This is a genomic window from Neorhizobium tunisiense (assembly GCF_039631515.1).
Taxonomy (GTDB): domain Bacteria; phylum Pseudomonadota; class Alphaproteobacteria; order Rhizobiales; family Rhizobiaceae; genus Neorhizobium.
On sequence record NZ_JBDIUU010000005.1, the window covers coordinates 1 to 110,318 of the forward strand.

General features: G+C 61.8%; 115 protein-coding genes and 1 tRNA gene (1 of these 116 running past the window's edge). 52 read left to right on the forward strand and 64 right to left on the reverse strand.

Going from position 1 to position 110,318, the window contains the following annotated elements:
- Positions 1-175: 175 nt before the first annotated feature.
- Positions 176-391: a hypothetical protein gene (locus ABCW43_RS18150; protein WP_345921558.1), complete on the forward strand. Its 216-nt coding sequence runs from the start codon at positions 176-178 to the stop codon at positions 389-391.
- Between the two features lie 375 nt (positions 392-766).
- Entirely contained in the window at positions 767-1,216 is a 450-nt protein-coding gene (locus tag ABCW43_RS18155; protein ID WP_345926964.1) for a hypothetical protein, read from the forward strand.
- 94 nt (positions 1,217-1,310) lie between these two features.
- On the opposite strand, the gene ABCW43_RS18160 is transcribed toward ABCW43_RS18155, so the two are convergent.
- Together ABCW43_RS18160 and ABCW43_RS18165 are read right to left on the reverse strand one after the other, a co-directional pair.
- Positions 1,311-1,550 (reverse strand): hypothetical protein, encoded by a 240-nt coding sequence (locus tag ABCW43_RS18160; protein WP_345926966.1) that lies wholly within the window; start codon positions 1,548-1,550, stop codon positions 1,311-1,313.
- 157 nt (positions 1,551-1,707) lie between these two features.
- Positions 1,708-2,187 carry a hypothetical protein gene (locus ABCW43_RS18165; RefSeq protein ID WP_345926968.1) on the reverse strand — a complete coding sequence of 160 codons (480 nt, stop codon included), beginning with the start codon at positions 2,185-2,187 and terminating at the stop codon, positions 1,708-1,710.
- Between the two features lie 335 nt (positions 2,188-2,522).
- Here ABCW43_RS18165 and ABCW43_RS18170 point away from each other — a divergent pair, with 335 nt between their 5' ends.
- Entirely contained in the window at positions 2,523-3,446 is a 924-nt protein-coding gene (locus ABCW43_RS18170; RefSeq protein WP_345926970.1) for a hypothetical protein, read from the forward strand.
- 35 nt (positions 3,447-3,481) lie between these two features.
- Positions 3,482-3,904 carry an OsmC family protein gene (locus ABCW43_RS18175; protein ID WP_345926972.1) on the forward strand — a complete coding sequence of 141 codons (423 nt, stop codon included), beginning with the start codon at positions 3,482-3,484 and terminating at the stop codon, positions 3,902-3,904.
- Between the two features lie 10 nt (positions 3,905-3,914).
- On the opposite strand, the gene ABCW43_RS18180 is transcribed toward ABCW43_RS18175, so the two are convergent.
- The 3 genes from ABCW43_RS18180 to ABCW43_RS18190 all read right to left on the reverse strand — a co-directional run bounded on the left by ABCW43_RS18180 (position 3,915) and on the right by ABCW43_RS18190 (position 5,296).
- Entirely contained in the window at positions 3,915-4,406 is a 492-nt protein-coding gene (locus ABCW43_RS18180) for a BON domain-containing protein (RefSeq protein ID WP_345926973.1), read from the reverse strand.
- A 73-nt stretch (positions 4,407-4,479) separates the two neighbouring features.
- Entirely contained in the window at positions 4,480-4,737 is a 258-nt protein-coding gene (locus ABCW43_RS18185) for a BON domain-containing protein (protein WP_345926975.1), read from the reverse strand.
- Between the two features lie 67 nt (positions 4,738-4,804).
- Positions 4,805-5,296: a peptide deformylase gene (locus ABCW43_RS18190; RefSeq protein WP_345926977.1), complete on the reverse strand. Its 492-nt coding sequence runs from the start codon at positions 5,294-5,296 to the stop codon at positions 4,805-4,807.
- Between the two features lie 194 nt (positions 5,297-5,490).
- Between ABCW43_RS18190 and mgtE the strand changes: the two genes are divergently transcribed.
- Positions 5,491-6,909, forward strand: a complete 1,419-nt coding sequence (gene mgtE, locus ABCW43_RS18195) for a magnesium transporter (RefSeq protein WP_345926979.1) — start codon at positions 5,491-5,493, stop codon at positions 6,907-6,909.
- Between the two features lie 57 nt (positions 6,910-6,966).
- Positions 6,967-7,359, forward strand: a complete 393-nt coding sequence (locus ABCW43_RS18200) for a MerR family transcriptional regulator (RefSeq protein WP_007770768.1) — start codon at positions 6,967-6,969, stop codon at positions 7,357-7,359.
- A gap of 16 nt (positions 7,360-7,375) precedes the next feature.
- Here ABCW43_RS18200 and ABCW43_RS18205 read toward each other — a convergent pair whose 3' ends face one another.
- Positions 7,376-8,362, reverse strand: a complete 987-nt coding sequence (locus tag ABCW43_RS18205; RefSeq protein WP_345926981.1) for an acetyltransferase domain-containing protein — start codon at positions 8,360-8,362, stop codon at positions 7,376-7,378.
- Between the two features lie 23 nt (positions 8,363-8,385).
- Entirely contained in the window at positions 8,386-9,084 is a 699-nt protein-coding gene (locus tag ABCW43_RS18210; RefSeq protein WP_345926983.1) for a DUF599 domain-containing protein, read from the reverse strand.
- Between the two features lie 516 nt (positions 9,085-9,600).
- Here ABCW43_RS18210 and ABCW43_RS18215 point away from each other — a divergent pair.
- Both ABCW43_RS18215 and ABCW43_RS18220 read left to right on the forward strand, forming a co-directional pair.
- Positions 9,601-11,001: an L-serine ammonia-lyase gene (locus tag ABCW43_RS18215; RefSeq protein WP_345926984.1), complete on the forward strand. Its 1,401-nt coding sequence runs from the start codon at positions 9,601-9,603 to the stop codon at positions 10,999-11,001.
- Positions 11,002-11,069: 68 nt separating this feature from the next.
- Positions 11,070-11,507, forward strand: coding sequence for a DUF1489 family protein (locus tag ABCW43_RS18220; RefSeq protein ID WP_345926986.1), 438 nt, complete (start codon positions 11,070-11,072; stop codon positions 11,505-11,507).
- Positions 11,508-11,522: 15 nt separating this feature from the next.
- On the opposite strand, the gene ABCW43_RS18225 is transcribed toward ABCW43_RS18220, so the two are convergent.
- The 6 genes from ABCW43_RS18225 to ABCW43_RS18250 all read right to left on the reverse strand — a co-directional run bounded on the left by ABCW43_RS18225 (position 11,523) and on the right by ABCW43_RS18250 (position 17,016).
- Positions 11,523-11,792, reverse strand: a complete 270-nt coding sequence (locus ABCW43_RS18225; protein WP_345926988.1) for a hypothetical protein — start codon at positions 11,790-11,792, stop codon at positions 11,523-11,525.
- An 86-nt stretch (positions 11,793-11,878) separates the two neighbouring features.
- Positions 11,879-13,315 carry an SPOR domain-containing protein gene (locus ABCW43_RS18230; RefSeq protein ID WP_345926990.1) on the reverse strand — a complete coding sequence of 479 codons (1,437 nt, stop codon included), beginning with the start codon at positions 13,313-13,315 and terminating at the stop codon, positions 11,879-11,881.
- A 278-nt stretch (positions 13,316-13,593) separates the two neighbouring features.
- Positions 13,594-14,328, reverse strand: a complete 735-nt coding sequence (locus ABCW43_RS18235) for a hypothetical protein (RefSeq protein WP_345926992.1) — start codon at positions 14,326-14,328, stop codon at positions 13,594-13,596.
- Positions 14,329-14,555: 227 nt separating this feature from the next.
- Complete coding sequence (locus ABCW43_RS18240) at positions 14,556-15,167, reverse strand: transglutaminase-like cysteine peptidase (RefSeq protein WP_345926994.1); 612 nt, start codon at positions 15,165-15,167, stop codon at positions 14,556-14,558.
- Between the two features lie 543 nt (positions 15,168-15,710).
- A complete protein-coding gene (locus ABCW43_RS18245) occupies positions 15,711-16,322 on the reverse strand; it encodes a PilZ domain-containing protein (protein ID WP_345926996.1) in 612 nt (203 codons plus the stop codon).
- A 112-nt stretch (positions 16,323-16,434) separates the two neighbouring features.
- Positions 16,435-17,016 carry a PAS domain-containing protein gene (locus ABCW43_RS18250; protein ID WP_345926998.1) on the reverse strand — a complete coding sequence of 194 codons (582 nt, stop codon included), beginning with the start codon at positions 17,014-17,016 and terminating at the stop codon, positions 16,435-16,437.
- A 220-nt stretch (positions 17,017-17,236) separates the two neighbouring features.
- Between ABCW43_RS18250 and ABCW43_RS18255 the strand changes: the two genes are divergently transcribed.
- Positions 17,237-17,995: a rhomboid family intramembrane serine protease gene (locus ABCW43_RS18255; RefSeq protein WP_345927000.1), complete on the forward strand. Its 759-nt coding sequence runs from the start codon at positions 17,237-17,239 to the stop codon at positions 17,993-17,995.
- 131 nt (positions 17,996-18,126) lie between these two features.
- On the forward strand, positions 18,127-18,561 hold the full coding sequence (locus tag ABCW43_RS18260; RefSeq protein WP_345927001.1) for a CBS domain-containing protein: 435 nt from the start codon (positions 18,127-18,129) through the stop codon (positions 18,559-18,561).
- Between the two features lie 60 nt (positions 18,562-18,621).
- Here the strand turns inward: ABCW43_RS18260 and ABCW43_RS18265 are convergent, their stop codons facing one another.
- The 3 genes from ABCW43_RS18265 to folE form a co-directional block, all read right to left on the reverse strand.
- Positions 18,622-19,581 carry a patatin-like phospholipase family protein gene (locus tag ABCW43_RS18265; protein ID WP_345927004.1) on the reverse strand — a complete coding sequence of 320 codons (960 nt, stop codon included), beginning with the start codon at positions 19,579-19,581 and terminating at the stop codon, positions 18,622-18,624.
- 108 nt (positions 19,582-19,689) lie between these two features.
- A complete protein-coding gene (hisI, locus tag ABCW43_RS18270) occupies positions 19,690-20,151 on the reverse strand; it encodes a phosphoribosyl-AMP cyclohydrolase (RefSeq protein WP_345927005.1) in 462 nt (153 codons plus the stop codon).
- A gap of 28 nt (positions 20,152-20,179) precedes the next feature.
- Positions 20,180-20,794 (reverse strand): GTP cyclohydrolase I FolE, encoded by a 615-nt coding sequence (gene folE, locus ABCW43_RS18275; protein WP_345927007.1) that lies wholly within the window; start codon positions 20,792-20,794, stop codon positions 20,180-20,182.
- A 286-nt stretch (positions 20,795-21,080) separates the two neighbouring features.
- Here folE and ABCW43_RS18280 point away from each other — a divergent pair, with 286 nt between their 5' ends.
- From ABCW43_RS18280 to thrS, 4 genes are all read left to right on the forward strand, one after another.
- Complete coding sequence (locus ABCW43_RS18280; RefSeq protein ID WP_345927009.1) at positions 21,081-21,530, forward strand: iron-sulfur cluster assembly scaffold protein; 450 nt, start codon at positions 21,081-21,083, stop codon at positions 21,528-21,530.
- 4 nt (positions 21,531-21,534) lie between these two features.
- On the forward strand, positions 21,535-21,915 hold the full coding sequence (gene yidD / locus ABCW43_RS18285) for a membrane protein insertion efficiency factor YidD (protein WP_345927012.1): 381 nt from the start codon (positions 21,535-21,537) through the stop codon (positions 21,913-21,915).
- Between the two features lie 7 nt (positions 21,916-21,922).
- A complete protein-coding gene (locus ABCW43_RS18290) occupies positions 21,923-22,444 on the forward strand; it encodes a DUF1697 domain-containing protein (RefSeq protein ID WP_345927013.1) in 522 nt (173 codons plus the stop codon).
- A gap of 125 nt (positions 22,445-22,569) precedes the next feature.
- On the forward strand, positions 22,570-24,582 hold the full coding sequence (gene thrS, locus ABCW43_RS18295) for a threonine--tRNA ligase (protein WP_345927015.1): 2,013 nt from the start codon (positions 22,570-22,572) through the stop codon (positions 24,580-24,582).
- Positions 24,583-24,685: 103 nt separating this feature from the next.
- Here thrS and ABCW43_RS18300 read toward each other — a convergent pair whose 3' ends face one another.
- A complete protein-coding gene (locus ABCW43_RS18300; protein ID WP_345927017.1) occupies positions 24,686-25,672 on the reverse strand; it encodes an RgsD C-terminal domain-containing protein in 987 nt (328 codons plus the stop codon).
- 106 nt (positions 25,673-25,778) lie between these two features.
- On the opposite strand from ABCW43_RS18300, the gene ABCW43_RS18305 reads away from it, so the two are divergent.
- Positions 25,779-26,354 carry a nitroreductase family protein gene (locus ABCW43_RS18305; protein WP_345927019.1) on the forward strand — a complete coding sequence of 192 codons (576 nt, stop codon included), beginning with the start codon at positions 25,779-25,781 and terminating at the stop codon, positions 26,352-26,354.
- Positions 26,355-26,361: 7 nt separating this feature from the next.
- Positions 26,362-26,982 (forward strand): flavin reductase family protein, encoded by a 621-nt coding sequence (locus ABCW43_RS18310; RefSeq protein WP_345927021.1) that lies wholly within the window; start codon positions 26,362-26,364, stop codon positions 26,980-26,982.
- On the opposite strand, the gene ABCW43_RS18315 is transcribed toward ABCW43_RS18310, so the two are convergent.
- The gene (locus ABCW43_RS18315; protein WP_345927023.1) at positions 26,972-27,550 is read right to left on the reverse strand and encodes an aldolase/citrate lyase/malate synthase family protein; all 579 of its coding nucleotides are present in this window, start codon (positions 27,548-27,550) and stop codon (positions 26,972-26,974) included. The two genes, ABCW43_RS18310 and ABCW43_RS18315, sit on opposite strands and share 11 nt — an antisense overlap.
- Before the next feature lie 188 nt (positions 27,551-27,738).
- Here ABCW43_RS18315 and ABCW43_RS18320 point away from each other — a divergent pair, with 188 nt between their 5' ends.
- Positions 27,739-28,866, forward strand: a complete 1,128-nt coding sequence (locus ABCW43_RS18320) for a DUF2336 domain-containing protein (protein WP_345927025.1) — start codon at positions 27,739-27,741, stop codon at positions 28,864-28,866.
- A gap of 7 nt (positions 28,867-28,873) precedes the next feature.
- Here ABCW43_RS18320 and ABCW43_RS18325 read toward each other — a convergent pair whose 3' ends face one another.
- Complete coding sequence (locus tag ABCW43_RS18325) at positions 28,874-29,311, reverse strand: hypothetical protein (RefSeq protein ID WP_345927027.1); 438 nt, start codon at positions 29,309-29,311, stop codon at positions 28,874-28,876.
- A gap of 121 nt (positions 29,312-29,432) precedes the next feature.
- Here ABCW43_RS18325 and ABCW43_RS18330 point away from each other — a divergent pair, with 121 nt between their 5' ends.
- Complete coding sequence (locus ABCW43_RS18330; RefSeq protein WP_345927029.1) at positions 29,433-29,891, forward strand: GNAT family N-acetyltransferase; 459 nt, start codon at positions 29,433-29,435, stop codon at positions 29,889-29,891.
- On the opposite strand, the gene ABCW43_RS18335 is transcribed toward ABCW43_RS18330, so the two are convergent.
- Positions 29,869-31,077, reverse strand: coding sequence for an AI-2E family transporter (locus ABCW43_RS18335; protein ID WP_345927031.1), 1,209 nt, complete (start codon positions 31,075-31,077; stop codon positions 29,869-29,871). The genes ABCW43_RS18330 and ABCW43_RS18335 overlap by 23 nt on opposite strands.
- 251 nt (positions 31,078-31,328) lie before the next feature.
- Here ABCW43_RS18335 and ABCW43_RS18340 point away from each other — a divergent pair, with 251 nt between their 5' ends.
- Positions 31,329-33,878 (forward strand): HWE histidine kinase domain-containing protein, encoded by a 2,550-nt coding sequence (locus ABCW43_RS18340; protein ID WP_345927033.1) that lies wholly within the window; start codon positions 31,329-31,331, stop codon positions 33,876-33,878.
- A gap of 5 nt (positions 33,879-33,883) precedes the next feature.
- Complete coding sequence (locus tag ABCW43_RS18345) at positions 33,884-34,255, forward strand: DoxX family protein (RefSeq protein WP_345927035.1); 372 nt, start codon at positions 33,884-33,886, stop codon at positions 34,253-34,255.
- 40 nt (positions 34,256-34,295) lie between these two features.
- Here the strand turns inward: ABCW43_RS18345 and parE are convergent, their stop codons facing one another.
- Positions 34,296-36,347, reverse strand: coding sequence for a DNA topoisomerase IV subunit B (gene parE / locus ABCW43_RS18350; RefSeq protein ID WP_345927037.1), 2,052 nt, complete (start codon positions 36,345-36,347; stop codon positions 34,296-34,298).
- Between the two features lie 195 nt (positions 36,348-36,542).
- On the opposite strand from parE, the gene ABCW43_RS18355 reads away from it, so the two are divergent.
- From ABCW43_RS18355 to ABCW43_RS18375, 5 genes are all read left to right on the forward strand, one after another.
- Positions 36,543-37,427, forward strand: coding sequence for an alpha/beta hydrolase (locus tag ABCW43_RS18355; RefSeq protein ID WP_345927039.1), 885 nt, complete (start codon positions 36,543-36,545; stop codon positions 37,425-37,427).
- A 144-nt stretch (positions 37,428-37,571) separates the two neighbouring features.
- A complete protein-coding gene (gene tpiA, locus ABCW43_RS18360; RefSeq protein ID WP_345927040.1) occupies positions 37,572-38,342 on the forward strand; it encodes a triose-phosphate isomerase in 771 nt (256 codons plus the stop codon).
- Positions 38,343-38,437: 95 nt separating this feature from the next.
- Complete coding sequence (gene secG, locus ABCW43_RS18365) at positions 38,438-38,899, forward strand: preprotein translocase subunit SecG (RefSeq protein ID WP_345927042.1); 462 nt, start codon at positions 38,438-38,440, stop codon at positions 38,897-38,899.
- A 135-nt stretch (positions 38,900-39,034) separates the two neighbouring features.
- Entirely contained in the window at positions 39,035-40,663 is a 1,629-nt protein-coding gene (pyrG, locus tag ABCW43_RS18370; protein ID WP_345927043.1) for a CTP synthase, read from the forward strand.
- Between the two features lie 136 nt (positions 40,664-40,799).
- A complete protein-coding gene (locus tag ABCW43_RS18375; protein WP_345927045.1) occupies positions 40,800-41,564 on the forward strand; it encodes an SDR family oxidoreductase in 765 nt (254 codons plus the stop codon).
- A gap of 7 nt (positions 41,565-41,571) precedes the next feature.
- Here the strand turns inward: ABCW43_RS18375 and ABCW43_RS18380 are convergent, their stop codons facing one another.
- A complete protein-coding gene (locus tag ABCW43_RS18380; RefSeq protein ID WP_345927047.1) occupies positions 41,572-42,663 on the reverse strand; it encodes a citrate synthase/methylcitrate synthase in 1,092 nt (363 codons plus the stop codon).
- A gap of 79 nt (positions 42,664-42,742) precedes the next feature.
- On the opposite strand from ABCW43_RS18380, the gene ABCW43_RS18385 reads away from it, so the two are divergent.
- Together ABCW43_RS18385 and ABCW43_RS18390 are read left to right on the forward strand one after the other, a co-directional pair.
- Positions 42,743-43,885 carry a citrate synthase gene (locus tag ABCW43_RS18385; protein ID WP_345927458.1) on the forward strand — a complete coding sequence of 381 codons (1,143 nt, stop codon included), beginning with the start codon at positions 42,743-42,745 and terminating at the stop codon, positions 43,883-43,885.
- 113 nt (positions 43,886-43,998) lie between these two features.
- Positions 43,999-44,409, forward strand: coding sequence for a VOC family protein (locus ABCW43_RS18390; protein WP_345927049.1), 411 nt, complete (start codon positions 43,999-44,001; stop codon positions 44,407-44,409).
- Between the two features lie 60 nt (positions 44,410-44,469).
- On the opposite strand, the gene ABCW43_RS18395 is transcribed toward ABCW43_RS18390, so the two are convergent.
- The 15 genes from ABCW43_RS18395 to ABCW43_RS18465 all read right to left on the reverse strand — a co-directional run bounded on the left by ABCW43_RS18395 (position 44,470) and on the right by ABCW43_RS18465 (position 59,408).
- Positions 44,470-45,684, reverse strand: coding sequence for a molybdopterin molybdotransferase MoeA (locus tag ABCW43_RS18395; RefSeq protein WP_345927051.1), 1,215 nt, complete (start codon positions 45,682-45,684; stop codon positions 44,470-44,472).
- Positions 45,685-45,687: 3 nt separating this feature from the next.
- Complete coding sequence (gene moaC / locus ABCW43_RS18400; RefSeq protein ID WP_345927053.1) at positions 45,688-46,167, reverse strand: cyclic pyranopterin monophosphate synthase MoaC; 480 nt, start codon at positions 46,165-46,167, stop codon at positions 45,688-45,690.
- Positions 46,167-46,982: an indole-3-glycerol phosphate synthase TrpC gene (gene trpC, locus ABCW43_RS18405; protein WP_345927055.1), complete on the reverse strand. Its 816-nt coding sequence runs from the start codon at positions 46,980-46,982 to the stop codon at positions 46,167-46,169. Before trpC ends, moaC begins: the two co-directional genes overlap by 1 nt.
- Before the next feature lie 4 nt (positions 46,983-46,986).
- On the reverse strand, positions 46,987-48,003 hold the full coding sequence (gene trpD / locus ABCW43_RS18410) for an anthranilate phosphoribosyltransferase (protein WP_345927057.1): 1,017 nt from the start codon (positions 48,001-48,003) through the stop codon (positions 46,987-46,989).
- Positions 48,004-48,022: 19 nt separating this feature from the next.
- Positions 48,023-49,906 (reverse strand): peptidylprolyl isomerase, encoded by a 1,884-nt coding sequence (locus tag ABCW43_RS18415; RefSeq protein ID WP_345927059.1) that lies wholly within the window; start codon positions 49,904-49,906, stop codon positions 48,023-48,025.
- A 119-nt stretch (positions 49,907-50,025) separates the two neighbouring features.
- Positions 50,026-50,943 carry a DUF72 domain-containing protein gene (locus ABCW43_RS18420; protein WP_345927060.1) on the reverse strand — a complete coding sequence of 306 codons (918 nt, stop codon included), beginning with the start codon at positions 50,941-50,943 and terminating at the stop codon, positions 50,026-50,028.
- 134 nt (positions 50,944-51,077) lie between these two features.
- A complete protein-coding gene (locus ABCW43_RS18425; RefSeq protein WP_345927062.1) occupies positions 51,078-51,236 on the reverse strand; it encodes a hypothetical protein in 159 nt (52 codons plus the stop codon).
- A gap of 267 nt (positions 51,237-51,503) precedes the next feature.
- Positions 51,504-52,325, reverse strand: a complete 822-nt coding sequence (locus ABCW43_RS18430; protein ID WP_345927064.1) for an MBL fold metallo-hydrolase — start codon at positions 52,323-52,325, stop codon at positions 51,504-51,506.
- 3 nt (positions 52,326-52,328) lie between these two features.
- Complete coding sequence (locus ABCW43_RS18435) at positions 52,329-53,111, reverse strand: TatD family hydrolase (RefSeq protein WP_345927066.1); 783 nt, start codon at positions 53,109-53,111, stop codon at positions 52,329-52,331.
- A 10-nt stretch (positions 53,112-53,121) separates the two neighbouring features.
- Positions 53,122-54,675 carry a methionine--tRNA ligase gene (gene metG, locus ABCW43_RS18440; protein ID WP_345927068.1) on the reverse strand — a complete coding sequence of 518 codons (1,554 nt, stop codon included), beginning with the start codon at positions 54,673-54,675 and terminating at the stop codon, positions 53,122-53,124.
- Positions 54,676-54,793: 118 nt separating this feature from the next.
- On the reverse strand, positions 54,794-55,822 hold the full coding sequence (locus ABCW43_RS18445) for a DNA polymerase III subunit delta' (protein WP_345927070.1): 1,029 nt from the start codon (positions 55,820-55,822) through the stop codon (positions 54,794-54,796).
- A complete protein-coding gene (gene tmk, locus ABCW43_RS18450; protein ID WP_445738974.1) occupies positions 55,819-56,517 on the reverse strand; it encodes a dTMP kinase in 699 nt (232 codons plus the stop codon). Before tmk ends, ABCW43_RS18445 begins: the two co-directional genes overlap by 4 nt.
- A 50-nt stretch (positions 56,518-56,567) precedes the next feature.
- The gene (locus tag ABCW43_RS18455) at positions 56,568-57,734 is read right to left on the reverse strand and encodes a D-alanyl-D-alanine carboxypeptidase family protein (RefSeq protein ID WP_345927074.1); all 1,167 of its coding nucleotides are present in this window, start codon (positions 57,732-57,734) and stop codon (positions 56,568-56,570) included.
- Positions 57,735-57,800: 66 nt separating this feature from the next.
- Positions 57,801-58,853, reverse strand: a complete 1,053-nt coding sequence (locus ABCW43_RS18460) for a septal ring lytic transglycosylase RlpA family protein (protein WP_345927076.1) — start codon at positions 58,851-58,853, stop codon at positions 57,801-57,803.
- A 255-nt stretch (positions 58,854-59,108) separates the two neighbouring features.
- A complete protein-coding gene (locus tag ABCW43_RS18465) occupies positions 59,109-59,408 on the reverse strand; it encodes a DUF6894 family protein (protein WP_445738975.1) in 300 nt (99 codons plus the stop codon).
- Between the two features lie 91 nt (positions 59,409-59,499).
- Between ABCW43_RS18465 and ABCW43_RS18470 the strand changes: the two genes are divergently transcribed.
- A complete protein-coding gene (locus tag ABCW43_RS18470; RefSeq protein ID WP_345927078.1) occupies positions 59,500-60,219 on the forward strand; it encodes a Crp/Fnr family transcriptional regulator in 720 nt (239 codons plus the stop codon).
- A 44-nt stretch (positions 60,220-60,263) separates the two neighbouring features.
- On the opposite strand, the gene ABCW43_RS18475 is transcribed toward ABCW43_RS18470, so the two are convergent.
- From ABCW43_RS18475 to ABCW43_RS18490, 4 genes are all read right to left on the reverse strand, one after another.
- Positions 60,264-60,353: transfer RNA gene (locus ABCW43_RS18475), tRNA-Ser, on the reverse strand.
- A 53-nt stretch (positions 60,354-60,406) separates the two neighbouring features.
- A complete protein-coding gene (locus tag ABCW43_RS18480) occupies positions 60,407-60,886 on the reverse strand; it encodes a GNAT family N-acetyltransferase (RefSeq protein ID WP_345927080.1) in 480 nt (159 codons plus the stop codon).
- Positions 60,887-60,962: 76 nt separating this feature from the next.
- Positions 60,963-61,547 (reverse strand): J domain-containing protein, encoded by a 585-nt coding sequence (locus ABCW43_RS18485; RefSeq protein ID WP_345927082.1) that lies wholly within the window; start codon positions 61,545-61,547, stop codon positions 60,963-60,965.
- Positions 61,548-61,676: 129 nt separating this feature from the next.
- The gene (locus tag ABCW43_RS18490) at positions 61,677-62,840 is read right to left on the reverse strand and encodes an MFS transporter (RefSeq protein WP_345927084.1); all 1,164 of its coding nucleotides are present in this window, start codon (positions 62,838-62,840) and stop codon (positions 61,677-61,679) included.
- Between the two features lie 283 nt (positions 62,841-63,123).
- Between ABCW43_RS18490 and ABCW43_RS18495 the strand changes: the two genes are divergently transcribed.
- Complete coding sequence (locus tag ABCW43_RS18495; protein ID WP_345927085.1) at positions 63,124-63,549, forward strand: DUF4864 domain-containing protein; 426 nt, start codon at positions 63,124-63,126, stop codon at positions 63,547-63,549.
- 9 nt (positions 63,550-63,558) lie between these two features.
- On the opposite strand, the gene tgt is transcribed toward ABCW43_RS18495, so the two are convergent.
- The 6 genes from tgt to ABCW43_RS18525 form a co-directional block, all read right to left on the reverse strand.
- Complete coding sequence (gene tgt / locus ABCW43_RS18500) at positions 63,559-64,689, reverse strand: tRNA guanosine(34) transglycosylase Tgt (RefSeq protein WP_345927087.1); 1,131 nt, start codon at positions 64,687-64,689, stop codon at positions 63,559-63,561.
- A complete protein-coding gene (queA, locus tag ABCW43_RS18505) occupies positions 64,686-65,771 on the reverse strand; it encodes a tRNA preQ1(34) S-adenosylmethionine ribosyltransferase-isomerase QueA (protein ID WP_345927089.1) in 1,086 nt (361 codons plus the stop codon). The genes tgt and queA overlap by 4 nt, the downstream gene beginning before the upstream one ends.
- A 65-nt stretch (positions 65,772-65,836) precedes the next feature.
- A complete protein-coding gene (locus ABCW43_RS18510) occupies positions 65,837-66,346 on the reverse strand; it encodes a peptidylprolyl isomerase (protein ID WP_210009440.1) in 510 nt (169 codons plus the stop codon).
- A 55-nt stretch (positions 66,347-66,401) separates the two neighbouring features.
- Positions 66,402-66,974 (reverse strand): peptidylprolyl isomerase, encoded by a 573-nt coding sequence (locus tag ABCW43_RS18515; RefSeq protein WP_345927093.1) that lies wholly within the window; start codon positions 66,972-66,974, stop codon positions 66,402-66,404.
- Positions 66,975-67,001: 27 nt separating this feature from the next.
- Positions 67,002-67,496 carry a pantetheine-phosphate adenylyltransferase gene (gene coaD, locus ABCW43_RS18520; protein ID WP_046606987.1) on the reverse strand — a complete coding sequence of 165 codons (495 nt, stop codon included), beginning with the start codon at positions 67,494-67,496 and terminating at the stop codon, positions 67,002-67,004.
- A gap of 103 nt (positions 67,497-67,599) precedes the next feature.
- The gene (locus ABCW43_RS18525; protein ID WP_345927096.1) at positions 67,600-67,812 is read right to left on the reverse strand and encodes a hypothetical protein; all 213 of its coding nucleotides are present in this window, start codon (positions 67,810-67,812) and stop codon (positions 67,600-67,602) included.
- A gap of 119 nt (positions 67,813-67,931) precedes the next feature.
- Between ABCW43_RS18525 and ABCW43_RS18530 the strand changes: the two genes are divergently transcribed.
- On the forward strand, positions 67,932-68,087 hold the full coding sequence (locus ABCW43_RS18530) for a hypothetical protein (protein ID WP_155414821.1): 156 nt from the start codon (positions 67,932-67,934) through the stop codon (positions 68,085-68,087).
- Positions 68,088-68,122: 35 nt separating this feature from the next.
- Complete coding sequence (locus tag ABCW43_RS18535) at positions 68,123-68,260, forward strand: hypothetical protein (protein WP_210010112.1); 138 nt, start codon at positions 68,123-68,125, stop codon at positions 68,258-68,260.
- A gap of 136 nt (positions 68,261-68,396) precedes the next feature.
- On the opposite strand, the gene gyrA is transcribed toward ABCW43_RS18535, so the two are convergent.
- Complete coding sequence (gyrA, locus tag ABCW43_RS18540; protein ID WP_345927099.1) at positions 68,397-71,237, reverse strand: DNA gyrase subunit A; 2,841 nt, start codon at positions 71,235-71,237, stop codon at positions 68,397-68,399.
- A gap of 228 nt (positions 71,238-71,465) precedes the next feature.
- On the opposite strand from gyrA, the gene ABCW43_RS18545 reads away from it, so the two are divergent.
- Together ABCW43_RS18545 and ABCW43_RS18550 are read left to right on the forward strand one after the other, a co-directional pair.
- Positions 71,466-72,095 (forward strand): MarC family protein, encoded by a 630-nt coding sequence (locus ABCW43_RS18545; protein WP_345927101.1) that lies wholly within the window; start codon positions 71,466-71,468, stop codon positions 72,093-72,095.
- Between the two features lie 106 nt (positions 72,096-72,201).
- On the forward strand, positions 72,202-73,350 hold the full coding sequence (locus tag ABCW43_RS18550) for an HPP family protein (protein WP_345927462.1): 1,149 nt from the start codon (positions 72,202-72,204) through the stop codon (positions 73,348-73,350).
- A gap of 48 nt (positions 73,351-73,398) precedes the next feature.
- Here ABCW43_RS18550 and ABCW43_RS18555 read toward each other — a convergent pair whose 3' ends face one another.
- A complete protein-coding gene (locus ABCW43_RS18555; protein WP_345927103.1) occupies positions 73,399-73,956 on the reverse strand; it encodes a single-stranded DNA-binding protein in 558 nt (185 codons plus the stop codon).
- Between the two features lie 247 nt (positions 73,957-74,203).
- On the opposite strand from ABCW43_RS18555, the gene uvrA reads away from it, so the two are divergent.
- Both uvrA and ABCW43_RS18565 read left to right on the forward strand, forming a co-directional pair.
- The gene (gene uvrA / locus ABCW43_RS18560) at positions 74,204-77,125 is read left to right on the forward strand and encodes an excinuclease ABC subunit UvrA (RefSeq protein ID WP_345927464.1); all 2,922 of its coding nucleotides are present in this window, start codon (positions 74,204-74,206) and stop codon (positions 77,123-77,125) included.
- Between the two features lie 24 nt (positions 77,126-77,149).
- On the forward strand, positions 77,150-77,962 hold the full coding sequence (locus ABCW43_RS18565; RefSeq protein WP_345927105.1) for a DUF72 domain-containing protein: 813 nt from the start codon (positions 77,150-77,152) through the stop codon (positions 77,960-77,962).
- On the opposite strand, the gene ABCW43_RS18570 is transcribed toward ABCW43_RS18565, so the two are convergent.
- Positions 77,959-79,440 (reverse strand): NAD(P)H-hydrate dehydratase, encoded by a 1,482-nt coding sequence (locus ABCW43_RS18570; protein WP_345927107.1) that lies wholly within the window; start codon positions 79,438-79,440, stop codon positions 77,959-77,961. The two genes, ABCW43_RS18565 and ABCW43_RS18570, sit on opposite strands and share 4 nt — an antisense overlap.
- A 344-nt stretch (positions 79,441-79,784) precedes the next feature.
- Here ABCW43_RS18570 and ABCW43_RS18575 point away from each other — a divergent pair, with 344 nt between their 5' ends.
- The 4 genes from ABCW43_RS18575 (at position 79,785) to hspQ (ending at position 83,060) form a co-directional block, all read left to right on the forward strand.
- The gene (locus tag ABCW43_RS18575) at positions 79,785-80,123 is read left to right on the forward strand and encodes a P-II family nitrogen regulator (protein WP_038542987.1); all 339 of its coding nucleotides are present in this window, start codon (positions 79,785-79,787) and stop codon (positions 80,121-80,123) included.
- Positions 80,124-80,203: 80 nt separating this feature from the next.
- Positions 80,204-81,613, forward strand: a complete 1,410-nt coding sequence (gene glnA / locus ABCW43_RS18580) for a type I glutamate--ammonia ligase (protein ID WP_037087011.1) — start codon at positions 80,204-80,206, stop codon at positions 81,611-81,613.
- 99 nt (positions 81,614-81,712) lie between these two features.
- Positions 81,713-82,636, forward strand: a complete 924-nt coding sequence (locus tag ABCW43_RS18585) for a DMT family transporter (RefSeq protein WP_345927112.1) — start codon at positions 81,713-81,715, stop codon at positions 82,634-82,636.
- Positions 82,637-82,730: 94 nt separating this feature from the next.
- Positions 82,731-83,060 (forward strand): heat shock protein HspQ, encoded by a 330-nt coding sequence (gene hspQ, locus ABCW43_RS18590; RefSeq protein ID WP_038586840.1) that lies wholly within the window; start codon positions 82,731-82,733, stop codon positions 83,058-83,060.
- 114 nt (positions 83,061-83,174) lie between these two features.
- On the opposite strand, the gene ABCW43_RS18595 is transcribed toward hspQ, so the two are convergent.
- Entirely contained in the window at positions 83,175-83,822 is a 648-nt protein-coding gene (locus ABCW43_RS18595; RefSeq protein WP_345927115.1) for an invasion associated locus B family protein, read from the reverse strand.
- A 285-nt stretch (positions 83,823-84,107) separates the two neighbouring features.
- On the opposite strand from ABCW43_RS18595, the gene ABCW43_RS18600 reads away from it, so the two are divergent.
- Genes ABCW43_RS18600 through ABCW43_RS18610 form a run of 3 tightly spaced genes read left to right on the forward strand, consistent with a single transcriptional unit; the run spans position 84,108 to position 87,576 of the window.
- Positions 84,108-85,913, forward strand: coding sequence for an extracellular solute-binding protein (locus ABCW43_RS18600; protein WP_445738979.1), 1,806 nt, complete (start codon positions 84,108-84,110; stop codon positions 85,911-85,913).
- 37 nt (positions 85,914-85,950) lie between these two features.
- Positions 85,951-86,622 (forward strand): DsbA family oxidoreductase, encoded by a 672-nt coding sequence (locus ABCW43_RS18605; protein ID WP_345927119.1) that lies wholly within the window; start codon positions 85,951-85,953, stop codon positions 86,620-86,622.
- 15 nt (positions 86,623-86,637) lie between these two features.
- Entirely contained in the window at positions 86,638-87,576 is a 939-nt protein-coding gene (locus ABCW43_RS18610; RefSeq protein WP_345927121.1) for a DMT family transporter, read from the forward strand.
- On the opposite strand, the gene mfd is transcribed toward ABCW43_RS18610, so the two are convergent.
- Positions 87,577-91,083 (reverse strand): transcription-repair coupling factor, encoded by a 3,507-nt coding sequence (gene mfd / locus ABCW43_RS18615; RefSeq protein WP_345927466.1) that lies wholly within the window; start codon positions 91,081-91,083, stop codon positions 87,577-87,579.
- 11 nt (positions 91,084-91,094) lie between these two features.
- Positions 91,095-91,424, reverse strand: coding sequence for an FAD assembly factor SdhE (locus ABCW43_RS18620; RefSeq protein WP_345927123.1), 330 nt, complete (start codon positions 91,422-91,424; stop codon positions 91,095-91,097).
- A gap of 90 nt (positions 91,425-91,514) precedes the next feature.
- Between ABCW43_RS18620 and recG the strand changes: the two genes are divergently transcribed.
- A complete protein-coding gene (gene recG / locus ABCW43_RS18625) occupies positions 91,515-93,620 on the forward strand; it encodes an ATP-dependent DNA helicase RecG (RefSeq protein WP_345927125.1) in 2,106 nt (701 codons plus the stop codon).
- Here recG and ABCW43_RS18630 read toward each other — a convergent pair.
- From ABCW43_RS18630 to ABCW43_RS18645, 4 genes are all read right to left on the reverse strand, one after another.
- Positions 93,617-94,312 (reverse strand): DUF502 domain-containing protein, encoded by a 696-nt coding sequence (locus ABCW43_RS18630; protein ID WP_046667647.1) that lies wholly within the window; start codon positions 94,310-94,312, stop codon positions 93,617-93,619. The two genes, recG and ABCW43_RS18630, sit on opposite strands and share 4 nt — an antisense overlap.
- Before the next feature lie 91 nt (positions 94,313-94,403).
- Positions 94,404-96,230 (reverse strand): glutamine--fructose-6-phosphate transaminase (isomerizing), encoded by a 1,827-nt coding sequence (glmS, locus tag ABCW43_RS18635; protein WP_345927127.1) that lies wholly within the window; start codon positions 96,228-96,230, stop codon positions 94,404-94,406.
- A gap of 120 nt (positions 96,231-96,350) precedes the next feature.
- Positions 96,351-97,712: a bifunctional UDP-N-acetylglucosamine diphosphorylase/glucosamine-1-phosphate N-acetyltransferase GlmU gene (gene glmU / locus ABCW43_RS18640; protein ID WP_345927129.1), complete on the reverse strand. Its 1,362-nt coding sequence runs from the start codon at positions 97,710-97,712 to the stop codon at positions 96,351-96,353.
- Between the two features lie 251 nt (positions 97,713-97,963).
- Positions 97,964-98,374, reverse strand: coding sequence for a winged helix-turn-helix transcriptional regulator (locus ABCW43_RS18645; RefSeq protein ID WP_345927131.1), 411 nt, complete (start codon positions 98,372-98,374; stop codon positions 97,964-97,966).
- Positions 98,375-98,521: 147 nt separating this feature from the next.
- Here ABCW43_RS18645 and ABCW43_RS18650 point away from each other — a divergent pair, with 147 nt between their 5' ends.
- The 3 genes from ABCW43_RS18650 (at position 98,522) to ABCW43_RS18660 (ending at position 101,210) form a co-directional block, all read left to right on the forward strand.
- On the forward strand, positions 98,522-99,406 hold the full coding sequence (locus ABCW43_RS18650) for an SDR family oxidoreductase (protein ID WP_345927133.1): 885 nt from the start codon (positions 98,522-98,524) through the stop codon (positions 99,404-99,406).
- A 77-nt stretch (positions 99,407-99,483) separates the two neighbouring features.
- Positions 99,484-100,200 (forward strand): aspartate/glutamate racemase family protein, encoded by a 717-nt coding sequence (locus ABCW43_RS18655; RefSeq protein WP_345927134.1) that lies wholly within the window; start codon positions 99,484-99,486, stop codon positions 100,198-100,200.
- A gap of 59 nt (positions 100,201-100,259) precedes the next feature.
- Complete coding sequence (locus ABCW43_RS18660; protein ID WP_345927136.1) at positions 100,260-101,210, forward strand: bifunctional helix-turn-helix transcriptional regulator/GNAT family N-acetyltransferase; 951 nt, start codon at positions 100,260-100,262, stop codon at positions 101,208-101,210.
- Here ABCW43_RS18660 and ABCW43_RS18665 read toward each other — a convergent pair.
- Positions 101,207-101,959 (reverse strand): pyridoxine 5'-phosphate synthase, encoded by a 753-nt coding sequence (locus ABCW43_RS18665; protein ID WP_345927138.1) that lies wholly within the window; start codon positions 101,957-101,959, stop codon positions 101,207-101,209. The genes ABCW43_RS18660 and ABCW43_RS18665 overlap by 4 nt on opposite strands.
- Positions 101,960-102,299: 340 nt before the next feature.
- On the opposite strand from ABCW43_RS18665, the gene ABCW43_RS18670 reads away from it, so the two are divergent.
- Positions 102,300-102,989 (forward strand): MerR family transcriptional regulator, encoded by a 690-nt coding sequence (locus tag ABCW43_RS18670; RefSeq protein ID WP_345927140.1) that lies wholly within the window; start codon positions 102,300-102,302, stop codon positions 102,987-102,989.
- A gap of 33 nt (positions 102,990-103,022) precedes the next feature.
- Here the strand turns inward: ABCW43_RS18670 and ABCW43_RS18675 are convergent, their stop codons facing one another.
- Entirely contained in the window at positions 103,023-104,147 is a 1,125-nt protein-coding gene (locus ABCW43_RS18675; protein ID WP_345927142.1) for an ATP-dependent DNA helicase, read from the reverse strand.
- A 180-nt stretch (positions 104,148-104,327) separates the two neighbouring features.
- Here ABCW43_RS18675 and ABCW43_RS18680 point away from each other — a divergent pair, with 180 nt between their 5' ends.
- A complete protein-coding gene (locus ABCW43_RS18680) occupies positions 104,328-105,608 on the forward strand; it encodes an SDR family oxidoreductase (RefSeq protein ID WP_345927143.1) in 1,281 nt (426 codons plus the stop codon).
- Entirely contained in the window at positions 105,608-106,087 is a 480-nt protein-coding gene (locus ABCW43_RS18685; protein ID WP_345927145.1) for a DUF2269 family protein, read from the forward strand. The genes ABCW43_RS18680 and ABCW43_RS18685 overlap by 1 nt, the downstream gene beginning before the upstream one ends.
- Before the next feature lie 4 nt (positions 106,088-106,091).
- Here the strand turns inward: ABCW43_RS18685 and ABCW43_RS18690 are convergent, their stop codons facing one another.
- Positions 106,092-106,568, reverse strand: a complete 477-nt coding sequence (locus ABCW43_RS18690; protein WP_345927151.1) for an SRPBCC family protein — start codon at positions 106,566-106,568, stop codon at positions 106,092-106,094.
- Complete coding sequence (locus ABCW43_RS18695; RefSeq protein WP_345927153.1) at positions 106,565-106,930, reverse strand: ArsR/SmtB family transcription factor; 366 nt, start codon at positions 106,928-106,930, stop codon at positions 106,565-106,567. The genes ABCW43_RS18690 and ABCW43_RS18695 overlap by 4 nt, the downstream gene beginning before the upstream one ends.
- 150 nt (positions 106,931-107,080) lie before the next feature.
- On the opposite strand from ABCW43_RS18695, the gene ABCW43_RS18700 reads away from it, so the two are divergent.
- From ABCW43_RS18700 to ABCW43_RS18710, 3 genes are read left to right on the forward strand one after another with little or no spacing between them, the layout of a single operon-like run.
- Positions 107,081-107,458: a COG4315 family predicted lipoprotein gene (locus ABCW43_RS18700; protein ID WP_345927155.1), complete on the forward strand. Its 378-nt coding sequence runs from the start codon at positions 107,081-107,083 to the stop codon at positions 107,456-107,458.
- The gene (locus ABCW43_RS18705; protein WP_345927157.1) at positions 107,442-108,002 is read left to right on the forward strand and encodes an RNA polymerase sigma factor; all 561 of its coding nucleotides are present in this window, start codon (positions 107,442-107,444) and stop codon (positions 108,000-108,002) included. The genes ABCW43_RS18700 and ABCW43_RS18705 overlap by 17 nt, the downstream gene beginning before the upstream one ends.
- On the forward strand, positions 107,999-108,784 hold the full coding sequence (locus tag ABCW43_RS18710) for an anti-sigma factor family protein (RefSeq protein WP_345927159.1): 786 nt from the start codon (positions 107,999-108,001) through the stop codon (positions 108,782-108,784). The genes ABCW43_RS18705 and ABCW43_RS18710 overlap by 4 nt, the downstream gene beginning before the upstream one ends.
- Before the next feature lie 3 nt (positions 108,785-108,787).
- Here the strand turns inward: ABCW43_RS18710 and ABCW43_RS18715 are convergent, their stop codons facing one another.
- The 3 genes in view from ABCW43_RS18715 to nthA are tightly spaced (each overlapping or abutting the next) and all read right to left on the reverse strand, a layout consistent with a single transcriptional unit that may run on beyond the window.
- The gene (locus tag ABCW43_RS18715; RefSeq protein WP_345927161.1) at positions 108,788-109,159 is read right to left on the reverse strand and encodes a nitrile hydratase accessory protein; all 372 of its coding nucleotides are present in this window, start codon (positions 109,157-109,159) and stop codon (positions 108,788-108,790) included.
- Positions 109,146-109,805, reverse strand: a complete 660-nt coding sequence (gene nthB / locus ABCW43_RS18720) for a nitrile hydratase subunit beta (RefSeq protein WP_345927163.1) — start codon at positions 109,803-109,805, stop codon at positions 109,146-109,148. The genes ABCW43_RS18715 and nthB overlap by 14 nt, the downstream gene beginning before the upstream one ends.
- Positions 109,802-110,318: the 3' portion of a nitrile hydratase subunit alpha gene (gene nthA, locus ABCW43_RS18725; protein WP_345927165.1), read on the reverse strand. The gene runs 140 nt beyond the window's last position; 517 of the gene's 657 nt are visible here — the last part of the coding sequence; the start codon falls outside the window, past its right edge; it ends in the stop codon at positions 109,802-109,804. Before nthA ends, nthB begins: the two co-directional genes overlap by 4 nt.

Sequence of the window (110,318 nt, forward strand, 5' to 3'; positions counted from 1 at the left end):
TGATGGCGACCGGCTGCACCACGCTGCCGACTGGCGCGCTCGAATGCTCCGCCTCCTGGATCAGCCCGACCTATACCACCATTGCCGTGACGGCCCTGGCGGTCCTGAAGACGGTCATCAACGTCTTCCGCGATGGCGTCTCGGGCCTGGCCAAGCCGCAGCCGCCGGTCGAAAAATGACCATCTCCACGTCGCTGACGATCCTCAAGCTCCTGCTCTCCCTCGCTGCGTTCTTTGCGCAGCGGGCGAAGCAGAAGGAAATCGAAACGGCGGTGCTCGCCCAATTGGAGAACCTCCATGGAAAGCGCGTGGATAAGGCGGTCGCTGCTCGTGACGCTGTTCTTGCTGGCAAGCTGCAGCCCGACCCTGACGACCCGAACCGGCGGGACTGACGCGACCGGGACGGAACAGTCGATCGCCGCGGATGTTTGCCGCGCGTGGAAGGCAGTGAGCTATTCCAGCCGGGACACTCCGGAAACGCAGCTTCAGGTGCGCGCGAACAATGCGGCGCACGACAGTTATTGCGGAAAGGCTAAATAATGCGCTTCCTCCACACCGAACCTCTGAAGGCCTTCCTCATCGCGGCCTTTGTCCTGATCACCATAGCCTCGTGGTTCTGGTGACCGACTAATGCGACCCGACGCCCTGTTGTGACCCAGAGCGTCGGATCTAACCACCACGATCGTCGAGGATCGCAATGGCTGACGACACGTTACATCAGCTATGCTTACTCAATCTTTAATTGCATAGCATGGGAAACAGGGTGAATGGCGGGAAATGATGATATGCAACTTCCGAAGAGATCACCCACCTGGCACACGTGGAACCTCAACACGATCCTGAACTTGCTGACGCTCGTCGGCATGTTGGCTGGTGGGGTCTATATCTGGGCCAACACGACACGAGATATAGAAGACCTCATGAAGTGGCGCCTGTCTCATGAGGAATATCACAAGGAGCGGCTTGCAGAGACCAGGGCGCGGGAAGCCAGCGTCAATGAACGCCTGAGAGCGGAAGAGGTGCGGGGCAATGATGTTGACCGCAAGATAGACAATCTCACCTATCGGGTCACGGTGGCCGAGCAGTCGGCAGTCAGTATCACGTCTTCGATCAAGGATCTGCAGACCGGCTTTAACAAGCAGGCGTCAGACATTCAGGTCGTGAAAGAGATCTTGCAGCGCATGGAGGCCGCGCAACAGGGGCGCCCGACGCGTTGACCACCCTGTCCCTTCATGAACATATTGATCCGCGCGATCCACAGCGGACCTAAGGCCTCCTCTGCCTTCACGGGCGGGGGAGGCTTTTTTGCGTTTATTCGGCATAATAGCCAGTCATCAGCTTGCCGTTCTTCCTGCCGCACGCCTCGCATCGAAGGCGCTTCCCCATTTCGCTGATGCCTTCCAGCCCGCGCACGGCCTTGTTCAGCGCCGCCCGATCCATCTCCCGCTGCACGCCGCATGCCAGGCATTCAGCTACAAGCTTCACGTGGCTGGGAACCGTGCTCAGGTAGCCGTAACCACCCGTGGGCATTCGCTCGATAAATCTTGGCATGCGGAATCGCTCTCGTGTTCGAGACCGGCCGCATCGGTCGTGTTGATGATATAGCGCCGCCCCGCGCCGTGTTCTGATTACGTTCTCGACCGTGGAGGAGTCAACCGGCCTGAGAGGGATATTACCAATGGGCACCGTCAGACTGTTTGCTCATCGTCTACTCCTTTAGAGCCGCGTCGATAGCGGCATTCCAGACTCTTTCGAAGACGCTATCCGTTAGATACTCTTCATGATCACAATCGTCACCGCCTACCCAGAAATCAACATTCGTCGCGGCTATAGACATCTCTGGCGTCGGAATTCGCATGGCCGCGATAGCCGCTCTGGCAAGCGCGTAATAGCTTTCGGAGACAACCCATTTATCGGGGTCAACCGCCGCTCGCGTCTCCGGGTCCAAATCCTCCAGCGCAATGGCCCGCGCGACTTCCTCGACCTTGCTCATCTCAGTCATTCCCCGGCCCTCGCTGCGTCGTGGCTCCAGAACAGATAGCCGGTTTTTCAATTCGGCATTTTCGCTCTCATATTCCTCATTCGACATTCGCAACTGGTGGATAATGCCGCGAAGGACAGACAGGTCATCTATTTCCCTGAAATTTTCGGCGCCCGCGAGCGCTTCGCCCATTTTCTCCTCACTCATTCTCTTCTCCTAGTGGTGGCCCTCCGAAGATATCCACAGGGGGCGATTTCGGTGGATAAATTTGCCGGATATCGTGGGACACACACCCTCTAACCGCTTGATTCCTAGTGCCGTTAGATGCCTTGTCGTGGGACACAAAATCCTATCATTTCCAGTGCATTCAGGCCAGATCGCGAGTCTTCTCGACCGCACCAAAATAAGAAACCCGCTTCGGCGGGTTTTTTGTTGCCCGGATCACGACGGACAGAACCGGCCGGTAAAAATTTAGCGGCCAAGCTCGCGTTCCTTTTAGATTTTTCCCTTAATCCCGTCGATCGGGACATCTGGGGAAAGACATGAACAATCTCATTTTTCCAAAGGCATTCGCCTGCCTTCTGGCAACTACGGTCGCCGTTTCCGCCGAGACGATTTCCATAGAGACTCATTCGCCGGAGCTTTCCGTGAAGGCGGCGGAGGGGATCGGTACGGCCAACGCCCATATCCTCGCCGAGATGACGCACAAGGACGCCAGCGACTATTGCTCGAACTGGTTTCTAGGGCGCGGCAAGGCGGTGATAAACGACTGCATCAAGACCAGCCTGGACGGTGACAATACCAAGGCGGAGATAGGCGCCGATTGCGATGCCGGCTCACTTACCGACCCTCGCGGGCGAAAATTTACCTTTGCCGGGGTCTGGGAGAAACATGACGATATTCGAGCGCCCGGACGGTTCCGTTTCAAGGACGAAACCGGCTCGATCGTCGAGCCCAACAATGCGGCGGGTGGGCTTACCCTGGCGCATCTCTGGACGACGCTTTGCCCGCAGGGCTTTCCGACGCTGGACACGGAATTCAATCCGTATGTCAAGAAGCGGGATTTCGCGCTCGCCTCTACCCAGGACACGAACCACCCGCTCAACAACAGCCTGAATATCGAGCCGTTCATCCACAACGACTCGTTCATGCATGTGAGCTACAAGTATGGGCTCATCACCTATCATGATCCGAAACCTTCTGTCACCGGTACGATCCCGCCCAACACGCTGCTGTTCCAAGGCAGGATCGAGCATATGGGCGAAGTGATCGGCGTCGCCTACACGTTCAAGAAGGGCTGCGAACCGGCACCCTATTTCGTGATCGGCTATTACCACGGCCCAACATCCACCTATTTTCTGCATGGCAAGGCGCCGTTGCGCAGCAAGACGAATTGCGACGTCATCGGCTATAGCGACAAAAGTCCAAATGCGACTTTGAAATTGCAGGCCTATCTGATGGACTGATCCAGGTGTATATGCTGCCAGCTAAGGACAAGGCCATGGTCGAACTGAAAGTAAAGACACGACCGATCGGCGCGACCGCCGTCCTCGGACGCCTCGGTCACCCGCAGGTGACAAGCGAGACGGGTGGTCAGGTTGAAGTGGTGACGGGCGCTTCCGAGCCGGGGTTCAATCCGCTCGACCTGATGTTTTCATCGCTTGCCGCCTGCCTCGTGCTCAGCGGCCGGATCGCCGCGAGCAAGCTCGGCATCCTCGACAGGCTGAGGGAGGTGAGGGTGCATGTGACCGGCGAAAAAGCCCATGAAGGACCGTCCCGGATCACCAAGTTCATCGTGGATTTCCGTGTCGAAGGGGACTTCGACGACAAACAGAAAAGTCAGATCGCCCATATGGCCGAGGACATCTGCACCGTCAGCAACACGCTGAAAAATTCACCGGATATCGTGCTGACGAGCGCCTAGCCGTCCGGCCTCAATCGTCGTCGGGGATGTGGCTATCGACGCCCTCGAGCCGAAGGTTGTTGACCAGTTCGCGGACGCCAGCGACCCGTTGGATCCGGCGGACGATCTTGCGCGAGGTCGCCGCATCATCGACGGCTCCTTCGAGCGTGACGGTTCCGTCCTCGACATGCACGTCGATCGACGCCATGTCGATCACGTCCAGATCCTCGATCGCGTCGGTGATCCGTTCTTCGAGGTCGTCGGCCTCCTCGATGCCTTTCGTGCCGGGGCGGATGGTGTCGACCAGCCGCTCTTCCGAGCCGTCGCTTTCGACGTTATCCACCTGATAGCCGCGATTGCGGTTGGTGTCGAAATTGGCCTTGGGATCGCCATAGGCGGCGTTGTCGACAGGGCGAGCCCCGCCGGCGTCGTCATAAGGCCAGCCTTCGTCGATATTTCGGTCGTCATAATCGCGGAAATCTTCCTCGCGGGAAATATCGTCAGCTTTTTTCTTGCCCGGCACCGCAGTCTCCTATCATTCCCACATGGACCCGGCGCACCCCCTCCTGAAAGGCCGATGCGCCGGGTATTTCGGTTCAGTGGTTCGTGGATGCGCCATTCCTTCGACCCGTCAGGGTCAGGTGGCTTTCGACATCATGTACGCCATCCACTGTTTCCGCGCTCAGCACCGCCTTGCGGGCCGAGAACACGGTATCGACAGAACCTTCGAGGACAACCTTGGTTCCCTCGGCATGCGGTTCGATCGTCGATGAATCGACGTCCGGCAAGGCGGCCAGACGTTCTGATACTTTTTTCTCGAGTTCGGCTGCGGTCTTGTCTGCTGTCGCATTCATGGTCGTAGCTCCCCGCTGAGTTGCGACCTGATAACGGGCGAATGCTGATTTTGTTCGGTTGTGTTTCTTATTTTCCCTTGTCCCATTTGCGCAGCAGCCGGTCGCGCTTCAGGCGAGACAACCGTTTCAGCCAGAATATCCCGTCGAGCTGGTCGATCTCATGCTGCATGCAGATGGAATAGAAGCCCTCGGCGTCCTCCTCGTGGACTGCCCCGTCGAGATCCTGATAGCGGAACCGGATCCTTCTCGGGCGCTCGACCTCGTCGTTTGCACCGGGCATCGAGACGCTGCCTTCCATATGCCGCATGAGCTCGTCCGAGGCGCTGAGGACTTCCGGATTGACGTAGAAGCGCGGACCGGTCTCCTTCGACAGTTCCAGCACCACGAGCCGGGTGAAGACGCCGACATGCGCGGCGGTGATGCCGACGCCGGGTGCCGCCCGCATCGTATCGAGAAGGTCATGGGCGAGGGAGGTCAGCGTCGCATCGAAGACCGTGACCGGTTCGCAACGTTTGGACAGGCCCGGATCGGGATATTTCAGGATGGTTCGGATGGCCATTTTTCGAACTCCTCTTACTGACTTGCGGGTTTTTCCGCATCGTTTCGCCCTGCGCTCTGGACCCGGAACGGCAATTGTTCTAGCAGGAAAACCGGTGGCATGAGCAATAGCGCCGGACGCAGCTATCCAGTTGTTGACAATATGTTTTTTGCCGCCATTCTCCTTTTGTCAAAGACCAGCAGCGAGGGCGGCAGATGAGCGATATCGGCGAGGACCACCGCCTGCGCACAAAAACCGACGATGCCGGTGACGACATCTATTCCGAGGACGGTGCGATCCGTGCCGACTTCCTGGCGATGGTGGGCGCGGCGATCGCCGATCGCGACACGCTTTTCCTGCGCAGCCATGTGGCGCGATTGCACGAATCGGAACTCGGTGACCTGCTCGAAGCAATCCTGCCCGACCAGCGCCATGCGCTTGTGCGGCTGCTCGGCGACGATTTCGATCTGACCGCACTCACCGAAGTCGACGAAAATATCCGCATGGAGATCGTCGACCAGATGCCGAACGCGCAGATCGCGGCGGCGATCGGCGAACTCGATTCGGACGACGCGGTCTACATTCTCGAAGACCTCGACCACGAGGACCGGGAAGAGATCCTGGCGCAGCTGCCGTTTACCGAACGGGTGAGGCTGCGGCGCGCGCTCGACTATCCGGAACAATCGGCCGGCCGCCGCATGCAGACGGAATTCGTCGCCGTGCCGCCGTTCTGGACCGTCGGCCAGACGATCGACTACATGCGCGACGAGGAGGACCTGCCGGAGAGTTTTACCCAGATCTTCGTCATCGACCCGACCTTCAAGCTGCTCGGCGTGCTCGACCTCGATCGCATCCTGCGCGCCAAGCGGCAGGTGAAGATCGAGACGATCATGCGGGAAACAAACTATCCGATCCCGGCCGACATGGACCAGGAAGAGGCAGCCCAGCTCTTCGAGCAATACGACCTTATCTCGGCAGCCGTCGTTGACGAGAACGGCCGGCTGGTCGGCGTGCTCACCATCGACGACGTGGTCGACGTCATCCAGGAAGAGGCGGAAGAGGACATCATGCGCCTCTCGGGCGTCGGCGACGAAGAACTGTCCGACTCGGTCCGGGAGACCTCGAGGTCGCGGGTGCCGTGGCTGCTGGTCAATCTGTTCACCGCCTTCATTTCGGCGTCTGTAATCTCGCTCTTCGAGGCGACGATCGAGCAGGTGGTGGCGCTTGCGATCCTGATGCCGATCGTTGCCGGCATGGGCGGCAATGCCGGCTCGCAGACGATGACGGTGACGGTACGGGCGCTTGCGACCCGTAATCTCGACATTCACAACGCCTGGCGCGTCGCACGACGTGAGGCGGGCGTCGGCCTGATCAACGGCGTGGTGATCGGCTGTCTCGTCGGCATGGTGGCGGGCCTCTGGTTCCACGACGTCCATATCGGCGGGCTGATCGCCACAGCCATGCTGATCAACATGTTTGCGGCCGCCATGGCCGGCATCATGATCCCGCTGCTTCTCGACCGGGCCGGGGCGGATCCAGCGGTGTCGTCCGCCGTGTTCGTGACCGCGATTACCGACACGACCGGTTTCTTCTCGTTCCTCGGGCTCGCGACCTGGTGGTTCATGCTCCGCTGAGCGCCAAAATTGACTGTTACGTAAAAGTCAATTAGTTTGGGTGACGAGTAGCAGGACATGATCGTGAACAAGTATTACAGCATTACGGAGCTGACGCGTGAATTCGGGGTGTCGACCCGCACGCTGCGCTTCTACGAAGACGAGGGCCTTATCCACCCCGAGCGCCGGGGCCGCACGCGGCTTTTCCGGGCAACGGATCGCCGGCTGATCCAGGAAATCCTGCGCGGCCGCCGGATTGGCTTCACGATCGCCGAAATCCGCGAGATCATCCAGGTCTACAAGGAGCCTCCGGGCGAGCTCGGGCAGCTCAAGCTCTTGATGACGCGCCTCGACGAAAAGCGCAACGACCTGCGCCAGAAGCGCAAGGATATCGACGACACGCTGACGGAACTCGACAATGTCGAGGAGGCCTGCCTGACCCGGCTCGCCGAAATCGGCGTCGGCACCTGATCTTCGAAAACCCCGGCTATTGCGCCTCGATCGAGCACTGTTCGGCGAGCGACTGCACCCGGCCGTCCTGAGGAGCGATGGTGCCGGATTGCAGCGGCGTCATCAGAGACTGCGCGATGAGCTTGTCGGCGGTGCAGCCGCAGAATTTCTGGCAGAGGCCGGCGTCGTTGCCTTGGCCCGTGCAGCCGGCCTCGCAGCTTCTGACATAGCCGATCCGCGGGTCCGGCAGCGGAGCTGGATGCAGCAGCGAAAAGAGGTAGACGAGTGCGATCAGCACCGGCTGGTGGACGAGGTAGATGATAAGACTGTGTCTTCCGGCCTGCGAGAGAAGGTTCTGCCGCGTCTGCACCGCTGCGAGCCTGGGAAGCCAGTTTTTCGACAGCGCGAGCCGCCCGACTGCCACCCCTGCCAGAAGCGCCGCGATCCAGGGAAACAGCGGCACGTAATCGTTCGAACGCGGCGGGATTTCTGCAAAACCGAGCCAGCTCAGGTAACGGGCGTTGAATAAAGCCCAGTCCAACGCGCCGGGCAAAAGACTGTAGTCGACGATCATCGCGGCAGCGATGAGGACGACGAGGGCACCGGTCAGCAACGGGGCCAAGCGCAGGAAGGCGAGGCCGATCAGGCTCGACAGCGCGATATTGTGCAGGATGCCGAAATAGATCCATTCGCCCGGAAAGGCGATCAGCGTCGCGATGCTGATCGCGACCGCGGCGCCTGCGACCATCGCAAAACGCTTCCAGAAGGGTTCCCAGCGGATCTTTGGAAAATGCGCGAGGACGAGGCTGACACCGGCCAGGAAGAGGAACGAGCTGGCGATCGCTCGGGCATAGACCTTGAAGATGCCCTGGGTCGCCGTACCGGGATCGACATAGCCGAAAAACTCGAGATCCCAGGTGAAGTGGTAGGTCGCCATGGCAATGAGGGCCACACCGCGCAGCGTATCGATCAGCGTGATGCGGGGTCTGCGCTGGGCGGGATTTTCGGTTTCGGCAACGGTCACAGCTTGTCTTTCCGGATCAAATCTCAGGACGTCCCACGATCCATGATCGCCAGCCGCGCCTCGGAAAAATACTGGCGGCGGGTAAGCACGACAATCACGACGACGGTCATCGCGATGAACATATAGGGCCCGATGAACCAACCGAGATAGCCGATCGACAAAAACAGCGCCCGCAGGCCCGAATTGAAATGGCCGGCCGCGATCGTGTTCATCCGCACCACCTGATCGGCCGCCCGCTCGGCCGCCGCCCGGTCGGTGTTGGTGTCGTGCATCATGGGCAGGGCACCGAAGAGGATGGTGCAGTAGTTGAACAGCCGGTAGGACCAGCCGAACTTGAAGAACGAATACCCGAACAGGAAAGTGAGGCCGGCGACCTTGAGTTCAAAAGCGGTGCGGCCGCCGTAAGCGACGAAGGGCAGGTCGCGGAAGACCGCTTCCACCTGCTCGGTGGCGCCAAGCAGCGCGAAACAGCCGCCGATCGCGAAAATCGACGTCGAGGCGAAGAACGCGGTACCGTTCTGCAGGCCCGCCAAAATCTGAGTGTCGATCATCTTCAGGTCGCGGCGGAGCGAATTGTAGATCCAGTCCTTTCGCCGTTCGGCCATCGCCCGGTTGAGGCTGGCACGCGGAAAGAGCCGCGAGCCGGCGCCGGCGGTCACCCAGGAATAGAGGGACCAAAGGGCGGCAAAGAGGGCAAGCGCAATATAATCGGCGTTCGTCATAGGCTTCACCGGTCAGGAATCGATCTCGATCCATCTCGTCATGCTTTGTTTCGGTTTCGGCGGCAAGCGCTCCCGCGCCGGGAAGGGAACTATTCGGGCCGGGCAGGCGTTGCAAACGCGACCAGCCGGGACATCCGCCATGTTTCCGCCATTTTTGCATTGCGGAGGCCGCAGGATTTTAATAAACCATTAGGCATGACGACCCGGAGCGGACGTTAATCGATGCGGCAAGAACCTGGAGACGACATGGAAGATACCGTTCAGAAGTCCTGCTGGGGCGTGACCTTCAAGGCGCTCCTAGGATTTGCAGGGGTTTTGGCTCTCGCGTATCTGTTCGGCGCTATCTGACTATTTCAGTAAAATTCCGGAATTTCGGTCCCCGGCGTGGTATTCGTATCGCGCCGTTTCTATTTTAGGACCATGTCGCGGCCGGTTCACCGGATGTCGGGCAACCGCCAAGGCGGGCCGCTGGTCTGGCATAGGCTGGGCCACCCTCGTATTACCGCACGGATTCTCATGTTCCTGTCCGTTTTCGACGTTTTCAAGATTGGTATCGGCCCTTCGAGCTCCCACACGATGGGACCGATGTCGGCCGCCAACCGCTTCCTGGAGCTCATTCTCTCCAACGACTGGCCAAGGCCGACCGGCGCGCATGTCGCAGCGCTGAAGGTGAGCCTGCACGGATCCCTCGCATTTACCGGGATTGGACACGGAACGGGCAGGGCAGTGATACTCGGCCTGGTCGGCGAGGAGCCGCACAGGGTCGATCCGGACAGGATGGACGGGATCATCGGCGAAGTGGAGCGCAGCGGCCGCGTCATGCCGCCCGGCCATCCGGCTTACGAATTCCAGCCGAAGACCGACCTGATCTTCGACAAGAAGCAGCCGTTGCCGGGCCATGCCAACGGCATGAGTTTCTCCGCCTTCGACCGCGACGGCCGGCTGCTCCTGAAGCGTATCTACTATTCGATCGGCGGCGGTTTCGTGGTGACCGATACCGAGCTGGAGGCCATGCGTACCTCCAAGAAATCGGCAGGTGATGCGCGCATTCCCTATCCGTTCGCCTCCGCCAGGCAGATGCTCGACATGGCACGCGGTTCGGGCCTGACGATCGCCCAGATGAAGCGCGCCAATGAAGAAACCAGGATGAGCGCCGCCGAACTCGATGCCGGTCTCGACCGGATCTGGGAGGCGATGTCGAGCTGTATCGACCGTGGCCTCAAGGTCGACGGCATCATGCCGGGCGGGCTGAAGGTCAAGCGCCGGGCGAAGGCGATCCACGACAAGCTGAACGAGGAATGGCGCAGCAACCGGTTGAACCCGTTGCTCGCCAACGACTGGCTCTCCGTCTATGCGATGGCCGTCAACGAGGAGAATGCCGCCGGCGGGCGGGTGGTCACGGCGCCGACCAATGGTGCTGCGGGCGTCATTCCGGCGACGGTGCGCTACTACCTGCATTTCCACGACGACGCGACCCAGGCCGATATCCATAACTTCCTGCTGACCGCAGCCGCAATCGGCGGCATCATCAAGCACAATGCCTCGATCTCGGGCGCCGAAGTCGGCTGTCAGGGCGAGGTGGGCTCGGCCGCCGCCATGGCAGCGGCGGGGCTTGCGGCCGTCATGGGCGGCTCCCCGGAGCAGATCGAGAACGCCGCCGAGATCGCGCTGGAACACCATCTCGGCATGACCTGCGACCCGATCGCCGGCCTCGTGCAGGTGCCTTGCATCGAGCGCAACGCGCTCGGGGCCGTCAAGGCGGTCACGGCGGCCTCGCTGGCCATCAAGGGCGACGGGACGCATTTCGTACCGCTCGACGCCTGTATCGAGACGATGCGCCAGACCGGCAACGACATGAGCGAGAAATACAAGGAGACGTCCACGGGCGGCCTTGCGGTCAACGTCGTCGAGTGCTGAACCGTCCCCCTGTGGAGTGAACCGAGCAAACGCTTGACGTCACGCCCGGATGGGTCTTCAACGAAACCATGGCTCTACATCTCATCAAACTCTGCGTCGGCGCCGATTCGATCCAGGATCTCCAGGACTGGGTCGCCGAGCGGTCGCTCAATGCGATGGCTGCCGGCCTCGAGCCGCACAGCATCCATACGACCCGCATGGTGCCGAAGCGCATGGACGAACTGCTCGATGAGGGATCGCTCTACTGGGTGATCAAGGGGCAGGTAATGGCGCGGCAGAAGCTGCTCGATATCCGCACGGTTACGGGCGGCGACGGTATCCAACGCTGCCAGCTGGTGCTCGGCCCCGAGGTCATCGAGACCGCGCCGCAGCCGAAGCGGCCTTTCCAGGGATGGCGGTATCTGAAAAACGAGGAAGCGCCGCGCGACCTCGGCAAACTGGGCGAGGACGTGGCGGCGCTTCCGGAAGATCTGCGGCGGGAACTCGCCGAGCTTGGGCTTCTGTAACTGCCAATCTTCCGATCAGCGAAGCTTGATACGGACGGGCGCACGGCCGGCGCGAATGCCGATATGAAGATGGACATTGGCTTCCGGCTGGGAATGACGCCAGGCGCGGGCAGCGTGGCTGAGCAGCATGGAGACCAGGTCACGGGTCTTTTCCTTGGAGCGGTTCAAGCCGAGACCGGCAAGCCGCATGGCCGCCTCGTGAAGCGGGTTGAGGGCGACGCCCTTCGCTCTGGAATTCTGCGCCGGCTTGAAGGCCAGTTCTGCGCTGTTTTCATTCATTGCCATCGGAAACCCCGTCTACTCGTTACTCTCGAGATCCCTCCGCGCCGAAAAGCCGGCGCGGGTATTTCCTTGATCGCCGGCGGCGACGCTCACTGGAGCGACGCCCAGCAGCTGATGCCCTTCTTCTTCAGCAGGTTGCAGGCATCGATCGCCGTCTTCTGGTCATCGAAGCCGCCGAAGCGGGCACGGTAGATCTGTTCGCCATTGTTGCTGAAGGCGACAGTGAAGGGTTTGGCGGAACGCAATACCTTGCCGCCTTTATCCTGCGCATTTTGCAGGAGATCCTGAGCTTGTTTCTGGTTCGGCGACGCGCCGATCTGAATGACCCAGCCGTTCGCCGACATCGACGCTTCGGCGGAAGGCTTTGCGGATGTCGTAGAGACAGAAGCCTTGGTAGAAGCGGTCGTCACGTCATCGACGGCCGAGCGGCTCGTCCGGTGCGCCACGGCCACCTCGGTCTTGGCTGGCATGTATTCCGGAGCCGGAGTCGGGACGGCGGAGACGCCGGCCATTGCCGAGTTCATCGCCTGGGTGATGACCTTCTTCTGTTCCGGTTCCGCGGCATAGGCCGATGCGGCAGCGGGAGCCATCGCTGCAGCCTGCTGCTCGGCATAACGGGCGCCCGGCAGCGGACCGCTCGGAGGCAGGTCGAGGGCCGCCATCTGGCGTGCGTCGGACTGGGACGCGGCAATCGGCGAAGCGGACCTCACCGGCGCAGAGGGAGCGGGTGCAGCCGGGGCCACCTGGGCGATCAGGTTGTTGTTGCCGCCGCGAGATGCCTCCGGAAGATATTCCGCGACCAGCTTGCGCATCGTTGCGTCACGGGAGGCACTCGAACGACCACCGAGCACGACGGCGACGATCGAACGGCCGTCGAGCTGGGCCGAAGTTGCGAGATTGCTGCCGGCGGCACGGGTGTAGCCGGTCTTGATGCCGTCGACGCCCTTGACGTTGCCAACTAGACGATTGTGATTGCCGATTGTCTGCTTGCCGAAATTGAAGCTGCGGATGGCGAAGTAGCCGTAATATTGCGGGAAGTGCTGGCGCAGCGCCATGCCGAGACGGGCCTGATCGCGTGCCGTCGTCATCTGCGCGGTATTCGGCAGGCCGTTGGCATTGCGATAGGTAGTGCGGGTCATGCCGAGCGCACGCGCCTTGCCGGTCATCAAGGATGCAAAGCGTTCTTCGGAGCCGCCGATGAATTCACCGAGAGCGGTGGCAATGTCGTTGGCGGAGCGGGTGACGAGTGCACGGATGGCCTGATCGACCGAGACCGAGCCGCCGGCGCGGACGCCGAGCTTGGAGGGCGGCTCGGACGCGGCGTGAGCGGAGACCGGGACCTGCGTATCGAGGCTGATGCGACCGGCTTCGAGCGCCTCGAAGGTCAGATAGAGCGTCATCATCTTGGTGAGCGACGCGGGATAACGCAGACCATCCGGATCCTCGGAATAGAGAACCTTACCGGTCTTTGCATCGACGACGATGCCGGCAAATTTCGGATCGGCAGCCGCGGGCGTCGAAAACATCGAAATCGCCACAGCCAATGTGAAGAGAAAACCGAGGAAACGTCCCGGAACCGTCGCATCACCCTTCGAAGGGAATGCAGAGAACATTTTTTTCGACACTGCCGCACTCATCGCTTGCATCACATTAGTCACATCCGGACGCGCCCCCGCCACGACCGTTGCCCGTCAATCTAGGGGATTAGCGTTACCAAGAGGTTTATGATGAACAGCAGCTTGCTTAGATATACTGCATTTTAGACATCAACTTGGGGCTTGGACCCCGACCCGTCCGTGGCCGCTTATCTCGCCAGCCGGTTTTCGACAAAGAGGCGAACTGCGGCATCAATATGTTGCCAATCCTTCAAAAGCGCGCTGGAGAAGCGATAAAGTATCGTCAGGTCCTGGCCGATGTGGATATCTCGCTGGCAGTCGCCGCTGGTGGGCCTGTCGCCGGCGGCGGGCAGGACGCAACGCACGACATAGTCCGGCGCACCGGAGCGCTGCCCCGTCAGTACGACTTCGCTGCCATAACCCGACTCGGCGCGCAGCCGGTGGAGCGTCAAACCGAACGCCGCCTGTTGCGGCTCGCCGTCGAACAGTTTCGAGTATATCGGCTCCAGCCGCCCGGACATGTCGCGCGACATCGTGCTCTGTGACAATTGCAGGAAAATCAACGAGGAAGACTGGCCGACATCATCGAAGCGCGATCGCAGGCCGGCACTGTAACCTTCGAGTTCCGGCCATGTGAGGTAGAGGTCGACGCGCTCAGTGATACCGGGCCGGCGCTGGTCGCGGAAGCGAATCGTGTTGGCCGGAAGCTTGAGCTTGTCCTGGCCGATCCGGATCAGGAATTCTTCGGTACTGTCGGTATGACCGGCAAGCGCGATACGCTGGCCGAACCAATGACCACTGATGCTGATCGCCGCCGTCAACAGGGCAAGGACGGCGATGATGACAGTCAGTCGATAGACGAAGCGATTGGACAGGAGCGGTGCTTCTTCTGCAGCCGAGAGGTTCCGGGCCGGCCCTGCCATGACGTGCGCTCCGTGTTCTCATTCGAGAGGGAATTCGCCAGCGCCGGAATGGAACAGGAATACGGGAAGAGGCCAGGCGATTTTGCCGCAGTCTGGAGCGTTATGGTTAATGCTTCGTAAAGCAAATCCAATCCGGGACAGTTCGGGCGATCGCCTGCAGATGTGCGGTCGTGCCCATTGACCGCGGCTCGGGTCGCCGCGGTCCCCCGCCGATAGGAGAGGTGGGATTACTGGCCGACGGAGCCCACGGCGGTGGCGCGCCCGTCCTGCAGCTTCACCCAGCGGGCAGGGTCGTCGTTCGCTTGGCGCTTCAGGAAGGTGTATTCGGTATCGGACCAGACCATGACCTTGTTGCGCATGTTGTCGAGCACGAAGTCGCCGCGATCCGTGCGGACCGTCAGGACCGCGTGACCCTCGCCATTCGGCTGCAGGACGACGGTAATCAGCAGGTCGGACGGCGAAAAGCCCTTCGCAATCAGCATCTTCCGCTTCAGAAGCACGAAGTCTTCGCAATCGCCGACGGTGCGGGGATAGGCCCAGCGTTCTTCGACACCGTAGATCTCCTGGTCGGTCATCGGCGTGATCGAGGAATTGACCGTGTAGTTGACGTCCAGAAGCGTGCGCCACTTGTCCTCGGTCAGCGCCAGCGGGCCGGCGTCCTTATAGGTCGCGGCGCATTCGCTGACATAGGTCTTGCAGAATTCATAATGGCCGAGCGGCGGATTGGCCTGGCCGAGAACACGCACACCGCCGGCCGGCATGCCGAATGAATTTCCGGCGGTAAAGATTGCGATGACGGTGGTGATGGCGGCGAGGCCCAGTCCCTTGCTGTACTTCATTTTTATGTCTCCCCGTTGTGGGAAGAACACTGCCAGACAGGGTTTGATCGATTGGAAAATATCGCAGTAAAATCAATATCTTATTTGAACTCAATTCGTCTAAAACATGGCTCAAATGCATCTCGAACTTTCATAAAATTCGAGGCAAATTTGCCGCTGTTTTTCATAAAACATGTTCTATCGGCGACCGCCTGCATTGCGGCTTTCCCGCTATCCAGCTGTAATTCCAGCACTTCTTGCGAACGGCTTGAGCAGCCGCCGGAGCGCCGGGAAAGCGGAGAGGGCGGCGGTTGGTTGTGTTCAAGCAGGAGAGGAAAGGGCAGAGTCAGGGTGCACCACGGTCGAATCGGGCTCGCCGAGGTCGATTCCCGACCTCAAAAAAAGTGCCGAAAGGAGACATTTTTTTGAAAGAAAGCCCGTTTCGGCACAACCCGCCGGCGTTTCCGGCCTGTCCAGCAACGAAACAGGGCAGCTGGCGGAGGCTGAAAAACAAAAAAGCGCCCCGAACGGGACGCTTGGCAGATCGCGGAGATAAGAAAGCTATTAGAGGAATTCGGTCAGCGTTTCGCGCGACTGGACCGAATTGAACTCGATCGCCACACCTTCCATGAAGTGGCGCACGACGCGGCCGCGCATGTTGCCGAGCCGGAGCGGGGTGCCGAGCGCCGGGCGGATATCGATATCGATCGCGGCGCCCGACAGCGAAAGGTCCACGATGCGACAGGCATAACGCCGGCCGTCGTCGAGCGTGATCTCCGTGCGGGTATTGCGCGGCGCCAAGCGATCATGGCGGCGATCTTCCGGCAGGCCCAGTTCATGCTTATTGGCGATCCAGGTCAGCTGGGCGGCCAATTTCTCGCGCTTGCGGTCCGTCGCGTTGATCGACATCACGAAGCCGGCGCTCGACAGGCTGACGACCATGCCTTCCAGCCGGCCGATATGATCGAGATAGGCGATCACCCGTTCGCCGACGAGGGGACGGCCGACGCAGGCGAAGCTGACGTCGCCCGGCGACATGTCCACGACGTTGCAGGGGAATTCCTCATGCGTCGCCAGCATCAGCCGTCCTGGAATATTGACGGACACGCGCTGAAAGGAACGCTGTGCGGAAACGTTGGGTGTCGATGGAGTATGAGCGGGCTGAAATGAATACATTTGAGAGAGCTTTTCTCTTCTAAGTCTATCGTTAAGAGTATTATCGCGCCGCGGTTAACAGAAGGTTTTGCAAGACAGCGCCGCTGCCACCCGCCGCGATGGGCATTCACTCTCATGACGAAGGGCGGCCAGGCAGATGCCGACCTGGCGTGTTGTGGAAAATGCCGCGATCACCTGTGATCGGCACACCGAAATGCGAACCGCTGCCGGTGAGGAACGTCCAGTTCTCGAGCGTCAGGAAGGCGGCCGGCGTTGCCGTTACGGGATAGGGAGAGAGCCGGGGCAGGAGGGCGCCGAAAATGCGATCGCTCGCCGTCGTCTCCACCGACCGGATTGGCAAAAGCAGCATCTCATAGGCATGGCGGATGTGGCCATTCGAGGCGAGAACGTCCAGAAGCGCCGGCTGTTGCGAATGAATGACGTTATGGGCGATTTCCACCGGCTGCCGGTGGTCAGTCTCCGGCCAGAGATTCGCAAAAGCCTGGCCTCGGAATTCACGGTCGAACAGTTCGCAGATGCGGGTACCGGCCAGGCGGAATGCCAGCGTGCCGGCAGGGTCCATGGCGGCCATGAAAAGATGGGGAAGAAGATGACGCAGGGCGGCCGGATCGATCTCGGTCTTGAGGGGAACTGCCCCGTCGTGCTTGAGATTGATCCAGTAGTCGAAGATCGCCCGGCTGGCCTGGTTGCGCATTCATCTTACCTGTTACATTTCGAGACAGATCGCGCTTCATGCGCGGCTGGTTCTTCTAGAGCAGCGAAAACCATGCCACGGGAACGGGAGCATGGTTAACGATCCATGACCTACCAATCCGCTGGCGTTACTGTGATCCTGGTGCGCTTTCCTTTGAACGGCCGCTCCTATATGGCTGTCGACCATTCGGCAGGGGAACGAGAAGACAGAAGGGGCTGGCATGAACGACGGGCCGGATATGGCAAACGAACAGCCCGAGGCGGATGAGGGCGCCGAGCGCTCGCAGCCGATTTTCAATCTTCCGCGCAGCCTTGTCGTGACGCTGGCCTTGCTTGCGGTCATCTATATCGTGCAGGACTACGTGCTGGACGAGGACATGCGGGCCTATATGATCGTGAATTTGGCGTTCACGCCGCTGCGCTATGTCTATCCGCTCGGCGACCAGGGTTTTGCATGGGCGTGGACGCCGGTCACCTACTCGCTTCTGCACGGCGGCATCGAACACATCCTCTTCAACGCGCTTTGGTTGATGGCCTTCGGGGCGCCGGTCGTGCGGCGGATAGGTACCCTGCGCTACGTGATCTTCTGGATCCTTTCGGCGGTGGCTGCCGCCTTCTTCCATGCCGCGCTTAACTGGGGCAACGAGACGCTGCTGATCGGTGCCTCGGGGGTCGTCTCGGCGCTGATGGGCGCCGCCTGCCGTTTCGCCTTCCCGGAACGTCGGGGTTATGACAGAACCCATGGTCATCTCTATCCGCGCCAGTCAATCCTCGGCTCCTTCCGCAACCGCACCGTGGTGATCTTCACCGCCATGTGGTTCGCCGGCAACCTGCTGATCGCTTTCGGAGTGACGCTGTTCGGCGCGGACATGGGGCCGATCGCCTGGGACGCGCATATCGGCGGCTTCCTCTTCGGCTTCCTGCTCTTTGGCCTTTTCGATCCTTTGCCGCGCCGCGTCGTGCCGCTCCCGCGTCCTTGATCTCTTTCTTGATCTCTTTCCCGCCTCGCTCTACACTTCAGCAGACGTGCAGGGACGGTTTCCTCCACCCGGGCGCTTTGCTTTTCGGGAATGGACGATGTCCAAGCCGAACTGGTTGCGAGGAGAGAACCATGGCAATAGTCGTCAAGAACATGCTGGATGCAAAGGGGCGTGACGTGGTGACCGTCGGTCCCGACAAGACACTGCTCGAAGTCGCCGGGATCCTCAACGACAAGAAGATCGGTGCCGTGGTGGTGACCGGCATGGAAGGCCGTATCGCCGGCATCTTTACCGAACGCGACCTGGTGCGCGCCGTCGCCGGCAAGGGTGCCGCCGTGCTCGATCAACCGGTCAAGTCGGCGATGACCACTTCGGTGCAGCGCTGCAGGGACGAAACGACCGTCGATGAACTGATGGGTATGATGAGCTCGGGCCGTTTCCGCCACGTGCCCGTCGAACAGGACGGCAAGCTCGCCGGCATCATCTCGATCGGTGACGTGGTGAAGTCTCGCATCCGCGAAATCGAGATCGAGGCCGAACAGATCAAGGCCTATATCGCCGGCTGACTTTGGCCAGCCTCGCCGGAAGGCGAGGCTTTTTAATAGCTGGCGAGGCCCGCCGCCCGCTCAGCGAGCGAAAACTTCCTGCATGCGCTTCAGCGCCGAGATCTGCGCCATCGTCTCCGCATAGCCGCGGTCGATCGCTTCGCCGGCGCGGTGGAATTCGGACAGTCCGATATCGGCAAGCCGCGGATGCAGCGCCAGGTCCGGCGGATCGCCCGCCAGACGCGCCCGGGAAATGCGTTCCTGGATGATGTTGAAAGCCTGCACCATGGTGCCGGTCAGACCGACGCGGACGTCCTCGGGTTTCTTGCGACCGTCGTCCATCGGCTGGACGCTGGCATTGTGCTTGACGACAGCCGACCGGCCGAAAATCTCGTAGTTCAGGTTGACGGCGACCACGAGCGGCTGCTCGTAGGCGCGGCACACGGAGGTTGGCACCGGATTGACGAGGGCGCCATCGACCAGTGTCCGGTTGTTGCATTTCACCGGTTCGAAAATGCCCGGCAGGGCGTAGGAAGCGCGAAGCCCGGTGATCAGCGAGCCGCTCGATATCCACACTTCGTGGCCGGTGTGAAGTTCGGTCGCAACCGATACGAAGGGCCGATCGAGATCCTCGATCGACAGGCCTTCGAGATGTTCCTGCATCCGCTTGGTCAGCCGCATACCGCCCAGAAGACCGCCGCCGCCGATCGTCAGATCGAGCAGGCCGGCGATGCGGCGCATGGTAAGCGAGCGGGCGAAGGTTTCGAGTTCGTCGAGCTTGCCTGCGAGATAACAGCCGCCGACCAAGGCGCCGATCGAGGTGCCGGCAATCATGCCGACTTCGATGCCGGCCTCGTCGAGCGCCCGCAATACACCGATATGCGCCCAGCCGCGCGCGGCGCCGCCGCCAAGGGCGAGAGAGAGCTTTGCTTTTTTGGGGGCTTCGATGATGGGAGGAGGTGTGGGTTCGAGAACTTGCGCTTCGCCGCCTTCGGCGGGTGCCGCGAGCGGATCGTGACGGTTCCAACTCCAGTTCAGCATCGATCAACACCCTCCACAGCTGAACAAACCCCGGTCTGTCGATTAGCGCACCAACAGATTTCGAAATCGTTTATTCAGTCGAGACATGCCGAAAAACGAGGCAAATCCCTAAATGGTTCCTTGATCCGAATAGACGACACCTGGGTCAAAATGACGCGTATCGTCGGTGATTTCAAGAACCGCCCTGCCATCACTTTGGGTAACAACCCGATAGAAACAGGAGCGGCGGCCGGTATGGCATGTAGCGTCATGCCCGGCGACCGAGACCTTGAGCCAGACGGCGTCCTGATCGCAGTCGGTGCGCAGTTCATGAACGGTCTGGAGATTGCCGGAGGATTCGCCCTTTTTCCAGATTTTGGCACGCGAACGGCTGTAGTAGTGGGCGATGCCGGTCTTAACCGTCAGCGCCAGCGCCTCGGCGTCCATATGCGCGACCATCAGCAGTTCGCCGTCGCGCACGTCGGTGACGACGGCGGTGACGAGACCGTTCTGATCGAATCGGGGCGTGAAGGCGCCAGCGCCTTCGAGTTCCGTCTTGTCGGCGGAAGGTCGGTCGAAAGAAAGCGGCATCAGGAAACTCCGCCCGGGCAACCGCGTATCAGCGGTTGCGGGCCAGCGTGAAGAAACGGGCCTGCTCGGCGGCGTTCGCCTTGAACTCGCCGGTAAACGTCGTCGTCATCGTATGCGAGCCCTGCTTCAGCACGCCGCGCATCTCCATGCACAGGTGCTCGGCCTCGATCATGACGGCGACGCCGCGCGGCTTCAGCGTTTCCTCGATCGCATTGGCGATCTGCGCCGTCAGGTTTTCCTGGGTCTGCAGGCGACGGCCGAAGATTTCGACGACGCGGGCAATCTTCGAAAGGCCGAGGACGCGGCCGTTCGGCAGATAGGCGACATGCGCCTTGCCGATGATCGGCAGCATGTGGTGTTCGCAATGGGAGAAGAACGGGATGTCGCGCACCAGCACGATATCGTCATAACCCGAGACTTCCTCGAAAGTGCGGCCGAGCACGTCCTCCGGCGACTGTTCGTAACCGGCAAACAGTTCGCGGTAGGAGGCGGCGACGCGCTTCGGGGTGTCGAGCAGGCCTTCGCGGGCCGGATCGTCACCGGCCCAGCGCAGCAGCACGCGCACCGCTTCTTCGGCTTCGTGCTGCGACGGGCGGACCTGCTTCTCTTTCGAAGCCGGGAAATTCTTCACTATGGCATCCATCTATCGTCTCCTGATGCGGTTCAAGGCCGCATCCGACTGGCGTTACTCACGGACTGACCAGCCGCTGGGCACCTGCGGCTGATTTTTGGGCAATCCGGGTTTATCTGACCTTCGGCGAACATTTTTACAAGATATCCTATTCCGTTTTCGGTAGGATTTCGTGAAAACAACCTTTCTTGATGATCTCGCCCTGACATCACATATAATGGCAGGAAGCCTTTTATGGTAGCCCGCCGTACGTGACACAGTGTTCAACGAGCGACGGCGGTTTCAAAAGCGAGCCTTGATGGACGACATCTACAACAGCAAGATCCTCGAATTCGCCGCCAACATCACCCATGCGGGCGTGTTGCCCGATGCGGATGCCAGTTCCGAAAAACATTCGAAACTGTGCGGCTCGAAGGTACGCGTGCATCTGAAGATGGACGGCGACCGGGTTACGGATTTCGCCCATGAGGTGCGCGCCTGCGCCCTCGGCCAGGCCTCGTCCTCGATCATGGCGCGGCATGTGATCGGCGCAACGACCGCCGAGATCCGCAGGGCACGTCAGGACATGCTCGCCATGCTGAAGGAGGGCGGCGAGGGGCCGGACGGCCGGTTCGAGGAGATGCGCTACCTGAAGCCGGTCAAGGACTACAAGGCCCGGCATGCCTCCACCATGCTGACCTTCGAGGCGGTCGTCGATGCGATCGACCAGATCGAGGCGAAGGAACGGTCCGAAGCGGCCACCGTCTGATCCGATGTGCGGCGCCCCCGACTGCCAGCATCCCAAATCCGAACCGAAGGCGGGCCGCTCCCGTAACTGGTCCGGACCGTTCGCCAGGACGCCCGGCCGGCTCTTCGGCATGGGGCTGATCCGCCTCTACCAGCTGACGCTTTCCGGCTTCATCGGCAATTCCTGCCGGCATATCCCGACCTGTTCGGAATATGGATATGAGGCGGTGGCCCGCCATGGGTTGTGGCCAGGCGGGTGGATGACACTGTTCCGGGTGGCGCGCTGCGGGCCGGGCGGCACGGGCGGGCTAGATCCGGTGCCGGAAGCGCTCGAAGTGCGGCAGCGCTGGTGGACACCGTGGAGATACTGGCGCCGTCACGCCCCACCCGTATCGCATCCGAGATGATGCTAAGATGATCTATGTCGCGCTGCTGCACAGCATCGTCCTCGCACCCGGCAGGCGGGTCATCATGGCGGATCTGCGTGCCATGGCGGAGGAGCTCGGTTACCGGAATTGCCGAACCCTGGTTTCGACCGGCAATCTCGTATTCGAAACCGACCGGTTACCGATCGGTGACATCGAGCGGATTTTGGAGACCGCGTTCGAGAAGCGGTTCGGCAAACATATCGATATCATCGCAAGGACCGGTACCGATTGGCTGAAGCTCGCGGCCGGCAATCCCTTTCCATCGGGGGAGGGTTCCGAGGTCGGCGTGCGGGTGATGCGCAAGCCGCTCGACGAAAGCGTCCTTGACCTGCTCGCACGCCACCGTGGCGACGAGAAGATCGCTATCGTCGGCGGCGATCTCTGGGTCGATTTCGGCGGCAAGGCGAGCGAGACGCGGCTGCTGTCGGCGATGACCACGAAGAAGCTCGGCATCGGTACGATCCGCAACGCCAACACGGTCGCCGGGCTTGCCGAAATGATCGGCTGAGCGGCCGCTCGCCTTTACTAGAACGCCAAAAACATTTAACAGCCACGCCGGCTGCGCCCCAAGGGCGAACCGCCATTTATTCCAACACCACCCGCATTCGTTGGCGGGACTGGACAGGAGAAGACATGTCCCAATCCGTTTCCCTTACATTTCCCGATGGCTCCGTCCGCGTTTTCGACGCCGGCACGACCGGCCGTGACGTTGCCGAGAGCATTTCCAAGTCGCTCGCCAAGAAGGCGGTTGCCGTTACCATCGATGGCACCGTGCAGGACCTTGCCGAGCCGGTGACCGACGGAAAGATCGAGATCGTCACCCGCACCGATGCCCGCGCGCTGGAACTCATCCGCCACGACGCCGCCCATGTGATGGCGGAGGCCGTGCAGGAGCTTTGGCCCGGCACGCAAGTCACCATCGGCCCGGTGATCGAGAACGGATTCTATTACGATTTCGCCCGCAACGCGCCTTTCACGCCTGACGATCTGCCGAAGATCGAGGCGAAGATGAAGGAAATCATCGGCCGCAACAAACCGTTCACGAAGCAGGTCTGGTCTCGCGAGAAGGCCCGCGAAGTTTTCGCTGCCAAGGGTGAAGGTTACAAGGTCGAGCTGATCGATGCGATCCCGGAGGATCAGGATCTCAAGATCTATTATCAAGGCGACTGGTTCGACCTCTGCCGCGGCCCGCATATGGCCTCGACCGGCCAGATCGGTACGGCCTTCAAGCTGATGAAGGTTGCCGGCGCCTATTGGCGCGGCGACTCGAACAACGCCATGCTGACCCGCATCTACGGCACCGCCTGGGCGACGCAGGAAGAACTCGACCAGTACCTGCATGTGCTGGCCGAAGCCGAAAAGCGCGACCACCGCAAGCTCGGCCGGGAAATGGACCTCTTCCATTTCCAGGAAGAAGGTCCGGGCGTCGTGTTCTGGCACGGCAAGGGCTGGCGCATGTTCCAGACCCTGACTGCCTATATGCGCCGCCGGCTCGCCGGCACCTATGAAGAGGTCAACGCGCCGCAGGTCCTCGATGCCTCGCTGTGGGAGACTTCGGGCCACTGGGGCTGGTACCAGGAGAACATGTTCGCGGTGAAGTCTGCCTATGCCTTCACGCATCCGGAAGACAAGGAAGCAGACAACCGCGTCTTTGCGCTGAAGCCCATGAACTGCCCGGGTCACGTGCAGATCTTCAAGCATGGCTTGAAGTCTTATCGCGAACTGCCTATCCGCCTTGCGGAATTCGGTCTCGTGCATCGCTATGAAGCATCCGGCGCGCTGCACGGGCTGATGCGCGTCCGCGGTTTCACCCAGGACGACGCGCATGTCTTCTGCACCGACGAGCAGATGGCCGCCGAATGCCTGCGGATCAACGACCTGATCCTGTCGGTCTACGAGGATTTCGGCTTCAAGGAAGTCGTGGTCAAGCTGTCGACCCGGCCGGACAAGCGCGTCGGCACCGACGCGCTCTGGGATCGTGCCGAATCCGTCATGCTCGATGTTCTGAAGACGATCGAGGCGCAGTCGGAAGGCCGCATCAAAACCGGCATCCTGCCGGGCGAGGGCGCGTTCTACGGTCCGAAGTTCGAATATACGCTGAAAGACGCGATCGGCCGCGAATGGCAGTGCGGCACGACGCAGGTGGACTTCAACCTGCCGGAACGGTTCGGCGCGTTCTACATCGACCAGAACTCCGAAAAGACCCAACCGGTGATGATCCATCGCGCCATCTGCGGTTCGATGGAGCGTTTCCTCGGCATCCTGATCGAGAACTTCGCCGGCCACATGCCGCTCTGGTTCGCGCCGATGCAGGTGGTGGTGGCGACGATCACCTCGGATGCCGACGATTACGGCCGTGAGGTGGCGGAAGCGCTTCGCGATGCGGGCATGGTCGTCGAGACCGATTTCCGCAACGAAAAGATCAACTACAAGGTCCGCGAGCACTCGGTCACCAAGGTGCCGGTCATCATCGTCTGCGGCAAGAAGGAAGCCGAGGAGCGTTCGGTCAACATCCGCCGTCTCGGCTCGCAGGCCCAGACCTCGATGACGCTGGACGAGGCGATCGCCTCGCTCAGCCTCGAGGCAACCCCGCCGGACGTGCTGCGTCGCCTCGAAGCCAGGAAGGCGGCAAAGGCAGCGGCCTGACCCAAGTCATGACGGCGCCTGTGAACCCGGGCGCCGTCAATGCAATAAGATGAGATGGTTTTGCCAGGCTGGCTGAGGTTCGGCGACTTCTGCCGAAATCCGGCTAGTTCCTGTCGTTGGCAACCGCGCCAGCCACCTGAGGTGTGTCGCGCATCAGCACTTCAACCTCGGTATTGCGGCCGGCTTTGACGGTGAACGAGCGCTGGTAGATCTTGGTCTTGTTGCGGGCGACGGCGAGATATTCGCCCTCCGACAGGACCATTGTCGAGAAAGCACTGACGCTTTCGTTGACGACGTCGCCGGCAGCCGTCAGCACCGACCAGGCCGTATCGGCAATCGCTTCGCCGCCCGCCTGTGAGACGAGCTTCAGGGTGATCTGGGCGGCGCGATGCTGCAGCACTGCCTGGGTGAGCTTGCCGGCCTCCACCTGGATATCGGCCCGCACCACCGCATTGACGTCGCCGTATTCGGAAACGACATGATAAGTGCCGGCATTCAGCCGCACGACCGTATTCGGCTTGACGTCCGACATCACCAGCGCCCGATCGCCGTTATCGCGCACTTCGGCCGAATAGACCGAAAAGCTCAGTTCCTTGGGCGGAATACGCTGGTCGGTACCGGCAACCGCATTCAGGACGAAACCGCCGGCATCGAGCACCAGCGTCTGTTTCGGCATGTTGCCGCTTTCGGGGACTTTGAGTTTCTTGGTGACGCCGGCACGGCCGAAGGCGCAATTGACGAAATAGTCGCCGGGGGGGAGCTGGAACGAGGCGGAACCGCCTTCGGAACTGGCCACCAGAGGCAATTTACCGTCTTCGCCAGCGATCGGGCTGAAGACGCGCCAGGTAAGGCCTTCCTGCATGGGCTGGCCGTCGGACGTCAGCTTGGCGTCGAACTGCACGTCCCTCGAGAGGGCGCCGGGCGGGCCACCTGGCAAAGCCGAGAAGGCGTTGAGCTTGGGCATCTTCGCCGTGCTGTCCAGCGCGCGAAAATTCTTGAAGGCGTCCTCCTGAGCGGATGCGCTGAAAGCTGAGCCGAGAGCCATCGCTCCGGCAAGGAACCAGCGTGCCGCAAGGGAAGTGCCTGCCATCTGTTGTACCGGTTGACTCTTGTTTTCCGAGACGTCACTTGAAGACCAATGACAAGGCAATTTCAAGACCTTCCCACTGCGCCAGCTCCAAATGAAAGCTTTGACCATGCAAAATGACGTTAAACTCATAGATTTCCTGCGCGACAGGCATTCCACGCCGGTCGCCCAGATGAAGGAGCCGGCCCCGTCGCAGGAAGAATTGGAGGCGGTTCTCACCTTCGCGACCCGCACCCCGGATCATGGAAAGCTCACACCCTGGCGCGTCATCGTCTATCGCGGCGACGTGTGCAGAACGCTCGGCGAACAGTTTCTGGCCCTGTCGCTCCAGAAGATGCCCGACATGGCCGAGGCCGCCAGGCAGGCGGAGCTGACGCGCTTCACCCGTGCGCCGCTGGTCGTCGCCGTCGTCAGCACCGCGGCACCGCATCCGAAAATCCCCGAATGGGAACAGGTGCTCTCGGCCGGCGCTGTCTGCTTCAACATGCTGATGGCCGCAAACGCGCATGGCTACGTCGCCAACTGGCGTACCGAGTGGGTCGCCTATGACGACGAGGCGCTGGCGCTCCTCGGCATCAGGCCGGGCGAAAAGGTCGCGGGGTTCATCCATATCGGTTCGAGCGATTTCCCGACGCCCGACCGGCCACGGCCGGAATTGTCGCAGATCGTCACCTACGCCGAATAGGATTTCGATGTTTTACACCACCGATACCAACCAGCATGGATTGAAGCACGATCCCTTCAAGGCGATCGTCGCGCCGCGCCCGATCGGCTGGATCGGCACGAAGGGCAGGGATGGATCGATGAACCTGTCGCCCTATTCCTTCTTCAACGCCATTTCCGACAACCCCAAACTGGTGATGTTCTCGTCCAGCGGCCGCAAGCACAGCTTGAAGAACGCCGAGGAAACCGGCGTCTTCACCGCAAGCCTCGCAAGCCGTCACCTGGCCGCGCAGATGAACGCCTCGTCGGAGGCGGTGCCCTACGGCGTCAGCGAGTTCGACGTGGCGGGGCTGACCGCCAAGATGGCGGAACTCATCGATGCGCCTTACGTCGCCGAGGCCTATACCGTGCTCGAATGCCGCGTCACGCAGGTGATCCAGCCGGTCGGATTGGACGGCAAGCCGGCGGAGGCCTACATGGTTTTCGGCCAGGTGGTTGGAATCCATATCAGCGAGGAGATCCTCCGCAACGGACGGATCGACATGGGGCTCGCACGGCCGATCGCCCGCATGGGCTATCGCGACTACTCCGACGGCGGGGCTGACGTGTTCGAAATGACCCGACCGGCGGGCGCCGATCCTAAAAGCTGAAAATCCGATTGATGATCGGAATTTGATCGGGACGGCGGCAGAGCTTGCCGGAGAAGCCGTTCGCTCTCGCTCTTTCGCAGTCAGACTGGAGGGGAGCCGCGTTCCCCTTGGGCGAGACGGCGTCGATGGCCGCTATACCGGCGGCGGCGGCGGCGAGCGCGATTGTCCCAGCCGCAAAACGCGCGGTATCGGAGGAGGGATCGTAGCCGCCTTCCCAGCCGAGGGCCGCCAGGCGATTGCTGCAGCGCTCGAAGCCGGAGGCGGCGAGGATGCCGGCCGCATCGGCAAGCGCGACGATCGCCGTCTTGCCCGGTGCCAGTCCTGCCCGGATTTCCGCCACGCGCGAAGCCATGTCCAGCCTCTGCACTTCACCCCCGCTGCGGGCGCCCGAGAGCACGACTGAGCTGGCGCCATATCGGATGGCCAGATCGACGGCGGTCTCCGTTCTTGCCGAAGAAAAAGCCGGCAGGAGGAACGCCAGGTCCCCGGCCGGCGCCAGGTCGGCCCATGCCCGGCAGAAATCCCCAACCCCGATCCACGACTCAGGGACGTCCGTCAGGTCGAGCACAGTCACATCCGCGCCCGCTGAATGGACCTTTGCGGCCTTCGCGGAGGGGGCGACGATAAACCAGGACCGTATTTTCAATGACTTCGCCATGGTTAAGGAACGTGGTGAACCAATCTTAAACTTTTTGGCACTAGCGTGACCTATCAAGCCAGCCAGATCCGAACTGGCATGTGTAGTCGAGGCCGAGTGTGATCGTACAGGCATTTCTTCGTTGGGCTGAAACAGCAAGAGCAGGCGAGAGGGCGAAGGCGGCCAATGCTCTCGGCCGGGCCTATCTCCGCTCGCCCATGGGTGGCGAGCAGCATCGGGCAGCGGCGCTTGCCATGACCTATCTCCTCGACGATCCCTCGCCGCAAGTGCGCCTGGCGCTCGCGGAGGCTCTGGCGGACTCTCCCAATGCACCGCGGGCCGTCATCGTGTGCCTAGCCGAAGACCAGCCGGAGATCGCCTGCACGGTCATCGCCTGTTCGCCGGTACTTACCGAAAACGATCTCGTCGATCTTGCCGGGCGCAGCGACAGCCTGACCCGAGGAATGATCGCCGCAAGGCCGAACCTTTCGCGCGGGGTTGCAGCCGCGATCGCCGAGATCGGCGACGAATGCGAAGTCACGATTCTTCTGGAAAACGGGACCGCCTCGATCACCCGGGTTTCGCTCAGGCGGATCGCCGAGCGGTTCGGGCATTGCTGCGAAATCCGCAACCTGCTGCTGGAGCGCGAAGTGCTGCCGGCGGATGCCCGCCACATGCTCGTCAACCACATTGCCGCAGCACTTGCCGGCTCCGGACTGGTGCGGACCAGCATGGCGCCGGCCCGGATCGAGCACATGACCCGCGAGGCAGGAGAGGCCGCAGCCGTCGCCATCGCAGGCGCCGTCCTGCAGGAGGAAATCCCCGGCCTGGTCGAACATTTGCGCACTGCCGGACGGCTGACGCCCGCCTTTCTCATCCATGCGCTCTGCAGCGGCAAGGTCGATTTTTTCGCAGGCGCGATGGTTTCGCTGTCCGGGCTCGACGACCGCCGCGTGCGGGCGATCCTTGCGACCGGCCGTATGCATGCGGTTCGCGCGCTCTTCGAAGCCTCGGGCCTCGGACGGGATATCGCTGCCGTCTTCGTCGAAGCGGTCTTCCTTTGGCGCAAGGCTGCGGCAAACGGCACGTTCGACAATATCGCCGGCCTACTGCTCGAAAAGTTCCAGCGGCCCGACATGCAGCTTTCGCCGGTCTCCGACCTCCTCGACATGATCGAGAAGCTGCATCGGCTGGAAGTCCGGCTCAGTGCGCGGTCCTACGCCAACGGAGTGTCGCTGGCGGCATAACGCCAGCTTAACGCTGGAATTTCTTGGCGACCCAGGAATAGCCGTTCTCGACCAGCCGCACCGGACTGGTCATCAGCGTCTTCACCCCTTCGGTGGTCGGAAGCACCGTCTTGACCCGCTGGATGGCCCGGCCCGCAAGCGTTTCCTTCTCCTGCTGCGTCACCGGTTCCTGAGCAAGCGTTGGTGCCGGCTGTACGGATGGTGCGGGCATTTCCGGTCGCGACTGCGGAACCGGTGCGTTGGCGATCTCGGCGGCTTCCGGTTTCTGGCAGACAGCGATGAGCATCGGATAGGGCTGGTTTGCATAACCGGACAGCTGCTGCTCAGACACCGAATTGCACATCTCGATGCTCGGCCAGCGGTTTTCAGCGGTGGCGATATAGTGGCAATCCGTTCCGGCGTCGTTGCAGCCGAGAATGGTCATGACAATCAGTGCGGAATTCATATCGTCCCCTCAAATGTGGCAACCGGTTTAGAGCGGGCAATCTTGGCCCGACCAAGGCAGCTTTTACTGCAACACTGCATCCGCTAAACATTGCCATCCGTCAGGAGCATTGGAGACCGAGATGACCGTAGTGATTGCGATCGAACCGCCGCGTCAGGCCGAAGTGATGAGGCTTCTCGAGCTCTCCGACGCTTATGCGGCTTCGCTCTATCCTGCTGAGAGCAACCATATGGTGGATGTCGCAACGCTCGAAAAGCCTGTCGTTTCCTTTTTCGTGGCACGCAGGGAAGGAACGGTTCTCGGCTGCGGCGCGCTGGTCGCGGCGGAAGACGGCACCGGCGAGATCAAGCGGATGTTCGTCGCCGAGGCGGCGCGCGGCCTGAAACTCGGCAAGCAGCTGATCGAGGCGATCCTGGAACGGGCCGGCGAACTCAGCCTTTCGGTTGTCCGGCTGGAGACAGGCATCCATCAACCGCAGGCGATCGGGCTTTATCGCGCCTATGGCTTTACGGAGATAGGGCCGTTCGCAGACTACAGGTCCGATCCGCTCAGCATCTTCATGGAGAAGAGACTTTCCTGACAATCGGAAGATCAGGCGGAAGGTCCGGCGCCTTGGAAATATCGGTGGACTCCGCCTCGGTCACATCGGCCATTTTCACTTCACGGATCCATTCGCGCCAGATCGACACCAGCAGCGCCATCAGCACCGGGCCGATGAACAGGCCGAGGAAGCCCATGGTGCTGACACCGCCGACGAGACCGAAGAATGTCGGCAGGAAGGGAAGCTTGATCGGGCCGCCGACCAGGCGCGGCCGCAGCGTCTTGTCGACGATGAAGAGTTCCACCGTGCCCCAGAGGAAAAGACCGCCGCCGGCGACGTAGGCACCGTTGGCGACCAGGTAAAACGAGATCAGTGAGAAGGACAGCGGCGCGCCACCAGGGATGAGTGCCATCAGGCCGGTCAATACGCCGAGGGTGACGGGCGAGGGGACGCCGGCGATCCAGTAGGCGATGCCGAGCACGATGCCTTCGCCGATCGCAATCAGCGTCTGGCCGGTCACGGTCGAACTGATCGTCCTCGGAACGACACGCGAGATGCGCTCCCAACGGGTCGGCAGGATGCGCTCGCCGAGAAGGTCGATCTGCTCGCTGAAGGAGCCGCCGTCGCGATAGACGAAGAACAGCGCGATCAGCATGAAGAGCAGCGTCAGCACGAGATGGAAGGCGCCGTCGCCTGCCGCCACGATGGCACGGTAGATATTGCCGATATTGGCGCCCGAGACGATCTGGATGAGTTCGCCGACCGCACCGGGCGAGCCGACATGCTGGACCCACTGGATGCCGAGCCATTCCCCGACCCAGGGAAGGCCGGTGATCCAGGCGGGAGGCGGCGCTCCGAAACGGTTCACTTCGGCCGCCCAGATGATCCACTGGCGCACTTCGCCGATCGTATAGGAGATGGCGATGCCGATCGGCACGATCAGGAAGGTCAGGATGAAGATGATGGCGAGCGAGGCGCCGATGGTGGTGTTGCCGCCGGTCCGGCGCAGCAGCTCGCGATAAAGCGGCCAGCTGGCAAAGCCGATCACCAGGGCGGCGAGAACCGGAACCAGGAATCCGTGGAAGAAATAGATGCCGGCAGCGGCGACGAGCACGAGAAGCCAGCGAGCAGCGGAGATCGGCGGGATGAGCGCGACCCTGCTCGGTGCGACTGGCCCGAGCCAGCGCGGCTCTTTCGGGCCTTTGCGATCGTTATTTCCGCTCACCGAATTTCCTTTTTTCGTTTTCACCATCATATGGCTTATGAGGTTCGCCGGTACAAGACTAATGCGTCATCCATTAAAAGGAAGCTTACTCCTTGCCCTAGACGGCAGATGCGATAGAAATATGAAATCACCTTCCGGCAGAGCCGGAAATACGATGCAAACCTTCTTGACGACGTTTTCCTAACCTTAAGGATGCCGAAGCGTCTGCTGTCCCCATTGTATTGGCCGGACTGTCTTCAGGGACTTGTAACATGCCTCACAGGGATGCGGTCGACCTTAGCAATTGCGACCGAGAGCCGATCCATATCCCCGGCAGCATTCAACCTCATGGATGCCTTATCGCCTGCGACGCCGCTGGCGCAGAGATCGTGCAACACTCCGCCAATGTGGCGGACATGCTTTCGATCACGGGAGACATCAACGGCCGGCGGCTGGAGGAGATCGTCGGCGGGGAGGCGGCCCACGCATTGCGCAATGCGCTCGCCACCTCCGACAACCCGGCGAGGCCGGCGCTTCGGCATGGCCTCAGGTTTGCATCGGGGGCAGCTTTCGACGTTTCGATCCATCGTTTCGAATCCAAGGTGATCCTGGAGTTCGAGCCGGCATCGACCGATTCCGACCAGCCGCTCGAAGTGGCGCGCATGCTGATCAGCCGCATCCGCAACGTCGCCAGCCTCGACCGGCTGATCGAAAGCTCGGCGCGGCTGATCTATGCCATGCTCGGCTACGATCGGGTGATGATCTATCGTTTCGAGGAGGACGGTGCCGGAAAAGTCGTCAGCGAATACAAGAGGCGCGACCTCGAAAGCTTCAAGGGCCAGTATTTTCCGGCGGGCGACATCCCGAAACAGGCCCGTGCGCTTTACGTCAAGAACACGGTGCGGGTGATTTCCGACGCCAGCAATCCGCGCATCCCGATCGTGCCGGAAACCGACGAGGCAGGCGAGGCGCTCGATCTGTCCTTCGCGCACCTGCGCAGCGTTTCGCCCGTCCATTGCGAATATCTGCGCAACATGGGCGTCGCCGCTTCGATGTCGATTTCGGTCGTGGTAGACGACGAGCTCTGGGGCCTGATCGCCTGCCACCACTATTCTCCGAAAGTGCTCTCGATGCCGCAGCGGGTGGCAGCGGAGACCTTTGGGGAGTTCTTCTCGCTGCATCTGAGCGCCTTGAAGCAACGGCAGCTCATGGAGACCGCGGGCCAGGCGCGACGGTCGCTCGACCGCTTCCTGCAGGCAGCCTCCCACCATCCGAACATTACCGGGCTGCTGTGCAATTCGCTTGGTGAATTCAGCCAGATGCTGGCCTGCGACGGCGTCGGTCTGCTGGTCGACGGCGCATGGACCGGAGAAGGGGCAGTGCCGCCGCAGAGCCTGATAGCAGAGCTCGCGGAATTGGTTGGCGGTGCCGCAGGCGGCAGGACCTGGTCCAGCTTCCAGCTTTCGGTGGATCTGCCGGGGCTGCCCATTTCTCCGGACACGATCTGTGGCGTGCTGGCTATCCCGCTCTCGCAGCGACCGCGCGACTACCTGTTCTTCTTCCGCCGGGAGATGGTGCAGACGCTCGACTGGGCGGGCAATCCTGAAAAAACTTACGAGACGGGGCCGCTCGGAGACCGGCTGACGCCCCGCAAGAGTTTCGCCGTCTGGAAGGAGATGGTGCATCGGCAGGCCCCGCCCTGGACCGATGGCGACCGCGAGATCGCCGACGCCATCCGTGCCGTGCTTGTCGAGGTGGTCCTCCATCACAACGAGCTGCTGGCTGACGAACGCGGCAAGGCGGACGTGCGCCAGCGGATGCTGAACGAGGAACTCAACCACCGGGTCAAGAACATCCTTGCGGTGATCAAGGCGCTGATCGGGCATTCAGTTGATACCGACGTCAGCCTCAAGGACTATATCGGCTCGCTCAAGGGACGCATCCAGGCGCTTGCCTTTGCTCATGACCAGGTCGTGCGCGGTGGCGACGGCGGCGTGCTGTCCGATCTTCTGGAAGCGGAGCTGAAGCCCTATAGGGAGGGAACGCGCAGCGTCACACTCAAGGGGCCGCGCATCTGGCTCGACAGCCGCGCCTTTTCTGTGATGGCGCTGGTATTGCACGAGATGTCGACCAATGCGGCAAAATACGGTTCGCTCTCCGTCAACGGCGGACGGCTGGACGTCGAGTGGCGACGGCTTGCCAACAACGATTGCGAACTCGTCTGGACCGAAAATGGCGGGCCACCGGTAATCTTCCCGTCACGAGCCGGTTTCGGCAGCGTCCTGATCACCCGCAGCGTGCCTTATGAGCTGGAGGGCGAGGCGAAGATCGAGTATCCGCCCGAAGGGGTGACGGCGCGCTTCCTGGTGCCGTCGAAACACATCCACGGCGATGACGAGTTGGCGGAAGCCGAAGTCGAGGAGCGCAGCAGCGCCGCTGGCCAGGACAAAGCCACGCCGCGGCTTCAGGACCTCGAATTTCTGCTGGTGGAGGACCAGATGCTGATTGCCGCGGACGTGGAAGCGATGCTTGCCGAGCATGGCATCGACAAGGTGACGACGACGCCCTCGGTTGCCGACGCTTTCCGCAAGCTCAAGGAACTCACGTTCGATGTCGCGATCCTCGACGTCAATCTCGGCTCCGGCACATCGCTGCCGATCGCCGAGGAACTGATCCGCCGGGGCATTCCCTTCATTTTCGCGACCGGCTACAGCGACAAGTCGATCATCCCGGCAAGTTTTTCGGCGCCTGTCGTACTCAAGCCGTATGAGGCGGCGGCATTGATCGGCGCCGTTGCCAAAGTGCTCGGCGAACGGAGCTGATTTTCATGGCCACGGCGGAATTCCTGATGGCCTTCGGACGCCTGCTCATCGGGGGCATTTTCGTGGTGGCCGGCGTCCGGCATTTATTCATCCTCCCCGCGGTGACCGCGCCGATGGCGGCGCGCGGGATACCGCGTCCAAGAGACGTTCTGATCGCCGGCAGCATCTTTGAGGCGCTTGCCGGCCTGATGCTGATCCTCGGCTTTTATGTCAGCTGGGCCGCCCTCTGGCTTGCCGTTTTCACGCTGGCCGCCTCGTGGATCATGCTCGATTTCTGGAACAAGAACGGCTTTGCCCGGGACGGCGCGATCAATGGCTGGATCGCCAATATCGGCGTGGTAGGCGGCCTGCTGATCGTGGCCGCCCAAGATTTTTGAAAATATGAGCCTCTGAGAATATCCGAGCCGGAAATCCGGCTCAGATATCGAGGTTTTCGGCAAACGCCGCGCGTTCCTGGATGAAGCGGAAGCGGGCATCCGCCTTGGTGCCCATCAGGTTGTCGACGGCCTCGCGGGTACCTTCGAAATCCACGTCGTCGATCGAAACGCGCAGCAGCGTGCGATGGGCGGGATCCATCGTGGTTTCCTTCAGCTGTGCCGCCATCATTTCCCCAAGGCCTTTAAAGCGGCCGATCTCGACCTTCTTGCCCTTGAACACCGTTTCCATCAGCTCCGCCCGGTGGGCGTCGTCGCGGGCGTACATTGTCTTGCCGCCCTGGCGCAGCACGTAGAGCGGCGGCACCGCCAGGTAGAGATGGTTGCCGCGGATGAGTTCCGGCATCTCCTGATAGAAGAAGGTGATCAGCAGCGAGGCGATATGGGCGCCGTCGACGTCCGCATCGGTCATGATGATGATGCGCTCGTAGCGCAGATCTTCCTCGCGGTATTTGGTGCGCGTGCCGCAACCGAGCGCCTGGATGAGATCGGCGATCTGCTGGTTGGCGGACAGCTTTTCACGGCTGGCGCTGCCGACGTTGAGGATTTTTCCACGCAAGGGCAGGATGGCCTGGTTGGCGCGGTTGCGGCCCTGCTTGGCGGAGCCACCTGCCGAGTCCCCTTCGACGATGAAGAGTTCGGCACCCTCGGCGGTGTTCTGCGAGCAGTCGGCGAGCTTGCCGGGCAGGCGAAGCTTGCGCACCGCCGTCTTGCGATTGACTTCCTTTTCCTTGCGGCGTCGCAGGCGCTCTTCGGCGCGTTCGATCACCCATTCGAGGAGCTTTGCGGCTTCGGCCGGATTGCCGGCGAGATAGTGGTCGAACGGATCGCGCAGGATGTTCTCGACGATGCGCTGGGCTTCGACGGTCGCCAGCTTGTCCTTGGTCTGGCCGACGAATTCCGGCTCGCGGATAAAGACCGAGAGCATGCCGACCGCCGAGATCATCACGTCATCGGTGGTGATTTCCTTCGCGCGCTTGTTCTGGGTCAGGTCCGCATAGTTCTTGAGGCCCTTGGTGAGCGCGATGCGCAGACCCGCCTCATGCGTGCCGCCTTCGGGCGTCGGGATGGTGTTGCAATAGGAATGCAGTTCCGGATCGCCACCATACCAGGTGATCGCCCATTCCATGGCGCCGTGGCCGCCGGTCTTTTCGGTGCGGCCGGCGAAGATTTCGCGGGTAACCGTGAAATCCTTGCCGAGTGTCGCGGAAAGATAATCCTTCAGGCCACCGGGGAAGTGGAAGACCGCCTTTTCCGGGATGTCGCCGCCGGCGGGAACCATGCCCGGATCGCAGCTCCAGCGGATTTCAACACCGCCGAACAGATAGGCCTTGGAGCGCGCCATGCGGAAGATGCGGCCGGCATCGAATTTCGCGTGGTCGCCGAAAATCTGCGGGTCGGGATGGAAGCGCACCCTGGTGCCGCGGCGGTTGTGGACGTCGCCGAGTTCTTCCAGGCCACCCTGCGGCACGCCGCGCGAAAAGCGCTGGCGGTAGAGTTTGCGATTGCGGGCGACTTCGACTTCGAGAAGATCGGACAGCGCGTTGACGACGGAAACGCCGACGCCGTGCAGACCACCGGATGTCTCATAGGCCTTGCCGTCGAACTTACCGCCCGCATGCAGCTTGGTCATGATGACTTCGAGCGTCGACTTGCCCGGAACCTGGGGGTGATTCTCGACCGGGATGCCGCGGCCGTTGTCGGTAACCGTCAGGAAACCCTCGGCATCGAGATGCACGTCGATGAAGTCTGCATGGCCGGCAACCGCCTCGTCCATCGAATTGTCGATGACTTCGGCGAAGAGGTGGTGCATCGCCTTCTCGTCGGTGCCGCCGATATACATGCCGGGACGCATGCGCACCGGTTCCAAGCCCTCGAGCACGCGGATCGAGGAGGCGCCGTAGTCGTCGCCGGACAGGGTCGTCGGCGCCGGGCGCGGCGTCGAGGGCTCTGCCTTGAGGGCGGGCGCGGGTTCGACGGCGACCGCCTTGGCTGTCACCGGCAGATCGGCAAAAAGGTCGTTATTGTCATCCATTGGCTGCGTCGGTACTACCTGTCGGGGTGCGGAAGAGGAAGCCATACCCATCTCGTGCTGTTTCGAATCACTCGCGATTCTGCCAGAAACCCGGCTTTTTCGCGATGCCGCATGGAAACGGTCGTTTTTCACCAATGCTGCGCCGATCGGGCCATGGCAAGCTTGCGAGGCTGAGGGAACCTGATGAAACCAAGCATGTCCACAGTTCATTTCGTTCTCGGCACGGTTCTTGCTGTCCTGGCAGCGCTTGCGCCAGCTTCGGCGCAAGCGCAGGAAGGGCCGATAAAACCCTTCAAGGACGAACTTTTTTCCCGGATGACGGTGCTGCAATCCTCGGATGGCGGCGCCAATGAGGTAATTGACTACCAGGAAATGCGCGATATCAACGGCCGCGACCGCGAGCCGGAACGACGCGTCAAGGACGAGTATGTTTCCCTGGGCGTCAGGCGCGACCAGCAGAACGAGACGCTGAACCTTGCCGGGCGCCAGCTCGATGTCACCAGGGTGGGACAGGCGCAGGGTGCCGCCTTTACGGTGATCTTCATTCACGGTCGTGGCGGCGACCGCCGGCTCGGCGTTAACGACTATACGTTCGGCGGCAATTTCAACCGGCTGAAGAACCTGGCCGCCGGCAATGGCGGCATCTATTATTCGCCGAGCGTCACTTCATTTGACGACAAGGGGGTCGCCGATATCGCGGCGCTGATCCGCTACGCCTCCGACCAGTCGTCCGGGCGGCCAGTGATCCTCGCCTGCGCGTCGATGGGCGGGTTCATCTGCCAGGGCATCAGCCGCGACAAACAGGCGGTGGGGTATCTCAAGGGCATGGCGCTGCTCGGCGGCCCGCCGGACCCGGAACTGCCGAAATCGGCCCTGGCAAAGCGCAGGTTGCCCATCTATTTCGCGCATGGCGGCAGCGACAGCGTCTACAGGTCCGAGGATCAGGAAGCGATCTATCGCAAGCTGAAGGCCACACGCTATCCGACCCGGTTCACGCTGTTCGCGACCGGCAGCCACGGCACGCCGATCCGGATGGTCGATTGGAGGAAGGTCCTGAATTTTCTGCTGACCAGCCCCTGAAAGGCCGGTCATTAACCAAGGTCCTGAACCAAAACCTGTCTTTTGCATACCAATTCACGCAGGATATGTCTAAAAACAGTTTCCCGAATAGACGGAGGCCTCGGTTTTGCTGGTCGGAACCGAACGGAGAGGAAATATTTGCCGATGACGCCTGATGTGCGCCCGCTCGTTGCCGGAAACTGGAAGATGAACGGCACCCGCGAGTTCCTGACCGAAATCAAGACGATTGCCGACGGCGTGGTGGGACCGTTGTCGGAAAAGGTCGATACGCTGATCTGCCCGCCGGCAACGCTGCTCTATGTCGCAACCGCCCTGGCGACCGACAGCCCGCTGGAGATCGGCGGCCAGGATTGCCACCAGAACCTCAGCGGCGCCCATACGGGCGATATTTCCGCGGAGATGATCGCCGACTGTTTCGGCACCTATGTGATCGTCGGACATTCAGAGCGCCGGTCCGACCACGCGGAGACCGATCATCTGGTCCGCGCAAAAGCGGAAGCTGCCTATGCGGCCGGCCTGACCGCGATCGTCTGCATCGGCGAAACCGGGGACGAACGCGACGCCTACCAGACCCTCGATATCCTGAAGCGCCAGATTTTCGGCTCGCTGCCCCTGTCGGCAAACGCTGACAACACCGTCGTCGCCTATGAACCGATCTGGGCGATCGGTACCGGACTGACGCCGACCGCCAAGGATATCGAGATCGCCCATGCCTTCATGCGGGCAGAACTCATCCAGCGGTTCGGCGACGAAGGCAGGCAGATGCGCATTCTCTATGGCGGTTCGGTCAAGCCGGGCAATGCCCGGGAGCTGATGGCTGTCGAAAATGTCGACGGCGCACTGATCGGCGGCGCGAGCTTGAAAGCCGCGGACTTTCTCGCCATCTATCGGGTCTATGAGGAACTGACGGCCTAAAGCTCTTGATAAGGGCTTGGAATGCGCGCGAGCCTCATGTAAAGAGCCGCCAATCTTCTTCTATTGCCTCGTCGAGGGGCAGGGATCTTTAATTCATGCAGACCGTTCTGATCGTCATTCATCTCATGATCGTGCTGGCGCTCGTCGGCGTCGTGCTGATCCAGCGCTCCGAAGGCGGCGGGCTCGGCATCGGCGGCGGCTCCGGCTTCATGTCGGCACGCGGCACCGCCAACGCGCTGACCCGCACGACCGCCATTCTGGCAACGCTGTTCTTCATCACTTCGCTGGCACTTGGCATCCTCGCCCGGTACGAATCTCGTCCGAGCGACATCCTGAACCGCATCCCACAGAGCCAGCAGGGCACGGGCGGCGGCATTCTCGATCAGCTAGGCCCGGCAACTGCGCCCGCTCCGGCAGGCAACGGCGTTCCATCCGGCTCCGGCTCATCCGCGCCTGCGGCCCCGGCAACGGGCGCTGCGCCTGCACCTGCAGCCCCCGCGACCGGTTCGGCGCCTGCCGCTCCGGCTGCACCGACGGGTGTTCCGACCGGTCAATAAGGCGCGGTCGACGTTTCAAGCTCCGGCAGGCCAAAAGCCTGCCGGTTTTATTTTGTGAAGATTCCACAGCCGTTTTTATAAAGCAGACGATTTGGGCTGGCGGAATCACCAATGAAAAGGTATCCGGTGAATCCCATGGCGCGATATGTATTCATAACTGGCGGCGTGGTTTCTTCCCTCGGAAAAGGAATTGCGGCCGCGGCACTCGGAGCTTTGTTACAAGCACGAGGTTACCGGGTTCGGCTGAGGAAGCTCGATCCTTATCTCAACGTCGACCCGGGCACGATGAGCCCGACGCAGCACGGCGAGGTTTTTGTCACCGATGACGGGGCGGAAACCGACCTCGATCTCGGTCACTACGAGCGCTTCACGGGGCGTTCGGCGACCAAGACCGACAACATCACCACGGGTCGCATCTACAAGAATATCATCGACAAGGAACGCCGCGGCGACTATCTCGGCGCGACCGTCCAGGTGATCCCGCACGTCACCAACGAGATCAAGGATTTCGTCACCGAGGGCAATGACGACTACGATTTCGTCATCTGCGAGATCGGCGGTACTGTCGGCGACATCGAGGCGATGCCGTTCATGGAAGCGATCCGCCAGCTCGGCAACGACCTGCCGCGCGGCACCGCGATTTATGTCCACCTGACGCTGATGCCGTTCATTCCGGCGGCCGGCGAACTCAAGACCAAGCCGACCCAGCATTCCGTCAAGGAATTGCAGGCGATGGGGATCGCACCGGATATCCTGCTGGTGCGCGCCGACCGCGAAATTCCCGAGGCCGAACGCCGCAAGCTTTCGTTGTTCTGCAACGTGCGGGCCTCCGCCGTGATCCAGGCGCTTGACGTCGCCAATATCTACGACGTGCCGATGGCCTATCACAAGGAAGGCCTCGACAACGAGGTGCTCGCCGCCTTCGGCATCGAGCCGGCTCCGAAGCCCCGTCTGGAAGCCTGGGAAGAGGTCTGCAACCGTATCCGCACACCGGAAGGCGAAGTGACGATCGCGATCGTCGGCAAATATACGGGCCTCAAGGACGCCTACAAGTCGCTGATCGAGGCGCTGCACCACGGCGGGATCGCCAACCACGTCAAGGTCAACCTCGAGTGGATCGAATCGGAGATCTTCGAGAAGGAGGATCCGGCGCCGTGGCTCGAGAAGGTTCACGGTATCCTGGTACCTGGTGGCTTCGGCGAGCGCGGTTCGCAGGGCAAGATCAATGCGGCCCGTTTCGCGCGCGAACGCAAGGTGCCGTATTTCGGCATCTGCTTCGGCATGCAGATGGCGGTCATCGAGGCTGCCCGTAACCTGGCCGGCATCGAGAAGGCGTCGTCGACGGAGTTCGGCCCCGCCAAGGAGCCGGTTGTCGGCCTGATGACCGAATGGGTGAAGGGCAACGAGCTTGAAATTCGCTCGGCGGCCGGCGACCTCGGCGGCACGATGCGGCTAGGCGCCTACAAGGCGGCGCTCAAGAAGGACACCAAGATCGCCGAGATCTACGGCTCGACCGATATTTCCGAACGGCATCGTCACCGTTACGAGGTGAATATCGACTACAAGGACCGGCTGGAAAATTGCGGCCTGGTGTTCTCCGGCATGTCGCCGGACGGCGTCCTGCCGGAAACGATCGAATACCCGGACCATCCGTGGTTCATCGGCGTACAGTACCATCCGGAGCTGAAAAGCCGACCGCTCGATCCGCATCCGCTGTTTGCGAGCTTCGTCGAAGCGGCGCTGGAACAAAGCCGCCTCGTTTGAGGAAATCCGAAAAGGCAGGATCCCGCATCCTGCCTTTTTGCTATCAGGCGCAGACATCCTCTTTTTCGCTCTGGCGGCAGTGCTGCGACATCCCCTATGCTCACCGGAATTGCTCTTTTTATTTCAGCGGTGCGGTATGGCCATTTTCGACAGATTTTCTCTCAATGGACGCGTAGCGCTCGTCACGGGCAGCGGCCGCGGGCTTGGCCTGCAGATGGCAAAGGCTTTGGCAGAGGCCGGCGCGCATGTCGTGCTCAGCGGCCGCTCCGGCGACATGCTGGAACAGGCCGTGGCTTCCATCGCGGGCGGCAAGGCGAGCGCGGCCGCCTTCGACGTCGCGGATCTTGATGCCGGGCGCGAGGCGATCGCGAAACTCCACGCAGACCATGGCCGGCTGGATATCCTGATCAACAATGTCGGTGCCCGCGACCGGCGTCCGTTTGCCGCGTTCAGCGATGCCGAAATCCTGAACCTGATCCAGACCGACCTGCTCTCGGCAATTGCGCTAGCCCGCAATGCAGCTGAGATCATGAAGGCTCAGGGCCATGGCCGTCTCATCTCGGTCACGTCGATCATCGGCAACATGGCCCGTTCGGGCGATGCCATCTATCCCGTCGCCAAACAGGGACTGACGGGCCTGGTGCGAAGCCTTGCGGCCGAATACGGCCCGTTCGGCGTCACCAGCAATGCGATTGCGCCTGGCATGTTCGCCACCGAGACCAATGCGGGGATTTCCGCGGACCCCGACATGATCGCATTCATGCGCCAGCGCGTGCCGCTGCAGCGGTGGGGCCGGCCCGAGGAGATCGCCGGTGCCGCGCTGTTCCTGGCAAGCGACGCCGGCTCTTTCGTCAACGGCCATGTGCTGACCGTCGACGGCGGCATGTCCATCCAGATGTGATCGCCGGTTACGCCGCCTGGGGCAGGGGGCCGACATAGACCGAGCGGGGCCGGATCAGCCGGCCTTCCAGGGCCTGTTCGCGGGCATGGGCGATCCAGCCGACCGTGCGGCCGATCGCAAAGACGCCGGTGAAGGCAGCCCGCGGAAATTTCAGCGCATCGAGCAGCAGGGCCGTGTAGAATTCGACGTTGACGTCCAGCGGCCGGTCCGGCTTGCGCTCCTTGAGAATGACGAGCGCCGCCTGCTCGACGGCTTCGGCGAGCCGGATGCGGTCGCGGTCCACCTGTCCGGTCACGACCAAGGGCCGCAATGCACCTTTCAGCGCATCGGCGCGGGGGTCGCGGACGCGGTATATGCGGTGGCCGAAGCCCATCAGCCGTTCGCGGCGATCGAGCGCCTGGCCGAGCCAGGTCTTGGCGTTGTCCTCGCTGCCGATCGCATCCAGCATGTCGAGTACCGGTCCCGGCGCCCCGCCATGCAACGGTCCCTTGAGTGCGCTGATGGCAGCCAGCACCGATGAGGTGAGGCCGGCGCCGGTCGAGGAGACGACGCGCGAGGCGAAGGTCGAGGCGTTGAGACCGTGATCCGAGATCGTCACCAGATAGGCGTCGAGCGCTGCGACCTGTTCGCGCGTCGGCAGGCTGGCATTCAGCATGGCGAGGATATCGGCGGACTGGCAGAGCGACTGGCTGGGCGCAACCGGTATCTCTCCCTTCTGGAGCCGCAGCACGGCCGGCAGGAAGACGGCGGGCGCGGCGAGCAGACGAAGGGCAGTTGCGAAATCCTCGCCGTCGGGCAGCCGCGCGATCAGGGCGCGCATGGCATCGACGGGCGGCAGGCTCAGCAGCGCGGCATCGGCGGCGCGCATATGGGTAAAAACCTCGGCGCGGGCTTGGCCGAGGCGAGCCTTGAGATCAGCCGCGGTGACGGGAGTTTCCAGAAAGCCATTCAGCAGCAATGCAGCAGCGTCTTCATAGGTGGCGCGCTCGACGAGCAGGTCGAGCGATACGCCGCGAATGACGAGGCGACCCGCATCTCCGTCCACGTCCGAAAGCCGGGTCTCGGCGGCGATGACATCTTCAAGTCCGTTGTTTTTCATGGGTGTTTCTCCTTTACGAACCTGATGATCCGGCCTAGTCTTGTTGACGTCAATCTTGATGCAATCGATCAATATGAACATGCTCTGGATCACCGCGGAAGAAGCGCTCTCCCGCCTCGGGACCAAACCGCAGACGCTTTATGCCAATGTCAGCCGCGGCCGCATCCGCGCCAAGCCGGATCCTGCCGATCCCCGCCGCAGCCTCTATCAGGCAGACGACGTCAAGCGCCTCTCTGAACGGCATGCCGGGCGGCGACAGTCGGCGGCGGTGGCAGCGGACGCGATCCGCTGGGGCGATCCAGTCCTGCCGACGACAATCTCGACGATTTCCAACGGGCGGCTTTTCTATCGCGGGCGCGATGCCGTCGAGCTGTGCGAACATGCCACGCTGGAACAGGTCGCATCGCTTCTCTGGGATACGGAAGACGTTCAGGTCACGGCGGGCAGGGCAGGGCAGAGCGGCTCCACCCGCATGGCTGCGGCCTTTGCCGGGCTTGCGACCCGGGTGATGAGCGACCTGCCGGCGCTGCGGCGAAAACCCTTCATCCTGCGCGCCGAAGCGGGGGACGTGCTCTCGACTGTCGCCACGGCGCTTGCGCCTTGGCCAGAACCGCTGCCCCTGCATGAACGGCTGGCTCTCGGGTGGCAGCGTCTCGATGCGGCCGAACCGATCCGCAGGGCGCTGGTGCTGGCGGCCGAACATGAACTCAACGTTTCCGCCTTTGCAGCGCGCGTGACGGCGTCGTCGGGCGCGGCACTCTCCGCTGCGGCGCTTTCCGGTCTTGCCACGCTCACAGGTCCGCGGCATGGCGGCGCCTGGACCAGCGTCCCGCTGCTCGCGGAAAAGGTGGCGTCGGTTGGCGTGCGCGAGGCGATCCGCAGCATGCTGTCCTCGGAAGGCGCGGTCAGGCCCTTCGGCCACAGGCTCTATCCGCATGGCGATCCACGGGCACGGGCGTTGATGGCGAGTTTCGAAGCCCCGCCGCTCTATGTCTCGCTTGCCGAAGCGGGGGAGGAACTGCTCGGGGAGCCGATCAACATCGATTTCGCACTGGCATCGCTTGCGGCGACTTTCGAGCTTCCCGAAGACGCGCCGCTTGTCATCTTCGCGCTTTCGCGCACCACCGGCTGGCTGGCGCATGCCATGGAGCAGGTCGAAAGCGGACACCTGATCCGCCCACGGGCGCGTTATGCCGGCACCGGTAGCGAATCCGGTGCATAGTGTCCTTTAAAGAACGGCGGCCTCCAAGGTTGACATGACACCACCACAATAACTCCTTTATCCTGCAAGGGAATCACGGGTGAGCATGGACGATGTTGGGTAGCGATTTCAGCTTGAGTTTGAGCCTGTTCGTGGCACAGGGTCGCGAACGCGACACGGCCGAGTTCTACAAGAACGTCTTCGGCGCCACGGAAACGAACTCCTATGAAATGTTGCGGCTGACGATGATCGAGCTGCAGCTTGGACCGATTGGCATCGTCGTCTGCGGATCCGATCCGGAAAGGGAAGCCGCTCCTTCCTATCAAGGACCTTACCATCCGAAAAACGACGGCGCCGTCAGCACGATCTTTCAACTGACGGTGCCGGATGTCGAAAGCGTCGTCGATGCGGCGTTTGAATTCGGCGGCATGATGCGCGACAGGATCCAGACGGACCTGAACGGCCGCCAGGTCGCCTCCATCTTCGATCCGGCCGGTCATGTCTGGGTGCTGATCGAGCGCGGGCAGGAGCAGGACGAGGAATAGGATCGTCGTGGCCGTTCTGGGTGCGGATAGAGACCGGGCCGCCGGACCGATCGGATCAGGTCAAGGGCGGATCAGCAGGATCGGGCAAGGGGCGCCGGCCGGTAGCTCCGGCGCGTGCGCCGGGCGGATGATGAGGCCATCGGAATGAGCAAAAATCTTCATCATCGATGAATCCTGCTTCCCGAAGGCCTCGGCCATGAGATTGCCGTCGCTATCCCGCGCCAGCCTGGCGCGCAGATAATCCTGGCGCTGGTCGTTGGCGGCCAGTGTGCTTGCCGCGACGCCCTGCACCTCCCTGCGCTTTTCCGGCAGATGCGCGAGCCTGCGGATCAGTGGTTCGAGGAAGAGCAGGCTGGTAACCAGGCTCGCCACCGGATTGCCGGGCAGGCCGAGGACATGCATGTCGCCGAGCGCGCCGACCATCAGCGGCTTGCCCGGCCGCATGGCGATGCGCCAGAAATCCAGCTCCATGCCGGCGGCTTTCAGCGTCGATTGTACAAGGTCATGATCACCGACCGAGGCGCCGCCGAGTGTCACCAGCACGTCGACCTCGGCGCCACGGGCCTTGTCGATGGCTGCGGTGATATCCTCGGGCCGGTCGCGGACGATGCCGAGATCGAGGACTTGGCCGCCATTGTCGCGCACCAGGGCGCAAACGCCGAAGGTGTTGGAGGCAATAATCTGCGCTTGTCCGGGCGTGGCGCCGGGCGGGACAAGCTCATCTCCGGTCGCAAGGATCGCGACGCGCGGGCGGCGATAGACGGAAAGCTCCGGGTGGTTCATGGCCGCCGCGACCGTCAGATGCGAGAAGTCGAGCAGCGTGCCGGCGGGGAGCACCGTCTCGCCTTCGACGAAGTCCTGGCCGCGGGGGCGCACATGCCTCCCCTTGATGACTTCGAACCGGGTGCGGATGCGGTCGCCTTCGAGCTTCTCGGCATCCTCCTGAATAAGGACTGAATCCGCCCCCTCCGGCAGGGGTGCACCGGTGAAGATACGTACCGTCTCGCCCTTGCCAACCGTGCCCTCAAAGGCGTGCCCGGCAGCGGCACTGCCGATCACCGACAGTTCGGTCCCGATCACCGGCGCGTCGGAAGCCTTGAGCGCATAGCCATCCATGGCAGACGCGTCGAAGGGAGGCTGGGTGAGGCGGGCAACGAGGTCCGTCGCAAGCACTCGGCCGTTTGCTTCGCCAAGAGCGACCGTCTCCACCGTGCCGATCGGGCAAGCCTTGACGAGCAGGCGGTTTTTCGCTTCGGAAACCGGCAGTAATGCCATTTCTCAATCCTCTGCGCGGTAGGTTCCGGATTTGCCGCCGGTCTTTTCGAGAAGGCGGATGCCGCCGATCTCCATGGCCCTGTCGACCGCCTTCGCCATGTCGTAGATGGTCAGGCAGGCGACCGAGGCGGCGGTCAGCGCTTCCATCTCGACACCGGTCTTGCCGGTCAGCTTGGCAGTGGCGGTCACCCGCAGCCCTGGAAGGGCCTCGTCCTCGGCAATGTCCACGACCACCTTGGTCAGCATCAGCGGGTGGCAGAGCGGGATGAGATCGGACGTCTTCTTGGCGGCCATGATGCCGGCCAGACGCGCCGTGCCGATCACGTCGCCCTTCTTGGCATTGCCCTGGCGGATCAGTGCCAGCGTCTCGGGCAGCATGCGGACGTAACCTTCGGCGGTCGCCGAGCGGCTGGTCTCGGCCTTGTCGCCGACATCGACCATATGCGCCTCGCCGGAAGCGCCGATATGGGTGAGGCCGGCCATTATTCCGCCGCCTGGGCCGTAGCCTGGCCGGTCAGCAGAAGACGCGTCGCGGCGGCCACGTCATCCTTGCGCATCAGGCTTTCGCCGACGAGGAAGGTGTTGATGCCGACCTTACGCAAGCGCTGGCAGTCCTCATGGGTGAATATCCCGCTTTCGCCGACGAGCAGCCGGCCGGCAGGCACCATCGGGGCGAGCCGCTCGCTCGTTTCGAGGTTGAGCTCGAACGTGCGCAGATTGCGGTTGTTGATGCCGATCAGCGGCGAGGGGAGTTTCAGCGCCCGCTCCGTCTCCTCTTCGTCATGCACCTCGATCAGCGCGTCCATGCCGAGCTCGGCGGCGACGTCATAAAGCTCTCGCGCCTCGTCGTCGGAAAGCGAGGCCATGATCAGCAGGATGCAATCGGCGCCCCAGGCGCGGGCCTCGTGGATCTGGTAGGTGTCGAACATGAAATCCTTGCGCAGCGCCGGCAGCGAGCAGGCGTTGCGGGCAGCGGTCAGGAATTCGGGCGCGCCCTGGAAGCTCGGCCCGTCGGTGAGAACGGAGAGGCAGGTGGCGCCGCCGGCTTCGTAAGCGGCGGCAAGCGACGGGGGATCGAAATCCGGGCGGATAAGGCCCTTGGAAGGACTTGCCTTCTTGATCTCGGCGATCAGGCCGAAGGCACCGCTATCCTGCCTGGCCTTCAGCGCCCGATGAAAGCCGCGCGGGGAGGGCTGGTCCGCGGCGCGGGCCGTCAGTTCGGCAAGCGGCACGCTCGCCTTGGCAGCGGCAATTTCCTCGCGCTTATAGGCTTCGATCTTCTTGAGGATATCCGTCATGACCTCAATCCTTGTCATTGGAGACGGCAACCAGACGGTCGAGCGCCGCAGCCGCTTCGCCGCCATCCAGCGAACGGGTGGCAAGCCGCATGCCGTCGGCGATCGTCTCCGCGTTGCCGGCAACCACCAGCGCGGCAGCCGCATTGCAGAGCGAAATATCGCGATAGGCATTCTTGGCACCGCCGAGCACGGCGCGCAATGCGGCGGCGTTATGAACGCCATCGCCGCCCTTGAGCTCGTCGAGCGTTGCAGGCTGCACCCCGAAATCCATCGGTGTCAGCTCGAAGGAGCGGATCTTGCCGTCTTCCAGCGCCGTCACCTGGGTAATGCCCGTGGTGGTGATTTCGTCCATGCCGTCGCCATGCACGACCCAGACCGTCTCCGAACCTAGGTCGCGCAGGACCTCGGCGATCGGGCCAAGCCATTTCGGCGCGAAGACGCCAAGAAGCTGGCGTTTGGCGCCGGCCGGGTTGGAAAGCGGGCCGAGCAGGTTGAAGATCGTCCTCGTGCCGAGCTCGACACGGCTCGGCCCGACATGACGCATGGCCGCGTGATGCATGGAGGCGAACATGAAGCCGATACTGGCTTCCTTGATGCAGCGGGAGATCAGATCCGGACCGATCTCCAGATTGACGCCCAGAACCGACAGCGTGTCGGCCGTACCCGATTTCGAGCTCAGCGCCCGGTTGCCATGCTTGGCGACCGGCACGCGACAGCCGGCGACGATCAGGGACGCCAACGTGGAGATGTTGTAGGTACCCAGGCCATCACCACCGGTACCGACGATATCGATTGCATCGGCGGGGCCGGAGACCGGCAGCATCTTCGACCGCATGGTTTCGACCGCGCCGGTGATCTCGGCAACCGTCTCGCCACGCACGCGCAGCGCCATCAGGAAGCCGCCGATCTGCGACGGCGTCGCCTCGCCGGACATCAGGATGTCGAACGCGCCGCGCGCCTCTTCGTGAGTGAGGCTCTCGCCATTGGCAACCTTGGCAAGCAGGGGTTTCAGCTCAGGCATGGTCGGCCGTCCCTCTGGTTTACTGGAGCATGGCCTGATCGACGACGGTCTGGTTGACGGACACGCCGTAGCTGTCCTTCAGACTGTTGACCATCTGATCGAGCATGTCGTCACCCGCAGCATTCGCCATCTGCTGCAGCTGCGGGTCGCCGGACAGCGCATCCGTCGCCGCCTGGTCGACGGCAGCCACCTTCATCAGAAGGCGGCTTTCACTGTCGGATCCGAGGGCGGTCGCCGTGGTGTTGACCGGCCCGGAAAAAGCCGCCGTAATCGCCTCATTGCCGAAGATCGCATCTTCGGCGCCACGTCGCAGGCCCTGCTTGTTCTCGACCGCGACGCCAAGCTCGGTGGCAATCGCTGCCAGCGTCTCGCCCTTGTCGAGGCGGGCCTTGAGCTCGGTCGCGCGGGCGGCAAGCGCCTTGCGTTGCTGTTCGGCAGTCCAGTCGGCAACGGCCTTGTCACGCACATCGGCGAGCGGGCGGTCGCGCTCGGGCACGATATTGCGCACCTCGAACCAGACATAACCGTCATTGCCGAGGTTGACCGGGATGGTGTCGGCGCCCGGCTCGGTGCGGAAAACATCGCCAAGCAGCGCTGTGGAAGCGGGCAGTTCGGTGATGCGTTGCTCCTTCTCGTCGCGACCGGAGGCATCGGACGTCACGGTGACGGCCTTGAGATTGAGCGCCTTGGCAGTGTCCTCGAGCGAGGTGCCGCCGCTGCGCATATCCTCGAAACGGTCGTGAACGCTCAGGACTTCCTGGGACGCGGAAGACACGGCAAGCCGCTTGCGAATGTCTTCCTTGACCTCGTCGAACGAACGCGTCGTCTCCGGGCGGATATTGGTGATGCGCAGGATCACCGGACCGAAGGTGCCGTCGATGACCGGGGTCGTGCCGCCACTTGCGCTGACCTTGAAGGCCGGATCGGCAAAGGCCGGATCGGGCACGTTCTCCCTCGTGAAGTCGCCAAGCAGAACATCCGTCGCCGTCTTGCCCTGATCCTTGATGATCTGGTCGAAAGTGGCGGTACCGTCCTTCAGCTGCGTTGCGGCAGCCTGCGCCATTTCCTTGTTGGGGAAGGGGAGTTGCTCGATCCTGCGCGTTTCGTGGGTCTTGAAGCTGTCCTTGCGCTTGTCATAATCGGCGCGCGCTGCTTCGTCGGTGATCGAAGACGCGTCGGCGATATCGCCCGGCTGCAGCTTCACATACGTAAAGGTGCGGTATTCAGGTGCGCGGTAACGGGTCTTCACGCCCTCGAACCAGGCAGCGAGCACATCGTTTGCCGGCGCCTTCACCGGATCGATATTGGCGTTGGACAGCAGGACATAGTCGATCGTGCGGGTTTCGTCGCGATAGCTCTTCAAGGCATTGACCAGCACTTTCGGCGGCTGGAAGCCGTCCGAAACCGCCTCGACGATCTGGCTGCGCACAGCGACCTTGCTGCGCTCCTTGATATAATCGTCTTCGCGGATGCCGGCATTGCGCAGACGGGAGGTGAAGAGGTTGCGGTCGAACTGGCCGTTGACGCCCTTGAAGGCCGGGTCCTCGGCGATCAGGTTGGCGAGACGGTCTTCCGAAAGGCCGAGGTTCATGTCGTCGGAAAGCTGATCGAGTGCGGCGCCGGCTGCGAGCTGCGTGAAGACCTCGTTCTGGATGCCGAAGGCGCTGGCCTGCTCGGCCGTCAGCTGCGTGCCGAACTGGCGGCTGAGATTTGCGATCTGCCGCTGGTAGGCGAGGCGGAATTCCTGGCTCGAAATCTGCTGGTCCCCGACGGTCATCACCGTGTTGCTGCCGGTCGTGACCAACGATTGAGAAGCACCCCAGATGGCAAACGAGGCAACCAGAAGCAGGAGAAGCGACTTGGCAACCCAGGAGCGGGCGGCGTTTCTGAGGGAATCAAGCATCGATCGACATACCTTGCGAACAGTTCCTGCCGCCCGGAAAAGGCGGATTGAAGGACTGTCTCTAAATCAAACCGAGATAGAAATGAAGGCATGCCGACGGAAAAGCGAAAACCTCCCGTTCAGGCGCGTCTGGCGGTCTTCACAATCGACGAAATCGGGCCCGCGTCAAGCCGGTCGGCGAGGGCCTGCGCATCCCGCGGCGCGCGCACTTTCACATCGTTGTCGAAGTAGACATAGACATCCCGGCCATGCGCACGCGGCGGGGAGGGTGGCCCGACGCGTTCGGCGTTCTTGGGATCGCGGCCCTTCACCCATTGACCGATCAGCTGCGCCCAGCGGTCAAGCGCCTTGTCATCGTATCCGCTGACATAAAGCTGTTCCGAGCCATGCAGGCGGCAATAGACGAAATCGGCGGTGAGATCCATCAGGAGCGGCCATTCGACCGTATCGGCAACGACCAGGCCAACCTTATAGTGACGCAGCAGATCGATAAATTCCTGCGAGCGAAAACTGTCGTGGCGGATTTCCAGCGCGTGGCGGATCGGCCGATCCGCATCCGTCTCGGCGTAATCGCGTCCGTCGAGACGCGAATCGTGCCGGCCGGCGAGTTCGGCGGCATCTCCCGTGGTCTTCGGCAGCAGCTTCAGAAACGGCTCGAAACGTTCGGTTGAAAATTTCATCCGCGGGGGAAACTGCCAGAGAACCGGTCCCAGCTTCCTGCCGAGGCGCAGGACGCCGGACGCCAGGAAATTGGCGAGCGGCGTTTCGATGTCGGTGAGGCGGCGCATATGGGTGATGTAACGCGATCCCTTGATCGCGAAGACGAAGTCGTCGGGTGTCGCTTCATACCAGGCAGCAAAGCTTTCCGGCCGTTGAAGCCCGTAGAAGGTGCCGTTGATCTCGATCGACCGGAAATGCTCGGCGGCATAGGTCAGCTCCTGCTTCTGCGGCAGGCCCTCGGGATAAAACACGCCGCGCCAGGGCTTGTAGGTCCAGCCCGAAATGCCGATCCGGATATCGCCCGACTTCTTCTTCATCGCACCACCTGACGTCATGGTGGCCCGAACACAATTTTGGTGCGGTGGTTCCCGGCATCAGCTCTATTTCGAAGATGAAGAAGGCTCCGAGCGCAATGAAACCGAAGCCGACGATCTGCTTCCAAACGGAAGATTTAGTGAAGTGTCTCGGGACGGACTTCGTCTTCCAGAATGCGGAAGGCTTCGTAAAGCGCCTCGACCAGGATATCGGTCAGCTTGTCGGCGTCGTTGTCCTGAAGAAACAGCGCGAGCGACTGTTCGGACGGCTCGTGGGTATTGGCTTCGTTCGACATATCATTGTCCTCAGTCTGAACCGGAATCATTCCGGATGAGGCCGACGTTAGAGACGCTCGCTTGCGCCGAGCTTGACAAAGAGGCACGCCGACTAGGAAGCCTCAGCGAGAGGGAACGGGCGTCAGTCGGTAACGTTCCAACTTTGCAGAAACAGGACACTTTAACTTTGCGGCTACATACAGATATCGCATAAGATAGATTATGGAACCAATCCATATGCCAGAAGCCTAGGAAATAAGGGATTGTATCGACGAGCCCGCCGAAGATCAGAGATCGACGGTGACTTCGAACGTGAGGCCGTCATAGGCCGGTTCGACATGCGGCGGCGTTTCCGCCAACACCGTATCGTAGTCGAGCGGAAGATGCATATGCGTCAGAACCGCGTGCTTCGGCGCAAATCTCCCGATCCATTCGAGCGCCTGTTCGAGCGACAGATGGCTCGGATGGTATCTGTACTGCAACGTGTCGATGATCAGGACATCGAGCCCGCCGAGCCTCGATACGCTTTCGGGCGGAAAATCGCTGACGTCGCTGCAATAGGCCACGTCGCCGATCCTGAAACCCAGCGAATGGATGTCGCCATGCACCTGCAGATGCGGCAGGAACCGGATCGGACCTCCCGGCCCGTCTATGACGATCGGCTCGTCCATGGTCTCGATCAGGAACGGTCGGACGATCGGCGGGTAGTTGCCGCCGGGCGGCGTTTCCAGGCAGTAGCCGAACCCCTGGCGGATCCGGTCCATGGTGAACGGATCGGCATGGATCGGGATACGATGGTGCTGCAGGATGAAATAGCCGCGCAGGTCGTCGATGCCGTGCAGATGATCCGCATGGGCGTGAGTGTAGAGAACCGCATCGACCCGCTGCACATTGGCGGCGATCATCTGTTCGCGAAAGTCCGGGCCGGTATCGATCACCACCACGGTGCTGCCGCCATCGGGCGCGATCTGCTCGACCATGAAGGCGGCACGGGTGCGGCGGTTCCTCGGGTTATTCGGATCGCAGGCGCCCCAGTCGCCATTCAGCCGCGGCACGCCCGGCGACGATGAGCAGCCAAGAATGGTGAAGCGCCGCCGATACCTCGCCACAGGTCACAGCCTCGGCATCTTGGAGAAGATGCGGAACGCGTTCTCCGTGGTGATCCTGACGATTTCCTCGTAGCTGACGCCCATGCACTCGGCAAGCACCTCGGCCGTATTGACCACGTAGGACGGCTCGTTACGCTTGCCACGCCAGCGTTTTGGCGCCAGATACGGCGCGTCGGTCTCGACCAGCAGTCGGTCGAGCGGCACGGTTCTGGCGATCGCGCGAAGGTCTTCCGATTTCGGAAATGTCAGAATTCCTGAGAAAGAGACATATCCGCCGAGCTCGACGCCGATGCGGGCAAGTTCGGCGCCGGACGAGAAGCAGTGCAGGATGAAAGGGAAGGTCCCCTTCCCGCTTTCCGCCGTCAGTATCTCGGCCATGTCCTCGTCAGCGCTGCGGCTGTGGATGACGAGCGGCAACCCGGTTTCGCGGGCGGCGGCAATATGGCGGATCAGCCCGGTCTTCTGGTCGGCTGGCGTCTGCGTGTCGTAGAAATAGTCGAGCCCGGCCTCGCCGATCGCGACGATCTTTTCATGCGCATTGGCGAGCCGCACCAGGTCTTCAGTCTGGATGTCCAGCTCTTCGCCGGCATTGTTCGGATGGGTGCCGACCGAGCAGAAGACCGAGGGATATTGCTCGGTGAGTGCCAGCAGCCCGTCGAGTTTTCGCACCCGCGTCGAAATCGTCACCATCTGGCGGACGCCCGCCTCATGGGCGCGCGACACGATCGCGTCACGCTCCGCGGCGAAATCGGCAAAATCCAGGTGGCAATGGGTATCGATCAGCATGGATAAGGCCTTATATGGTCGCTTCCGGCGCGACATAACGCGGGAAAACCGGCGCTGGCGCTTCGAGCGGCGTGCCGGGCCTCAGGCGGCCAGCCTCGCCGAGTGCCGCGAAATCCCGTTTATCGGCCGGAGAGGCCACCAGGTCGAGCAGCTTTGCCGACGAGTCCGGCATAAACGGCTGCAATAGAATGGCGATCTGGCGTACGACCTCCGCCGTCACGTAGAGCACGGTACCCATGCGGGCCGGATCGGTCTTTTTCAGCACCCACGGCGCCTGCGCCGCGAAGTAACGGTCCGTCTCGGAAACGATGCCGATGATGGCCGCCAGAGCCCGGTTGATGAGCTGTTTGTCCATCTCATCGCGGCAGACGGCGATCAGCCCGTCGGCAGCCGCAAGCAGTTCCTTGTCGGCGTCGGTGAGCTCGCCCGGTTCCGGAACATGGCCGTCGCAATTCTTGACGATCATCGACAGCGAGCGGCTGGCAAGGTTGCCGATGCCATTGGCCAGATCCGCATTGACGCGGGTGGCAATCAGCTGTTCGTTGCAATTGCCGTCCTGGCCGAAGGAAATCTCGCGGCAGAGATAATAGCGCAGGTAGTCGAGCCCGAACTTCTCCAGAAGCTCGAACGGATCGACGACATTGCCGACCGACTTCGACATTTTCTCGCCGGCATTCAGCACGAAGCCGTGGGCAAAGACGCGCTTCGGCAACGGCAGCTTGGCCGACATCAGGAAGGCCGGCCAGTAGACCGCGTGGAAGCGGATGATGTCCTTGCCGATGACATGCACATCCGCCGGCCAATACCTGGCGCGCGGGCCGTTCGGGTCTTCCATATAGCCCGTTGCGGTGATGTAATTGGTCAGCGCATCGACCCAGACATACATGACGTGCGCCGGATCGTTCGGTACCTTGATACCCCAGTCGAAGGTCGTGCGTGATACCGACAGGTCCCGCAAGCCGGATTTCACGAAGGAGATCACCTCGTTGCGGCGCTCGTTGGGGCCGATGAAATCCGGGTTTTCCTCGTAGTGTTTCAGCAGCCTGTCGCCGTATTCGGAGAGCTTGAAGAAGTAGCTGGACTCCTCCACCCACTCCACAGGCGTACCCTGCGGTCCGTAGCGGACGCCATCGCGCACTGACGTCTCGTCCTCGGCATAAAACGCCTCGTCACGTACCGAATACCAGCCGGCATAGGTGTCCTTGTAGATGTCGCCGTTGTCGGCCATGCGGTTCCAGATGTTCCTGGAGGCTTCGTGATGGCGCGGCTCGGTGGTGCGGATGAAATCGTCGTTGGACGCGTTGAGCAGCTTGCCCATCGCCCGGAATTCGCCGGAATTGCGCTCGGCAAGCGCTTCCGGCGAAATGCCTTCGGCGCGCGCCGTCTGCTGCATCTTCTGGCCATGCTCGTCCGTGCCAGTCAGGAAGAAAACATCCTTGCCGTCGAGGCGCTGGAAGCGCGCCATGGCATCCGTGGCGATCAACTCGTAGGCATGGCCGATATGCGGCTTGCCGTTCGGGTAGGAAATCGCGGTGGTGATGTAATAGGGCGTCTTGTCGGACATCAGGGGCACTCGTGCACTTGGGATTTGGGGCACTTGGATTTGGATCATGCGCTCTTAGCGCATGTTTCGCGGATGCGAAACACAAAGTTCCTTATGCGGTTCGCCCCTGCCCTTTGGATCAGCGCCGCGCAGCATCGAGGATCGACAGGATTGTCTGCTTGCGGTCGAGATTATAGGCCTGTGCGATGGTGATCTTCTCGTTCATGTCGCTGACGAGTTTCGCCTGCCGGTCCGCCGTCGGAAGATCGCCGGCAAGGGCGGCATTGCGCGCTTTGTCGATCAGGTGATCGCTCAAATGCTCCAGGAAAAAGCCGAAGATCACCTCGCTGTCCTTGCCGGACAGGACATCCGCCAACCGGTGCATCGCCTTGCGGGCCGTGGGACCGTCGGCCGCAACCACCTCGTCGAAGGCGGAAATGATCTCGGTGCCGCCATAGTTCAGGAGTTTCAGCGCCTGGGAAACGCTGCCCTTGGACATGCCGAGCACCATCTCTTGCGTCTTGCCGCCGTCGAGCGACATGCCGAGGCCTGCAAGCGCTTTCGAAAGATCCTGGTCACCGAGTGGAGACAGCCGCAGCGACTGGCACCGTGAACGGATCGTCGGCAGCAGTTTTCCCGGGGCATGGGAGAGGACCAGGAAAAGCGCCCGCCGAGGCGGCTCCTCGAGGATCTTCAGGATAGCGTTTGCCGCATTGCGGTTGAGGTCGTCGGCGGGATCGATGATGACGATCCGCCAATTGCCGGTGCCAGAAGTCTGGGAGAAGAAATGCCCGGCCCTGCGCACCTCGTCGACCGTGATCGCCGTTTTCGTCTTGCCGGTCTTTTCATCCACCGGGCGGGCGAGGTGCAGGAGGTTATGCGAGGCGCCGGAGGCGATCTGCCGGCTGACGGACGAATTGAGATCGGGATCGGCGATATGATCGGGCGCCGTCGCTGGATCCGGATGCGAAAGCACGTGATTGGCGAAACGGAAGGCGAGCGTCGCCTTGCCGATGCCTTCAGGCCCTTCGATCAGGATCGCGTGATGGCCCTTCCCCGACTGGTAGCTGCGGGCAAGAAATTCCTCGGCGGCCTGATGTCCATAAAGATGCGGATTGCGCGCCGGCGGCACGGCGCCTTCCAGAATGCCGGCGGTTTCCTCGCTCATCCGACCGATTCCGCGCTGCTCTTCTGGGTAAAGCTCAGTTCGCGCACCAAAGGCTCGACGATCGCGAAAATCTCCTCGGCGATCTCGTCTTCCGAGCGCTCGGCATCGACCACGTGGCAGCGTTCCGGTTCCGCCTCGGCGATCTCGAGATAGGCCTCGCGACGTTTTTCGTGGGTCTCGATCTCCTCGCGCTCGAAGCGGTCGGGCGCGCTGTCGGCGCCACGCTTGCGGGCGCGTTTCAGCCCGACTTTGGCGGGCAGGTCGAGGATCAGGGTGCAATCCGGCACCACACCGTTGATCGCCACCCGCTGCAGGGCCTCGATATAGTCAGGTTCGAGATTGCCGGTGACGCCCTGGTAGACGCGCGAGGAATCGATAAACCGGTCGCAGAGCACGACGGCGCCGCTTTCGAGCGCCGGCCGGATGACTTCCTCGACATGGTCGTTGCGAGCCGCGGCAAACAGGATCGCCTCCATCCGCACGCCGAACTCTTCCGCAGCGCCCGAAAGGAGAACGTGGCGCACGGCCTCCGCCCCCGGCGAACCTCCAGGCTCGCGGGTCATCAGCACATCATGGCCGCGGCGGCGCAGCTGATCAGCAAGCCGGCGAATCTGGGTGGATTTGCCAGCCCCCTCGCCGCCTTCGAAAGTTACGAACAATCCGGAATGTTCTGCCACGCGTCTTTCCGCACTCATTTCAGGCTTCGGTTATAACGCATATGGGTGCGCTGCGAAACATCGTCTTGTCAAAGCCAGAAGAACATCAGTTCGAGCAGCGCGTCCGTTGCCTGGCTCACGAGGCTGCCCGTTCCGACCGGTTTGGCCGTTACCAACGGCACTTCGCGCACCACCCGGTCGCCCGCCATAATTCTCAGCACGCCGACATCCTGGCCTTCCGTCACCGGAGCCCGCAATGGCCAGCGATAGACGATTCGCCCGGACAGGCGGTCGGGATTATTGGCCGGCAGGTAGATATCGACCGGTTCCCGGGCGACGAGGTCGACATGGCTCAACGTTCCGCCATAGACGCTCGCCTGGCCAATCACCTCGCCCTGTTTGAACAGGACCTTGGTCTCGAACGAGGACAGCGCCCATTCGAGCACCCTTCTCGCCTCCTCCAGCCGCTCCTTGTCGCTCGCAAGCCCGCCCATGGCAAGGAAGAGCCGCGTGCCGTTACGTGCCACCGACGCCACCAGCGCATAACCCGAACCTTCGGCGAAGCCGGCGCCGAGGCCGTCAACGCCGATATTGAGCGAAAAAAGCGGGTTCTTGTTGCGCTGGAAGATCTTGTTCCAGGTAAAATCCGGCTGGGCGTAGATCGGATAGAATTCCGGGTATTCGCGAAAGATATGGCGGGAGAGTTCGACAAGGTCGCGCGCGGTCGTGCGGCTTTCCGTGTCCGGCAGGCCGGTGGAGTTGCCGAAGACGGAGCGGCCGAGCCCGAGATCCTTGGCGCGCGCCGTCATCCGGGCCGCGAATTCGCGTTCGGAATGGGAAAGGCCCTCCGCCAGCACGATACAGGCATCGTTGCCGTTCTGGACGACGACGCCCTTGACGAGGTCTTCGACGCGTATCTGGGATTTCAGCGCCGCGAACATGGTCGTGGTGCCCGAGGGCGCTCCACCGGTGCGCCAGGCGAATTCGGAAACCGGGAAGATCGTGTCGCGGCTGATCTCGCCGCGCTTCAACGCACTGAAAACCACTTCCATAGTCATCAGCTTGGCAAGCGAGGCCGGCGGAAAGCCCTGGTTTTCGTTGGAGGCGAGCAGCACCGTGCCGGTCTTCGCCTCGACCATGTAAACCTGCTTCGCCTTGGTCACGAAGGCGGGCGGCGGTTCCTGCGCGTTGACGGCTCCCGAGGGTGCTCCGGCTTGCAGGCATACCAGGCAAAATAGAATCAGCAGGCGCCGCATGATCACCCCACGAACCGTCCGACCTATGCGTAGCAGTGGCGACTGCACCCTGCAATCGCCCATGAATTAGCGCACGGGCTTTTGAGCGGCCTTGGGACCTTCCAGCACCATGTTACCGAACATGACCTGCGGGGCTTTTGCCTGCGGAGCGGATGAATAGGCGGTTTCCAGGTTCCGGCTCTGCGGTGGCCGCGCCTGAGCCTCGACGGGGTAGGACGACGCGACCTGCCGGTTTTGCGCGGGAGCAACCCCTGCAACGGGCCGTTCGATCGGATGCGGACCGACCTGCGGCAACATCGAGAAATTCTCGAAGGCCTCGAAGGCCTGAGGCGCGGAAGATACCGCGGCCGGCGCGCTCGGCGTGCGGCCGGCAAGCGCGATCGGACGCGGCATGGCCGAGCTGTAGCTCTGGAGCTGGTCGCCCAGCGTCTGGTTCGACGCGACCATGACGCCGGTGGCGATCTGGCCTTCCGGCCGGATCGACGGCAGGCGATCGCCCTTGCGGATGTATGATGCCATCAGGAACGGCATGTCCTTCCCGTCCATGCGGGCGCGGCCGACATATTGCACGTTGACGCGGGCCGTGCCGATCCGCTTCATATCGAGCATCTCGGCGGTCTTGTCGGAAACGTCGATGATCCGGCCCGGATGATACGGCCCCCGGTCATTGACCCGCACGATGACTGAGGTGCCGTTGTCGATATTGGTCACGCGGGCATAACTCGGCAGCGGAAAGGTCGGATGCGCGGCCGACAGGTGGTCGCTGTCATAGACTTCGCCATTGGCCGTCAGGCGGCCGTGGAAGGCCGACCCGTACCAGGAAGCAAGACCGCTCCTGTTGTAGTTCGGATCTTCCTTGGGAACGTAAGTCTGACCCTTTACCTCGTAAGGTTGGCCGACCATGAACCGGCCGCCCCCTTTCGGCACCGGGCGGCCGTCACCGACCACGCGCGGACTCGCCTTGACCCCATATTCCTTTTCGGAGAAATACTCTTTGCTGCGGGGTTTCGACTTCGGTGCCTCAGTCGTAGCGCAGGACGCCATCCCCGCGCAGACCATCGTCATCCCGAGCCATTTCGCACCCAGCGAAAGCTTGTCGCCACTCACACCCAAACTCATCCGTCCCATGCCGCCTTCACTGCAATACGCCGCAAACGGTCCTAGTAACCGTGCCACTTTTCACAGCCATTGAACCGGTCCGGGACATACCCCTATCCGCCGGACACAATGGAAGCGAACTTTTGCTAGCATCGCGGCAAAAATGCGAATGAAAACGGGGGGAAAGATAAAATTCTATTTGATATGGTTAATCATTCTCTAACAACGACCACCCCAGCCCAAGCTTAGCTCCACCGGAACCCGATTATTGCACAGTCAAAGTTCCGGATCATCATGCCATCGCGTCTGGAAAGACAGGTGACCGGTAAATACTGCCTGCCCATATTCGTTACGCACCTCGATGGAGATCGAACCCTTCCCCCGATCCGGGAACTCCTCGCGGGCGATGTCCGCCAATATCCGACTGACCTCGCGGCTGATCTCCTCGCGGGTCGATATTTCCTGACCTTCATTGTCTCGCACAGGCCCGTCGCCATTGATCAGATCGAAGAAATATCGCGCCATGCCTTGCTCACTGCCTTGAGTACTTATCGACCGAATTTCCTTTGGCGGCATTTGTTCCCGCCCGGTGTCAGCGTTTCGGAGGGATCTATATAGCTTCCTCATCCGTTCTTGCCTTGGATACTGATACCCACAGAGGAAAACCGTGATCGACTCCTTGCTTCTCAACCTCGAACAGCACGACCTTCTCACCGATGAAGAGCGCGACATCCTCAGGCGTATCACGGGTCGTGAAAGGCGTTTCTTGGCGGGAGAAGATCTGGTGGTCGAGGGGTCGAGGCCCGGCTACAGCAGCCTGCTCGTGGACGGGTTTGCGGCCCGCTACAAACTCACGGCAGAAGGCACGCGGCAAATCACCGCGATCCACGTCGCCGGCGACTTCGTCGACCTGCACGCGTTCCTGCTGAAAACCATGGATCACGGCATCGTTGCGCTTTCTCCATGCCATGTAAGCCTCAGCGACCATGCCGACCTGAAGCAGGTCACCGAACAGCATCCGCACCTGACCCGGATGTTGTGGCTCGATACGCTGATCCACGGCTCGATCCACCGCGCCTGGATCGTCGCGATGGGGCGGCGCTCCAAGGTCTCGCACCTCGCCCACATTCTATGCGAACTCTATGTCCGGCTGGGAGTGGTCCGCCGCACCAACGGCTGGGCCTTTCACTTTCCGCTCTCGCAGGGCGAGATGGCCGACGTGCTGGGGTTGTCGCTCGTCCACATGAACCGCGTCATCCAGACATTGAGGCGAGAACGCCTGATCTCCTGGTCCAACCAGACGATCACCATCCTTGACTGGGAACGACTGAAGGAGGTGGCCGAATTCGATCCCACCTATCTCAGCCTGTCCGTGGAGCCACGGTGAGAGGGATTAGGGATATCACCGCGCGGTATGGGATACGCCAAAAATGGCGGAAGAGGTGGGATTCGAACCCACGGTACGGTTTCCCGCACGCCGGTTTTCAAGACCGGTTCCTTAAACCACTCGGACACTCTTCCAGTGCGCTGGCTTTATAACGGTCACGCGTCCAGCGTCAACCTCGCCTGCCCCATCAGCTCTCGGCGAAGCTTTTCAGCGTCTCGCCGGAAAGCCGGTAGCGTATCCACTCGTTCATCGGCTCGGCGCCGATCGCCTCGTAGACCCGGATCGCCGGTTCGTTCCAGTCGAGCACGCTCCATTCGAACCGGCCGCAACCGTTCTCGATGGCGATCTGTGCCAGCCGCTTCAGCATTGCCTTGCCGGCGCCGAGCCCGCGTGCCGCCGGCGTCACATACAGGTCTTCGAGATAGAGTCCGTTTCTCGCCTGCCAGGTCGAATAGCTGAAGAACCAGATCGCCATGCCGACCGGTACGCCGTCCTCTTCGCAGACCAGCGCCCTGGTCACGGACGCCTCGCCGAAAATGGAGCTTTCGATCGTCTCCACCGTGGCCGCGACCTCGTGCTCGGCCTTTTCGTAGATCGCCAACTCGCGGATGAAACCGAGCAGCGCCGCCGCATCCCCGCGAACGGCCTCACGTATGGTCAACGCCATCGAAAACCCTTTGAATTGAATAGGCTGAAGCTATGTCTTGAAGCGGGTTTCAGTGTCAAGAGAGGTGCCGCGGCCCTCATTCGGCCGCGGTCTTGATCTCGACCACCTCGACTTCGTAGGAATACCCGTCCAGCATGCCGTAGGCCTGCTCGATGTTGCCGATCTCGGTCTCGGCCTTGCCGATCGCGTCGTTGATCGCTTCACACCGGGATTTCAGCATGCGGCCCAGAACGTCCGTCTCGGGCTTGCGGCCGATACGGTCGATGTGGTTGCGGATGCGGGCGCGGTGGCGCTCCATCTCCAGGATATGGAAGCGGGCATTGACGATCTTGTCGGTCAGCTTGCGACGCATGGCGGCGACCGGATCGAAACTTCCCGGCTCGCGCTCGTCGAGAATGATCTCGTTGACCAGCGTTTCGAGAATCACCAGCCCCTGCAGGTCCTTCGTGTCGGCGAGTTCCGGGTCGTAACCCGTATCGTCGTAGACTTTTCTGCGTACCGGATCGGAGAGCAGTTCATAGGACACGGTCAGCTTTCCGAATGCATCGACGTCGCCGCCGGCATCCGGATGAACCGTTTTCGCGCGTTTGCGATAGGCCGACTTGATGGCAACGCCATCCGCCTCGCGCGAAACACCAAGCATCTCATAAGGGTCGATCACAGTGTCACCTGTTTTCGGCAAATCCGGTTTCATTGTCTAACGGCTAAGGCCAGCGGTCTCAACCCCTCACCGACTCTTGTGGCCAATTATGGGCAGCCCTTACCCTTGCGGGATTTTCCCACAGAGCAGTCAAGCCAGCCGGGGTCGCCGGCGCGGCCAGGTCAAGCGGCGGCCCTCGGCGACGGGCGCCATCAGAAAGCTGACCAATACGCAGGGCAGCAGCACCAGGAAGGTCGCAACGAGATTGACATGTTCGGCAATGAAGCCGAGCAGCGGCGGCACGCCGATCGTCGACAACATCAGCGTCAGGCCCAGCGCCGCGAGATTTTCCGAGGGCTGACCCTTGCCAAGCTCGATCGTTGTCGAGACCGCTAGCGGATAAGCGAGCGCCACGCCGCAGCCGATCAGGAAAAGCGCCAGGCCGGAAAGCGTCAGGCTCGGCGTCGCCACGAGAAGGACAATTCCAAGAGCGACGGAAACGGCCGAGAACCGCACCAGCACCATGGATCCGAACCTGTCCCGCAGCATGTCGCCGGAAAGTCGCGTCAGCCCCATGCCGACGGTGAAGGCGGCATAAAGCACGCCGGCAATCGCCGGATCGGCGTTGAGCTGTTCGCGCAGAAAAAAGATGCCCCAGTCGTAGACCGCGCCCTCGACGATGCAGAGGCCGAAAACCATGACGCAGATCAGCACGATCATCCTGTCGGGAAGTACATATGCCCCGCGCCTGTGGTCGGGCCGCGTCTGCGAAGACGTCTCCCGGGGAGTGACCCAGAACACCAGCAGGCATGCGGCGACGACAAAACCGGCGGCCATGGTCTGCTGCACGAAGGGCGTCACGGCCTTTTCGGCCAGGAAGCCGGAACACAGGGAGCCGGCCAGCAAGCCGACCGACCAGAAACCGTGGCTGCGGGACAGCACCTTCCGGCCGGTGCGCTGTTCTATACCGGCGGAAATCATGTTGGCAGCCACGTCGAAAATGGTGCGGAAAAAACCGAAGAGAAAGAAACAGATCACGAACCCGGCGACCGGAAGGATTGTCAGGGCCGGCGTCAGCATGGCGCAGATCGGCAGGGTGACGAGTGCCGTCAGCCGCGGCGTAAAGCGATCGTTGATACGTCCGGCAAGCGGCAACGCGAGAAAGGTGCCAACGGGGGCGCTCAGCAGCGCCAGACCGAGAGCGGCCTTGTCGATTCCCAGCGACGCCTGGATAGCCGGCAACCGCGTGAACAGCGAAATGAACAGGATGGCGTTGCTGAAATAAAGCAGGGCCGGCGGTAAAAGGTTTTTCATCGAAATTGCACGTCCGGGCGAATCAATATTCCCGTTGCATTCCTGACAGCGTCGGCCGATACCGACAAGCCGCGATAACGGGACCCTGCCCTGCGCCTCCGATGGCCGAAATATCACGAAAATGTGCGGAAAACGGCAGCGGGAGCTTCAACGCGTCATCATCCTGTAATCATTCGGATTCGTTTGCCTTCAAGAAAGGCGTTGCGCGAAAAACGCGCAGACGCCATCTTCTCCTTGCGGCTAAAGGCGCTAGCCTTGTGGTACCGTCCTTGGAGAAAGCCCGATGCTGGTTCGATATTTTGCAGTCGTTCTGTGTTTCGCTCTCTGTTCCTTCACCGCCGTCAAAGCCGAGGATCCGGTCGCCAATGCCCAGGCGGTGATTTCCGGCCAGATCGCCGCGCTCATGAACGATGACGCGGAAAAGGCCTATTCCTTCGCGTCGCCCGGAATCCGTAGCCTCTATCCCAACAAGGACCGGTTCCTGGATATGGTGCGGAAAAGTTACGAGCCGGTCTATCATGCCGGCAACTATGCCTTCGGCCGCTCGAAGATGATCGGCGGCGGCGAAGTGGTGCTGCAGGAAGTGATGATCAGCGCCAGGGAAGGCAAGGACTGGACGGCCATCTACGAGATGCGGCTGATGGACGACGGGTCCTACAAGGTGAACGGCGTGCGGATGATCCGCAACACCGCCAGCCAGGGCATCTGATCGCCTTGATCACACGGGATCGATATCGCCCCTCGCCCACATTTCCTGGGTTTCGGCATAGAAATCTGCGAACCGGCCCTCGGCAATCGCAAGGCGGATACCCTTCATCAGGTCCTGATAGTAATTCAGGTTGTTCCAGGACAGCAGCATGCCGCCGAGTGCCTCGTCGGCACGCACGAGGTGGTGCAGATAGGCCCGGGAATAGTCGCGGGCTGCCGGGCAGTTCGATTCCTCGTCCAGCGGCCGCAGGTCTTCGGCATGGCGGGCATTGCGGATATTGACCTTGCCGCGGCGGGTGAAGGCGAGCCCGTGGCGGCCCGAACGGGTCGGCATCACGCAATCGAACATGTCGATCCCGCGCGCGACCGATTTCAGCATGTCGTCCGGCGTGCCGACGCCCATCAGGTAACGCGGTTTTTCGAACGGCAGGACCGGAAGCGTCGTTTCGAGCATTTTCAGCATGACGTCCTGCGGCTCGCCGACGGCGAGACCGCCGACCGCATAACCCTTGAGATCGAGCTGTTTCAGCCCTTCGGCGGAGCGGATGCGCAGGTCCGGCTGGTCGCCGCCCTGGACGATGCCAAACATCGCCTTGCCGGGCTGATCGCCGAACGCGACGCGGCAGCGTTCGGCCCAGCGCAGCGACAGTTCCATCGCCCGCTCGATCTCCTTGGGTTCGGCCGGTAGCGCCACGCATTCGTCGAGCTGCATCTGGATATCGGAGCCGAGCAGGCCCTGGATCTCGATCGAGCGCTCCGGCGACATGTGGTGCAGGCTGCCGTCGACATGGCTCTTGAAGGTGACGCCCTTCTCGTCGAGCTTGCGAAGACCCGACAGCGACATGACCTGGAAACCGCCGCTATCGGTGAGGATCGGATGTTTCCAGCGGATCAGCTCATGCAGGCCGCCGAGCCGGGCGACGCGCTCCGCGCCCGGGCGCAGCATCAGGTGATAGGTATTGCCGAGGATGATGTCGGCGCCGGTATCGCGCACCTGGTCGAGATACATGGCCTTGACCGTGCCGACCGTGCCAACCGGCATGAAGGCCGGCGTGCGGATCGTGCCGCGCGGCATGGTGATTTCGCCAAGCCGGGCGCCGCCGTCAGTGGCCTTGAGATTGAACTGGAAAGTCTCGGTCATCGGTTGTCCCGGAAAAGCAGGCTGGAATCGCCATAGGAATAGAAGCGGTAGCCGGTTTCGATCGCGTGGGCATAGGCCGACCGCATCGTCTCCAGGCCAGAAAAGGCCGAGACGAGCATGAACAGCGTCGATCGCGGCAGGTGGAAATTGGTCATCAGCATATCGACCGCCTTGAAGCGATAACCGGGCGTGATGAAGATGTCGGTCGCGCCGCTCCAGGCTTTTACCGTGCCGTCCTCGGCTGTGGCGCTTTCGATCAGCCGCAGCGACGTGGTGCCGACGCAGATGATGCGGCCTCCGGCGCGTTTCACCGCATTCAGCCGCGCGGCGGTCTCGGCGCTGACATGGCCGATCTCATGGTGCATCTTGTGCTCGGCCGTGTCGTCGGCCTTGACCGGCAGGAAGGTGCCCGCCCCCACATGCAGCGTCACGAAATGCCGTTCGATACCTGCGGCATCAAGGCTCGCGAACAGGTCCGGCGTGAAATGCAGACCGGCGGTCGGGGCGGCAACCGCGCCCTCCTCGCGGGCATAGATGGTCTGGTAGTCCTTTTGGTCCTGCGCATCTTCCGGCCGTTTGGCCGCTATATAAGGCGGCAACGGAATGTGCCCGACCGCCATGATCGCCTCATCCAGCGCCGGGCCGGAAAGGTCGAAGCGCAGCGTCACTTCCCCGCCCTCGCCCTTGTCTTCCACGGTCGCGGCGAGTGAACCGATCAGGCAGGCATTGCCGCCATGTCCGAATTCGATCCGGTCGCCGATCTTGATGCGCTTTCCGGGCTTGGCGAAGGCCTTCCAGCGATCGGGGGCGACACGCATATGCAGCGTCGCGGAGACCTGTTGTCCGCCCGCCCCTTCGCGGTGGCGGATGCCTTCCAACTGTGCCGGTATGACCTTGGTGTCGTTGAAGACCAGTGCATCGCCCGGTTTTAGAAAACCCGGCAGATCGGACACGCGGTGATCGGCAAGCACCGGCTCGCCGTCCGGCCTGACGACGAGCAGCCGGGCGCTGTCGCGCGGGCTCGCGGGCCTCAGCGCTATATTTTCTTCCGGGAGATCGAAGTCGAAGAGATCGACGCGCATGGACTTTCCAGAAATAGGAAACCCGCCCCGCCGACAGACGGAGCGGGCCGTTCGTTTAAGTTAGATCAGACGTCGGCGGCGACGCGTACCGAAACGATCGAGTCGGGATCCTTGACCGGCTCGCCCTTCTTGATCTGGTCGATGAAGTCCATGCCTTCAATGACCTGACCCCAGACGGTGTACTGCTTGTTCAGCCACGGCGCGTCGGTGAAGCAGATGAAGAACTGCGAATTGGCCGAGTTCGGGCTCTGCGAACGGGCCATGGAGCAGGTGCCGCGGACATGCGGGACGGCGGAGAATTCAGCCTTCAGGTCCGGCTTTTCCGAGCCGCCCATGCCGGCGCGGGCCGGGTTGAAGCTCTCGGAACCCTGCTTGCCGAACTTCACATCGCCCGTCTGGGCCATGAAATCGGGAATGACGCGATGGAAAACGACGCCGTCATAGGCGTTTTCGCGGGCGAGTTCCTTGATGCGGGCGACGTGGCCCGGTGCCAGGTCAGGCAGCAGCGAAATGACAACCTTGCCCTTGGTGGTTTCCATGATGAGGGTATTTTCCGGATCCTTGATCTCGGCCATGTGCTTTCTCCTTAATTCGGCACCCGATTGTCGTCCGCGACGGGGCGCCCTTCGTTTATTTCTTGCCGACGGTGACCTTGATCATCTTGTCGGGATCCGTGACCTCGCCATTGCCGCCCTGGCCGCGCTTGATCTTGTCGACGAATTCCATGCCCGACACGACCTTGCCGACCACGGTGTACTGGCCGTCCAGGCTCGGATATTTGGTGAACATGATGAAGAATTGCGAGTTTGCGGAATTCGGATCCTGCGACCGCGCCATGCCGACGATACCGCGCTCGAACGGCACTTTCGAGAATTCGGCCGGAATATCTGGCATTTCCGATCCACCCATGCCGGCCCGGGCCGGGTTGAAGCTTTTGCCGCCCTGCTTGCCGAACTGCACGTCACCGGTCTGGGCCATGAAGCCGTTGATGACCCGATGGAAGACGACATTGTCGTATTCGCCCTTGGCGGCGAGCGCCTTGATCTGCGCCACATGTTTCGGCGCGACTTCCGGCATCAGCTGGATCACCACCGGGCCATCCTTCAGCTGGATGGTCAGGACATCATCCGGGCCGGCAAGCGCCGGCAGGACCATCGAAGCGAGGGCAAAAGCGCCGGCAATGGCAAGACGAAGCAGTTTCATGGAAAGAACTCCGGGGTTCGGAAACGATCAGCGTTTCAGCTTGTTGTTCAGGGCCTTGAGGACCGCGGCAGGCACGAAGGCGCTGACGTCGCCGCCCATCGCCGCGATCTGCCGGACCAATGTGGCCGTAATGGGCCGCGATGCGGTGCCGGCCGGCAGGAAGACGGTCTGGATATCCGGCGCCATCTGCCGGTTCATGCCGGCCATCTGCATTTCGTAGTCGAGATCGGTGCCGTCGCGCAGGCCGCGGATCAAGAGGCCGGCGCCGTTGGCGCGGGCGGCATCGACCACCAGCTTGTCGAAGGAAACGACGGAGACGTGCCCGGCTCTGCCCGGGAGCGCTTCGGCGAGCGAGGCGCTGATGAGCTCTGCCCGCTCCTCAAAGGTGAACATCGGCACCTTGCCCGGATGAATGCCGATCGCGACGATCACCTTGTCCGCCACGTTGAGCGCCTGGACGAGAACATCCAGATGGCCATGGGTCATCGGATCGAAAGAACCGGGATAGAAAGCAGTGGTCATGCCGAGGTCCGGGCCTGTTTCAGCGAAATTTTGACGCCTTTTGTCACGGAAGCCGCCCAACCGCAAGCATCTCGCAATTCTGAACGAAAGATGAATGGCCCGTTCAAGGGCGTTTCAGCGGTGCTGTGGTCTTCTGGCGATCGTGGCGGGCGTAAGACCCGTCCGTATCTCGGGAGAAACGACCAAAAATGCTGGCTTTATTGGTGTTGGGAGCCGTGGTTCTCGCTTTTGCACTGGAGGCCTTCATTGTCGCCTTCGGGCCGGAAGAAGCCTGAAAGACTTCGAATTCTGAACGCCAGATGAACAGACCATTCAAGGAGGCTTCAGAGCGACACGGTTAAGTATCCCTCAAAATGCGGTGGAACCTGTTTGTGCGATGCGCGTTCAGGCTAACAAGAAGGACGGATGGCGATGATCGCGAGAAGGAAAACGATCATGCTGGACAAGATCACCATGATCAACCTGGTCTGGACGGCCATGATTGCGGTGATGCTGACGGCAACGGTAACCCTTTATCAAGATAAATCCCAATTGGCAGATCTGAATTATCCGCAGGTAACGGGCCGTTATAGCGATCTCTCGTATTACTGAGGCGGATACACGGACGAGAAAGGAACCCCATGTTCGTGACGTTGACAGTACTTGCAGGTTTGATCAGCATCATGTTCGTGGCTTCCGTGGCCTCGACGATTTCCGAGCTCAGGCGCGAACGCGCCGACATGAAGGATTTCAGGGATTTCGCGCGCCGCCACAGCGCATTCTGACGATTTGCGCATTCCGATGATTTAACGGTAGCGAACCGCGTTCACGCAGACTTCCCGTCGCAAGCGGTTCAAACAAAAGCCGGAGGATTTTCATCCTCCGGCTTTTTATTTGCCCAGCGCTTGATGGGAGTGCGGCTTATTCGGCCGCACCCTCATCCGTCGGTCCGGCTTCCGGGGCTGCTGCTCCGAGATCACCGGTCTCGCTGGCGATTTCCTCCGGCAGATCATTGCCGTTCTCCTCGTCGCCTTCCGGCTCGCTGATGCGCTCGACCGAAACAACCTTCTCGTCCTTGGCCGTCGAGAAGATCGTGACGCCCTTCGTCGCGCGGCTGGCGATGCGGATGCCATTGACCGGCACGCGGATCAGCACGCCGCCATCGGATACGAGCATGATCTGGTCGTTGTCCTCGATCGGGAAGGCCGCGACCAGTTCGCCGATCTCCGCGGTCTTGGAGGTGTCGGTGGCGCGGATGCCCTTGCCGCCGCGGCCCGACGTGCGGAAGTCGTAGGAGGACGACCGCTTGCCGAAGCCCTTTTCGGAAACCGTCAGCACGAATTGTTCGCGGGCCTTCAACTCCTCGTAACGATCGTCAGGAAGCTGTCCCTCCTCGGTGACTTCCTCGCCGACCAGCGCGATATCCTCCTCGTCGACGCCTGCAGCACGCCGTTCGGCAGCCGAGCGCTTGAGGTAGGCTGCGCGTTCCCACGGTTCGGCATCGACATGGCCGACAATCGTCATCGAGATGATACGGTCGCCTTCGCCGAGCGTGATGCCGCGCACGCCGATCGAATTGCGGCCTGCAAAGACACGCACGTCATCGACGGGGAAGCGGATGCACTGTCCGAGCGCGGTCGTCAGAAGCACGTCGTCGCCGGGCTCGTTGAGGTCAAGGTTCGGGCCCTTGCAGGTCTCGACGGAGAGGATTTCATCGCCCTCCTCCTCCAGCTTCATGGCAATCTTGCCGTTGCGGTTGACCTGCACGAAGTCCGACAGCTTGTTGCGGCGAACGGTGCCGCGGGTCGTGGAAAACATCACGTCCAGGTTCTCCCAGGTCGTTTCGTCCTCGGGCAGCGGCATGATCGTGGTGATGCGTTCACCGGGCTCCAGCGGCAGCATGTTGATCAGCGCCTTGCCGCGGGACTGCGGCGTGCCGATCGGCAGGCGCCAGACCTTTTCCTTGTAGACGATGCCGCGCGAGGAGAAGAACAGAACCGGCGTGTGGGTATTGGCCACGAACAGGCGCGTGACGAAATCCTCGTCGCGCGTCGCCATGCCCGAACGGCCCTTGCCGCCGCGACGCTGGGCGCGATAGGTGCCGAGCGTGACGCGCTTGATGTAACCGAGATGCGAAACGGTGACGACCATGTCCTCGCGGGCGATGAGATCCTCATCGTCCATTTCCAGGCCGGCATCGAGAATCTGCGTGCGGCGCGGCGTGCCGAATTCATCGCGCACCGCAGTGAGCTCTTCCTTGACGATCGTCTGGATGCGCAGGCGCGACGACAGGATGTCGAGATAGTCGCTGATTTCGGCGCCGATCTTGTTCAGTTCGTCGGCGATTTCGTCGCGGCCCAGTGCCGTCAGGCGGGCGAGACGCAGTTCGAGGATGGCGCGGGCCTGTTCTTCGGACAGATTGTAGGTGCCGTCTTCATTGATCCTGTGGCGCGGATCGTCGATCAGGCGGATCAGCGCATCGACATCCTGAGCCGGCCAACGACGGGTCATCAACTGCTCGCGCGCCGTCTGCGGATCGGGCGCGCGACGGATCAGGAGAATGATCTCGTCGATATTGGCAACCGCGATCGCCAGGCCCACCAGGACGTGAGCGCGTTCGCGAGCCTTGCGCAGCAGGTATTTCGTGCGCCGGCTAACCACTTCCTCGCGGAAGGACACGAAGGCGCGCAGCATGTCGAGCAGCGCCAGCTGTTCCGGCTTGCCGCCGTTCAGCGCCACCATGTTGCAGCCGAAGGAGGTCTGCAGCGGCGTGTAGCGATAGAGCTGGTTGAGGATCACGTCGGCATTGGCATCGCGCTTCAGCTCGACGACAACCCGATAACCCTGGCGGTCGGATTCGTCGCGCAGGTCGGAAATGCCCTCGATGCGCTTTTCACGCACCAGCTCGCCGATCTTCTCGACCATGGTCGCCTTGTTCACCTGGAAGGGAACCTCGGTGATGATGATCTGCTCGCGATCGCCGCGCATCGGCTCGATCGCCGCGACGCCGCGCATGATGACCGAGCCGCGACCGGTCTCGTAGGCGGAACGGATGCCGGCCCGCCCGAGGATCAGGGCGCCTGTCGGAAAGTCCGGACCTGGAATGATCTCCATCATTTCCGGCAATTCGATCGCCGGGTTGTCGATCAGGGCGATGCAGCCGTTGATCACTTCCGACAGATTATGCGGCGGGATATTGGTCGCCATGCCGACGGCGATGCCGCCTGCGCCGTTGACCAGGAGGTTCGGGAATTTCGCCGGCACCACGACGGGCTCGGAGAGCGTCCCGTCATAGTTGTCGCGGAAATCGACCGTTTCCTTGTCGAGGTCGTCGAGCAGGGCGTGGGCCGCTTTTTCGAGACGGCATTCGGTGTAACGTTCGGCCGCCGGCGGGTCGCCGTCGATCGAACCGAAATTGCCCTGGCCATCGATCAGCGGCAGGCGGAGCGACCAATCCTGCGCCATGCGCGCCAGCGCATCGTAGATCGCCGAGTTGCCGTGCGGATGGAATTTACCCATCACGTCCCCGGTGACACGGGCGCATTTGACGTATTTCTTGTTCCAGTCGATGCCGAGTTCCGACATGCCGTAGAGGATTCGCCGGTGGACCGGCTTCAATCCGTCGCGGACGTCAGGAAGGGCGCGGCTGACGATGACGCTCATGGCGTAATCGAGGTACGACCGCTGCATCTCTTCCATGATGGAAATGGGTTCGATGCCTGGAGGCAGCTTTCCGCCGCCGGGTGTGCTTTGCTCAGTCAAATCGGATCACGATCTCTGTTCGGAATCAGTTTCTTTTTTATAGCGGAAAGCGGTTCCGAGCGCCAATTTCCACAATGGTTTTGAACAGCTTTTGCGGCTTTAACACGGCTTTTGAACAAGGTCGAAAACATGCCGCGACGCGGACGGTGTGGGCTTTCTTTCGCTGCCGGCCTGTCCTAACAATCTTCGCATGCGACTGCAAGGATTGCAGCCTGACAGGGAGACGATATGGCGACCCCCGACATGCTGGTCAATGCCCTGACCACGATGCTCGTGACACTCGACCCGCCCGGGCTGGCGCCGGTCTTTCTGGGGCTTACCGTCGGGATGACGGCTGTCCAGCGCCGCCAGGTCGCCTTCCGCGGATCGCTGATCGCCTTCGGGATCCTTGCCGTCTTCGCGCTGTTCGGCTCTAGCGTGCTGGGTCTGCTCGGCATCTCGATCGGCGCCTTCCGCATCGCGGGCGGCCTGCTGCTCTTCTGGATCTCCTTCGAAATGGTGTTCGAAAAACGCCAGGAGCGGAAGGAGAAGACATCCCAGGCGGCGATCACCATCGACCATATCCACAATATCGCGGTGTTTCCGCTGGCGCTGCCGCTGATTGCCGGACCGGGCGCGATCTCGGCCACCGTCCTGCTTTCCGGCACCCTGCCCGGCGTCCTCGACCGCGCGCTTTTCATCGGCGTCATCGCGCTGATCATGCTGCTCGTCTACGCAACGCTTCTGGTCGCCGAACGGCTCGACCGTTTTCTCGGTGTTACCGGAAGGGCGATCCTCACCCGCTTGCTCGGCGTGATCCTCGCGGCGCTCTCCGTTCAGTTCGTCGTCGATGGGGTGCGTTCGGCCTTTAATCTTTAAGCCCCGCACCCTTCGGGTAGGACGCGGCCTTAGCTAAGACCGGCGCGACAGAGCGGAATTTTCTGCTAAAACGCGATTCATCTCACCTCACTCGAAGGTCTCCATGATGCGCCGCCTGTTGCGCCGGCTCCGGCCGGAAGCCACCCCCGTCAGCCCCAGGGAAAGACTGCGCGCAGCATTTGGCGCGCTCTTGGGGATACTGGTGACAGGGCTTCTGGGAAGTCTGGCTTTGAAGGCGGATGCAACGCTTCCGGCGCTGGTCGCCCCCATGGGAGCGTCGGCGGTGCTGCTGTTTGCGGTGCCTTCCAGCCCGCTTGCCCAGCCCTGGTCGATCCTGGGCGGCAATATCGTTGCAGCGCTGGTCGGAGTGACGACCGCCCTTTTAATAACCGACCCATTCTTGGCCTCGGCGCTGGCAATCGCTATTGCCATCGCCGCGATGATGACGCTTCGGTGCCTGCATCCCCCGAGCGGCGCGATCGCGCTGACCGCTGTGCTCGGCGGGCCGGCGATCCACGAACTCGGCTACGGCTTCGTCATCTGGCCCGTCGCCGGCAACTCACTGGTCCTGCTGCTGATCGCGCTGGCCTTCAACAATCTGACGGGACGCCGTTACCCGCACGCCGCCAAGCCGGCGACGGCCGATCACGGCACGACCGATCCCGCCTCGATCCAGCGCATCGGCTTCACCTCCGCCGACCTCGACGAAGTCCTGAAAGAATACGACGAGTTCCTGGATATCGACCGCGACGACCTCGAAACGATCCTGCGGCGGACGGAATTGCGCTCCTATCGCCGGCGCGCCGGCCATCTCGATTGCGCCAGCATCATGTCGCGCGATGTGGTGGCGGTCGCACCCGACAATACCCTGAAGGAAGCGCATGACCTGATGCGCGCCCACCATTTCAAGGCGTTGCCGGTGACCAACGACAGGGCCGAAGTGGTGGGGATCGTCACCCAGACAGATTTTCTCGACAAGGCGAACTGGACGAGAGGCCGGCCGAAAATTGGTTTTGCCCAACGGGTGCGCCTCGTCCTGTCGGGCGCCAGCGCACCGAACGACACAGTCAAGGACATCATGACAGCGCCGGTCAGGACGGTTGGCCCGGCCACGCCGATCGCAGACGCGATCGTCATCTTCGCCGAGGAGGGGCTGCACTACCTGCCGGTAACCCGCGAGAACAACAAACTGGTCGGCATTCTCTCGCAATCGGATGTTTTGGTCGCGATGCTCGCCGACAAGGCGGCCGCCTGATCGCAATTCAGGCAGCTGCCGTTTTATAAATCCATGCCGACCGATCGATCAGAACGGGATGTCGTCATCGAGATCACGCGAGAAATTGCCGCCGGCCGGCTGACCGCCCGAGGATTGGCCGCCACGGCTCGCACCGCCTGCAGCAGGCCGGCGCTCGTAATCGTCACCACCGCCAAAATCGTTTCCGCCAAAGTCATTGCCGCCGCGATTAGCGCCGCCAAAACCACCACCTGCGCGGTCGCCGCCGCCCTCGCCGCGACCATCCAGCATGGTCAGCGTCGAGTTGAAGCCCTGAAGCACGATTTCCGTCGAATAACGATCGTTGCCGGTCTGGTCCTGCCACTTGCGGGTCTGCAGCGCGCCTTCGATATAAAGCTTGGCACCCTTCTTCACATATTGCTCGACGACCTTGCACAGACCTTCGTTGAAGACGACGACCGTATGCCATTCGGTCTTCTCGCGGCGTTCGCCATTGTTGCGATCGCGCCAGGTTTCGGACGTGGCGATGCGAAGGTTGGCGATCGGCCGGCCGTCCTGCGTCCGGCGGATTTCAGGATCAGCCCCCACATTCCCCACCAGGATTACCTTGTTCACACTACCAGCCATATTCATCACCTCATCTGCCGCCCGGTAACGGCACCAAAAATCAATCGCGGCACTCTAGCCCATCGGGCCCAGCCATTGGGTTTTTGCGATCTTTAATCCACAGGCAAATTTGTTCTTTATTTGTTCTATTTTATTCCTATAGTGCTGTCAACCGACTCGGGAACGGCGTTGCATGGCAGCAGTTTCGTCTCGACAGTCGTGGATCAATCACTACATAAGGGCCTTCGATCCTCCCGAGAGCATGAAGATGAGCGAACTGAAGAGCATTTCCATACGTGGTGCGCGCGAGCATAATTTGAAGGGCATCGATCTCGATTTGCCCCGCAATTCGCTGATCGTCATGACCGGCCTGTCCGGTTCGGGCAAGTCTTCGCTCGCCTTCGACACGATCTATGCGGAAGGCCAGCGGCGTTATGTCGAAAGTCTTTCGGCCTATGCGCGCCAGTTCCTGGAGATGATGCAGAAGCCCGATGTCGACCAGATCGACGGACTTTCCCCGGCAATCTCGATCGAGCAAAAAACCACCTCGCGCAATCCACGCTCGACGGTCGGCACGGTCACCGAAATCTACGACTATATGCGCCTGCTTTTTGCGCGCGTCGGGGTTCCCTATTCGCCGGCAACGGGCCTGCCGATCGAAAGCCAGACGGTCAGCCAGATGGTCGATCGCATCCTCGCCTTCGAAGAAGGCACGCGTCTTTATATTCTGGCGCCGATGATCCGCGGACGTAAGGGCGAGTACAAGAAGGAACTCGCCGACCTGATGAAAAAGGGATTCCAGCGCGTCAAGGTGGACGGCCAGTTCTACGAGATCGCCGACGTCCCGGCGCTCGACAAGAAATACAAGCACGATATCGATGTCGTCGTGGACCGGCTCGTGGTTCGCTCCGATATCGCCGCGCGCCTGGCGGACAGCCTCGAAACCTCGCTGAAACTGGCCGACGGGCTGGCGGTCGCCGAGTTCGCCGACAAGCCCCTGCCGCCGGAGGAGACCTCAGCCGGCGGATCCGCCAACAAGTCCCTCAACGAAACGCACGAACGGGTGCTGTTCTCTGAAAAGTTCGCCTGCCCCGTTTCCGGATTTACCATTTCGGAAATCGAGCCGCGGCTGTTTTCGTTCAACAATCCCTTTGGTGCCTGCCCGACCTGCGACGGTCTCGGCTCGCAGCAGAAGGTGGATGAAGCGCTGATCGTACCGGAACCGGCCCGGACGCTGCGCGATGGCGCGATTGCCCCTTGGGCGAAATCCACTTCGCCCTATTACAATCAGACGCTCGAAGCGCTGGGCAAGGTTTTCGATTTCAAGCTGTCCAGCCGCTGGAACGAGCTTTCCGCGCAGGCGCAGAAAGCCATCCTCGAGGGCACGGAGGAAAAGATCGAATTCCACTATGCCGACGGCGCCCGCTCCTACAAGACGGTCAAGAATTTCGAAGGCATCGTGCCGAACCTCGAACGCCGCTGGAAGGAAACCGACAGCGCGTGGGCGCGCGAGGAGATCGAGCGCTACATGTCGGCGGCCCCCTGCCCGGCCTGCAACGGCTACCGCCTGAAGCCGGAAGCGCTGGCGGTCAAGATCAACAAGCTGCATATCGGCCAGGTCACAGAGATGTCGATCCGTGTCGCCCGCGACTGGTTCGAGGTGCTTCCGGAACAGCTGAACGCCAAGCAGAACGAGATCGCCGTGCGGATTCTGAAAGAGATCCGGGAGCGCCTGCGGTTCCTGAACGATGTCGGCCTCGACTACCTTAGTCTTTCGCGCAATTCGGGTACGCTCTCCGGCGGCGAAAGCCAGCGCATCCGGCTTGCCTCGCAGATCGGCTCGGGCCTGACCGGCGTGCTCTACGTGCTCGACGAGCCGTCGATCGGCCTCCACCAGCGCGACAATGCCCGCCTGCTTGATACGCTGAAACACCTGCGCGATATCGGCAATACGGTAATTGTCGTCGAGCATGACGAGGACGCGATCATGACTGCCGACTACGTCGTCGATATCGGCCCTGCGGCCGGCATCCATGGCGGACAGGTGGTGGCCGAAGGCACACCCAACGAGGTGATGGCCAATCCGAAATCGCTGACCGGCAAATATCTGTCGGGCGAGCTCGGGGTGCCGGTGCCAATGGAACGCCGCAAGCCGAAGAAGGGCAAGGAAATCAAGGTTTTTGGCGCTCGCGGCAACAATCTCAAGAACGTCACGGCCGCCATTCCGCTCGGCGTGTTTACCGCCGTGACCGGCGTTTCCGGCGGCGGCAAATCCACGTTCCTGATCGAGACGCTTTACAAATCCGCCGCACGCCGTGTCATGGGCGCCCGCGAAATCCCGGCCGAGCACGACAGGATCGACGGTTTCGAGCATATCGACAAGGTCATCGATATCGACCAGTCGCCGATCGGCCGCACGCCGCGTTCCAACCCGGCCACCTATACCGGCGCCTTCACGCCGATCCGCGACTGGTTTGCCGGCCTGCCGGAGGCGAAGGCGCGCGGCTACCAGCCGGGCCGTTTCTCGTTCAACGTCAAGGGCGGCCGCTGCGAAGCCTGCCAGGGCGATGGCGTCATCAAGATCGAGATGCACTTCCTGCCGGACGTCTACGTCACCTGCGACGTCTGCCACGGCAAGCGCTACAATCGCGAGACGCTTGACGTCACCTTCAAGACCAAGTCGATCGCCGACGTGCTCGACATGACGGTCGAGGAAGGCGTCGAGTTCTTCTCGGCGGTGCCGGCGGTGCGCGACAAGCTGCAATCGCTTTTCGATGTTGGCCTCGGCTATATCAAGGTCGGCCAGCAAGCCAATACGCTTTCGGGTGGCGAGGCGCAGCGCGTCAAGCTAGCCAAGGAATTGTCGAAACGTTCGACAGGGCGCACGCTTTATATCCTCGACGAGCCAACGACCGGCCTGCATTTCCATGACGTCGCCAAGCTTTTGGAAATGCTGCAGGAGCTGGTGAACCAGGGCAATTCCGTGGTGGTGATCGAGCACAATCTCGAGGTCATCAAGACGGCCGACTGGATCATCGATATCGGCCCGGAAGGCGGCACCGGGGGCGGCGAAGTGGTCGCGGTCGGCACACCCGAACAGATCGTCAAGGAAAAGCGGTCCTATACCGGCCACTTCCTGAAGGAACTGCTGGAGCGGCGGCCGGTCAAGAAGGCGGAAGCAGCGGAGTGAACCTCCGCATAAGGGAGGTAATTCATGACCAAAGCCGGCACAATTCGCACGGGCATCGGCGGCTGGACCTTCGAGCCATGGGAAGGCACGTTCTACCCGGAAAAACTGGCGAAGAAGAAACAGCTCGAATATGCGGCCAGCAAGCTGAAGGTGATCGAGGTCAACGGCACCTATTACGGGTCGCAGAAACCCGAGACCTTCGCCAAATGGGCCTCGGAAGTGCCGGACGGCTTCATCTTTTCGTTGAAGGCGAGCCGCTTCACCACCAACCGCAAGGTCCTCGCCGAAGCGGGAGAATCGATCGAAAAATTCCTGACCCAGGGCCTGACCGAGCTTGGCGACCATCTCGGGCCGTTGCTCTGGCAGTTTGCGCCGACCAAGAAGTTCGAAGCGGATGATTTCGAGGCCTTCCTGAAACTGCTGCCGAACAAGCTGGACGGCTTGAAGCTGACCCATGTGGTCGAGGTCCGCAACGACAGTTTCAAGGTGCCGGAATTCATCGCGCTGCTGGCGAAATACAATATCGCACCCGTCTGCGCCGACCATTTCGACTATCCGCTGATCGCGGATGTCACGGCGGATTTCGTCTACACGCGCCTGCAGAAGGGGTCGGACGACATCAAGACCTGTTATGCGGAAGAGGATATGAAAGCCTGGGCAAAAAGGCTGGAAACCTGGGCCGAGGGCGGCGTGCCGGACGACCTCCCGCTGGTCGATGAGAAGCGTGAAGTCAAGAAGGAGCCGCGCGACGTCTTCGCTTTCTTCATCCACGAGGGCAAGGTGAACGCGCCCTATGGTGCGATGGCGATGCGCGAACTCCTGGAAAGCCGCAGCTAGGGATCCAGCCAGACATCGGCATGGACGGCGAGGTCTTCAGCCGTCATGCCCCTGCCGGCCAGCTTGCCGGCTTCGCCATGCAGGTAGACGCCTGCCGCGGCGGCCTCGAAGACGGGCATACCTTGGGCGAGCAGCGCACCGATCATGCCGGCCAGAACGTCGCCGGAACCTGCGGTGGCCAGCCACGGCGGTCCGTTTGTATTGACATAGGCGCGCCCGTCGGGGCCGGCGATCACCGTATCTGCGCCCTTGTAGACGATGACGGCGTGGGCGCGGGTGGCGGCGTTTACCGCCTTTTCCGCCTTGCTCAGGTTGCCATCCGCGGCGATGTCGGGAAACAGGCGGGCGAATTCTCCCTCGTGCGGCGTCAGCACCAGATGCGGCTCCCCGCCGGCAAAGGCATCGAACAGTTCCGAAGGCTTTTCCTTGAGGGAGGTGATCCCGTCGGCGTCGAGCACCAGCGGCCGATCCTTCAGCGCAAGCGCGAATTGCCTTGCTTTCCTGCCGATGCCAAAGCCCGGTCCAAGCACGAAAGCGGCAAGTTTTGCCGTATCGAGCCAGTTCTTCAGATCTTTCACCGTGTCGATCCGATGCAGCATGATCGCGGTCAGCGAGGCCGCGTTGACCGGCATGGCATCGCTTGGCGAACCGACTGTCACAAGCCCTGCCCCGGCTTTCAAGCCGGCTGTCGCCGAAAGCCGAGCCGCCCCGGTTTTGCCCGCCTCGCCGGAGAATACAGCCAGATGTCCGCGGCGGTATTTGTGGGTCTCGCTGCCAGGCTCGACCAGGAGACTGCGCCACAATTCCGGCCGGTTTTCCCTCATCTCTCCGGCAACCTCGCGGATGATACGGGCCGGAATGCCGATATCGAAAACCTGGATGTCACCGCAGAGAGACCTGCCCGGCAGTAGCAGGTGACCCGGCTTTCGGGTCATGAAGGTAACCGTATGAGCGGCCTGGAAGGCGGCGCCGAGAGGCACGCCGCGCCTTCCGCAGAGACCGGATGGCAGGTCGACGGCGACAACCGGTACCTGCGCCTCGGATACCCTGCGGATCACATCCGCGACAATGTCGGGCACGTTGCGAGTGAGGCCGGCGCCGAATAGGGCATCGACCACCACGTCGCCGGCTCGCGGCCGATAAGCATCGAGAGGCTCCGACGGCAGGGGGCAGAGTTCGCGCGCATGCCTGGCATCACCGGTCAGCCTCTGCGGGTCGCCGAGATGATGGACAGCACCGACCGCTCCAGCTCCGGCAAGCGTGCGGACCGCCACATATCCGTCGCCGCCATTGTTCCCGGGGCCGCAGAGCACGACAAAACGCAAAGCGCCGGGAAATTGCCGAAGCGCGGCCGCCGCAACCGCCTGCCCTGCCCGCTCCATCAGATCGAAGGACGGGATGCCGGATCGGGCAGAGGCGGCGTCCGCCGCCGCCATCTCGTCGGGCGTCAGAAGCAGTGAGACAAGCGAAGCGTCCATAGGCGCAATTGAGCGGAAAGATGGTCAGAAAACAAGCGTCCTTTCGTCGGCCAGATAAGCATAAAAATGATGCAAATGCCTAAATTTAAAACTACACTCGCCTTACATCCGACAATGCTTAACTACTGAAAAAACTTCGAAAAACTCCGATTCTTGTGCCGCAACGCACAAATTCTGAGAAAAACGGAAGCTATTTTGTCACTGAAGCGGCTGTTTTGTCGGGAATTCGTGCAAAACCGCATTATTTTTTTGAAAGTGTCGCCTGAGTTTGGCACGATAACTGCATTGGCATGTGCGAGCGGGTAACGGCCTGCTTCAAGAGAGAAGCGGAGATAGAGTTTCTCATGAAAAAGATCGAAGCGATCATCAAGCCTTTCAAGCTCGACGAAGTGAAGGAAGCCCTTCAGGAAGTCGGCTTGCAGGGGATCACAGTGACCGAAGCCAAGGGTTTTGGCCGGCAGAAGGGCCATACCGAGCTCTATCGCGGCGCGGAATACGTCGTCGATTTTCTGCCGAAGGTCAAAGTTGAGGTCGTCCTGGCGGACGAGAACGCGGATGCGGTCATCGAAGCCATCCGTAATGCGGCACAGACTGGACGGATTGGAGACGGCAAGATATTCGTTTCCAACATCGAGGAAGTCATTCGTATCCGCACCGGTGAAACGGGCGTGGACGCCATCTAAACGCCCCTAATAAACGCCCCCAATAACGCCCTAGGGCCAAAGGCCGGGGTTTCATCGTCATCGTACATCGAGGAGGTCATATGACGAGCGCAAGCGAAATCATGAAACAAATCAAGGAAAACGACGTCAAGTTCGTGGACCTGCGCTTTACCGACCCCAAGGGCAAGCTGCAGCATGTCACCATGGACGTCGTCTGCGTCGATGAGGACATGTTCGCTGACGGCGTCATGTTCGACGGTTCCTCGATCGGCGGCTGGAAGGCCATCAACGAGTCGGACATGGTGCTCATGCCCGACCCGGCGACGGTCCACATGGACCCGTTCTTCGCCCAGTCGACCATGGTCATCTTTTGCGACATCCTCGATCCGATCTCGGGCGAAGCCTATAACCGCGATCCGCGCGGCACGGCCAAGAAGGCCGAAGCCTATCTGAAGGCATCCGGCATCGGCGATACGGTATTTGTCGGCCCGGAGCCGGAATTCTTCGTCTTCGACGACGTCAAGTACAAGGCCGACCCTTATAACACGGGCTTCAAGCTCGATTCGTCCGAACTGCCGTCCAACGACGACACCGACTACGAGACCGGAAACCTCGGCCACCGTCCGCGCGTCAAGGGTGGCTATTTCCCGGTTCCGCCGGTCGACAGCCTGCAGGACATGCGCTCCGAAATGCTGACCGTGCTCGCCGAAATGGGCGTGGTCGTCGAAAAGCATCACCATGAAGTGGCGTCCGCCCAGCACGAGCTCGGCGTCAAGTTCGACACGCTGGTGCGCAACGCCGACAAGATCCAGATCTACAAATATGTCGTGCACCAGGTCGCCAATGCCTATGGCAAGACCGCGACCTTCATGCCGAAGCCGATCTTCGGCGACAACGGTTCTGGCATGCACGTGCATCAGTCGATCTGGAAGGACGGCAAGCCGACCTTCGCCGGCGACGAATATGCCGGCCTTTCCGAAAGCTGCCTCTTTTATATCGGCGGCATCATCAAGCACGCCAAGGCGATCAACGCCTTCACCAACCCGACGACGAACTCCTACAAGCGTCTCGTCCCGGGTTATGAAGCACCGGTTCTGCTCGCCTACTCGGCTCGCAACCGTTCGGCGTCGTGCCGCATTCCCTTCGGCACCGGTCCGAAGTCGAAGCGCGTCGAAGTCCGCTTCCCGGATCCGCTGGCAAACCCCTATCTTGCCTTCGCCGCCATGCTGATGGCCGGCCTCGACGGCATCAAGAACAAGATCCATCCCGGCAAGGCCATGGACAAGGATCTCTACGACCTGCCGCCGAAGGAACTGAAGAAGATCCCGACCGTCTGCGGCTCGCTGCGCGAAGCGCTCGAAAACCTCGATCGCGACCGCAAGTTCCTGACCGCCGGCGGCGTGTTCGACGACGACCAGATCGACGCCTATATCGAGCTCAAGATGGTGGAAGTCATGCGCTTTGAAATGACGCCGCATCCGGTCGAGTTCGACATGTACTATTCGGCCTGATCCGTTCAGCGCCTTTTGCCTTGGAGACGGCGGGCCGCAAGCCCGCCGTTTTCCGTTCCGCCGAGCCTTGTGGCTTGCGCCTCCATTGCCGGTGTGCCGATGACCTCCCCCAACTCTCCACGACCGCGCCCGATCGACTGGGTAGTCTTCGCGCTTGTGCCCGTGTTCTTTTCCAGCAACCTGATCTTCGGGCGCGGCGTGATCGGCGAGATCGGGCCGTTCATCACCGCCTTCATCCGCTGGGCCGGAGCAACGCTCATCATCGTGCCGCTGCTGTACTTCGACTGGACGGCCGCCTGGACCTTTGTGCGCCGGCACACCTGGCTCTGGCTGTGGCTGGGTTTCCTGAGCATCGGCATCAGCGGCGGCTTCGTTTACTGGGCGTTGACGCTGACGACGGCCTCGAATGCGACGCTGATCTACACGACCTCATCGCTGTTCATCATCCTGTTCGAGTGGCGGTTTTCCGGCCGCCGGATCGGCAGCCGGGAGCTTCTGGGCATGGCGGTTGCTTTCGCCGGGGTGGCGGCGATCGTCCTGCGTGGCGATCTCGGCGCCTTGGCGCACATGAATTTCAATGTCGGCGACCTCGGCATGCTCGTGGCGGCGATCGCCTTTGCGATCTATTCGATCCTCCTGCGCCGCCCGGCGGCCCAGGCGATCCGGCCATTCACGCTGTTCGGGCTGATCGGCTTTTCCGGCTCGCTCCTCCTGCTGCCCCCGGCGCTCTGGGAATTGTTCCATGGCGGGCTGCTGCCGACGACGTTCTCGGCCTGGTCGAAGATTGCCGGCATCATCCTGTTTGCCTCGCTTGCAGCGTTCTTCTGCTTTCAGCATACGGTGAGGATATTCGGCCCGGCGAGAGCGGGGGTGACGCTTTACATGATGCCTCCGGTCTCTATCGTCATGGCGGTGATATTCCTCGGCGAGACGTTTGAAACATATCATGCAGTCGGCATCGTTCTGGTGCTCGGCGGCATAGTTCTGGCGACAAGCCGGCCGCGGAGGCTGACTACGCCTTAAGTCTATCCCGTGGAACGATAGGGCCCGGTCTGCATTAATCTCTTGATGTCGGAGAATTTTATTCCCACATTAGGATGCGAAAGGACATCGCACCATGAAACAACGCAACGCTAAATTTACCATCGGAGAAGTGGTCCGCCACAAGGTCTTTCCGTTCCGGGGCGTCGTGTTCGATGTGGATCCGGAATTCGCCAATACGGACGAATGGTGGAATTCCATTCCCGCAGAAATCCGGCCGAACAAGGACCAGCCCTTCTATCATCTCCTCGCAGAGAATGACGAGACGGAGTATGTCGCCTATGTTTCGGAACAGAACCTGGAACACGACGAGAACGACGCTCCGCTGCGCAATCCGCAGGTCTACCAGATCTTCGATCGCGGTCCATCCGGCCAGTTGAAGCCCAAGATCATACTGGCCCACTAACCCGAATTCGCAAATCCCGAGAAAGGCGTCGGCATCTAGCCGGCGCTTTTTCATGTCCGGAATCAGAAAGCCCGGCGCATGGCCGGGCTTCGAACTGTTGGTTCCGACTGGAACTTACTGACCCTGCTTTGCAGAGTTCTGGGCGTCTTCCAGCTTCTTGCGGGTCTCTTCCGCCTTGCGCTGCATGCCTTCTTCGAGGCTCCGCTGGCTTTGAGCGATCTGTTCCTGCGGCATGGCCGGACCGTCGAAGACGCCGGTGAAGCCGGTGAGCGGAACCTTGATCGGGTTCGGAGCGCGGCGGAAGTTGATGGAGGTGAAGACCACCTCGCCGCCCTTCTTGAGGCTGGCGATCATCGCGTCCGTCAGCGGCACTTCGGCGGTGCACTTGTCCGGAAGGCAAACGATGTAATCGAGCTTCTGGCCCTTGCCGCCATCGATCTGCATGACGATGCCGGGCGGCACGAGGCGCGCAGTCGGTACCGAAACCTGCATGATCTTGCGGTTGACCTTGCCTTCGACCGTGATCAGGCCGACGGCGGTGATGAGCTGGCCGTTCTGGGCAGCAATGATGTTCTGCACGACGCAGAGATCGCTGTCGTCCTGCTTGGTGCAGGTCTTGAACCAGCCGAGCGGGGGCGCACCAGGAGCGGCCGCGGCCGGAGCATCCTGTGCAAGGGCTGCAACCGGCAGCGCCATCGCGCCGGCCGAAAGAGCGAGAGCGGACATCGCCGTCCGCAGAACTTGGGTTGCCTTAAGCATCATAACGAGATCCGTCTCCTGAAATCCGCTGGGTACGGCAGACGCCGTCAACTCCCTCGGGGTGTCCTACTGCCTGTGACCTGTCGGTCAAATGAGGCAATTGAATGACCCGCCCGTGTGGCCAACCTGTTACATCGGGCGGACATCGATATCCAGTCCCTCTTTCGTATTTTTTGACAAGGAGTTAACGTCCGCGATCACTCTTTTGCACATGGCGGTGGTTGGTGGGCCTGTTGGCATGCGCTATTTTGCAGGCGAATCAGCGAGGATTTCACCGCCATGGGTCCCATGCGACGCTTTCTTCCCCTCATCGCCGCGCTTTTCATCGGCACCCCGGCCCTTGCCGATCCGGTCCACGGGATAGCCATGCACGGCAGTCCAGCGCTCGGGCCTGATTATAAGCACTTCCCATATGTGAACCCGGATGTGAAGAAAGGCGGCAAGATAACCTATGGCGTCGTCGGCACGTTCGACAGCCTAAACCCGTTCATCCTCAAAAGCATGCGCACCTCGGCGCGCGGCATCTGGGACCCGGCTTTCGGCAATCTTATCTTTGAATCGCTGATGACGCGTTCCAGCGACGAGGCGTTCACGCTCTATGGGCTGCTGGCCGAGAGTGTCGAATGGAATGACGACCGGACCTTCATCCAGTTCAATCTCAATCCGAAGGCGAAATGGTCGGATGGCCAGCCGGTTACCCCGGATGACGTGATCTTTTCGTTCGAACTGTTGCGCGACAAGGCCCGCATTCCGTTCTCGTCCCGATTGGCGCCTGTCGCGAAAATGGAGAAGGTCGGCGAGCGTGGCGTACGGTTCACCTTCAACGAAAAGGCCGACCGGGAATTTCCCCTGATTCTCGCCACCGGCACCCCGATCCTGCCGAAACATGCAACCGATCCGGCCACCTTCGATCAGTCGACGCTGAAGCCGCCGGTGGGCTCGGGCCCCTACCGGATCAAATCCATTTCACCCGGGGAACGCATCGTTTATGAGCGAGATCCGGGTTACTGGGGCAAGGATATTCCGGCCAAGGTGGGTTTCGACAATTACGATCAGATCAGCGTCGAATATTTCCTGCAGGACAACACGCTGTTCGAGGCCTTCAAGAAAGGCGCGATAGACATTTATCCTGACGGCAGCCCGACACATTGGGCACGGGCCTATGATTTCCCGGCGGTCCAGAACGGCGACGTGATCAAGGATGCGTTCAAGCCGCAGCTGCCGACCGGCATGCTCGGTTTCGTGTTCAATACGAGAAGAGCGCTCTTCGCAGACGTGAACGTGCGCGCCGGCCTGTCGCTCGCCTTCGATTTCGAATGGGCCAACAAGAACCTTTTCGAAGGCGCCTATACCCGCACGGAAAGCTTCTGGCAGAACTCGCCCCTCTCCTCGCTCGGCAAGCCGGCGGACGAGCGGGAGCTCAAGATCCTCGGAGCCATCAAGGACAGGATCGAGCCGGCAGTGCTCGACGGCAGTTATCATCTGCCGAAGACCGACGCTTCCGGCGCGGACCGCAAAGTGTTGCGCGATGCGGTCGATCTTCTCAGGAAGGGCGGTTACGCGATCAAGAACGGCAGGATGACGGACGCCTCCGGGAGACCGCTAACCTTCGAGGTGATGACCCAGACCCAGGACCAGGAAAAGCTCGCGATCGCCTATCAGCGGACACTGAAGATGATCGGCGTCGACATGTCGATCCGCACCGTCGACGATGCCCAGTATCAGGCCCGCTCCGGCAATTTCGACTATGACATGATCGTCAAATCCTATCCCGCCTCCCTGTCGCCCGGCATCGAGCAGGTCGGGCGCTGGGGATCGGATTCCCGCAATCGCGATGGCAGTTTCAACTTTGCCGGCACTTCGGATCCCGATCTCGACAAGCTGATCGAGACCATGCTGACGGTTCGCAGCAAGGAGGATTTCGAGGCTGCGGTGCGGGCTTACGACCGCATGCTGATTTCCGGTCACTATCTCGTGCCGCTTTATCATATTCCCGATCAATGGGTGGCGCGTCGCAAGCATATCGGTTATCCGGAGAAACTGCCGCTTTACGGCTACCAGCTCAACACCTGGTGGGATAAACGCGCGCAATAATCCAGTCTCTTTCGGTTACCGAGGAAAGGACGCCGCCATGGAGCGCGTAACCATCGACATCGTTTCGGATATCGTCTGCCCGTGGTGCTATCTCGGCAAGGCGCGGATGGAACTGGCGGTCGCCGAAGTGCAGGACGAGATCGGCGTCGATATCAACTGGCGCCCCTACCGGCTCAATCCGGACCATCCGCCCGAAGGCGTCGATCACCAGGCCGACCTCGCGGCAAAACTCGGCGGCAGGCAAGCCGTCGAACGGGCCCACGAGATGCTGAAGAAACTCGGCGAAGAAGTCGGCATCAAGTATAATTTCGAGGCGATCAAGATCGGTCCCAATACGCTCGATGCGCATCGCCTGCTGCATTGGGCGATCGTGGAAAGCCGCGAAATCCAGGACAAGGTTGCAAATGCACTGTTCAAGGCGAATTTCGAGGAAGGCCGCAATGTCGGCGACCACGCCGTGCTCGCCGACATTGCCGAAAAATCCGGCCTCGACCGCAAGGTCATCGAGAACCTCCTGGCAAGCGATGCCGACAAGGATACCGTCCTTGGGGAAATCGAGGCGGCCCAGAAGATGGGTGTGACCGGCGTGCCGTTCTTCATCATCGACGGGCAATATGCGGTCAGCGGCGCCCAGACGCCGGATGTGTTTGCCAATGCGCTGCGCGAAATCGCCAAGCTGAAGGCGGAAGCCCGCAAGGGCATGATCTGAGAACGGACAGACCGCGTGCGTACCGACCAGACCCTGAAAGGCGTCCTCCTCGCCTTCTCCTCCTTTGCCGCCTATTCCTGGAGCGATGCCAGCGTCAAGATGATCGAGGGCGCGCTGACGCCCTATGAAATGGGCTTTTTCGGCGCCGTCTTCATGCTCGCCGGTTTTCCCTATCTGATGAAGCCGGGCGACCGCTGGCTCGACGTCGTGAGAAGCACCAACCGGCCCCTATGGGTCCTGCGCTTCTTCTCCGCGGCCGTGGGGACGATCGGCAGTGTTGCGGCCTTCACCTATCTGTCGATGGCGGAAGCCTTCGCGCTGATCTTCCTGCTGCCTTCCTTCGTTACGATCATGTCGGTGCTGTTCCTCAAGGAGACGGTCGGAATCCGGCGCTGGAGCGCCGTGATCATCGGCTTCATCGGCGTTCTGGTGATATTGCGCCCCGGTTTCCGCGAGCTTTCGGTGGGGCATGTCGGTGCGGTGTTTGCAGGGCTTTCCGGGGCGATCTCGATCATCGTTTATCGCGCCATAGGACCTTCGGAGAAGAACATCTCGCTTTACGGCGCTGGCGTTCTCGGCGTTCTCGTCATCCTCGGCGTGCTGATGATCCCGGACTTCCACTGGCCGACCCTGCCGCAATGGGCCATGCTTGCAGGCTACGGCCTGCTGGGAGCGCTGGCCACCGTGTGGCTGATGTATGCCGCCAATCACGCACCCGCCGCCGTGATCGGGCCAACCCAATACAGCCAGATGCTCTGGGCGATCCTGTTCGGCTATCTCATCTTCGGCGACAAGATCGACCTGCCGATGCTGATCGGCATCGTGCTGATCATCGGCTCCGGCCTTCTGACGCTGGCGCGCGAGCGGGCACGCGACGTGCCCCTGCCCGCATCCGTGGCGACCGATCCCCAGGCCGCCGGCGTTACGAAGCCGGAAGCACAATCCGACAATTGATCACGTTCTTGCCAGCTCGGCGAACTGGGTCATCACCTGGGCCGCGGCCGACAGCCGCTTTTCAGGCGACGGGAGGTCGCGGGTGAGAAACACGCTGTGGTCCGGACGGATCTTGGCCATCGTCCCCTGCTTGGCGATATAACCGACGAGATTGGCCGGGTTCGGGAACTGCTTGTCGCGGAAGGTGACGACGATCCCCTTCGGGCCTGCGTCGAGCTTCTCAACATTGGCCTTGCGGCACAGCGACTTGATGTAGACCACCTTCAACAGGTTCTGCACCTCGGTCGGCATCGGCCCGAAACGGTCGACCATTTCCGCACCGAAACCGTCGATCTCCGACAGCTCCGTGAGTTCGCCGAGACGGCGATAGAGTCCCATGCGCAGATGCAGGTCGGGCACGTAGCTTTCCGGGATCATCACAGTGATGCCGACTGAAATCTGCGGCGACCAGCCGGTATCGGTGATCTCGTCGTCGCCCTTCACTTCCGCCACGGCTTCCTCCAGCATCTGCTGGTAGAGCTCGAAGCCGACTTCCTTGATATGCCCGGACTGTTCCTCGCCGAGCAGGTTGCCGGCGCCGCGGATGTCAAGATCGTGGCTGGCGAGCTGGAAGCCGGCGCCGAGCGTGTCGAGCGACTGCAGCACTTTCAGACGGCGATCCGCCATCGTCGTCAGCGTCTTGTTGACCGGCAGCGTGAAGAGCGCGAAGGCGCGCACCTTCGAACGGCCGACACGACCGCGGAGCTGATAGAGCTGCGCCAGGCCGAACATGTCGGCCCGGTGAACGATCAGCGTATTGGCGGTCGGCACGTCGAGACCGGATTCGACGATCGTGGTCGAGAGCAGCACGTCGTATTTGCCGTCGTAGAAGGCATTCATGATGTCTTCGAGTTCGCCCGCCGCCATCTGGCCGTGAGCGACCGCGACCTTGAGCTCGGGAACATCGGACTGGAGAAAGGCCTGGATTTCAGGAAGGTCGGCGAGCCGCGGGCAGACGTAGAAACTCTGGCCGCCGCGATAATGCTCGCGCATCAGCGTTTCGCGGATGACCAGCGGATCGAAAGGCGAGATGAAGGTGCGGACCGCCATGCGATCGACCGGCGGGGTGGTGATCAGCGACAGTTCGCGCACACCGGTCATGGCAAGCTGCAGCGTGCGCGGGATCGGCGTCGCCGACAGCGTCAGGACGTGAACGTCGCTCTTCAGCTCCTTCAGCCGTTCCTTGTGCTTGACGCCGAAATGCTGCTCCTCGTCGATGATCAGCAGGCCGAGATTGGCGAACTGGATGCCAGCGCCGAGCAGCGCGTGGGTGCCGACGACGATATCGACCTTGCCTTCGGCGAGGTCCTTCTTGGTCTGGGCGAGTTCCTTGGCGGGCACCAGCCGCGACGCCTGCTCGACCTTGATCGGCAATCCGCGAAAACGCTCGCGAAACGTCTTGAAATGCTGGCGCGAAAGAAGCGTGGTGGGCACGACGACGGCGACCTGCGCGCCGTTCATCGCCGCGAAGAAGGCGGCGCGTAGCGCCACTTCCGTCTTGCCGAAACCGACATCGCCGCAAACGAGGCGGTCCATCGGCCGGCCGGCGCCGAGATCGTCGCGCACAGAATCGATGGCGCTCGCCTGGTCCTCGGTCTCGTCATAAGGGAAGCGGGCGGCGAATTCGTCGTAAAGCCCTTCCGGCGTGGTCAGAACCGGCGCGCGGCGGGTAATGCGTGTGGCGGCGATGCGGATCAGCGCGTCCGCCATGTCGAGCAGCCGCTTCTTGAGCTTGGCCTTGCGGGCCTGCCAGGCGCCGCCGCCGAGCTTGTCGAGCTGCGCTTCCGCCGCATCCGAGCCGTAGCGCGACAGGAGATCGATGTTTTCGACCGGCAGGAAGAGTTTTGCCTGATCGGCGTAATGCAGTTCCAGGCAGGCGCGCGGCGCCCCGGCGGCCTCGATCGTCACCAGTCCGACAAACCGGCCGATGCCGTGTTCCGCATGGACGACTAGCGACCCTTCGTCGAGACCGGCGACTTCGGTCAGGAAATCGGCGCCGCGCTTGCGGCGCTTGCCGCGGCGGACCATGCGGTCGCCGAGGATGTCCTGTTCGCCGATGACGGCGATCCTGTCCGTCTCGAAACCGGCTTCGAGGCTGAGCACGGCGGACGCCGCCTCGCCCTGTTCAAGCTTGTCGAGATCAGCAAGCTTGTCGATCTGGCGGATACGCTTCAGGCCACGCTCGTCCAGCACCTGCAAAAGACGGTCGAGGGAACCAGCCGACCATCCGGTGACCAGAACCTTGATACCTTCGGCGCGCTTGTCGGCGATATGCTTGACGACCAGGTCGAAGACGTTGACGCGTTCGTCGCGATCCTTTTCCTCCGTCTGGTTCTTCGCCCAGCGCGGACCGGCATGCGCATCCAAAGTCACCACCCGGCGACCGTCTGCATCTATCTCGTTGAAGGGCGTCAGGCGCAAGGCATTGACCGCATCGAGCGCTCCGGCAAACGCCTTGCCGTTGAGATAAAGCTGGCCCGGCGCGACGGGCTTGTAGGGAGCGGCCTGTGCGGCAGCCCCCTTGCCCTGAGTGCCTGAATCACGCCGTGCCTCGTAGTAATCAGTGACCAGCTTCGAGCGTTCGTTCGCCGCCTCGCGCGCCGTATGGTCGGTGACGACCCGGAAACCCTTGAGATAGTCGAAAGCGGTTTCGAGCCCGTCGTAGAACAGCGGCAGCCAGTGCTCCATGCCGGGATAACGCCGGCCTTCCGAGACCGCCTGATAGAGCGTGTCGTCGCGGGTCGCGGCACCGAAGAGCGACAGGTAGTTCTTGCGGAAGCGGCTGATCGTATCCGGCGTCAGCGTCACCTCGCTCATCGGATTGAGGTCGAGGGCGCGTGCCTGGCCGGTGGTGCGCTGGCTGGCCGGATCGAAAGAGCGGATCGATTCCAGCGTGTCGCCGAAGAAATCCAAGCGCACCGGCTCCTCGGTGCCCGGCACGAAGACATCGAGAATGCCGCCGCGAACCGCAAATTCGCCGACTTCGCGCACCGTTGCGACGCGTTCGAAACCGTTGCGCTCCAGCCGCGCGGCAATATCGTCCATGCGGATCTGATTGCCGGGTCTGGCCGAAAACGCTAGGCTCTCGATGATCTCGGCAGGAGCGATCTTCTGCAGCATCGCATTGACGGTGACAAGAACGATCGCCGAATGCGGCTTCTTGGCATGCGAGATCAGGCCGGAGAGGGCGGCCAGTCTGCGGGCCGAGACATCGGCACTCGGAGAGACGCGGTCATAGGGAAGACAGTCCCAGGCGGGCAGCGTCAGGACCGGGATTTCCGGCGCCACGAAGGAGAGCATCTGCTCCAGATCTAGCATGCGCTGGCCGTCCGACATGACATAGGCGACCGCCTGGCCGGCGCGAGCGAGTTCGGCCAGGATCAGCGGTTCCATGCCCGGCGGCACGTTGCCTATGGTCAGCGGGCTTTGTGCCGCCGCAATCCTCTTTGCGTCGAATCCGGGGATCATCTGGCCAGAATTCATATTGTATGTCCGAGCCTTGCCTGCAGGGAGGCCTTGGTGACGGGATCGAAGTCCGGCTTATAGGCGGCGACGCGCGCAAAGAGCGGCGTATTGCGGTTTTCCGGCAAGGCCTGCGCACCGGTGATCCAGGCATGCAGGTCGTGATCGTCCTCGCCCATGATCGCCTCGAACTCGTCGAGTTCCGCTTCGCCAAGGTTGGCAATCTCGGCTTCCGCAAAGCTGCCGAAAACCAGGTCCATCTCCCTTATGCCGCGATGCCAGCAGCGGTAGAGGATGCGCCGGCGGCGCGGGTCGAGATCCGCGCTGGTGCGGGATAGTCCTGTCATGGCCGTGTCCTTGTTTTGCCGTTCATATAGGATGCTTTTCCGCCCTCGTCACCTTGCCAAATGGGCAAAATCCATCGCATTTTGCGCGCCATGCGTCCCGCCATACTCGATCCGCTGTTCTCGCCCGTCGCCTCGCTTGCCGGTGTCGGGCCGAAGCTCGCCGTACTGATCGCCCGCGTCACCGGCCGGGAGGACCCGGACGACTGCCGTGTGGTCGACCTGCTTTTCCATGCCCCTTCCTCGCTGATCGACCGACGCAACCGGCCGGGCATCGCGCTTTCGCCGCAGGGCGCCATTGTCACGATCGAAGGCCGGGTCGACCGGCATCAGCCGCCACCGCCCGGCAAATCCAATATGCCCTATCGCGTCTTCTTGCATGACGACACCGGTGAACTGGCGCTCACCTTCTTCCGTGCCAAAGGCAACTGGCTGGAAAAGTCGCTGCCGATCGACGAGATGGTGATGGTGAGCGGCAAGGTCGACTGGTTCAACGGCCGGCCCTCGATGGTGCACCCGGACTTCATCGTAAAATCCTCCGAGGCTGAAAACCTGCCACTGGTGGAGCCGGTATACCCGATGACGGCTGGCCTGACGCCGAAAGTGCTGCGCAAGGCGATCGACGGCGCCGTCGCCCGCATGCCGGACCTGCCGGAATGGGCGGGTGCTGCGCTGGCCTCGCGCCAGGGTTTTCCCTCCGTGGCGGAGGCCTTTCGCAGGCTGCACGATCCGCGCGATGCGGCGGATATCGATCCGCAGGCCCCTGCCCGCCGCCGGCTTGCCTATGATGAATTCCTCGCCGGCCAGGTATCCTTGTCGCTGGTGCGCCAGAAGGTGCGCAAGGTTCCGGGCCAGCCGATCCGGGTGAAGGGCGATCTTGCCGCAAAGATCATCGCCAACCTCCCTTTCTCGCTGACGCCGAGCCAGAAAGCGGCGGTCGAGGACGTCATCAAGGACATGGCCGGCGCAGACCGCATGCTGCGGCTGCTGCAGGGCGATGTCGGCGCCGGCAAGACGCTGGTGGCGCTGCTCGCCATGTCCGCCGCCGTCGAGGCCGGTGGCCAGGCGGTGCTGATGGCGCCGACCGAAATCCTTGCCCGCCAGCATTTTGCGACAATCTCGAAGCTCGCCGGTGCTGCAGGCGTGACGGTCGAAGTGCTGACCGGCCGCACCAAGGGACGTGAGCGCGACCAGATCATCGAGCGGATCGCCTCCGGCGAAGCGCAGATCATCATCGGCACCCACGCGCTTTTTCAAGATGCGATCAACTATCACAATTTGATGCTCGCGGTGGTGGACGAGCAGCACCGGTTCGGCGTGCATCAGCGCCTGCGGTTGACGGCCAAGGGAATTTCCCCTCATATGCTGGTGATGACGGCGACGCCCATTCCCCGCACGCTGGTGCTCGCTGCGTTTGGCGACATGGACGTCTCGAAGCTCACCGAAAAACCGGCAGGCCGCAAGCCGATCCAGACGGTCACCATTCCCACCGAGCGTATCGGCGACATCGTTGCCCGGCTCAGGGGCGCGATCGGTGAAGGAAAAAAAGCCTACTGGATCTGCCCCCTGGTCGAGGAATCGGATGTCTCCGACCTGATGTCGGCGGAAGAGCGTTATGCGGTGCTCGCCAAGGAACTCGGCCGCGATGTCGGTCTGATCCATGGCCGCATGAGCGGACCGGAAAAGGACGCAGTGATGGGCGCCTTCAAGGCCGGCGAGATCCGGCTGCTGGTCGCGACCACGGTCGTCGAAGTGGGCGTCGACGTGCCGGATGCGACGATCATGGTGATCGAACATGCCGAACGGTTCGGGCTTGCCCAGCTGCATCAGCTGCGCGGCCGCGTCGGGCGCGGCGACGAGGCATCGACCTGCATCCTGCTCTACAAGGGACCGCTCAGCGAAACCGGCCACGCCAGGCTTTCGATCCTGCGCGACAGCGAGGATGGTTTTCTGATCGCCGAGGAGGATCTGAAGCTGCGCGGCGAAGGCGAGCTGCTCGGCACCCGCCAGTCCGGCACGCCCGGTTTCCGGATCGCCAGCCTGGAAGCACATGCGGACCTGCTGGAAATTGCCCGCAAGGATGCGGCCTATCTGCTGGAACGGGATCCGGAACTGACCAGCGAGCGCGGCCAGAACATGCGCGCGCTGCTCTATCTCCATCGCCGTGACGAGGCGATCCGGTTCCTGAGAGCAGGCTAGGCCTGCATCTTCGGCGCCGGCAGGACCGCCGTCGGCGCGCCGGGAACGGGCTTGTAATCCGGTGCGATCAGGCCGCCCGAGATCAGCAGCTTGGCCCCTTCTTCCGGCGTCATGTCGAGCATGATGATCTTGCTCTTCGGCACGAACATCAGGAACCCCGCGGTCGGAACCGGGGTCGGCGGCAGAAAGACACCGACCATTTCCTCACCGTCCGCATTGAGCTTTGCCGCGATCTCTCCCTGCGCGTCGCCGGAAATGAACACCAGCGCCCACATGCCGGGGCTCGGAAACTCGATCAGCCCGCATCGCTTGAAGGAGGTCGACTGTTCCTTCAGCACCGTCTCGAAGATCTGTTTGATGCTCTTATAAATGCTGCGGATCAACGGCATGCGGTGCAGGATCGATTCGCCGAACTTGACGATCGAACGGCCGATCAGGTTCTTGCCGAGAAAACCGATGATGGTGATGAACACCACCGCGATCAGCAGGCCGGTGCCGGGAATGGTGATGTTGAAGTAATACTGGGGATCGTAGCGCTGCGGAATATAGGGCGTAACCCAGCTATCCGCCCAGTCGATGAAGGTGAAGGTGAGCCAGATGGTGATGGCAAGCGGCGCGCAGATGATAAGGCCGGTTAGGAAGTTGTTCCTGAGACGGCCGGCCAGCGATATTCGCTCTGGACTGTCGCTCATTCGGTTTCCCTGCATACTTTAAGCATTGCCGCAATCATTGATGCGACAATGCCGGATGCGATGTTGCGATGCAAGGAAAAGCCGGTGGATATCACTCCACCGTGACGGATTTCGCCAGATTGCGCGGCTGGTCGACGTCGGTCCCCATGAACACCGCCGTATGATAGGCAAGAAGCTGGATCGGCAGCGAGAAGATCATCGGCGCGATGATCTCGTCGACATTCGGCAATGCGATCGTCGCCATGGTGGGAAGCTTGGACGCCGCCGCACCCTTTTCGTCGGTGATGAAGATGATCTTGCCGCCGCGTGCCGCCACTTCCTGCATGTTGGAAACGGTCTTTTCGAAGAAGCGGTCATGCGGCGCAATAACGATCACCGGCATATGCTCGTCGATCAGCGCGATAGGGCCATGCTTCAGTTCACCTGCGGCATAACCTTCCGCGTGGATGTAGGAAATCTCCTTGAGCTTCAGCGCGCCTTCCATGGCAAGCGGAAAACTGGTGCCGCGGCCGAGATAGAGCACGTCCTTGAAGCGGGACAGCTCGCGCGACAGCGATTCGATCTGCGGCTGGATGTCGTTCAGCACCCGGCTCATGATCCGCGGCATCTCGGCGAGATGCCTGACCATCGCCTTCTCGTCGGCCGCCGTCACCGTGCCGCGGGCGCGGCCGGCGCCGATTGCGAGTGCGGCAAGAACCGCGAGCTGGCAGGTAAAGGCCTTGGTGGAGGCAACGCCGATTTCCGGGCCGGCGAGGATCGGGAAGATCGCATCCGATTCGCGGGCGATGGTCGATTCCTGGACGTTGACGACTGCGCCGATCTTGAGGCCGTTGTCCTTGCAGTAGCGCAGCGAGGCAAGCGTATCGGCGGTTTCGCCGGACTGGGAGATGAACAGCGCGGCCTGGGACGGCGACAGCGGCAATTCGCGGTAGCGGAATTCGGAGGCGACGTCGATTTCGACCGGCAGGCGCGCATAACGCTCGAACCAGTATTTGCCGACCAGGCCGGACAAAAAGGCCGTGCCGCAGGCAGCGATCGCCAGACCGGAAATCTTGCCGAAATCGATCGCCGTATCGTTCGCCTTCACCGTATGGGCGGCGAAGTCGATGTAGTGGCTGAGCGCATGGGAGATGATCTCCGGCTGCTCGTAGATTTCCTTCTCCATGAAATGGCGGTGATTGCCCTTGTCGACCATAAAGGCCGACGCCTGGGAAATCTGGCTCTGCCGCTTCACCGACCTGCCGTCGTAGTCGATGATCTCGGCGCCCTTGTGGGTCATGACGGCGCAATCGCCGTCGACCAGATAGGTGATCTCGTTGGTGAACGGCGACAGCGCGATCGCATCGGAGCCTAAGAACATCTCGCCGCGGCCGTGGCCGATTGCGAGCGGCGGTCCGAAACGGGCGGCCATGATCGTGCCTGGGTCGTCCTCGAACATCACCACCAGCGCATAGGCGCCGGCAACGCGGTTCAGCGTCGCCAGCATGGCGGCGCGATGGTCGAGGCCCTGGCGGGTGTATTTGGCAAGCAGGTGTGCCACGACTTCCGTATCGGTCTGGCTCTCGAAGACCGCGCCTTCGGCCAGCAGCTCATCCTTCAGCTCGGAAAAGTTCTCGATGATGCCGTTGTGGACGACCGCCACGCCATCGACGAAATGGGGATGGGCGTTGGTTTCGTTCGGGACGCCATGGGTCGCCCAACGGGTATGGGCGATGCCGATCGTGCCGGGCAGCGGCTCGGCATCGAGCCTCTTTTCCAGATTGAAGAGCTTGCCTTCGGCACGGCGGCGATCCATGCGGCCCTCGTGGATGGTCGCCACGCCGGCGGAATCATAACCGCGGTATTCGAGCCTTCGCAACGCATCGACCAGACGCGCCGCCACCGGCGAATTTCCGACGATCCCGACAATTCCGCACATGAACGACCCTTTTCGCTTCGTGACACCCGCGCGAACTCCTAGCCGATTGCTGGTTTTGCGCAATCGGCCCGCCGGTCACTTTCGATGTCGGAAAGTAACGCGCAAATGTTAATGGCCGGGTTACTTCTGCGCCTTCCGGGCGGCCTTGAGCGCGAGCGCCCGCTCGCGCAGGATTTTCGCGCGCTCCCGCTTCACCTCCTGGCGGGCACGGCCAAGCGCCAGCGCATCGGCCGGGACATTTTCGGTAATGACGCTTCCCGAGGCGACATAGGCGCCATCGCCGATCGAGACGGGTGCGACGAGCGACGAGTTCGATCCGACAAAGGCGTTGGCGCCGATCCGGGTCTCGTGCTTGTTGACGCCATCGTAGTTACAGGTGATCGTGCCGGCGCCGATATTGGAATGGGCACCAACGAATGCGTCGCCGATATAGGTCAGGTGGTTGACCTTGGCCCCCTCGTCGATCCTGGCATTCTTGACCTCGCAGAAATTGCCGACCTTGGAGCCTGCGGAAAGATCGGCGCCGGGGCGGAGCCGCGTGAAAGGTCCGACGGTCGCGCCGCCGCTCACATGCGCGCCCTCGATATGGGAAAACGAGTGAATCACCGCCCCGCTGTCGATCCTGACGCCCGGGCCGAAAACGACGTTCGGCTCGATCAGCGCGTCCTGGCCGATCTCGGTATCATAGGAAAGGAAGACGGTTTCCGGCGCGATCATGCTGACGCCCGAGATCATCAATTCATGGCGCCGGCGTTCCTGCCAGAGTTTTTCGAGCATGGCCAGTTCGGCCCGGTTGTTGCAACCGGCAGCCTCCGTTTCCGGGGCATCGACTGCCACGACCTTGCCGCCTGCCGCGCGCGCGATTTCCACGATGTCGGTCAGGTAAAACTCGCCCTTCGCATTTTGATTGGTAATGCCCTCCAGAAGTGACAACGCCTTTTGGCCGTTGATCGCCATCAGCCCGCTATTGCACCAGGTCACCTTGCGCTCGTCCTCCGTCGCATCCTTCTCCTCGCGGATGGCGATCAACTCGCCGTTTTCCACCAGCAGCCGGCCATAACCGGTCGGCTTGTCGGTGTGAAAACCGATCACCACGACATCTGCTCCGGCGGCCAGCTTCTCGCGCGCCTCGGCGAAGGGAGCCGAGGTGACCAGCGGGACGTCGCCATAGGCGACCAGGATGTCGTCGTAACCTCGGGCGATGGCCTGTTTCGCCGCCAGGACCGCATGGCCCGTGCCGCGACGCTCGGTCTGCAGGAAGGCCTCGACCGTAACACCCTCGACCGCGCCGGCCTTGGCAACCCCGTCCGCATCGCGGCCGACCACCAGAGCCGCGTCGGTGACGCCCGTCGATGCCACCGCCGCCATCACATGAGCAATCATCGGCCGGCCGGCGATCGGATGCAGCACTTTCGACATCGACGATTTCATGCGTGTGCTGTCGCCGGCGGCGAGGATGACGGCAAGGCAGGAACGGCTCATAAGGGTTTCTCCTTCTCAAGCATTTTGGCGCTTCATAACAGCAAGATGATTGAAGCGCGATAAACGCCTTATGTTCGGCGGAAACAAAAGGTCGCCCGACAGCCTGCGTGAGAAGCAGACCCAATCACTCGGATGGCCGCATCGAAACCGATGCGGCCATCTTCATGGGATATGTTTCGAGCACGGATCGGGTCTGGTCCGGTTGCTACCGCACCGTATCAGCGGTAAGCCCAGCCGGAGCGCCTTTCACATCAAGCCAATTCGCTCTCGTCGTATTTCACGCGCGCGGCCTTGACTGACGGGTGATTGGCTTCCGCCCATCGCAACACCTTGGAAAGCGGCTCAAAGAGCGAGCGTCCGAGATCGGTCATCCGGTATTCGACACTCGGCGGCTTGGTCGGAAACACCTCGCGTTCGATATAACCGTCGCGCTGCAGGTCGCGCAAAGTCTGGGTCAGCATCCGCTGCGAGATATCCGGCACCAGCCGGCGAAGCTCGCCGAAGCGATAGGGCTGGCGCGCCAAGGCCTCGAGAAGCAGAGTCGACCATTTGCCAGCGATCCTGTCGAGGACGTCGCGGACCGGGCAGTTATTCATGTCCCACCCGGACATATCGCATTCCTCGCCGTCCAGGACCGGCTTGCGGCTTGCATTGAGGGCCATGGAGTTGGTTCCCTTGAAGTAACGATCTCCCTCGAAACTGCCTCCTTTACAGATCGAAGTCAATTCTTATTCTAGTGCTAGTCTCTTTTTGAGACTAACGATCATTGCCGCGCCTGCAGGCCGGCCATTGCCAGGAAAGAAGACCTCATGACCAAACTTCTCGTCACCGGCGCCGCCGGCCACCTCGGCCGCGCAGTGCTGCGTCACCTGCTGGAGACATCCAAGGTCGCCGCCACCGACATCGTCGCTGCCAGCCGTGATCCCAACAAGCTCGCCGACCTTGCCGCCAGCGGTGTGGAAACCCGCACAGCCGATTTCGACGACGAAGCCGGGCTCGTGAAAGCATTCACCGGCGTCGACCGCGTACTGATCATCTCCACCGACGAACTTGCGACGCCCGGCAAGCGCATCACACAGCACAGGAACGCCGTTTCCGGCGCCACAAAGGCGGGCGTGAAGCACATCGTCTATACGTCCCTGCCGAACCCGGACAAGTCGCTGGTCACGTTCGCACCCGATCATCTCGGTACAGAAGAGGCCATCAAGGCAAGCGGCGTCGGCTACACGATCCTGCGCAATTCCTGGTATCACGACAATTATCTGATGGGCATGCCGCATAATCTTCAGGTCGGCAAATGGTACACGTCCGTGGGTACCGGCAAGATTACCACGCTCAGCCGCGATGATTGTGCCCGTGCCGCGGCCGCAGCGCTTGCCAATCCGCCAGCCGGCAGCAGCATCCTCACCCTCACCGGCCCGGAATCCCTGACGGCCGCAGAAATCGCCGCCCGTGCATCTGCCGCCGCCGGCAAGCCGCTCGACGTCGTTGATGTCACCGACGAACAGCTGACCCAGGGCCTTACCGGCGCCGGCTTGCCCGCCTTCGTCGTCGCCATGCTCGTCTCGGCGGATGCCAATATCCGCGCCGGCAATTTCGAGCAGTTGACGGGCGACTACGAGATGCTGACGGGCCGGAAGCCGCAGACGCTCGCCGACTATTTCGAGACACAGAAGGCCGCCCTCGCCGCTTAGCCTCTCGCCGATTGCGGCTCTCCAAATTTCACGATAATGAGATGGAGTTGCCAAATTCCATCTCGTTTGGAGAAAAAATGCGCAAAATCGGCTTGATTGGCGGGATGAGTTTCGAAAGCACCGCTGTGTATTATCGGCTGATCAACGAGATGGTGCGCGAACGCCTCGGTGGTTTTGCGTCGGCCGATCTGCTGCTCCATTCCGTCAATTTTGCCGAAATCGTCGACATGCAGAAGGCCGGCCGCTGGGATCTGGCGGCCGAGCATCTTGCGGAAAGCGCCCGCGGATTGAAAGTGGCCGGAGCGGAATGCGTGCTGATCTGCACCAACACAATGCACCTCGTGGCCCCGGAGGTGCAGGCCGCGGTCGACATTCCGCTCATCCATGTCATCAATGAGACCGCCAAGGCGTTGACATCGAAAGGGCTGAACCGCCCGCTCCTGCTTGCAACCCGCTATACGATGGAGCACGGTTTTTATATCGAGCGAATGAAGATGCTCGGCGTCGATGCCGTGGTGCCGGACGCGGAAGACCGAACCGACATCCATGACATTATATTCCACGAACTCTGCGCCGGAACGGTTCTCGACACCTCCCGCACCCGGGCCATCGCCATGATCGAGAAGGCAAAGGCTGAAGGCGCCGACAGCATCATCCTCGGCTGCACGGAAATCTGCCTCCTCCTCGACCCCTCCGGCCTGCCGCTTCCTGGCGTCGACTCCACCGCCGTCCACGCCACGGCCGCAGTCGATTTCGCGCTCGGCCAGGCGCCGGCAAAACGGGCAGCAGCGTAAGCTTACTTGACTCAGTCAAGTAAATATTGGACAGAATCTGCATAATGGAGATTCTGCCGATGACCGATCCTGCCGTTCTCGACGCCGTCCGCGCCTTCAATCGTTTCTACACCAACAAGCTCGGCATTCTCTCCAAGGGCTATCTCGACACCGACTACACGCTGACCGAGGCGCGCATTCTTTACGAGATGGGCGCCCGCAAGCGGGTGTCTGCGACCGAGCTCAACCGCGATCTCGGCCTTGATCCCGCCTATCTCAGCCGGCTCCTGAAGAAATTCCGCGAGGCCGGCTTTATCGACAGCGAGCCGGACCCCGACGACAAGCGCAGCCAGATCCTGATTGTCACCAACAAGGGACAAGCCGAATACGAGACGCTGGGCGAACGCTCCCGCCGGCAGATTGCGAACGATCTCAAGGGAGTGGACGCGCTGGGCCATGAAAAACTGATCGACTCCATGCGGGCGATCCGCACCATTCTCGACCCGCAAGCGGCAACGCCCTCCCCACCGGTTGTCATCCGTCCGCACCGCATCGGCGACATGGGCTGGCTCATTGAAGCCCAGGCGGTTGCCTACGCGCGGGAATACGGCTGGAACGACAAGTTCGAGGGCCTGGTCGCCGAAGTTGCCGGCAAGTTCATCGCCAACTTCAACCCGGAACGGGAGCGCTGCTGGATCGCCGAACGCGGCGGCAAACGGGTCGGCTCGGTGGTCGTGGCCGACGGCGGCGGCGACACCGCCAAGCTCCGCCTCCTCTATCTTGACCCGGCCGCCCGCGGCCTTGGCCTTGGCCGGACGCTGGTCGAACAATGCATCAAATTCTCGACATTAGCCGGCTACAAAAAGCTGTCGCTCTGGACCAACGATATCCTGACAGCCGCAGTCCGCATCTACGAAACGGCCGGCTTCAAGCTGGTCGCGGAGGAAAAGCACCACATGTTCGGACCGGAATGCAACGGCCAGACCTGGGTGCTGGACCTCTGCGAGGCAAAGCTATCGTCGTCGAACTAGACCGTCTGTCCGCAGGCGCGGCGGAAGCGGCGCACGGTTTCCGCCATGCCGTATTCCAGCGCATCCGCCGTCAGGCCATGGCCGATGGAGACCTCCGCCATTTGTGGGATGCGCTTCACCAACGCCGGCAGGTTGGCAACCGTCAGGTCATGGCCGCCATTGACGCCAAGCCCTTCGGCAAAGGCCCCATCCGCCGTCCGGCCGAGCTTTTCAAGGATCTCCGCGCCGAGCTCGGGATGGTCGAAACAGCCGCCATAGGGACCGGTATAGAGCTCGATGCGATCGGCACCCGTTGCCCTTGCAAGCTTCACCGCCTCGATATCGCCGTCGCCATCGGCAAACAGCGACACCCGCATGCCGCCCTTCTTCAGCCGGGCCACGATCGGCTTCAGCATCTCGCCCGTGGCGCGGAAATCGAAGCCGTGATCCGAGGTCGCCTGGGCCGGATCGTCCGGTACCAGCGTCACCTGCTCCGGCTGGGTCGCCTCGCAGAGCGCCAGGAAATCCTCGCTCGGATAACCCTCGATATTGAACTCGGCCTCAGGAAACTCGTCGTCGATCAGCGCCCGAAGAACCGGCAGGTCGGTGAAGCGGATATGGCGCTGGTCGGGGCGCGGATGCACGGTCAGGCCGGCCGCGCCCGCCTGAAGCGCGATGCGCCCCAGCCCCTCGACGCTCGGCCAGGGAAGATCCCGGCGGTTGCGCAGCATGGCGACGGCATTGAGGTTGACGGAAAGCTTGGTCGGCATTGCAACACCCGGTCTCTGAGAAATCGATCCGCTTTTAGGCCATACGCCTTCGCAATGCCACCAGGCTTGGGAAAATGCACCTATAAAGAGTTTTGATGGACGAGAATTCACGAGGCAACCGGGGCTACCATTTCCTAAAGTTTTAGCTAATCTATAACTAACAGAGTTCGCCGGGCAGGCCAAAAGGCGGCGGAATACGGTTTGAACAGCGAATTCTGCCATCCATTTCAATCGGGTCCGCATTTTCAGTACCGAGGTTCCATCCAGGAAGCCGACACGAGGTCGCAACCTGTAGGTGCAGATTTGACCGCGACGCCAAACTCAGGCGCAAGGGGACTCGATGCAGACCGATATCATGCAGGCCATGACCGAAAGTGCGCCCCTTGCGGGAGCAGCCCGTCATTTCTCTTATCTCCCCCAGGTTTCACTCCCTTTTGAAATGCCCACCCAGCCGGTGGCGATCGCCGAAATGGCGGATCTCTTCGGCGTCACCCATCGCACCCTTCACTTCTACGAGGAAAAGGGCCTGATCATCGCCCGCCGCTCCGGCGCCATGCGGGTCTATGACAGGGTTCAGATCCATCGCATGGCGGTCATCAATGCCTGCCGCGAAATCGGCATTCCCGTTGCGGTCATCCAGGAACTGATGGAAGAGCTTGCAGGCGCGACCTCGGAGGCGGAAGCCGACGAGATGTTCCACAACATGCTGGCACGGCGCAAGCGGGAGCTTACCGCCGACATTTCCAACATCCGCCGGCAGATGCAGCAGATCGAAAGCCTGCTGATTGCCGAGGAAGAAGACCAGGCGCTTGTTAGGCCCCGGCCCATGTCGCTGGTCCTGAGCGATGTCGAGAAACAGTGCCTGGGCCTGATGGCCGAAGGATATTCGGCGCCACGCCTGGCCCGCGCCCTCAATCTCGAATTCGAGGACCTGCGCCGGATGGAGGATGACATCATCCAGAAATTCCAGGCCACCAACCGCTTTCAGGCGGTCGCCAAGGCAATGCTGCTCGGTTTCGTGCCGAACTGATCGGCCGGCGAACTTTCGGCGGACGCCAAACTCTTATCGAACGATGGTCAGCGTCTCTGCCGCGCGGGTGATCGCGGTATAAAGCCAACGCTCCCGGCTGTCGCGAAACGCCCAGCTTTCATCGAACAACACGACATTGTTCCATTGCGACCCTTGAGCCTTGTGGACGGTCAGCGCGTAACCGTAGTCGAATTCGTCGTAACGCTTGCGGGTCGTCCAGGGGATTTCACCCTCCTGCTCCTCGAACGCCTGCTTGAGGAGCTTGATCTTGGCAGCCCCGCGATCCATGTCGTCGTCTTCCGGCCGGATCATCAGGTTGATGCCGGGCTTCACCGTCTCGCGCGACGAACTCATCACCTGCCAGAGCGAACCATTGAGCAGGCCCTTGGCCGGATCGTTGCGCAGGCAGACCAGCTTGTCGCCGGATTGCGGATAGTCCGCGGTAAAACCTTTCAGCTCCCGAAGCCGTTGATTGTAGCGCTTGCGGGTCTTGTTGGTGCCGACCAGAACCTGGTCCGCCTCCATCACCAGCGGCTGGGTCACCTCGTTGCGGGAGATGACCTTGGCGGTACCGTAGTCGCCATACATGATCTCCTTGCCTTCGCGCACGTTCATGGCGAGCTGGATGATCGGGTTGTCACGCGCCTGGCGGTGGATATCCGTCAGCAGGTAATCCGGGTCCTGCTCGGTGAAGAAGCCACCGCCGGTCACCGGCGGCAACTGGCCGGGATCGCCGAGCACCAGGATCGGCGTGCCGAAACTCATCAGGTCCTTGCCAAGCGCCTCGTCCACCATCGAACATTCGTCGATGATAATAAGCGCCGCCTTGGCGACCGGGCTCTGCCGGTTGATCGAGAACATCGGTGAGATCGACGTCTTCCCGGCATCGTCCTCGACCGCTTCCTCGCCGCGCGGCCGGTAGATCAGCGAATGGATCGTCTTGGCGTTGCGCGCTCCGCGCGAGCGAAGAACTTGCGCCGCCTTGCCGGTGAAGGCCGCAAACAGCACCTCGCCATCGACATTCTCGGCGAAATGTTTGGCAAGCGTGGTCTTGCCGGTGCCCGCATAACCGAACAGCCGGAAGACCTGGCTGCGGCCCTCTTTCAGCCATTGCGAAACGGCCTTGAGGGCCTCGTCCTGTTGCGGTGCAAATTGCATGGCAGGACTTGGCAGGATTCTGCAGGCAAGCGCAACCAAAAAAGAACGAAAGATGAATCAAAGACCGGGATGAGCGCCGTCGCAGCCCTCCGGAGGACCGTCCCAACCTTTCTCTCCGTCCATCCGCCCGGGTGGAATTGCCGCTGTTCAGTTTTCATCACCGCCCCCTATGATCGTGTCATGAAGATCCTGATTCTCGGCGCAACCGGCTTTATCGGCTCGGCGATCCTGCAAAGGCTTGCCACCGAGGGCCATCGGATAACCGGGCTCGGGCGAGACCCGGACAAAGCCCGCCTGAAATGGCCCGCGGCCGAGTGGATAAAGGCCGATCTCGCACAACTGTCTGCCGCCGCCTGGCGTCCGCTGATCGAGGATCAGGATGTCGTCGTCAATTGCGCCGGCGCGCTGCAGGATGGTCTTTCCGATGATCTTGCGGCTACCCAGGAAAAGGCGATGCTGTCGCTCTACGAGGCGGCACGGGCGCTCGGCGGCAGACGTATCGTGCAGATCTCGGCCCGCACGGATGGGACAGCCGCCGACCTGCCCTTCCTCGCCACCAAACGTCGTGCCGACGAGGCGCTTGCAGCAAGCGGCCTCCTCTTCGTCATCCTGCGGCCGGCTCTCGTCATCGGCCGCAATGCCCATGGCGGCACGGCGCTTCTCCGGGCGCTCGCGAACTTTCCCGGCCCGCTGCCGCTCATCCATGCGGAAAGTCCTGTCGAAACCGTCTCACTCGACGATGTCGCGACCGCGGTTTCCCTTGCGGTCGAGGGCACCATTCCAGCCGGCAGCGATCTCGATCTTGCCGCCGACAAGACCCTGACCTTGTCTGACCTCGTGGTGCTTCACCGCACCTGGCTCGGCCTGCCTGCAGCCACCGTCATTGCATTGCCGGCGGCCATTGCGAAACCCGTCACGTGGGCCGCCGACATTGCGGGGCGACTAGGCTGGCGTTCGCCGCTTCGCTCGACGGCGATGACCATAATGTCGGAAGGCGTCAGGAGCCTGAGGCCGAAACCGGCCGGCCTCGTCCTTGCAAATGCGGCAGAGACCCTCGCCGCCCATCCGAGCGGCGTCCAGGACCTCTGGTTCGCGCGGCTTTATCTCCTGAAATCCGTCGTCATCCTCTCGCTATCGCTGTTCTGGCTGCTGTCTGGCCTGATCCCGCTCGTCGACGTCAGCGCCGCGGCAGCCCAATTTCCGCCCATCGTCCCTGGCTCCTTCGCCATGGCGATAACCGTCGCGACATGTCTCCTCGACATCCTGCTCGGGTCTGCCGTCCTCGTCCGTCCCCATGCCCGCAAGGCGATGCTCGGGATGATCGTCACCAGCCTCGCCTATCTGGCCGGCGGCACGCTCCTGGAACCGCAGCTCTGGCTCGATCCGCTTGGGGTCCTCGTGAAGGTCCTGCCCTCGATCGCCCTCACCCTCGTTTCCCTCGCCATTCTGGACGAACGCTGATGGATGTCGAAGGCCTGTTGCGGCTCCTGCATGTGATCAGCGCCGCGGTGCTGCTCGGAACCGGCGCCGGCATCGCCTTTTTCATGGTGATCGCCCGGCGGACCGAGGATCCGAAACTGATCGCCCACACCGCCGGCGCGGTCGTGCTAGCCGATACCGTCTTCACCGCCACGGCCGTCGTCCTGCAGCCTGTCACCGGCTACCTGCTGGCAAGGAGCGTCGGCTGGTCGCTGACGGATGGCTGGGTCGCCCTGTCGCTCATTCTCTACGTGGTGACGGGACTGTTCTGGCTGCCGGTCGTCTGGCTCCAGATCAAGCTGCGCGATATCGCCCGCATCGCCTGCGAAGATTCCGCGCCGCTGCCGCCGGAATGGTACCGGCTCTATCGGATCTGGTTTGCCTGCGGTTTCCCGGCTTTCTTCGCGGTCATCGCCATCTTCTGGCTGATGCTGACGAAGCCGGATATCCCACTGTTCTGAACCCTCAGTGCCGCCGCTCGACCAGCTTCGCCAGTTGCTCGATCACCGTGCCCCAGCCGTCGAAAAAGCCCAGTTCGTCATGCATCTTGCGGTCCTCCGGGCTCTTGTGCATGACATGCGCCAGATATTCTGTGCCCTGCGGATGATCCTTGAAGGTGATGATCGCTGTCATGAACGGCTGTTCCGCCGGTCGCCAGCCGCCGGTCAGAGCATTGGTGAAGACAATCCGCTCCTGGTCGTCGGCGGCCAGAAAGCAGGCGCTCAAGTGCGGGCCGAATTCGCCGCCGTTCTCGCTCATCTGCGTCTCAAAAGCCCCGCCCGGACGAATCTCCATCGCCACGACCTTGCAGAGCGCTGGCGCCGGGATCCACCATTGTTCGAAACTCGCCTTATCCGCCCAGGCATTCCAGACGGCCGCGCGAGGCGCCTTGATCAGCCGTGAAATGCTGAGGTCGAGATCCGGATTGAAGGTCTGCGTCATCTGCCTGTCTCCCGTTTCTGTTGGTCCCGAAGGAATTCCTGTTTCGCCAGAACCAATTGTTCCAGCCTGTCGGTGCGGGCTTCCCAGATGGCCCGCTGTTCGGAAAGCCAGTTTTCCAGCATTGCGAAACGTGCCTTCTCCAAGGTGCAGGTCCGCACCCGACCCTGTTTCTGCGTCCTGATCAGACCGCTCTCCTCCAGGAGACGCACGTGTTTCATGAATGATGGCAGCGCCATGTCGAAAGGTTCGGCAAGATCGCTGATGCTTGCCGAGCCTTGGCCGAGGCGCCCCAGAACCGCCCGCCGTGTCGGGTCCGCAAGTGCCTGGAACAGGCCGTCGAGTTCGCTCGAATAGTTTTCCATAAGGCTAAGTATCAAATCGAAACGCTTAGCTCAACAGCTAAGTATCTTTTTCCCGAAAAATCTTTGCGGATCGAGGGAATAAATCCGGCCCTGCCGGTGTCTTGACTTGGGTGGCCGATGCAACGCCGCCATCAACCAGGGAGACGATCCATGAAAACCTTCATTCTCGTACCTTTCGCGCTTTTAGCGCTGACCTCGGTGGCGTTTGCCGCCGGCCCGTTCAAGACCGTCAAGACCTCCACCAAGGGCGACGTCCTTGCCGGTGAAAAGGGCATGACGCTCTACACCTTCAAGAACGACAAGCCCGGTACCTCCAACTGCTACGACAAGTGCGCTGCCAACTGGCCGCCGGTCATGGCCGCTTCCGATGCGAAGGCCGATGGTGCATACTCCATCGTCACCCGCAAGGACGGGGCCAAGCAGTGGGCAAAGGATGGCATGCCGCTCTATTACTGGGTCAAGGATACCAAGGAAGGCGACACCACCGGTGACGGCGTGAACGGCGTTTGGGATGTCGCAAAGCCCTGATCAATCCACTTCCGGAACGGCGCGTGAGGCACAGGCTCCCTCGCCGCTTTCCTTCGAGGCGCAGATCCTCGCCCTCCTGCCCTCGCTTAGGCGCTATTCACGCAGCCTGACGCGGTCGGACACGGAGAGCGAGGACCTGTTGCAGGATTGCGTCGAAAAGGCGCTGGTCAGCCGCGGCCAGTGGCGCGGCGCGAATTTCAAATCCTGGGCCTATAGGATCATGACCAATCTTCACCTCAACGCCCGCCGCTCGGTGGCGCGGCGCCCATCCGTCGGCATGGAGGAGGCGGAGACCCTGGCTGCAAGCACGAGCGCCGACGATCCGCTGGAAAAGAACCGCCTCGTCCAGGCGCTGGAGACGCTGCCGAAGGAGGCGCGCGCGGTGCTGCTGCTGGTGGTCGTCGAAGGTTACGCCTATCAGGAAGTCGCCGACATGCTGGAGATACCGGTCGGCACCGTCATGTCGCGCCTGTCGCGGGCACGCCAGGCCCTGCGCGAAAAAATGCGGGAGGAAAACGTCATACCATTGCGGAGACCACGATGACCGAAGCCGGATCCGTATCCGAAGCGGAACTGCACGCCTATGCCGACGGCTTCCTCGACGAGGTCGACCGCGCCCGCGTGCAGAGTTTTCTGGCTGAAAACCCAGACGCCGCGCAGATGGTGGCCGACTGGCAGGAGCAGAACGACGAACTGCGCGCCGCCTTCGCCGGTCATGAACGGTCGAAACCCTCCGATATCCAGCTTCTCACCGGCGGTCTGGCGCGCACCAACACCCGGCCGTCCCGCCGCTTCGCGCTGGCAGCCGCGGCAGTCCTGATCTTCGCGGCCGGCGCGCTCGGCGGCCATTACGGCCCGCTTCTGTTCGAGCGCCCGGATATCCAGCTTGCTTATACCGAAATCCTGCCTCGCGAAGCCCGCAACGCCTTCCTCGTCTATGCAAGCGAAGTACGCCATCCGGTCGAGGTCTTCGCCAACGAGGAGACGCATCTCGCCAACTGGCTCGGCAAGCGCCTGTCGATCGCCAATCTCAAGGTTCCGAACCTGCAGGCACAGGGCTTCAAGCTGGTCGGCGGTCGCCTCCTGCCGGTCGGCGGCAAACCGGGTGCGATGTTCATGTACGAAGACCAAGCGGGTCAGCGCCTGACGGTACTGGTCGGCCGCAACAAGGAAAACCGCACAACGAGCTTCCGCTTCGCCTCCGTCAACACCGTCGAAACCTTCTACTGGATCGACGGCGAACTCGGTTATGCCGTCACCGGCGAGATCTCCCGCGACATGCTGCGCCGGGTCGCCGAGGAGTGTTACCGGCAGTTTCCAAGCTGATCTTCAGCGCAGAGGATCGTTCTCAAGCTCGATCGGCCGGCCATGCGGCGTCGCCTCGGCGGCCCGCTGCCAACTCTGCTGCAGCGCCAGGATCGCCTCGCCGTCCGCCACACCCTTGCCGACCAGCAGCCCGGAAAGCGCCGCCACCCAGCAGTCGAAATAGTCGCTGCCGTCATCCGCTCTGCCAGGCTTGTGGACTTCGCCCGAAAGGGCTTCGGCCCATTCGCTCCAGCTGAACAGGCCGCGCTCGTGCAGATGCACGGTCATCGCGAAGGCTTCCGCGGCCCAGGGCTCCGGAAACACCGGATCACCCTCCGGTGACTTCGGCAATCCGGGCGATTGCACCAATGCCGAGGGGATATCACACGCGCTCAAGATAGCTCTCCCAGGCATCGATCGAGACCGTCAGTGTTGGATCGGCGCCCTCACCCCAGATCTCGGCACCGTCGAACACAACGGTATACACCCATTGCGGGTTCTCGCCTTTGCCATGGGCATTGTCGTCCGGAAACACAAAAGAACCTTGCACCGCTTCGACCACACCGGTCCTGGCGCGGGCGTAACGCGGCAGCCGGGTATGGGTCTCCGGATTGAAATTGCGCGTCCTCACCCGGTCGCCCGGCTGGAATTGCGGCTCGGCCCCGACGGGCCGGTCGCAAGGCGCCCCCTTGGCTAGCACGCCTGCCACCATATCCGCCTTCAGGATGCGTTTTGGGGTGGCCGGTTCCATCTGCTTGCGGCCCGCATCGATTTCCGCCTTGGTTGCGAAACCATGGCGTTCCAGCAGCACTTCCAGCGCCCTTGTCCAGATCTCGTAGTAGCTGGCGCCCAGATACTCCGCAGGCGGAATATTTTCGCGCGCGTGGCGGCTTTCGTCGATCGTCCATGCGCCAAAGGCACCGCTCGACAGCGTCAACCCAAGCGCCCGCTTCTCCCATTCGGCGTGGAAATACGGTTCGTCCTTTTCCGGCGCCACAGGCCCGAAACCCATCTGCCCGCCGAGATCGTGAGGCCCGTTCATGGCCGCGGCCCCGCAATCGCCGTGCCGATCATCGCATCGCGGCTGACGAGGTCGGCAAGTCGTTCCTCGCTCAAGCCGTCCGTGCCGTCAGGCCGCTCCGGTATCACCAGATAACGCAGTTCCGCCGTCGAATCCCAGACGCGGATCTTCTTCGTTTCCGGAAGGGTGACGCCGAATTCCGCAAGCACGCCGCGGGGATCGATGACCGCGCGCGAACGATAGGCCGGTGCCTTGTACCAGACCGGCGGCAGCCCGAGCACCGCCCAAGGGTAGCAGGAGCACAGCGTGCAGACGACGAGGTTATGGGTATCAGGCGTATTGAACACCGCCCGCATATGTTCGCCCTGCCGGCCGGTATAGCCGAGGCTCGCGATCGCTGCCGTCGCGTCCGTCCTCAGCCATTCGGCGAAATCCGGATCGCGCCACGCCTTTGCGACCACCCGGGCGCCGTTGCGCGGACCGATCTTCGTCTCATAAGTCTCGACGATCTCGTCGATTGCCTTCGGGTCGATC

What these genes read in the sequence shown, in the direction of transcription:
- ABCW43_RS18150 (WP_345921558.1), top strand. Translation starts at nt 176, where the DNA reads ATGACCATCTCCACGTCGCTGACGATCCTCAAGCTCCTGCTCTCCCTC.
- ABCW43_RS18155 (WP_345926964.1), top strand. Translation starts at nt 767, where the DNA reads ATGGCGGGAAATGATGATATGCAACTTCCGAAGAGATCACCCACCTGG.
- ABCW43_RS18160 (WP_345926966.1), bottom strand. Translation starts at nt 1,550, where the DNA reads ATGCCAAGATTTATCGAGCGAATGCCCACGGGTGGTTACGGCTACCTG.
- ABCW43_RS18165 (WP_345926968.1), bottom strand. Translation starts at nt 2,187, where the DNA reads ATGAGTGAGGAGAAAATGGGCGAAGCGCTCGCGGGCGCCGAAAATTTC.
- ABCW43_RS18170 (WP_345926970.1), top strand. Translation starts at nt 2,523, where the DNA reads ATGAACAATCTCATTTTTCCAAAGGCATTCGCCTGCCTTCTGGCAACT.
- ABCW43_RS18175 (WP_345926972.1), top strand. Translation starts at nt 3,482, where the DNA reads ATGGTCGAACTGAAAGTAAAGACACGACCGATCGGCGCGACCGCCGTC.
- ABCW43_RS18185 (WP_345926975.1), bottom strand. Translation starts at nt 4,737, where the DNA reads ATGAATGCGACAGCAGACAAGACCGCAGCCGAACTCGAGAAAAAAGTA.
- ABCW43_RS18190 (WP_345926977.1), bottom strand. Translation starts at nt 5,296, where the DNA reads ATGGCCATCCGAACCATCCTGAAATATCCCGATCCGGGCCTGTCCAAA.
- mgtE (WP_345926979.1), top strand. Translation starts at nt 5,491, where the DNA reads ATGAGCGATATCGGCGAGGACCACCGCCTGCGCACAAAAACCGACGAT.
- ABCW43_RS18200 (WP_007770768.1), top strand. Translation starts at nt 6,967, where the DNA reads ATGATCGTGAACAAGTATTACAGCATTACGGAGCTGACGCGTGAATTC.
- ABCW43_RS18210 (WP_345926983.1), bottom strand. Translation starts at nt 9,084, where the DNA reads ATGACGAACGCCGATTATATTGCGCTTGCCCTCTTTGCCGCCCTTTGG.
- ABCW43_RS18215 (WP_345926984.1), top strand. Translation starts at nt 9,601, where the DNA reads ATGTTCCTGTCCGTTTTCGACGTTTTCAAGATTGGTATCGGCCCTTCG.
- ABCW43_RS18220 (WP_345926986.1), top strand. Translation starts at nt 11,070, where the DNA reads ATGGCTCTACATCTCATCAAACTCTGCGTCGGCGCCGATTCGATCCAG.
- ABCW43_RS18225 (WP_345926988.1), bottom strand. Translation starts at nt 11,792, where the DNA reads ATGGCAATGAATGAAAACAGCGCAGAACTGGCCTTCAAGCCGGCGCAG.
- ABCW43_RS18230 (WP_345926990.1), bottom strand. Translation starts at nt 13,315, where the DNA reads ATGTTTTCGACGCCCGCGGCTGCCGATCCGAAATTTGCCGGCATCGTC.
- ABCW43_RS18235 (WP_345926992.1), bottom strand. Translation starts at nt 14,328, where the DNA reads ATGGCAGGGCCGGCCCGGAACCTCTCGGCTGCAGAAGAAGCACCGCTC.
- ABCW43_RS18240 (WP_345926994.1), bottom strand. Translation starts at nt 15,167, where the DNA reads ATGAAGTACAGCAAGGGACTGGGCCTCGCCGCCATCACCACCGTCATC.
- ABCW43_RS18245 (WP_345926996.1), bottom strand. Translation starts at nt 16,322, where the DNA reads ATGTATTCATTTCAGCCCGCTCATACTCCATCGACACCCAACGTTTCC.
- ABCW43_RS18250 (WP_345926998.1), bottom strand. Translation starts at nt 17,016, where the DNA reads ATGCGCAACCAGGCCAGCCGGGCGATCTTCGACTACTGGATCAATCTC.
- ABCW43_RS18255 (WP_345927000.1), top strand. Translation starts at nt 17,237, where the DNA reads ATGAACGACGGGCCGGATATGGCAAACGAACAGCCCGAGGCGGATGAG.
- ABCW43_RS18260 (WP_345927001.1), top strand. Translation starts at nt 18,127, where the DNA reads ATGGCAATAGTCGTCAAGAACATGCTGGATGCAAAGGGGCGTGACGTG.
- ABCW43_RS18265 (WP_345927004.1), bottom strand. Translation starts at nt 19,581, where the DNA reads ATGCTGAACTGGAGTTGGAACCGTCACGATCCGCTCGCGGCACCCGCC.
- hisI (WP_345927005.1), bottom strand. Translation starts at nt 20,151, where the DNA reads ATGCCGCTTTCTTTCGACCGACCTTCCGCCGACAAGACGGAACTCGAA.
- folE (WP_345927007.1), bottom strand. Translation starts at nt 20,794, where the DNA reads ATGGATGCCATAGTGAAGAATTTCCCGGCTTCGAAAGAGAAGCAGGTC.
- ABCW43_RS18280 (WP_345927009.1), top strand. Translation starts at nt 21,081, where the DNA reads ATGGACGACATCTACAACAGCAAGATCCTCGAATTCGCCGCCAACATC.
- yidD (WP_345927012.1), top strand. Translation starts at nt 21,535, where the DNA reads ATGTGCGGCGCCCCCGACTGCCAGCATCCCAAATCCGAACCGAAGGCG.
- ABCW43_RS18290 (WP_345927013.1), top strand. Translation starts at nt 21,923, where the DNA reads ATGATCTATGTCGCGCTGCTGCACAGCATCGTCCTCGCACCCGGCAGG.
- thrS (WP_345927015.1), top strand. Translation starts at nt 22,570, where the DNA reads ATGTCCCAATCCGTTTCCCTTACATTTCCCGATGGCTCCGTCCGCGTT.
- ABCW43_RS18300 (WP_345927017.1), bottom strand. Translation starts at nt 25,672, where the DNA reads ATGGCAGGCACTTCCCTTGCGGCACGCTGGTTCCTTGCCGGAGCGATG.
- ABCW43_RS18305 (WP_345927019.1), top strand. Translation starts at nt 25,779, where the DNA reads ATGCAAAATGACGTTAAACTCATAGATTTCCTGCGCGACAGGCATTCC.
- ABCW43_RS18310 (WP_345927021.1), top strand. Translation starts at nt 26,362, where the DNA reads ATGTTTTACACCACCGATACCAACCAGCATGGATTGAAGCACGATCCC.
- ABCW43_RS18325 (WP_345927027.1), bottom strand. Translation starts at nt 29,311, where the DNA reads ATGAATTCCGCACTGATTGTCATGACCATTCTCGGCTGCAACGACGCC.
- ABCW43_RS18330 (WP_345927029.1), top strand. Translation starts at nt 29,433, where the DNA reads ATGACCGTAGTGATTGCGATCGAACCGCCGCGTCAGGCCGAAGTGATG.
- ABCW43_RS18340 (WP_345927033.1), top strand. Translation starts at nt 31,329, where the DNA reads ATGCCTCACAGGGATGCGGTCGACCTTAGCAATTGCGACCGAGAGCCG.
- ABCW43_RS18345 (WP_345927035.1), top strand. Translation starts at nt 33,884, where the DNA reads ATGGCCACGGCGGAATTCCTGATGGCCTTCGGACGCCTGCTCATCGGG.
- parE (WP_345927037.1), bottom strand. Translation starts at nt 36,347, where the DNA reads ATGGATGACAATAACGACCTTTTTGCCGATCTGCCGGTGACAGCCAAG.
- ABCW43_RS18355 (WP_345927039.1), top strand. Translation starts at nt 36,543, where the DNA reads ATGTCCACAGTTCATTTCGTTCTCGGCACGGTTCTTGCTGTCCTGGCA.
- tpiA (WP_345927040.1), top strand. Translation starts at nt 37,572, where the DNA reads ATGACGCCTGATGTGCGCCCGCTCGTTGCCGGAAACTGGAAGATGAAC.
- secG (WP_345927042.1), top strand. Translation starts at nt 38,438, where the DNA reads ATGCAGACCGTTCTGATCGTCATTCATCTCATGATCGTGCTGGCGCTC.
- pyrG (WP_345927043.1), top strand. Translation starts at nt 39,035, where the DNA reads ATGGCGCGATATGTATTCATAACTGGCGGCGTGGTTTCTTCCCTCGGA.
- ABCW43_RS18375 (WP_345927045.1), top strand. Translation starts at nt 40,800, where the DNA reads ATGGCCATTTTCGACAGATTTTCTCTCAATGGACGCGTAGCGCTCGTC.
- ABCW43_RS18380 (WP_345927047.1), bottom strand. Translation starts at nt 42,663, where the DNA reads ATGAAAAACAACGGACTTGAAGATGTCATCGCCGCCGAGACCCGGCTT.
- ABCW43_RS18385 (WP_345927458.1), top strand. Translation starts at nt 42,743, where the DNA reads ATGCTCTGGATCACCGCGGAAGAAGCGCTCTCCCGCCTCGGGACCAAA.
- ABCW43_RS18395 (WP_345927051.1), bottom strand. Translation starts at nt 45,684, where the DNA reads ATGGCATTACTGCCGGTTTCCGAAGCGAAAAACCGCCTGCTCGTCAAG.
- moaC (WP_345927053.1), bottom strand. Translation starts at nt 46,167, where the DNA reads ATGGCCGGCCTCACCCATATCGGCGCTTCCGGCGAGGCGCATATGGTC.
- trpC (WP_345927055.1), bottom strand. Translation starts at nt 46,982, where the DNA reads ATGACGGATATCCTCAAGAAGATCGAAGCCTATAAGCGCGAGGAAATT.
- trpD (WP_345927057.1), bottom strand. Translation starts at nt 48,003, where the DNA reads ATGCCTGAGCTGAAACCCCTGCTTGCCAAGGTTGCCAATGGCGAGAGC.
- ABCW43_RS18415 (WP_345927059.1), bottom strand. Translation starts at nt 49,906, where the DNA reads ATGCTTGATTCCCTCAGAAACGCCGCCCGCTCCTGGGTTGCCAAGTCG.
- ABCW43_RS18420 (WP_345927060.1), bottom strand. Translation starts at nt 50,943, where the DNA reads ATGAAGAAGAAGTCGGGCGATATCCGGATCGGCATTTCGGGCTGGACC.
- ABCW43_RS18425 (WP_345927062.1), bottom strand. Translation starts at nt 51,236, where the DNA reads ATGTCGAACGAAGCCAATACCCACGAGCCGTCCGAACAGTCGCTCGCG.
- ABCW43_RS18435 (WP_345927066.1), bottom strand. Translation starts at nt 53,111, where the DNA reads ATGCTGATCGATACCCATTGCCACCTGGATTTTGCCGATTTCGCCGCG.
- metG (WP_345927068.1), bottom strand. Translation starts at nt 54,675, where the DNA reads ATGTCCGACAAGACGCCCTATTACATCACCACCGCGATTTCCTACCCG.
- ABCW43_RS18445 (WP_345927070.1), bottom strand. Translation starts at nt 55,822, where the DNA reads ATGAGCGAGGAAACCGCCGGCATTCTGGAAGGCGCCGTGCCGCCGGCG.
- tmk (WP_445738974.1), bottom strand. Translation starts at nt 56,517, where the DNA reads ATGAGTGCGGAAAGACGCGTGGCAGAACATTCCGGATTGTTCGTAACT.
- ABCW43_RS18455 (WP_345927074.1), bottom strand. Translation starts at nt 57,734, where the DNA reads ATGCGGCGCCTGCTGATTCTATTTTGCCTGGTATGCCTGCAAGCCGGA.
- ABCW43_RS18460 (WP_345927076.1), bottom strand. Translation starts at nt 58,853, where the DNA reads ATGAGTTTGGGTGTGAGTGGCGACAAGCTTTCGCTGGGTGCGAAATGG.
- ABCW43_RS18465 (WP_445738975.1), bottom strand. Translation starts at nt 59,408, where the DNA reads ATGCCGCCAAAGGAAATTCGGTCGATAAGTACTCAAGGCAGTGAGCAA.
- ABCW43_RS18480 (WP_345927080.1), bottom strand. Translation starts at nt 60,886, where the DNA reads ATGGCGTTGACCATACGTGAGGCCGTTCGCGGGGATGCGGCGGCGCTG.
- ABCW43_RS18490 (WP_345927084.1), bottom strand. Translation starts at nt 62,840, where the DNA reads ATGAAAAACCTTTTACCGCCGGCCCTGCTTTATTTCAGCAACGCCATC.
- ABCW43_RS18495 (WP_345927085.1), top strand. Translation starts at nt 63,124, where the DNA reads ATGCTGGTTCGATATTTTGCAGTCGTTCTGTGTTTCGCTCTCTGTTCC.
- tgt (WP_345927087.1), bottom strand. Translation starts at nt 64,689, where the DNA reads ATGACCGAGACTTTCCAGTTCAATCTCAAGGCCACTGACGGCGGCGCC.
- queA (WP_345927089.1), bottom strand. Translation starts at nt 65,771, where the DNA reads ATGCGCGTCGATCTCTTCGACTTCGATCTCCCGGAAGAAAATATAGCG.
- ABCW43_RS18510 (WP_210009440.1), bottom strand. Translation starts at nt 66,346, where the DNA reads ATGGCCGAGATCAAGGATCCGGAAAATACCCTCATCATGGAAACCACC.
- ABCW43_RS18515 (WP_345927093.1), bottom strand. Translation starts at nt 66,974, where the DNA reads ATGAAACTGCTTCGTCTTGCCATTGCCGGCGCTTTTGCCCTCGCTTCG.
- coaD (WP_046606987.1), bottom strand. Translation starts at nt 67,496, where the DNA reads ATGACCACTGCTTTCTATCCCGGTTCTTTCGATCCGATGACCCATGGC.
- ABCW43_RS18530 (WP_155414821.1), top strand. Translation starts at nt 67,932, where the DNA reads ATGCTGGACAAGATCACCATGATCAACCTGGTCTGGACGGCCATGATT.
- ABCW43_RS18545 (WP_345927101.1), top strand. Translation starts at nt 71,466, where the DNA reads ATGGCGACCCCCGACATGCTGGTCAATGCCCTGACCACGATGCTCGTG.
- ABCW43_RS18550 (WP_345927462.1), top strand. Translation starts at nt 72,202, where the DNA reads ATGCGCCGCCTGTTGCGCCGGCTCCGGCCGGAAGCCACCCCCGTCAGC.
- ABCW43_RS18555 (WP_345927103.1), bottom strand. Translation starts at nt 73,956, where the DNA reads ATGGCTGGTAGTGTGAACAAGGTAATCCTGGTGGGGAATGTGGGGGCT.
- uvrA (WP_345927464.1), top strand. Translation starts at nt 74,204, where the DNA reads ATGAGCGAACTGAAGAGCATTTCCATACGTGGTGCGCGCGAGCATAAT.
- ABCW43_RS18565 (WP_345927105.1), top strand. Translation starts at nt 77,150, where the DNA reads ATGACCAAAGCCGGCACAATTCGCACGGGCATCGGCGGCTGGACCTTC.
- ABCW43_RS18570 (WP_345927107.1), bottom strand. Translation starts at nt 79,440, where the DNA reads ATGGACGCTTCGCTTGTCTCACTGCTTCTGACGCCCGACGAGATGGCG.
- ABCW43_RS18575 (WP_038542987.1), top strand. Translation starts at nt 79,785, where the DNA reads ATGAAAAAGATCGAAGCGATCATCAAGCCTTTCAAGCTCGACGAAGTG.
- glnA (WP_037087011.1), top strand. Translation starts at nt 80,204, where the DNA reads ATGACGAGCGCAAGCGAAATCATGAAACAAATCAAGGAAAACGACGTC.
- ABCW43_RS18585 (WP_345927112.1), top strand. Translation starts at nt 81,713, where the DNA reads ATGACCTCCCCCAACTCTCCACGACCGCGCCCGATCGACTGGGTAGTC.
- hspQ (WP_038586840.1), top strand. Translation starts at nt 82,731, where the DNA reads ATGAAACAACGCAACGCTAAATTTACCATCGGAGAAGTGGTCCGCCAC.
- ABCW43_RS18595 (WP_345927115.1), bottom strand. Translation starts at nt 83,822, where the DNA reads ATGATGCTTAAGGCAACCCAAGTTCTGCGGACGGCGATGTCCGCTCTC.
- ABCW43_RS18600 (WP_445738979.1), top strand. Translation starts at nt 84,108, where the DNA reads ATGCGACGCTTTCTTCCCCTCATCGCCGCGCTTTTCATCGGCACCCCG.
- ABCW43_RS18605 (WP_345927119.1), top strand. Translation starts at nt 85,951, where the DNA reads ATGGAGCGCGTAACCATCGACATCGTTTCGGATATCGTCTGCCCGTGG.
- mfd (WP_345927466.1), bottom strand. Translation starts at nt 91,083, where the DNA reads ATGATCCCCGGATTCGACGCAAAGAGGATTGCGGCGGCACAAAGCCCG.
- ABCW43_RS18620 (WP_345927123.1), bottom strand. Translation starts at nt 91,424, where the DNA reads ATGACAGGACTATCCCGCACCAGCGCGGATCTCGACCCGCGCCGCCGG.
- recG (WP_345927125.1), top strand. Translation starts at nt 91,515, where the DNA reads ATGCGTCCCGCCATACTCGATCCGCTGTTCTCGCCCGTCGCCTCGCTT.
- ABCW43_RS18630 (WP_046667647.1), bottom strand. Translation starts at nt 94,312, where the DNA reads ATGAGCGACAGTCCAGAGCGAATATCGCTGGCCGGCCGTCTCAGGAAC.
- glmS (WP_345927127.1), bottom strand. Translation starts at nt 96,230, where the DNA reads ATGTGCGGAATTGTCGGGATCGTCGGAAATTCGCCGGTGGCGGCGCGT.
- glmU (WP_345927129.1), bottom strand. Translation starts at nt 97,712, where the DNA reads ATGAGCCGTTCCTGCCTTGCCGTCATCCTCGCCGCCGGCGACAGCACA.
- ABCW43_RS18645 (WP_345927131.1), bottom strand. Translation starts at nt 98,374, where the DNA reads ATGGCCCTCAATGCAAGCCGCAAGCCGGTCCTGGACGGCGAGGAATGC.
- ABCW43_RS18650 (WP_345927133.1), top strand. Translation starts at nt 98,522, where the DNA reads ATGACCAAACTTCTCGTCACCGGCGCCGCCGGCCACCTCGGCCGCGCA.
- ABCW43_RS18655 (WP_345927134.1), top strand. Translation starts at nt 99,484, where the DNA reads ATGCGCAAAATCGGCTTGATTGGCGGGATGAGTTTCGAAAGCACCGCT.
- ABCW43_RS18660 (WP_345927136.1), top strand. Translation starts at nt 100,260, where the DNA reads ATGACCGATCCTGCCGTTCTCGACGCCGTCCGCGCCTTCAATCGTTTC.
- ABCW43_RS18665 (WP_345927138.1), bottom strand. Translation starts at nt 101,959, where the DNA reads ATGCCGACCAAGCTTTCCGTCAACCTCAATGCCGTCGCCATGCTGCGC.
- ABCW43_RS18670 (WP_345927140.1), top strand. Translation starts at nt 102,300, where the DNA reads ATGCAGACCGATATCATGCAGGCCATGACCGAAAGTGCGCCCCTTGCG.
- ABCW43_RS18675 (WP_345927142.1), bottom strand. Translation starts at nt 104,147, where the DNA reads ATGCAATTTGCACCGCAACAGGACGAGGCCCTCAAGGCCGTTTCGCAA.
- ABCW43_RS18680 (WP_345927143.1), top strand. Translation starts at nt 104,328, where the DNA reads ATGAAGATCCTGATTCTCGGCGCAACCGGCTTTATCGGCTCGGCGATC.
- ABCW43_RS18685 (WP_345927145.1), top strand. Translation starts at nt 105,608, where the DNA reads ATGGATGTCGAAGGCCTGTTGCGGCTCCTGCATGTGATCAGCGCCGCG.
- ABCW43_RS18690 (WP_345927151.1), bottom strand. Translation starts at nt 106,568, where the DNA reads ATGACGCAGACCTTCAATCCGGATCTCGACCTCAGCATTTCACGGCTG.
- ABCW43_RS18695 (WP_345927153.1), bottom strand. Translation starts at nt 106,930, where the DNA reads ATGGAAAACTATTCGAGCGAACTCGACGGCCTGTTCCAGGCACTTGCG.
- ABCW43_RS18700 (WP_345927155.1), top strand. Translation starts at nt 107,081, where the DNA reads ATGAAAACCTTCATTCTCGTACCTTTCGCGCTTTTAGCGCTGACCTCG.
- ABCW43_RS18705 (WP_345927157.1), top strand. Translation starts at nt 107,442, where the DNA reads ATGTCGCAAAGCCCTGATCAATCCACTTCCGGAACGGCGCGTGAGGCA.
- ABCW43_RS18710 (WP_345927159.1), top strand. Translation starts at nt 107,999, where the DNA reads ATGACCGAAGCCGGATCCGTATCCGAAGCGGAACTGCACGCCTATGCC.
- nthB (WP_345927163.1), bottom strand. Translation starts at nt 109,805, where the DNA reads ATGAACGGGCCTCACGATCTCGGCGGGCAGATGGGTTTCGGGCCTGTG.